This is a genomic window from Paenibacillus sp. GCM10027626 (assembly GCF_042676285.1).
GTDB lineage: Bacteria > Bacillota > Bacilli > Paenibacillales > Paenibacillaceae > Paenibacillus_Z.
The window spans coordinates 57,672-158,116 of the sequence record NZ_JBHTHC010000020.1 but is presented as its reverse complement, the minus strand read 5'-3'; the positions used below and the strand labels follow the sequence as shown (position 1 = coordinate 158,116).

The following is a 100,445-nucleotide window of genomic DNA, read 5'->3' as shown; positions in this document are numbered from 1 at the left end:
TTGACGCTGGCAGGCACATATTTATCGATGGTTAAATGCCCTTCGATGGTGGGGATGCCAATTTTCAGGTGTCCTTGATCGAAACGGAGCCGCCAGTTCTGATTGTCAAACAGGATCGAGATGTTTGCTCGAAAGGAAGGAAAACCCTTGGCATTTGCATGCTTCCGCCAATCTTGATACCTGCTGACCGCCTGTTTTCTTGCTTCTTGAAGAAGCGTTGATGGTAGTGGTATGGAACGAAGTAGGCGATCCAGCTCTGTTGCCTTGTATAGTGGGTCTTCCTGTAGGTATAGAAGGGCTTGGTTGCTAGCTTGTGAAAAGTGGGATCGCATGGTTCTATACATGTCTTGTTTCACCAATGTGGGCCGATACAAAGGAAGTTTGATCGTAATCGTATTCAGACTCATTTCCAATCCCTCCATATCTATCATTATACCGGAACACCAGTTCGATTTCAAATAGGGAAGGGATTGCTTGAAAATCATGTTGGACAATTGAGGCAGCCTTGTTTTTGATGCGAGATCATTTTTTTGATAAGATCGTAGAGGCAACCGGCGAAGTCCCAGCAGCACCGCGGGTACCGGATGGCACAATATCATAACTAGAAGTGGTATATTTACATGAGAAATGGTAAGGCACATTGGAGGAAGATAATATGAAAACCGTTAAGCTTTATAAATGGGATTATTTACAGGCGGATAGTGGTTGGCAGCAAAAACGTGGTTTCTCTATGTGGTATTGCGGTCATTATGATTTCGTAGATTGTGACGAGGGCGTTGAATATGCTTTACCTGAAGGTTATGTAGTAGCAGAAAATGCCTTAGGTGAGGAACTTATTTATGACCATACTGGTGACTATTGCGAAATTTCCATATCTCATAATAAACCTGTTTTATGTAGTAACGCTGGGCGCGTGGAGTTGGTTAGGGCATGAGTTAAGTTTAAGCATTTTACAGTAAAAAAATGATTACATAGGTCGCTCAAATGAGCGGCTTTTTCTTTTGTCCTGAAAGGAGGGAGGCTTTGCAGAAGGTTATTTTTACTGAGGAGCAACTGCGAGATAAATGTCCTGAGTGGCAGAAAATATTGAGGTTGCAAACCTGCCAGCAAGTCCAAGTGCGGCTGGAATTACATAGGCCAGTCGCTAAAGGATATTGTTGACGCCGTCATAAGCCGGATGCTGAATGGTTTCCTTGGTCATCAGAAGCCGGAGGACATGAACAATCAGTTTCTTCCACCGGTTAACACTGGGTCGGGGCCAAGATGGTCGGGGAGTTGGCTTATTTCCGTGGAGTGAACAATGCGGCCGCCAAGGACCTGAAACGCTGGACCCGAGCTATTAGAAACTGATTGTGTTTGATTCCGCTCAGTACTTCACATTCCGTAATCGTCGAAAAGAATATTCGCCGCTTTTCTTCTTGGGCTTGTCGCACCAAATTAACGGCGGATTGATCATTGTCCAGAATGGCGATGACAATGTTTGAATCGAATAAATACCCAGAGTGGTTGTGGGTCACTTTCCCCAGCCCTCCCGTGATTCCTGAATGTGGTCTAATAATTCCTGCGCTTCCCCAGGCTTCAGAATTCCAGCTACACTTAGAATGTCATCGACTGAGTAATCATCAAAGTCCTCAATTGTTTCTGTTTCAAGATCAATGACAAGCTTCTTGGTAGAAATATTGTTTTCTGATAAAAAATCCCTTAAATCTTTTGCTATATGGGGGTGGAGTTTACGTATCATTGACATGGAGAACCTCTCCTTTATCAAAATATGATGCTGAATCGTTTGATTCCAGTGAACCTCTTCGAGCTTTACTTTTACATCAATTATACCCGATAATGGAACTAATGGATACGGCCGCGGCGTACAGAAAAACGCGCATATCACCTTGTGCCAATCATTAGCGGATGCCGATAACATTCAATAATCCTAAAACTTTATCAACGGTTCTTCCTCAGAGCACGCCGATTGACCACATCGAAATAAAATAGGCTTCTCACGGGTTCGGATTCGAACTTGGTGAGAAGCTTTTTGCTTTCGCTGGCGAAGCTTTGCATCTATAACAGGAATCGAAAGCATTCAATTTGAAGCCTGTCTGGGAATAGCTGATATTGAAAGTGTAATTTTTCATTTATATCGTTAATCCCAAGTTATAAAAATGATAAAATGAGTGTAAGAGCGAAGTGTCACTCCATACAAAGCTTTTATTGGCAGCGAGGTGAACGGGATATGGCGATCAGTACGAAAAAAAAGCTGGAGCGCGAGGCGGTTGATCTGTTCATTAACTTGTACAACCAAACTGCAGACAATCGCCTAAGATTGCTTTATCAGCAGGATAAGCCAGACGCTGTGCTGATGGATACCCGCGGGAACAAGCTGGGGCTGGAAATTACACATTTGTTCTACAGCGAACAGGAAGCACGTCAACTGTTTCAGCGAGAGCATCGTTCCATTATTTGTATTGAATCGATTGATACACTGATTGAATCGTTAAATCAATTAGTTTTGCGAAAAGAAGCTAAGAGCGCCGGTTACAGCTCAGACTATCCACTGGCCCTGCTTATTCGGAATCTGTCCCCCAGCTTCGGCTGGAGTGATTTTAATCAAGCTTGGGACAAAATTGCAGCGCCTTCGGCGGCATTTACGGAGATTTGGCTTCTCACAAGGGATCGGCCTGCAAAAGAGCAATGGTATCTCAAATCGCTGCGATCTCGAGAGGGATGACAAAGGCACTTATTCTGTTATAGATTGTCTATTTACAATTGTGATAGGGTACTGGGGGCTATGGATGTTCTAGTGTCTTTTGTTTTAGGATCATTATCAGATATGATACCCGCGATGCATATTTTGCCAGAAGCATTCCCCTCCGTTTCGTTCTTTTGTACAATGGAGGCGAGGAGTGATGTGTATGTTTTGGCGAAAACGGAACAAAAAGGAACAAGAAGCTGAGTTGGTGCCTGATCTCGCTTCAAACATCTATACGGTATCTGAAGAAGATTTATCACCGGGATTCGAAGAGGTGTATGTCCCTTTTCTTACCATTTTGCGTGACGGAGAAGAGGTGCTTGTCTTTGCCCGGTTTATTGACGGAACAACGATGCTCTCACTTGAGGAGGCAAGCGATGAAGTCATCGAGTATGTGGAGCGGAGGTATGCTCAGGGGAGATTGGCTTACCGCCGTCTAGAATGCGACAGTCTATCATCAGAAGAAGAGCAAGTGCTGGATCGCATCGAGCAGCAACTGCAGCGGTGGATTCTGAAGAAGGCTTGACTGGCAGGAGGAGCGGGATGAAGAAGAAAAGGAGAAACGGGCAGCCGGAGGCATGGGTGGCAGATCAAGTATTGCAGTCCAAGCCATACTCGAAACGTTTGCTGGAGGTTATCAAGATGGGACTGCTGTTTGCAGCTCTGGTTTACGCTCTGCTGCTCGCATTCCAACTGCTGACCTCCATCGGATCATGGAACCTCCGTTCCCTTTTGGATATGCAGCGTCTCAATCTATGGATTAGCGGCGGCTGTTTTGTCTTGACCGTTATTAGCGCTTTTCCACGCCGTATGAAAAGTGCATTGCAGCCGGAGCAGCTGCGTTTTGAAGATGGCATGTTGCGCTTTCGTCTTGCAGGCAAAGATGTTGAGCTGACGAGCAGCAAAATTTTGGGAGTGAGCCAGCACTTTTTCCGCGACTCCCACGGCATCACATCTTGGTTTTCTGTATACGAGGTCCGCACTGCTCAGGAGATATACCGAATCGATTTGGATAACTATGAGGAAAACAATGCCGTAGTGAATTGGCTGCTGCGCTGCAATCGGCAGCGCAATGCGGAGAAAGTGCACCGATGGCGGGCAGCAAAGCAAGCATTTCGCACCTCGGATCGGGTGACCTTCGGCAAGAGGCGGCGGCGCATCGTTTTCGAACAACAGCCTCCCTCCATCACGCTGGGCACAAAGCAGCTCGATTTATCGGCAATCAGCCGTATTGTCATTGATCCGACAGTTGGCGGGCGCGGGGGATCAAGTATTCATATTGCATTTCTGCAGCATAACGGCAAAGAAAAGACAATCTCATCGCGATCCCTTCGCACAATTGAAGGCGAATGGGATTCGTTTCTGCAGCATTTGTTTGCAACAGCAAAACGCGTCAATGTTCCGGTGGAGTTGAAAACGGACGATCGGCGGGATGTGTCTCAAGGTGATTAAAAGATCCAGCGTACTGTGCAGAAGCAAAGCCTTATAAAAGACGGGACCAATTCGGGGGTCCCGTCTTTTATTATTAAAGTATGACTTCAACAGCGGCAGGCCCAAATCCCTACGAACCTCTTGTCAAAGGGTCGTGCGGTTGGGCTTGCGAGGCAGCGAAGGAGCGCGGCAGCCAGCCAGCATCGAACTTGAAGCATAAAGACAAAGCATTTATTAATCCAGCATTTTGCATGATTTGATTGAACGCTATCCAGTGAGATATATACGAATGATAGCAGCATTTCGATCTCTATACTGCTTTTAGGAAGCCACTTTTGTTGGATTTATGCAAATGCTCCATCAAAAATTAAAAAGTGAAGGTGAAGATGAAGATGTCAAAATTAAATATCGGTATTATTTTGGGAAGTACTCGTCAAGGGCGCGTCAGCCCGCAAGTAGGAGAATGGGTAAAGAAAATTGCTGATCAACGTGGCGACGCCAACTATGAAGTCGTTGATATCGCAGATTACAAGCTTCCGCTGCTTGGTGAGGCAGATGCTTCCGAGCAGGCTGCAGCATGGAATGCGAAGCTGGCAAACCTGGACGGATTTGTCTTTATCGTTCAAGAATATAATCACAGCATTACCGGTGCATTGAAAAATGCTTTGGACTATGCGCGCGAAGCTTGGAATAATAAGGCTGCCGGCATTGTGAGCTATGGTTCTGTAGGCGGTGCCCGTGCTGCTGAGCATCTTCGCACTATCTTGGGTGAATTGTCTGTAGCGGATGTCCGGATTCACACGGCTTTATCGCTGTTCACCGATTTCGAGAACGCTATGGATTACGAGAAAGAGACAGTATTCAAGCCAGCTGATCTACATCTTGTGAACCTTAATGGTATGCTTGATCAAGTGCTTGCATGGAGCGGCGCACTTAAAACATTGCGTTCTTAATTCTTATCTCGATATATACAAGCTCTGGAGCTTTATGCTTTGGAGCTTGTTTTTTATGTGCAAAAAACTAAAAATGCAGCCCCTCTCCTTCGGGAGGCGGGCTGCATTTTTGCAATCACTTTTCATTAGATATGGGGTAAGCATAAATAATATAGCGGTCGGGGGCGCTGCCGATAAAGGTGAATGGATAGCAAGTAGACAGCGTAAGCACTTCTTCGCCCATCGGCCGAATGGTGGTTGTATCGTCGGCGGGGACGATTTCATTTTCCCTCATCTCATATTCAAAAGTGCCATAAAGCATTTCTACAATAAATTTATCCCCTTTTTCCAAATCGCCCATTTTGCGGAAAATTGTATCACGATGGCCGGAAAGCAGTATTTGCTCCTTATCGCCCGGAAACACAGTTGGGGAGTAGTGACCTACGCCTCTTTCCAGCATATCCTCATCCGTTCCTTCGATAATTGGCAGTTTGGCATCGATTTTCGGTATATGAAGCACGCCGATCACGTCGCCAGCCTTAGGAGAAAATTGTTTTCTCAGCTCTTCCAAGCGCTGCTGCCGATCCCGCTCTTTATTGGTGTTGTTGTCGCCAGGATTAAACACGACTTGATTCGTTTCCGCATGTTCAGCCAGGAGGGATTCAGCTTCTTGCAGTGACTGCTCGGTAGCAAACTTGTGGTGATAGATCAGATATAATGAGGTGGCAACCAGCAGTCCTCCGGCTATGATGAAAATAAAACCCAACATTTTTCTCATTCACTTTGCTCCTCGAAGCGAAATTGAAATGGACTCTCCCTAAAATTATACAGTGAAAATCGCTAGCAAACAACGTTGGGTGCAGTAACAGCAACAACGGGCAAAAGCAAACTGTAGTCACCGCCAGTCTGGCGAGTTAAGACAAAAGACCGTCACCGTTTTTATCGGGTGCGGTCTTTTGGACTTGGCAGCTGCGTCAGGATCGGAATTTAAACCCTTAAGTGCGATGCATTGGTGCTCTTTGCCCAGAACTGCAGTAATAAGGCAAACGCGACAAAGGAGCTTCGATTTCTTTTACACAAGGCCCGGTAACTACCGAACCATCGTCGCCATGCCATGTACCAGCGGGAAAATGAATTTTTCTGCTTCTTGCACCCTTTTCTAATACAGGAGCCACCAGCACATCGTCTCCCAGCATAAATTGATCCTTGATTAATTCAAGGCCGTGCTCCGGAAATACGTAAGCCATATGGCGGATGATGGGTTCATTTGTTTCCGCTGCTTGCTTGGCTAGTAAGACGATCTTATCTCCGAAAGCTTCATGCAGAAAAGCGGCCTCTATGCAGTACTGCAGATGCTCTGCATCCAGTACGCGCCATGGTGCAGTGGAGAACTGCATCATAGGAAACAGCGCCGAGCATTGGGCATAGCGTACGAATAATTCTTGATCGATCTGAAAATCGGGATTGTTTTCGATATCGCCGATTTGGCCGCCTCCAATCATATCCGGACAGGTAAAGGCATATCCTGCCAAGCCTTGCGCCAAGCCGTTGGGAATAAGCGAAGCAAGGCCATCTTCATGCCAGCTGTGATTTTTGTCCGCAAGGCGCTGCACAAGCGGCAGACCGGCACTTTTCCAGCAGGCCCGATATTCGTTCAGGGAATAACGAAGACCGATTTGCGCCCATGCTTCACAGTGGCCGTTGGGATGGCAGGGGATTTTGCTTTGATCAGACTGCCTGTAAAAGTGCGGATCGCCCGCGTCAAATTTAAAGCCGTCAATGCCGTAGTCCTTCATCAGCTTTTGCAGCTCGGCTTCATACCATTGAACAGCTTCTTCATTGGTGCAATCAAGCACTGCGCTAAAGCCGTTCCACCAGCGGCGGATCGCCGTCTCCCCATGTTCATCGCGAAGAAGGTAGCCGCTGCGTTCTAAAAAGCGAAAATTCGCCGCATTATCCGGGCTTATAAAAGGGCAAGTCCATAACATCACTTTAAAGCCAAGCTTATGCAAGTGTTCTGTCATAGCTTTGGGATCTGGAAAACGGTCACAGCGAAATTTCCATACGCCGTAATCCTCCATCCAATTGTCATCAATCATGATGACGCCCGGGGGCATGCCGCATGCAAGTACCTGCTCGGCATAGGCAAGCACTTTCTCTTGAGCAGGCTCATATTGCAGCTCAATCCATAGATTATACTGCGGTTCAGTAAAAAAGAGCTCTTCCGGTATTGCGCCTGATGCCGGAAAATACGTTTTGGCTGCCATGCGAAACGCCTCCCGCAAATTGCCGTGCCCTTCGCTGATCGCTACTTCTCCCTCATCTGAAGCGACTGTTATTCTATTGTGTTCAAAATGAATAGCGATCGGTTCTTCTGACCAAATAAATCTGCCCTTGCTGGACACCAATAATGGTACCGCCTGATTTTGTCTGCTGTCAGCAGCCAGATTCCGGCTATAAGCTCCAGAAAACGGCATTATAATTCCGTCCTCAATATTGCCGCCCCACCAGGCTTCTCCATCCAGAAGCTCCACTTCAATCAGTCGTTTTTTCACTTAATCCCGCCTCCTGTTTGTAATATAATAGAATAGAAATTTAGGCGAAGATAGCGTAATTCTTGCTTGATTTTGATTAGATCTTGCGGTTCGGAGGGATGCTGCTTGTCTGAAAAAGGATCCAATCAATATATGATGATGCTAAGCGAGATTTTTCCCTTCAATTTATTCCAGCCTGAATATTCGGGCACAACGATCTTTCCGCCGCATTGGCATGACAAATGTTTGGAGATCATTTATTTTTGCGGGGGAAGGGCCGAGCTGCATATTGGAGGAGTAGCTTATAATGCGGCGCCAGGGGATTTATTTCTTATTGGAGAAGGGGTTATTCACAGCTGTTATTTAATCGATGAAACGCCCAATTACTATACGATCTTGCTGGACCGGTACAAAATTATCGCTTCTGATTTAAACAGTGTAGAATATGGCCCTCAGCTTACCGGCAACTTTTCATTGCCTGTCATGCTTCAGGCAGAGCATGCCCATTATGAGGAATTCGTGCAGCTTATTGCTGAAATTATCGAGGAGTTTGTAGCGAAGCAAGTGGGCTTTGAGGCGGTAGTCAAATCCTGCTTGCAGATTTTGTTAACGAAGTTTATTCGCTACTACGGGGATTCTGGGAATGAAGCGACACGTCAGTCCGGAATTTACCGCAATAAAATGGAACGGTTGAAGGATGTAATCTCCTTTATCGAAAGCAACTATCAGGAGAAAATTAGCATCCGCCATGCTGCAAGCATTGCAAAAATGAGTCACTATCATTTTTGCAGAGTGTTCAAAGATGCTGTCGGACGTACCTTCCATGAATATTTACAGCTATACCGGATCGGCAAAGTGGAGGAGCTGCTGCTACAAACAGACTTGCCTGTTACAAGAATTGCAGAGCAAACGGGCTTTGTTACGGCGCAAAATCTCGGGGTATTATTCAAACGCCATCGCGGCTGCACACCGATGCAATACCGCAAAAGCTGCGTCTCTTCACAATAGGTGAGCGTGAGCCTTTACCTTCGCGAAAGAAGGGGAGTCGGGGCAAGTATCGGGGAGCCTGCAGTTTGCCGATTCGTTTACACCGGGTGTAGCAGTAGGCATTGGCGGGGCAATTATCGCACTCACTCAGGCAGGAGGAATGTCGATGGAGGGCGGCATTACTGTCGCAATGGCATTTAACCTTGCCTTGGTGCTGCTGAGCATTGCGGCAAGCGCCCGAATTAATAAAGCCCGGCCTGCGCAGCTCAGCACTAAGCCGGCTCAATCATCCTCGCGATCCACAACCTAATTAGCGCTTCGCAAGCAGCAAGCCCCTGCTCTGTTAAGGAGAGGGGCTGCAGCTGCATACGGCTGTTTTGGTGCAGCTATCTTTGGAATGCAACCTTCCTTGCAGGCTGCCCGTCAGGAAAGCGAGGAGGGATACCGATGAAATATTTGATGGCGTTCATAATTGCTTGTATGCTTGCAGGCTGCAGCGTTAAAAGCGGCGGCGATGAAAGGCCTGTTCACGAACAAGAGAAGATTTTAGCAGATCAGCTAACTATAGAAGCTGTTATTTTAGGGAAGCACGTCAATAAAAAGTATCTTTTGATTACAGAAGTACCTGAAGGGGAGAGCCCCGATTTTCAGGCTAACCTTAAAAATGCTTCCACGCAGTCAACTGACGAAATTATTCGAGACGGGGAATTCGAGCTCCGCTGGCTGGATGTAAGCAAGCTGCTCTCGCCAGATCTTTCCTTTGAAACGTTCAAGGTTGGTAACAAGATCCAGGCTGTAATAGATAACATGCAAGTAGATACTCAACCGCCGATTTCATTTGCCAAAGAGGCAGCTTTTCTTGATTAAAGGAGGACTGGCGCTGGATTACCTCCGAACCGGACATGAGAGCCCTTATCTGTGAACAAAAGGGGCTGTTTCCAGGTTTCGCGGACACGAGAGCCCTTATTCCTCGATTAGGGAGCAGAAAATGGCCGGAAAACTGGAAATAACGGATCCTATGTCCGCCAAAAGTGAAAAAGAGCCGATTTTGCGCCAATAAGGGATCTGATGTCCGCGTGGCTCGGGCTAGCTGGCATGGACATCGGCGAACGAAGCGTGAGACACGGAACAGGCTGCGAAGAGGCGAGCATGATCCGAACCGCGGCGCCAACACCGCCTGTCCCCACAAGCCAGCAGAGCCGTTTAGCTTAATCAGCCGACAACAGAATCCGGCTCTGCTTCACCTGCTCTATCATATGGCCGATATTGCCTTCACCGGCGTAGCGCGTCATATCGAAAAAGTTTTGATCCAGGTCGGACCAATACAATTCGTTTTCGTCTCCTGCAATCTCGACATTATAGTTTAATTTTCCGACGTAGACTTCAACATAGCAATGCTGGTAATAGTACTTGAAATCCATCAGATGATGTAGCGTAATAGCATCTCTTGGAATATTAGTTTCCTCCAGCAGCTCTCGATAGGCTGCAATAAGGCCATCCTCTCCCGGCTCAATTTTACCCCCGACAAGGTTGTTCAAGCCCTTGTAAGGCTCCTTCAACCGCTTGCACATGAGCAGCTTTGAGGCATCCTGATTGTATACCATCAGAACATTATAGCCTTGCATCATAAAAATTCATCTCCCAGTATTCATTATGAAATTAAATTGGACCCTATTTGATCGGTAGCTTTCGTGATTCTTTTATAGAAATGATTCGATCGACATCTTGTATCTCCCTGCTCCTTTCTTCAAAATAATAGATAAACCATTAGGCAAAGGAGCCGTCACTATGACAGAAATTATCGCGCAGCTCTCGCAATTTTTGGAAGAACAGGACATCGAGATTGTACCGGTAGAGAACGTAGAATCAGCATTTAGAGCAGGAGAGCATAATGTGCTCATTCTGCACGGCTACAATATATTAGAAATGATGGAGGAAATGGAGGAGGAGCATGATTCTTTGTCCTCTTTTGTGGAAAATACGCTGCAGGAAGCAGAGGAGCTACCGGTAGATGAAGCCTGGAAGCGGATTGTTCAATCCGCTCTGACTTACGCCAGCTTGACGCCGGAGCAGAAGGATGTGGAAGGGAAAGATTTCGACGATCTGTTTGGGGCGTACGCTCTGCTATGGGAAAATGAGAAGCTGCTCGATCTCACTATAATAGATTCCGCTATCGAACCAGTTACGCTTGAACCCTCCTGGATTCAACAGCGGCTGGAGGAAGAGGAGGAACAGCTGCTCGTTCTTCATTTGCCGCAGCAATCAGGTTACGAAGCGGCGCTCTGGATTCCGATGGGAGGGTTCAATGAATGTCCGCTGCCGCTGTGTCAGGCTGTTATCTTTAAGCATTGGCAGGAGAAGTATAATACGACACCACTGGCCGTTTCCCAGGACTCTTGGGTGATTCGCACCGGGCAGCGCCCTCAGACAGAGGAGGAGGCCATTCAGCTGGCCAAGGAACACTTCATGCTCTGTTCTTACGTGTTGGAAAGCTTCGATACGCTGGGACAATATGCCGATTATTTGATGAAGCATGATGTGTGGCATTTTTGGTGGGATTGACGGAATAAGGTGAAGAGGACTTCTCGATTGGCGAGAGGTCTTTTTTTTGTGCAGAATACGGTTTTGTGTCGATTTCGGCAGAAATATGCAGATATTAGTGCTATTATAGGGTTAATTGGAAAGCTGCGATTCGTGTTGAAAAGTGACCATAAATAGATAGGAGGTAGACGGAGTGGAAACCAAAATTAGCTGTGAGTGGTCATTTAGTGAGACGATTAATTATGCAATGCAGCAAAATCATGTGCCGGTTGTGAAGGAAATCGTTTTGACCAATACGACGGAGGAGGCAATATATGGCATCACGGTCAAGTTGACCGCTGAGCCGCAATTTGCTTATGAGTGGAGTAAAGCTTGCGATTTGCCTGCAGGTCAATCGGTTGCTCTTGGCGCGATCAAATTACAAATGTCAGCTTCCTTCCTGGGGGAATTGTCTGAACGCATAGCCGGTACATTGACATTAGCGGTTCAGCACGGTGATTCGATATTATTGGAGGAACGCGGGTCGATCTCTGTTCTTGCCTTTGACGAGTGGAGCGGTCTTGCTATATTGCCAGAAATGGTCGCGGCATTCGTCACCCCGAACAGTTCGCATGTCACGCAAGTGGTTCGGGAAGCTGCGGATATTTTGGGCAAGTGGAGCGCAAGCCCGGCATTTACCGCGTATCAGAGCAAGGATCCGAACCGGGTCCGTCTTCAAGCGGCGGCTATATATGCAGCATTACAAAACAAGGGCATTGCCTACTCTGTAGCCCCTCCGAGCTTTGAGGCTATCGGACAGCGCGTTCGTTTGCCCGAGACCGTTTTCGCGCATCGCATAGGAAATTGTCTCGATTTGTCGTTGTTATACGCCGCCTGTCTGGAGGCGATCGGCTTGCATCCACTGCTTGTTTTCACCGAGGGTCATGCTTTTGCCGGTGTATGGCTTGAAGAGGAGACCTTTTCCGAAAGTGTACAGGATGACCTCTCTCTGTTGACAAAGCGGGTTGCCGCGGGAATCAATCAAATTTGCGTTGTGGAGTCTACAGCCTTTGTAGAAGGAGAAGCTATAAGCTTTGACGGCGCTGTTGCACTTGCAGAAGCGCATTTGCAGGATCACGAAAAATTCGCTTGCTTGGTCGATATAAGGCGTGCCCGTGCCGCTGCTATACGGCCATTGCCGCTGCGAACGGGAACGAATGACGGATGGAGAATCGAGCAGACCGAGCGGCGCGAGACTGCGAACACGGCTGCTCCTCAACTGCTGGATGTACTGGAGAAGCCGCGCGAAGTTGATTCACTGTCCCCGTTGAGCAGACAGAAGCACTGGGAACGCAGATTGCTTGATTTGACGCTGCGCAATTCATTGCTTAATTTTCGATTGACCAAATCCAGCATTCCGGTAATTACGGCACAATTAGGAGATTTGGAGGATGCGCTGGCAGATGGGGAGGAATTTCAACTGCTGGGCAGACCTGGCGATTGGCAAGACAATGGACGCGATGCTCAGTTGTTTCAAAGCATCAACGCCGACCATCCTTTCGCGCATCTGCTGCGGGAGGAATTTATTCGGAAGAGGCTTCGTGTTGACCTGAACGAAGTCGATCTGGAGCGAAGACTGGTTCACATTTACCGTTCAGCAAAAAGTGCACTTGAAGAGAATGGAGCCAACACCTTATATCTTGCGCTCGGTTTATTGAAATGGTATGAGTCGCCTGCCAGCGAGCTGCCGCGCTACGCGCCAATCGTGCTGATCCCTGTCGAAATTATCCGAAAATCTTCGCGTCAGGGCTATGTGGTTCGGGCGAGAGATGAAGAGCCGCAGATGAATATTACATTGCTTGAGATGCTGAAGCAGGATTTTGGCATCGGAATCGAAGGGCTGGATCCGCTTCCGCAAGACGAAAAGGGCATTGCGCTCAAACAAGTTTTTCATGTGATCCGACACGCGCTTATTCAAGTTTCCCGCTGGGATGTGGAGGAAGCGGCCTATTTGGGCCTGTTTTCTTTCGGTCAATTCGTTATGTGGAATGACATTCGCACACGCGCAGATAAGCTGGCTGAAAATAAAATTGTGGCCAGTCTCATGGAAGGCAGGCTTAGCTGGCAAGAGCCGCTGGGGGAAGCGGAGCAAACCCTCGATCGGGAGCATCCTTCCAGCCTGGTTATACCTATAAGCGCCGATTCCTCGCAATTGTCAGCGATCCGGGCTGCATCAGACGGCCGGAGCTTCGTTCTTCACGGGCCTCCGGGAACCGGGAAATCGCAGACGATTACGAACATGATTGCCAATGCGTTAGCAAAGGGCAAGCGAGTATTGTTTGTAGCCGAGAAAATGGCGGCTCTTTCTGTCGTGCAGCGAAGGCTGGAACAGATCGGCCTCGGTTCATTTTGTCTGGAGCTGCATTCCAATAAAAGTACTAAAAAATCTGTTCTCGACCAATTGGCGTCGACAATCGAAACAAAGCGTGTACCGGCTTCGGAAGCATGGGACAAACAGGCGGAGCGTCTTCTGCATTTGCGAAGTGAATTGAATGGCTATGTAGACGCTTTGCATGTTCGGCAGCCTTTTGGATTGACTTTGTTTGAGGCTATATCCGGATATGAGAAAGCAGGAGCGGGGCCGGATGCCGTGCAATTTCAGGATGCCGCAATAGATGAATTGACGCCTGAGCACCTAGTCGTATGGAGAGATATGGCGGCACAGCTTCAGGTTGCCGGTGCCCAGTGCGGCGATCCTTATCTTCATCCGTGGAGCGATGCTTACATAACGTCATACACGCAAACGGTGAGGTCTGAGGCTGAGAGTCTGCTGCAGCGGTATATTTCGGGGCTGTCAAGCTTTCAAGTGGCTCTGAAGAAGGCAGCCGACTGTTTTAAGCTGGAGAGCGCAAGCTTGACCCATAGCAAAATTTCGATCCTTGTCCAGCTTTGCGAGCTTGCTGCACATGTTCCTGATATTAAGCCGGCGTTGCTGCAAACACCTGATTTAGAGACGGCGATAGATAAGCTGAAAGCGGCTGCCGAACAGGGAAGACGAAGAGATCGGATCAGGGAAACGGTACATCGCCGCTTTGCCGCTTCCGAAGTTAAAGGGTTCGATGCGGGGATGATGCTATCCGAATGGAGCAAGCTGGAGCTTAAATGGTTTTTGCCAAAATGGAGCGGTCAGAACCGGATCTACAAAATGCTGAAAAAGATGGCTATAGGCAGCGAGTCTTTGTCAAAAGAGCAAGTAAAGGGCGCGTTGCAGGAAATATTGACCTATCAGGAAGAGGAACAGAAGCTTGCAGAACTTAGAGAACAGACAGCTTCCTGGCTTGGCCGCGGCCTGTTGTGGAATGAAGACGGCAAGTGGGAGGAGCTCTCCGCGGCGGCTGAATGGGTCGTCCAAGTGCAAGCGTTGCTGGCCAACTGGTACCAAAATACATCGGCTGCGAACGAGGCTAGAAGCCGGATGGCGGAGCCGCTCTTAATTGCCAGGGACGATCACGCTCAGCACAGTTTCTTCCAGGAAGCAGCTAACCTTTATCATCAGCTTACGGAAGTCGAGAATGGCTTGGGGCGGCTGCTGCTCATTCCATACGAGCAATTATGGAGCCTCCCGGAGGCAGCGGATTGGCACGAATTCATGTTAGCAAAAGCAAACAGCTGGGCAGCTAATCTTGAGCGTCTGCGGGATTGGAGCACCTGGCGCAGAATTCGTGCGCAAGCTGAAGAGGCAGGGCTGCTTCCGCTTATTGCTCCTTATGAAGAAGGACGGATCTCGAACGATCAGCTGCAGGCTGTATTTGAACGGGGGCTGTATCGATCGATCGCCAATTATATCATTGATCGAGATGATCGCTTGCGCGCTTTCTCCGGTCGAATTTTTGAGGAGACGATTAGCCGTTTTAAAGAAGCGGACAGCTTGTTCACGACATTAACACAGAAGGAGATTGCAGCACGTCTGTCGGCTAAGGTGCCTCAAATGTCTCAGGAAGCAGCACAAAGCTCCGAAGCAGGCATTTTACAGCGGGCGATTCGCAGTGGCGGGAGAAATATGTCGATTCGCAAGCTGTTTGAGCAAATTCCCAACCTGCTTCCGCGACTCGTGCCTTGCATGCTGATGAGTCCCATCTCAGTCGCCCAATATTTGGACCCTAATGGCCCCAAGTTCGATTTGGTTATCTTCGACGAGGCTTCTCAGGTTCCTACAGCGCAAGCAGTAGGCGCGCTGGCGAGAGGAAATCAGGCCGTTATCGTCGGCGATCCCAAGCAATTGCCGCCAACCGCCTTTTTCTCGAAGAGCCATAGCGAGGTCGAGGACGAAGACCAGGCGCTGCAGGATATGGAAAGCATTCTGGATGATTGTCTGGCACTCGGCATGCCAGAGCGGCATTTATCCTGGCATTATCGCAGCAGACATGAGAGTCTGATTGCTTTTAGCAATGCCCATTATTATGAGAACAAGCTGCTGACCTTCCCATCACCGGATGAGCCTGTCTCAAGCGTTACGTGGTATCCGGTTGAAGGATTTTATGACCGCGGCCGCACGAAGCAAAATCGGGCGGAGGGCGAGGCCGTCGTCGCGGAAATTATTCGCCGGTTGAAAGACCCTGTCTTGCGGCAGCAGAGTATTGGGGTTGTCACCTTCAGCTCGATACAGCAAACGCTTATTGAGGATATGCTGGAAGATGCGCTTAAGCGGGAGCAGGAGCTGGAGCAATTGATGATTCAACTGCCCGAGCCTTTATTTATTAAAAATCTGGAAAACGTTCAAGGCGATGAGCGCGACGTGATCCTGTTTTCGGTAGGCTATGGGCCTGATGCCAGCGGCAAGGTAAGCCTTAATTTTGGTCCGCTCAATCGTCAAGGAGGCTGGCGCCGTTTAAATGTGGCCGTGTCCAGAGCGAGGTTCGAGATGCATGTATTTTCAACGCTGCGCTCCCATCATTTGCATGCCGGCCGAATCAGCGCGCAAGGGGTACTCGGATTAAAAGCATTCCTTGAGTATGCGGAAAAAGGAAAGCAAGCATTGCCTGTCGGCGAGGCTGCGGGGCATGCGCCGCGGATCTCCAGTCTCCATACGAGCCTGGCGGCGGAACTGGAAACGCTCGGATATGAAGCGGATATTTATGTAGGGGCGTCGGGCTACCGCGTCGATATCGGCGTCTTGGATTCCGATCATCGCGATCAATATTTGCTGGGGATTTTGCTTGATGGCCCGATATACCGCAATGCCGAGTCGGCGCGTGATCGCGATATTTTGCGCGAACAGGTGCTGCGGCAATTAGGCTGGACCTTAGTTCGAGTGTGGAGTCCGGACTGGTGGGAAAATAAGCAAAGCGTTATTCGGGGAATTGTCGAAGCAATTCATCAGGCTAAAATCAACCGGGACAAACGGACTTATGAAGCATTTTCTGTGCAGGAGGAGATCATTCAAGCGGCGCAGGAGGTTGCTTCTTCGAAGGAAGAGGCGGCCATCGAGCCCGATCGCGCGAACAATAAAGCCGAATCGGAACAAATATATAAGCCTTGCTTGCTTAGCCCTGTGTCGTTTGGTTCAGAGCAATTCAATTCGCCGAAACATACAGCGCTCACCTTGGGGCAAATCAAGCAGGTGATTGAAGAAGAAGGGCCAATTAGCCGCAGTTTGCTCACCAAGCGCGTTTTGCAGGCTTGGGGGATTACACGCATGGGCGCTAAATTGGAGCGGCGCTTTACGGAGCTCTTGGCGAAGCTGAAGCTGCAAACAACAGAGACAGAAGAGACGGTGTTTTTTTGGCCTGAAGGCGTTGATCCTCAGCGATACGAAATATACAGGGTTTCGACCGATGATGCTAATCGTCGTATTGCAGAGGATTTGCCTTCCGAGGAAATAGCGGCTGCAGTTAAAGCGGTTCTTGCTTCGCAGATTAGTCTTCCTCAGGAGGAGCTAGTCAAACAAGTGGTCAAGGCGCTAGGATATGCGAGAGCTGGAACTGTATTGGAAAAAGTGATTAAGCAAGGAATAGAGAAAGCGATTGAGCTGGAGTATGCGCTAGTAGATGAGCAACTGCGGATAGTAGCCAAGTAAGCCGGAACAGAGAAAGAGACTTCTCACAGGTCGTTGAACCTGGTGAGAGGTCTCTTTCTGCTGCCGTCAGATTTTTTCGGATCGTACAGATTTACTGTTTCGGCCAGCGATTTTGGCGAATGAGCTCAATGAAGTTTGCCGCGGCGGCGGACAAGGGCTCGTTTTTACGGGTGAAAATAGAGATGATATTCTGCATATGAACGCCTTCCACATACACGCGGCAAAGCTCTCCCCGTTCGATATGTTCGCGGACGACCGAGGCAGAGACGAAGCTGGCCCCGTAACCAGCAATGACAGCTTTCATCGTCTCATGCAACCCGTTGAATTGCAATGTAATTTTGGGAGAGGGAACATTATGCGTACGACAGAGCGCCATCAGTCTTTGGCGGGTCGAGTAACAAACCATAATTCGTCTCGGAACAGCTCGTCCGACTGAATGATGTCCGGATATTTCTCCGGCAAGCCGCCATAAAGATGGTTATCATGATCTAATTGTCATGTAATGATAATCAGATCATGAAATGCATATTTACAATAATAAAGACAGCCCTCAATCTTAATTCGTAAACGCTTACAAATAAGACGGAGGTGCGTAAAGTGACCAAAACCAGTTTTAAATGCTTAACTGTTATTTTGACAGCTCTTTTATTGTTCGGGGGTATGAATGTAAAGGATAATCCCGTTATCGCTGCAGATGAGTTTGATATGCTTAGAGCTAGAATAATGGGAGATGTTAATTACGATGTGAATGATCCTGATATTGCAGTGAAAATGAGCAGTATTGAATCTACGGGCGCTCATTACTGGAATACGATGATTAAAAGTCCGACTCGAACGTATTTATGGAATGATTTGAGCGATGCCTCCAAGTCAGTCAACTTTGCTACAAGCTACTCCAGGCTGAATGCAATGGCTACGGCTTATGCTACAGTCGGCTCTGTGTGGGAAGGCAATACGACACTTAGAGATGATATAGTATCGGCTATGGATTGGCTTTACGATAATTGGTACAACGAGAATAAGACGGAGGGGTATGAGACAGCGAATAACAGCTGGTTCCATTGGGAGGTTACTGCTCCTAGCAATTTATCCTTAGTCGTTTTAAAAATGTATGATGACTTTTCTGCTGCTCAAATTACGAACTATATGAAGGCTGTGCAAAAGTTTGTCCCCGACCCGACAATTAGAACGATGAATGGAACAGAAATTGAAGTAGGCGCCAATCGCGTATGGAAGGCGCAAATAGCGGCCTATCACGGCATTATAGCCAAATCCGCTGATAGGCTAGAGATGGCGAGGGATGCCCTTAGCTATGTGCTGGCCTATGTAGATGGGGGCGATGGTTTTTATACGGACGGTTCCTTTATTCAGCATAACAAGCATCCGTATAATGGCGGCTACGGGAAGGCGCTATTGATAGAAATATCCAGATTGCTACAGCTGCTTCATGACACTACTTGGGAAGTGACAGACCCTAACTTAAGTAATGTATATGATTGGGTGTATGAAGCCTTTGAGCCTTTTATCTATAAAGGGGCAATGATGGAGATGGTGCGCGGTAGAGAAATTACACGCTATGCTTCGTATGACCATGCAATAGGACATTCTACAATGGCAGCCATTTTGCAAATTTCAAAATTTGCGCCGCCAGCAGATGCGTTAAGAATGAAAAGCATGCTCAAATATTGGATCGAAAGCGATACCTCTCGAAGCTTTTATACAAGTGGAACAACCTTCGAAAATACTGTACTGGCAAAGCAATTGATGAATGACCCGTCCATTCCGTCCAGAGGAGAGCTAATCAAAAATAAGCAATTTTATAATATGGATCGAGTTGTCCATCTTAGACCCGGCTTCGGCATTGGCCTAAGCATGTCCTCCAACCGTATTTTCAATTATGAATCGATTAGCAATGTGAATATGAAAGGCTGGTACACAGCAGAAGGCATGACTTATTTATACAATAATGATCTGCTGCAGTTTAGTGATAATTACTGGCCGACGGTAGACCCATATCGCTTACCTGGTACTACGGTCGACACACTTACAAGAAGTGTTATAGGCTTGGGCTACAATAAAGAATATTTAAGCCCCAATGCTTGGGTAGGAGGCGTATCTTTCGAGGATGTTTATGGTGTTGCAGGCATGGACATGAAGGCGTCAGGAGACTTGAGCTCCTCGGGTAATACGGTCACTCCTAGCTCGCTTACGGCCAAAAAATCATGGTTTATGTTTGATGACGAGATTGTGGCGCTCGGGGCAGGAATTACAAGCGGGGATAACCGTGTTATTGAGACTATAGTAGAGAATCGAAAAATAAATGCAAACGGAGATAACGTACTTACAGTTGATGGTATTCAGAAATCTGATCAGCTAGGATGGTCTGAGACAATGAATGGTATTGGCTGGGCTCATTTGGCTGGAAGTGTGCCGGGTTCGGATATCGGCTATGTATTTCCGCAAGGAGCTGTGGTAAAAGGATTAAGAGAAGCTAGAACAGGCAAGTGGGGCGATCTAACCGTATCCAGCCTTCCTAACCCAGATCCTAATGTTACGCGCAATTATCTAACTTTATGGATGGACCACGGCAGTAATCCGATTGATAACGAGTATGCCTACATTTTGCTTCCAAACCGCAGCAGCGCAGAGACGCAAAGCTACAGCAGCAGCTCTGATATTGAAATATTGCATAATACAAAAGAAATACAGGCAGTCAAGGAAAAGAACTTGAAGCTGACAGGTATAAACTTCTGGCAAGGCGGACAGTTCAATGATTTCATATGGTCGTATCAGCCATCTTCTGTCATGGTAAAGGATGAAGCGGGGGAATTAAGCTTCTCTGTATCTGATCCTACGCATTTGAGTAAGAAGCTTATTTTTGAAATCAATAAAAAAGGAGTATCTTTATTAAGCAAGGACGATACCGTCACTGTTGTACGAACAGAGCCAAATATTAAAATCGAAGTAGATACTAGTGCCGCGCAGGGCCGTACACATTCTTTTAAACTAGCTTATGACAGTAACGCTCCTGTTCCGCCCTTTGAGGGGCCTCAGTTGGACGATGTAAGCGTGTCGATTGACAAGCCGGTAATGTTTGTCGGTGAGCAAGCAGCGCTGCAGGTGCAAGCGAAGCGGGAAGATGGCTCACTTATTGATTTGAATTCGGCCACGATTGACTATAGCAGCAGCAATCCGAATGCAGTCTCCATAAACGCTTTGGGACAAGTTAGTGCCGAGAGCGGCGGAATTGTTCAAATTAATGTGGCCGTTACTATTGGCGGCAGCACGATTACGAAATCAGTTGAAGTAGCGATTGCGTATGGTGAGCCTGCAGAAACCAAATTGGATATTACTGAAGATGCTTATGTAAGAAGCGGCGCATACAGTATGAATAATTATGGCAGCGATACAAGGCTGGAAGCGGTGAAAAGCGGTGGGGATTTCGATCGGCGGGCTTATCTAAAGTTAGATGTGAGTACTGTAGATCTGAATATGTTTTCTGCCAAGATTTATTTGTACGGAGCGCTGACGGCAGCCTCTGGCAGCACAACTGATCTCAAGCTATTCAGCGTAGCCGATGACAACTGGACAGAGGGAGCGTTGAATTGGAACAATAAGCCATCCTATGGAAACCTAGTAGCTAGCGCAAGCTTTAATCCGAACTATATGTATCGTGAGTTTGATATTACGCAATATGTGAAAAGTGAACGGCAGGGCGATGGTGTGGCAAGTTTGTATATCGATGGGCCAAGCTTGTTTGTTACGCTTACCTCTCGCGAGCATGCACAGTTTAAGCCTTATGTTCTAGTCCATTCCTATCGCTTCGAGCCATAATCAATGCCGCGCAGCAATCGACAGCACATTTTGAACAAGAGTAGTCAGGCTCATAAATCATCAAATGGCTATCCCTGCAAGAGATGAATATTTACAATCAGTCATAACCATCCCTATAATTCGGAGAAACGATAGTAACAGCAGCATAGGAGGTTAGGGCAAGCTATGAGTGTGACACAGTTAGATACTTTAGTCGTAGGTGCTACGTTCACAGGTATTGGTTTAATTGGCGAGCTGCAGAAGCTGAAACCGAATATCCAGTCTGTGTTAATAGAAAGAGAGATTACACTTGGACATGAGTTCACGTATGCGTATAAGCATGGAACCAATTGGCAGCATCAGAAAGAGCTTAATCAAGCAGCGAGAATATTGCGCGCCGAACTGACAAGAAGGAATGTTTTATCAGCTGAAGGCAGAGCGCATTTGCCCGGCATTACGCCAATACTATATCAACATGTACGGGATCAGGAGCTGCCTATTCGATTAAAGACGGAAGTAGTCAGCGTCCAGGCTGCTGGCAGAGGATATAAAGTTACCTTATACGATAGTTCAGGCATTAGTGAGCTTATTGTCAGGCGAATTATTGATACTTCATCCGTGAAGCTTTCTTGTCCGCAGCGGCAGCAAACAAGCGGCAAGCGAATTTCTGCGTTACTGCATGCCAAGAAGAACGAGCATGGCTTAGTTGCAGAACAAGCGCTTCACGCTTTTGGCGGTGCAGCGGAGTTCAACGCGGCCAGCTTTTCCTTCAAGCGAGGCCGATTCGAATCCGAAAGCTATATTAGTATTCCGCTTGCTGCTGAAGATGGCTGGATAGAGGCTCGAAGAAAAATACATCAATTTTGGGCTAATCGGCCTGTGGAACTGGAAGGCTGGTCACTAGCAACAGTTGCCGATCAATTTGATTATGAGCCGAATGCTGGACCGCATGAAATTGAACAGGATTGGTATTGGATGCCTTCTACGGCTTATGCCAATCCATTGCAGGCCATGGATCAAGGAATAGAGTGGGGGAGGAATGCGATATGATCATTTCGGAGCGGGTCGGCGGCCAGCTTGTTCAGCATAATGCGGAGCTCCATTCGATAGAAGCGGATTATGATGTTATAGTGGCAGGCCTTGGCACAGCGGGAGCAATTGCTGCAATAGCTGCTGCGGAACAAGGATTAAAAGTTCTGGGCATAGAGCGAATGTCCGCGATGGGAGGAACAGGAACAATCGGAGCTGTTATTGGCTATTACTTTGGCAATAAGGGCGGTCTGTTCGAGGAGATCGATGAAGAGGTTCAGCGACTTGCCAAGCTGGCTGATTATACGAAAGCAGCGGGGGTAAGTGCAGATTTAAAGAAAATAGCGCTTGAGCAGCGAATGGAGGCTGCCGGTGTTACTATACATTACAACGCGACAGTTATTGGCGTTTATATGCAGGATCGTACGGTGAAGGGCGTACGCTGGATTGGCGAGGATGGTATTAGCTCGGCCAAGAGCCGTATCGTCATTGACTGCACAGGCGAGGCGGAGCTTAGCATGATGGCTGGGGCCGATTATCGTAAGGGAAGAGAGTCAGATGGCAAAATGCAGCCTTTTTCCAACGCTATAGTATGGATCGAGAATGATGCTGTGAAGACGTTTTATACAGATTCAGGATATGTTGACTGTGAAGATGGCGATAGCCTATCCAAGGAAGTTATTCAATCCGCCTGCTGTTGGACGCATCAGCCCGACATTTTCACGGAGGCGCCTAAATTTGCCAAGCTGGCACCATTATTAGGTGTGCGAGAGGGAAGATTCATTGTTGGCGAGCAAAATGTTTCCTTCAGAGATTTCATAAACGGTACCTTTACGGAAGAACCACTATTTTATGCTTATTCCAATTTAGACAATCATGGCAAGGACGTCGCTTTTGAAAGCGAATTGCAGCAGGATTGGATTGTAGGCGCAAGCTTATGGGGACTTAATTTTTCTGTACCCATTCCACTGGGTGCATTAATTCCAAAAGGACTGGACGGTTTGTTGGTAGCTGGCCGATCGCTGGCTATCGATCATGATCTAGCGGCTTGTGTTCGAATGAAGCGGGATATGCAGAAGTGCGGCGAGGCAGCGGCGATAGTGGCATTATTAGCTATTAGACATGAGGTGCCACTTCACAAGGTTCCTTATGATGAGCTTAAAGGGCTGCTTATGGCTACAGGCTGCTTGCAGGAGGCTAACCATGTAGGAATGCGCTATGGCGTTCCTACTAAGGATGATCATGAGGCGGTTCGCGGCTGGCTGACAGATGAACAAAATATTCGCAGCGGACTGGCGAGTGACAAACCGGGCATTGCAATTTGGTCTGCGAGAAATAAAGGGGAGCAAATTCGTCCATTGCTTCAGAAGTGGATTACTTTGGGAGAGGAGCCTAATCTGCAGCGGCATAGCGCATTTGCTTTGGCACTGCTCGGCGATAGAAGCGCAATTCCAATTCTCAGAATGATCGTTCAGGAAAGGGATTCATTTTTCCCAAAGACCAGCCGCAAATATAATCAGGCAAGAGGGTACGCAGCTATCTATTTGCTTGGCAAGCTGCAGGATGAAGGTATTGTATTAGAACTGTTAAATATTCTGCACTCGCGGGAGCAATTTGCGAATGTGTCGACGGATGCTGAGTTCATTAATCATGATGATGAATATTTTTTTCAATATTTCACCTTTTCTATTGCCGCATTATTTCGTATCGCTGATCGTCATTCCATTCATCGGGCGTTGGTGGAGCGGGAGATTAGAAAAATAGTCGACGATCCTGACTTCAGTCTATATATTACTTTTAAACCTAGCAAAGATGTTCTATATAATATGGCGGAAACGATTAGAAATATGGCTCGCGAACAGTTCAAAAGGTGGGAGCATACGAGATGATTGCCCCTTATCAGTCATGATTTGAGTATTGCTGCAACAAATGATAATGCCGAATTGTCATGTTATGACTACTCGCTGCAGCTTTGCTTATCTACAAATGCACAGGTAATCCGTATATTGAGAACGAGCCTGACGAAGTGCTCATATATGATTAGGGAGGTCAGTTCATAATGGAGGAAAAAGGAATGAAAGTAAAATCTATTCGTTACATGCCGGCAAGTTTGCTAATAATTGCTTTAGTTGGCCTTACGGCTTGCGGATCAGGGGGGAACACACCTGCTAATCATGAACCAGGCAGCAAGCACACTTCCTCGAACACTGAGAAGCCTGCAAATACTGACGATAAGAAAAATACTTCGTTATCGTATTGGTCAGAGCTTGGTGCAAGTCCGTCAAGAACGCTGCAAACGTATAATGATGCTTTATTATATCAAGAGCTTGAAAAAAGAACGGGTGTACATATCAATTTTGAACATCCTGCCGTAGGCAGCGAGAAGGAACAATTCAACCTATTAATCGCATCTGGCAAATATCCGGATATGATTGAGTACAATTTCATTTCCTATCCTGGCGGCCCTGAGAAAGCACTTGCTGATGGGGTCATTATTGAACTAAATGATGTAATCGATCAACACGCTCCGAACTTAAAAAAGTATTTGGATGAGCATCCTGAAATGAAAAAGCAAATTAGTACCGACTCAGGAAAAATGTACGTTTTCCCAAGTATCGGAATTGGCAATCATGGAGTGTCGGGCGGGCTTGTAGTACGTGAGGACTGGATGAAGGAACTAGGCATTAGCGAGCCTAAAACAATTGATGATTGGACGAATATGCTGCGTGCTTTTAAAGAGAAGAAATCAGCAACAGCTCCTCTCACACTTACTCTTGGCAATTTGAATTTGCAGCAATTTAATGGAGCTTTCGGCGTTGGGACCGATTTTTATATGGATAACGGTATAGTCAAATATGGACCTGTCGAGCCAGGCTATAAGCAGTATTTGCAGCTGCTTAATGAGTGGTATGCCGAGGGACTGCTTGATCCCGACTTTTCAACGCAGGATGGCGCGGCGCTTGATGCCAAGGTTGTTAATGGAAAAGCGGGAGCGTTCTTCGCTTATATTGGAAGCGGAATAGGTAAATACCTGCCTGCCCTGCAGGAAAAGAACCCGGGCTATAACCTGGCTGGCGTACAGTTTCCCGTACTGAATGCTGCGGATGAGCCGCATTTCATTACAACCTCTTATGAATTCCGGGGAGAAGGAAGCGTCGGGATTACAACAGCCAACAAGCATGTTGAGGAAACGGCTAAGTGGCTCGACTACTTTTTTACAGAAGAGGGACATATTCTGAAGTCATTTGGCGTGGAAGGTGTAACGTTCAATGATGTAAGCGGCTATCCTACTTATTCTGATCTTATATTAAAAAATCCCGATGGGCTATCTGTAAGCGATGCCATGAACAAGTATTTGCGTGTGGCCACTCCATCTGTAGGTTTTGTCGGTGATGATCGCTATTCCGAGCAATACTACGTCTATGAACAGCAGAAGAGTGCTTCTGTTACTTTCAGCAAATATCAGCAAAATGCTTATCAGACTAGATTGCCGCTAATTAGCCATACGCCAGAGGAAGCTAATGAGCTGGCTACAATAATGGCCGAAGTAAATACGTATCGTGAGGAAATGTTCTTGAAATTTGTTATGGGCGCTGAGCCGATTGAAAAATTTGATGCTTATGTAGAGCAGTTGAAAAAAATGAAAATTGATCGTGTCATAGAGATGAAGCAAGCAGCAGTAGAAAGATACGCAAAACGATAATAAGGCAATTTCGGGGAGGGACGAAGCTGTCACTTCCCGAAGACTTTCTTACAGATTGAGTGGTGAGGAAACACTATGTTGAATCGATGGACAAATGCAATGCGCAAAGACTATAGATCACACAAGTACTTATATATTATGATTTTTCCGGTACTTCTGTATTATATTATTTTTCAGTATGCGCCTATGTATGGTGCGATTATTGCTTTCAAAGATTTTCATGTGGCAAAAGGCATAGTAGACAGCTCCTGGGTAGGCTTAAAGCATTTTGAAGACTTCTTTAACAGCCATTATGTATGGAGACTAATTGAAAATACATTATTGTTAAACGTATATCAGCTATTATTCGTTTTTCCAGCCCCAATTTTATTTGCGCTGCTCCTTAATGAATTAATAGGCCCATGGTTCAAGCGAATTGTACAGACGGTTACTTACTTGCCGCACTTTATATCGCTTATCGTAATAGGGGGCATGATTACCCAATTCGTTTCACGCGATGGTTTTATTACTGATTTATTGGTGTGGCTGGGCATGGAAAGGACGGCATTGCTAGGACATCCTGAATATTTCCGCCCGATTTATATTATTTCGGAAATTTGGCAATCGGTCGGTTGGAGCTCAATTATTTATTTGGCTGCTATTAGCGGCGTAAATCCGGAGCTTTATGAAGCGTCCAGAATGGATGGAGCAGGACGTATTAAACAGATGTGGCATGTTACTTTGCCAGGTATTTCTTCAATTATTGTTATTTTATTAATATTAAAAATAGGAAGCATGATGGATATAGGTTTTGAGAAAATTATTTTACTATACAATCCCAACACCTATATTACTGCTGATGTAATCAATACATTTGTTTATCGCAGAGGATTGACGTCGTCAATGGAATTCAGCTATGCAACGGCTGTAGGGCTGTTCCAGTCCTCTATTAATTTTATTTTGCTTGTATTCGCAAATTGGTTTAGCCGCAAGGTAAGCGAGACGAGCTTATGGTAGAAAGGGGAGAGATGTAATGAAGGTTAAAAAAAGTGCTGGAGAAATTGCTTTCAATATAGTCAATGTTGCCTTAATGTTGTTTATGATAGTAATTACACTCTACCCGTTTGTTTTTGTTTTGATGTCGTCATTAAGTAATTCGACGCAGCTTATGTCTCATACAGGATTTCTGGTCAGGCCAATTGGATTTACTACCGAAGCCTATAATATGGTGTTTCGGAACCCCAATATCGTTTCTGGCTTTGGCAACACTTTCATTATTGTAGTAGTCGGTACTGTTGTTAATTTAACTGTGACATCCCTTGGTGCCTATGTACTATCACGAAAGGGCGTGCCTTGGACAAAGCCGATTATGCTTGCTGTTGTGTTCACAATGTTTTTTTCAGGCGGACTAATTCCATCCTATCTCCTTGTTAACAACTGGCTAGGCATGGGCGATAGTTTGGCTGCTGTAATTATCCCTGGTGCAATATCAACCTGGAATTTAATTATATTACGCACTTCATTCGGTGCTCTTCCCGAAAGCTTGATTGAATCGGCAAGAATAGATGGTGCTCAGGATTTTACGATATTATTTCGAATTGTCATTCCTCTATCCATGCCTGTAATTGCAGTTATGATTCTGTTCTATAGTGTAGGCCATTGGAATAGCTGGTTTAGCGCCATGATTTATTTGCGGGATCGGTCGTTATTTCCATTGCAGCTTATTTTACGAGAAATTCTTATTCAGAATAGTACGCAATTTATGGCTGCTGACGCATCGGCAGGTGATGTAGAGGCCATAGGAGAAAGTATCAAATATGCCACAATTATGATTGCTACACTGCCGATATTAGTGGTATACCCATTTTTGCAAAAATACTTTGTTAAAGGTGTTATGATAGGTTCAATTAAAGGATAAATGGCCAGAGAGAATGTGAAAGCGTCAGATTCGTGGGGGGCATCAGATGGTCAAATGGAGAAAAAACAGCATTTTGTACGTATGGCTGCGATCCTATGCTTTAGTCTTGCTTATTCCTGTCGTTATGACGGGAATTGTCTATGTACAGACGAATAAAGTTATCGAGGATGAAATTAATAGTGCAAACTCCTCATTGTTAAGGCAGCTTCAAGAGGAGATTGATTCTCAGATTGAACATGTTCAACGAATGCGTGAGGCTATCGCTTTTAATGCACGAGTTCGTAAATTGCTGTTTGTTCCGCAGGAGCCTGGCGCAGATCATCGTTTGGCTATGGTGCAGGCCTTTGCAGATTTTCGCACCTATAGCAGTACCAATCGTTATATCGATAACTTCTTTATTTATTTCCGCAATGGCAACTTTATTTTGGATGATCGATCTTATTATAAGCCTGAATTATATTACGAGTTGTATATAGAGAAGACTGGTGCTAGTTATGAAGAATGGCTAGCATTTCTTGAGGATCAGCACCGTGGAGCATTTGTAAATGGACAGGACATTGGCATGAAGCAGGAGAAGGGCGATATATTGCTCTCTCAATCGCTTCCGATTGAAAATACAGGCAGCAGATTGGCTACATTGGTCATTTATATGAACAAGGAGCGCTTGCAGACATCACTCCGCAATATTCAGTCCTATAACAAAGGCGACGTCTACATTATAGATGGCGATAATCGAATTTTGGCTTCTTCTGGCGATGCTATGCCGATGCTGCCGCTAAATTTTCAATTGACCGAGCATTATGGCGTCACAGAGGATAAGTCTGGCAATCAGGACGTCGTTGTATCTTATATTAAGTCGGCGCTTACAGATTGGGCGTATGTCTATTCTCTTCCATCAGGCGTATACAGAGAGAAAGTGGAGTATGTAAGAGATCTTAGTATTCTTATGGTCATTATTGCCCTTGTGCTTGGAGCTGCAACAGCTATCTATACGGCCCGCCGGAACTATAATCCCATTAAACAAATAGTAAATACACTAGCTGTAAAGTCGAAGTTGGAGCCAGTGCGAGCGGGCAATGAAATTCACTACATCGGGGAATCTCTGGAACAGGCGCTAGATCAGAATATAGAGATGAACAGAGTGATTGAACAGCAAAATGTCTTTTTACGCTCCAATCTAATAGTTAGATTGCTTAAAGGCAGATTGGAGAGTAACTATCCGCTTGAGGAAGCACTTGCTGAATATCGGCTTAATATGGGTTTAGGACCTTATGCAGTCATGCTGTTCTACATAGAAGATTTTAATGGTTTATTACGAGACGAGGAGCTTGATCCTGAGAAAAACCTACGTTTTGTTCATTTGATTATTTCTAATATTGTTGAGGAAATGATCGGCAAGCATCATCGCGGTTGGGTATCAGAGGTTGATGAAATGCTGGCCTGTGTTGTGAACTTTATGCCAAATACAGAGCCGCTCAAAGCCAAAGAGTATTTACTTCAACTGGCGGAGGAAGCAAGAGCATTTATTGGACAGCGGTTTCAAATTGAATTTACTTGCGCGCTAAGCGCTGTGCATCCTTCTATCCAGTCGATCCCGGCAGCTTATCGTGAAACGCTTGAGGCCATGGAGTATCGTATGCTCATGGGGAGCAGCACGACCATTGACTATGAAAGCATTCAGGTGCAGGGCAACGGCTATGTCTATCCGCTGGAGATGGAGCAGCAGTTAATTAATCATATTAAGTCGGGGAATTATGAGAAGGCCAAGTCTATAATGGATGAGGTTATTGAAACTAATTTGCAGGAGGGCTTATTATCGGCAGATTTGGCTCACTGCTTTATGTTCGATATGATCAGTACGATGATGAAGGCTTCTATGGAAGCTGTTTCAGCGCAGTCTGAGCTTTATGAGGAGAATCGAAAAGCAGTACAAGCCATACTTCAGGAACAGACTATAGGAGATATGAGGCATCGCATGACACTGTTCTTGCAGCAGGTATGCAGCCATGTAAATGCGCGCAAGAAAAGCCATAACGTCAAGCTGATTGACGATTTGCTTGCATACATTGGTGAGCATTATAGCGATCCTAATGTTTCGGTAGCAGGCTTGTCTGAGCACTTCAATTTACATCCGTCCTATTTATCGCGATTTTTCAAGGAGCAAATAGGAGACAACCTATCGGATTATTTGAACCGGTACCGGATGCAGCAGGCTAAGCGCCTATTAATGGAAGAAGAAGTTGTTATTAAGGCGGTTAGTGAGGCAGTCGGTATATTTAGTATTAGTACCTTTATTCGTTTATTTAAGAAGTATGAAGGCGTTACGCCAGGTGTCTATCGCGAAATGAATAAAAAGGCAGCATCATCGGAGTAGTAGAGAGGCTTCTTGCAGGTTTTCGAACCTGGCGGGAAGCCTTTTTACTGTTTTGGCCAGCGATTTTGGCGAATGAGCTGAATGAAGTTAGCCGCGGCGGCTGACAAGGGCTCTTCTTTGCGGGTGAAGATAGAGATGATATTCTGCATATCAACACCTTCCACATACACGCGGCAAAGCTCTCCCCGTTCGATATGGTCGCGCACGACCAAGGCAGAGACGAAGCTGGCCCCGTAACCGGCAATTACAGCTTTCATCGTCTCATGCAGCCCGTTGAATTGCAGCGTAATTTTGGGAGAGTGAACATTATGCGTGCGGCAGAGCGCCATCAGTCTTTGACGGGTCGAGCTGCCTTCCTCACGCATGACGAACGGATTTTCCATCATTTCCGGCAAGGAGACCCGCTGATTCGCCATGCGGTGATTGGGTGCCACAACAAACCATAATTCGTCCCGGAACAGCTCCTCCGACTGAATGATATCCGGATATTTCTCCGGCAAGCCGCCATAAATGGCCAGATCGACTTCCATATTCAAGAGCTGGTGCAGGGCGTCATGGGAATTCGTCGTATAGATCATCATTTCCACTTGTTCATATTGCTGTTTAAACTTTGCGATCCAGGCCGGGATGAGATAATGAGCGGGCAAATAGGTGGCAGACAGTCGAATATGACCGGCTGTTCCATTGCGATGCTCTTGGAGAAACTGTTCCATTTGCTGCTCGATCATAAAAAGCCGCTTGGCGTAGCTGGCCAATTTTTCGCCGCCGTCAGTTAAGGCGATTCCTCTTCCTTGCGGTCTGAACAAAGGGAGGGACAGCTCTTTTTCAAATTTTTTAATTTGCGCTGTGATGGCCGGTTGGCTGATGTTTAAGATTTCCGCAGCCCGGGTCACACTTCCGCTCGTCGCGATCACATGAAATAGACGTAATGCATGCAAATTCATTTCCGCTGCCTCCCTGAACGATTCTTGACTTTAATAGACTAGCCTTTGACAGTTCATCCTTGGTCTTGGCCAGCTAAATGTAATTCCTACAGCTAGTTTTTGGCATTATCCGCTAGACAAGTGGTCTAAATGGAAAACCTGCTGTTAGAAGTGGGGATAGAGTTAGATGGGCACGATTTGGACCGAACTAGCTGTATGATTTCCAGTAAGATTACCCAAAATCGTCTGATCTGGCTTATTTACCTGCATAAAATCCAGTTAACTAAAACGCTGTTTGGACCGCATAGCCCTTATCTGCGAACATATCAGCCAAAACGGCAAGCCGCGGGCCATGGTTCTACTAATGGCTTTTAATCCATATAAAAAATATATTAAAAAGCTACAAGGATATATTTTATTTATAATTATACTTCAAATACAATGAGGGCAGGCGAAAAAATAAGATCTGGAGGACGTTATGGAGCAAATTCGAAATCAACTTAGAGCGATCAAGTCGCTTGCCGGTCCGTTTCCATCATTTCATGTTGAGGAAGCTAGTGAGCGGCCTTATGAACTTTTTCTGGAATGGCTCGGGGGAGCCATCGAACATGGTGTGCATGAGCCTCATGCGATGACGCTGTCTACGATCGATCATGACGGTACTCCGGATGCACGGGTGCTTATTTTAAAGGATGTCGACGAGCGGGGCTGGTATTTTGCGTCGAGTCTGGAGAGCCGTAAGGGCCAACAGATTGCGTGCAATCCCGGGGTCGCTTTAACTTTTTATTGGCCGGGATTGGGGAGGCAAATCAGAATACGCGGCAAGGCGGTCTCGATGGCGGAGGAGCTTAGCGCCCAAGATTTTTTAAATCGGGGAGCGGTTGCTCGGGCGATCGCCTTGATCGGCAAGCAAAGCGCTATTTTAGACAAGAGAGAGGACTTTGAGGAAGCTTTTGAGCAGCAAATGAATCGCATCAGTCAAACGCCGGATGTAGTTGCTCCTTCATGGACTTTATATCGAGTCGAAGCGCAGGAAGTGGAGTTTTGGCAGGGGAATGAAGAGCGCAAGCATAAGAGATTGAGATATCGTCTGGATGGGGAGAAATGGATCAAAAATTTATTATGGGCGTAATATGGTTTACCCCACCCCCACCCCCAACCTCGTCCCTCAGCCACATGCACAGCAAATTCAATTTGATATAATACCAATATTTGGGATATTCAGAAGCGGGCAACTGTGATGATCCGTTATTGGCTCAAGACACAACGATTCTATATGAAAAATCATACAGAATGGACCTTAGGGCAGGCGAAATCGATGAATGTGTATGAAAAATCATACAGAATTGATCATTTTGTGCTAATTCTGACGATTCTATATGAAAAATCATACAGAATTGACCTTAGAGCAGGCGAAATCGCTGATTCTGTATGAAGAATCATGTAGAATTGTGGGTTTTCGCCGCGATTTGCGGCCGATAACGGATCTACGGTCCGCGAGCCAGCCGTTTTCACGCGTTTGTTCTCACATAACAGATCCCTGGTCCGCTCCGCTCATGCTCATCGCGGATCAAGGGCGAGGGGATAATGATGAAATGGGCCCGACTCGGATCGAGCAACGAAAAAAGTGTCATGGATCGTTTAAAACAGATCCATGACGCTTTTCAGCTTTCTATACGCTCCCTGATTTCTGACGGGTAACAGCCGAAATGCTCCGTAAACAACTTGGTAAAATGCCGTGTGCTGTAATAGCCGACTGCTTCTGCAACCTCCGCCACCTTTAGATGGGGATTGTTTAGCAGCAGTTCTTTTGCCTTCAGCATTCTCGTTTCCGTCAAATATTTGATAAAGGTGCTGCCGTGCTTTTTATGAAACAGCGAGCTCAAATAATTGGGTGTTACTTGGAAGCTTTCGGCGATTTGCTTCATGCCAATATCATGCATATAGTTTTGGTCGACGTAGGCAATCACCTGCTGAATCAAATCCTTCGGCATGCTGTCGTCCTTTGTGCGCGGAGCGGCGGCAAGCATTTGGTCGCCGTGCGCCTGGAGCGCTTTGAACCATTTCTCGTCCGGCTCCTGCATGGGCAGCGAGATGCCAAGCGTGCAGGACAAAAAGGTACCGATATGCTGCCGGATTGCCGGATCGGCCAAGAGCGGCCCGTTCCGTTCTTTTTCAAGCAGAGCGACGGCTTTCGTATAACCGGCATAATCTCTGGCGCGATACAGCTGGCACAGACCGTCCAGGCATGCGCAGATCCGCGCCAAATGAATGTCATTGGCTTTATTCAGCAGCTCATGCAAAGCATACATGCCTTTCAGCGGCTGAACGGCGCGAAGGGCTGCCGCCTGGTGCAGCCGCTCCAGCTGCTTCATAAAGTCTTCAAATCCTGAGGATGCCTCTAGTTGGACGGCGGTAATGGCATAAGGAGCTTTCGCGCCGGCTTCGAGCCATTGCTGAAGATGCTTGGCGATCTGCTGCCGCAGCTCGGCTGCTTGAGGCTGGTACCTGGGCTGCCATGCCCATACGATGGCCAGGCGGCCCTCTTCAACAGCAATTGCGAAGATATGCGCATCTGCAGATAACAGATGGCTGCGAACCAGGCTGTGCAGCTGTTCAAGCAGCTGCCGGTGCAGCTCGTTTGCCTCTTGGGGCGAAAGCGCATGGTCTGCGAAGCATACAATGCCTGCAAAATGCAGCCCGCCCAGAAGATGCGACGGTTCATAGCCGCCTGCGCGCCTGCCTTGTAACGATGAAATAAAGGCATTCTCAAGGCGGCTGCTGCGTTCGAGGATCTGCTGGCGATGCTGCTCGCATATCTGGCTAAGGCTGTCCCGCAGCTCTTCCAGACTAACCGGTTTCAGCAAATAGTTGCTTGCGCCAAGGAGCAGGGCTTCCTTGGCATATTGAAATTCCGAATAGCCGCTCAGAATGACCCACTTTGTATCGGGGGAAGCAGCTTTCGCCCGAGCGATCGCCTCAAGCCCGTTCAGCCTTGGCATGCGTATATCGATAAAGACGAGATCGGGACGGTGCTCCTCAACAAAGCGGACCGTCTCTTCGCCGTTTCTAGTTTCGCCGATTACTTGCACAGCCATATCAAGCTCTTCGATCATGCTTTTCAGGCCAGCTCTTACCAGGCTCTCGTCATCCGCTAATAAAATGTTCATAGCTGCTTTGCTCCCTTTGGAATCATGATGATTACGCGTGTACCCGAGCCGGGTATGCTTTGTACGTTCAATACGGCATCCGGATAGACCAACTGCAGCCTTGCCCTGACATTGGAAATGCCAATATGGGATTGAGGCGGCTGGGCCAAAGTGTCGAAGCCTACGCCATCATCGCGGATTTCAATGCAAACGAATGCTTCTCCGTGACGTACAGCTTCGAATGCCAGCACCTGAATTTCATTGTCCTTGTCGTCAGGCTCGATTCCGTGAATGATGGCATTTTCCAGGATCGGTTGAAAGAGCAGCTTGGGGATGCCGAAATCTGCTACATGATCGTCATGATTAATGACGATTGTCAGTTTATCCTGAAAGCGGAGCTGCTGCAATACTGCATACTTGGTTAAAAACAAAAATTCATGTTTTATATCGGTCCATTGATTTTCCTCAAGAATATAGCGAAGCATGCCGCTAAGGGACAAAATGGCCTCCTCCAGCTGCTTCTTCTCCCCGATGCGATTCAAGCCGATAAAGCCGTTTAATGTATTGTACAGAAAATGGGGCTGGATTTGCGACTGCAGCGCCCGATACTCCGCATTCCGCTGCGCCAGCGTCGCCTTATATTCCCGGTTGATTAATTCATCCAGCTGCACAATCATTTTATTGAGCGACTGGCCGAGATAAGACAGCTCATCGGACCCGGACAGCTCATATCTGGCTTGCAAATTGCCTTTCTTCACCTTGTTCATCACGTCGTTCATTTGCTTCACGGGCTTGACGACCCATTGTGAAAAGTAGAGAAAGACGAAGAAGGTAACGATAAGCCCGCCGACGGAAATCAAAACAGCGGTTATGTACACCCATCTTACTTTGTTTTGGATTTCCTTATTGGATAAAAAGACGGTCATCGTCCAATTGGCCGGCTGGATGGTCTGGGAGACGGTGACATAGCCGCTGTCTTCAGCCTTCAAAGGTGCATCGCTTTTCAACTGCCTGAGCATACTCGCCGATAACGGCTTATTGGCATAGATCAGGTTTTGATATTCATCCACAATCGCGACAACCGAGCTCACATTAAACTCGATATCCTTCGTCATTTTTTCCAGCAAATTGGTGTCGGCATCGGCCAAAATAACGGCGAGCGGCTGCCCGGATTCCGGATTTTTAATGAGCCGGGACACAGAGAATACTTGCGGCGTCGTCTGGTTGGTCAAGTAGTTTTGCGGGTGCGGGCTAATAAAAGCTACTTTGCCGTCCTGCTCGACCGCTTTTTTGTACCACTGCTCATTGTGGAATTTGAAGTCAGGCATAAGTCCGATTGTGTTATTTTTAGTTGTCAAATAAGCTTTTCCGTTCATCGTAATAATTAACGTGCTCAAAATATCCTTGCGCGTGTTGATCAAGTAGTTGGGCAGTGTGCCCTTCAGCGCGCGATCGGTTTGTAATTTTGTGTATGCGCTTGCAATGTCGTACAAGTTGTCTGCTCTAATTTTTAACGCTTGAATGACATTATCGTTCAAATAAGGAGTAGCTGTAAGCCGCTCCAAATCGTCCAGATAGGTCTCAATATTGCCGGCCAAGGCATGCAAGGTGCCTTCGGTCAATTTCTCGGTGTCTTTGGTCAGGACATGCTGAGAATAGAAAGGGAGGGCAAAGGCCAGGATGACGAACGGAGTCACAATCGTCAGCGCATACACGATTGTCAGCTTGGAACGTAGCGAGTTGAACAGCTTCATACGTACAGCTGCGCCTCCTTCATTTTAACGTATATCTTAGGATAGGTACAGAAGGCAGACGAAGTCAATACGAAAATGCATAGTGTAGAAATGAGCTGAGCCACTGTAGTTTTGTGACATATGAAAGCGCAATCAGGCATGGTAACCTAGATATTGTGAAAAGTTCGCATGACGAGGGGGATATGGAGTGAGAAAAAATAATTGGTTCAAGCTGCTGAGCGTATCTGCACTGGCTTGCATGCTGGCGGCTTGCGGAACGGCAAACACTGGAGGCAATGGGGATGCCGGAAAGGCGTCCGGCGAGAACGCAGGCGGTCAAAATGGCAAGCAAGGCGGCGACGGGAAAGTAACATTGACGGTGATGACTAATGTAGTCGGTGAGCCGGCAAAAGTGCTGCAGGATATTGCCAACAAGTTTATGGATGAAAACCCGGACATTAAAGTTGATTTCAGCGCTCCAGGCTCGGAATACGAGAACATTATGAAAATGAAAATGGCCTCCAATGAGCTGCCTGACGTATTCGCAACGCATGGCTGGGCCAAGGTGCGCTACGGACAATATTTGGCTGATCTGAAGGACGAGGAGTGGGCCGCCAAGCTGGATGAAGCCATTAAGCCTGCCGTTACGGATGAGCAGGGCAAAGTGTATGTGCTGCCGATGGATCAGGATAAGAGCGGTCCGGTGTACAATGCGGCCGTGCTGGAGAAATTCGGAATTGATGTGCCAATGACGTGGGATGACATGTTGAAGGCTGCGGAAGAAATCAAGACGAAAAGCAATGGCGAGGTGACGCCATTCCATGTCGGCGGGGCGGATTCCTGGCCGATCGGGCAATTTTTCGATTTCTACGCTACATCGCTGTTCGTAAGCCCGGAGAAAAATGATGCCGAGCAGCTGCTCGACGGCAGCTTTGACTGGAACAAATTCGACGTATTGCCGCAAATGTTTCTTGATCTACAGCAAAAAGGCTACTTGAATAAGGATGTGCTGACAGCCAAATATAGCGATTCTGCAAAAGCTTTTGCGGAAGGAAAGGCTGCGTTCGGCGTGTACGGCCCATATCTGATTGAAGAAGCAATGAAGATTAACCCGGATTTGAAAGCAGGCTTGATGCCGATCCAAGCTGTGGCAGCCGGCGATACGCCTACTTTGGCGGGCGGAGAGAAGACAACATGGGGCGTGTGGAAGGATACACCTAACAGCGAAGCGGCCCGGAAGTTTGTCGCATACTTCGCCAAGCCTGAAAATGTCAGCCTCGTTGCGGCATCCAATGCGCTCCCTCCGGGTCTTGCCGGAGTCGATACAGATGCCGGCAGCTTGACGGCTGATTATGAGAAGTATAAAGATTTGCGCGTATTCCCTTATTTCGACCGCGTCTATTTGCCGAACGGCATGTGGGATGTCATGTGCAAGAATGGCCAGGATATGCTGGCTGGCGTCATTACGCCGCGCGAGTATTCGGAAAATATGAAGCAGGAATATGAGAGACTGAGAGCGGCAAGCAAGTAGGATGATGCGTGCCCTGCTGGCCGAATGCGGAGCGGCAGGGCGCTTTTTTACCTTAGAGAGAGAAGCGCATAACTGATAGGAGACGTCAGACAAAGACAAGGAGGAGAGACTGTGCCGAGAAGACCCCAAGTGAAATCAAATGCGATTGCCAGGTGGTTTAAGTCTGCCGGAGTACTTAACTTTATGTATCTTCCGGCATTGCTGCTATTTTCGGTTTTTATTTTCTATCCGCTCGTGCAGGGGGTGAAAATATCATTTACGAATTGGGACGGATACTCCCAGCAGTACACTTGGGTTGGATTTGAGAAGTATAAGCTTATGTTTTCAGACAAAAAGGTCATTCAGACGATCAAAAACACGTTTATTTACGGCCTCGGAAGTACGATTTTACAAAATCTGCTGGGCCTGGCCTATGCGCTGTTTCTGGACCAGAAGCTGCGGGGCAAAGGCTTTGTGCGCACGATCGTCTATCTTCCGGTCATCATCAGTCCGTTAATTATGGGCTATATCAGCTATTTTTTCTTTCAATATGACGGCGGCGCTTTAAATGACCTGATGCTGCTGTTCGGCAAGGATGCAGTGGATTGGCTGTCCAACGGGCCGCGTGCGGTCTGGCTCATCACCTTTGTCAACACGTACCAGTACATGGGGATTGCGATGATTATCTTTTTGGCCGGATTGCAATCGATTTCAAAATCGTATTATGAAGCGGCGAGCATTGACGGCGCGGGCTGGTGGTTCCGCTTTAAAAGCATTACGCTGCCGCTGCTCATGCCGTCGATTACGATTAATATCGTGCTCAACATTATCGGGGGCTTGAAATTGTTCGATGTGATTGTGGCGATGACCAATGGCGGTCCGGGGTATGCCTCGCAATCGCTGTCGACGATGATGTACAATCTCTATTTTGCCCGTCAGGATGCGGGGTACGCTGCTGCGCTCGGCAATCTGATGTTTGCGATCATTTGCGTCATTAGCATGACTGCGCTCGTACTGCTGCGCCGGAAGGAAGTGGATCAGTGAGAAAGCCGGTTAATTATATCATAGCGTTGCTCATTATCATCATTCACTTGATCCCGTTTTACATTTTATTCAATATGTCCTTCAAGCCGCTGGAGGATACAAGCAGCAAATGGCTTCCTTCCGCGTCGATGTACTTGGATAATTTCACGAATGCCTGGAAGGATGCGCAGCTTGGGCAAGCGGTATGGAACAATATCGTCATCACGTTTGCTGCCGTATGTCTGGTGGTGCTGATCGGTGCGTGCGCAGCCTATCCGCTGTCGCGTCATCAAACCCGCTGGAACCGGTTCGTGTATATGCTGTGCATTTCCTGTTTGATTGTACCGGCTTTAACGATTCTGGTACCGCTGTACAAATTTATTGTCGATATTGGCGGCATCAACTCGTATTGGGCGATCATTTTGACGCAAGTGACGTTCTCGCTGCCGATGACGATCTTTTTGTTCACAGGCTTCGTCAGCACAGTGCCAAGGGAGCTCGATGAAGCGGGGCTCATTGACGGCTGCAGCCGCTACGGCATTTTCCTGAAAATCATATTGCCGCTATTAAAACCGATCACGGCGACTGTCATTATATTGATCGGGGTTCAAGTGTGGAACGATTATCAATTTTCGGTCTTTTTCTTGCAAAAGAAAGCGATGATGACGATCCCGGTTACCCTTTCGGGCTTTATCTCACAATTCCACAGCAATGTTAACTGGGTGGCTGCAGGATGCTTCATCGGGATGATGCCGCTCGTAGCAGTCTACCTGTTCCTGCAGAAGTATTTTGTGAAAGGCATGGTTGACGGAGCGGTTAAAGGGTAATTGAACACTCATTTATCATCATTCATTAGGGGAGGCTCACTATGCGTATCAGAAAAACAGGCTCGGTCGTCGCGGCAATATGTCTGGCATTTTCTTTGGTGCTGCAGCTTTTTACGGCTGGCGGCGGAATTGCGCTGGCTTCGGGGGATGGGAATGGAGCAGCGGCTGCGGCAGCAGATTCCCCCAATCTTGTCTTGAATCCGGACTTTGAGGCCGGCAAGGAGCACTGGGTATTCAGCCCGGAGGATCAGGCAGGCGTCGCCACCAATAATCCGTACAAAGGAACGACCCATTCCTGGATCGATAAGGGCGGCGGCTCCATTTCGCAAACCGTTACGATTCCTGCTTCAGGGACGTATAGGCTGTCAGCTCATGTCATGAATGTATCGCAGGGCGGTTCCTTATCGATTGAGGGCTACACGACTACTTTTTCTAACTTCGGGCAATACAGCCTGGTTGAGTTGACTGATCTTCACTTCAAGGCAGGACAGGAAGTAACGATTTTGTTCCAGAGCGGTCCTAACGGCTGGCTGAACATTGATGAAGTATCCTTGATTGCAACAGAATTGAACCAGCTAGCAGAAGTTCAGTTGAATGGGAAGGCTGCTGAGGGCTACAACCCGTTTCTTCTTGAAAATATAATCGGAGTGCCTGCGGACACCGCAGAGCCGCCGGTCATTCAAGCCTTGCTGGAAGCATGGGCAGAGGATGCGGGCGCGGAGCTAAGCTACGAGCAGGCTCAGGCTGTACCGGGCGAGGCCAAAATCCATGTGACGCTAAACGGGGAAGTCACGACACATACGATCAAGTTTGCTTACAAAAACAGCGACAGCAAGCTTGAGTCCGTTGAACTGTCTGCGACCGTACGCGAGCTGCCGCTTGACGGGCCGACACAGCTAATCGCTACAGGTACACTGGAGGATGGCAGTACAATCGATCTGCTGAATGATCCGTTCACAAAAGTACAATTTAACGCACCGAAGGAAAGGTTTATTATTGGTGAGAACGGCCAGGCCAGAGCCGGCACCTACGACGTCGGCGACGTGAAGGTCGAAATGAAGGCCGAGCGCGATGGCCGCACCTTTAGTGATACCATGACGATTACGATTAAGCCTGAGGCGGCTTATCCGTATTTCAGAGATTATACGAAGACGCTGACGATGAAGCTGTATTTGGGCCAAAACGGCGCCGTTATGCTGAACCTGGAGGAAGCGCTTGAAGCGATCAAAAAAATGGATAACATGACCCGCGGCATTCCGAAGATCGTTTATTTGGTCGGCTGGCAGCATGACGGCCACGATTCCAAATATCCGGACTGGAATACAGTCAATCCGCGGCTCAAGCGCGAACAAGACGCGACAGCGCTGGACAGCCTGAAATGGCTGATGGACGAAGCTGTCAAGTACAATACGACTGTCAGCTTGCATATTAATATGACAGACGCCTACGAGGATAGCCCGCAGTGGGATGAGTTTATGGAGAAGGATCTCATTCGCCGGGAAGCGAATGGCGACCTGATGAAGGGCGGCCTGTGGGTCAGCGGCCAAAGCTATCGCATTAATTTGACGAGAAGCTGGGAAGCGGGCGTCCTCCAGCGCAATATCGATAATTTGCTGGAGATGCTGCCGCAGCTGAAGCGGGGCGGTACGATTCATATCGATGCTTTTGTAACGCACACGGTACCGGGCGAGCCAAACCCGGATGCGTACTCCGACCCGTACCATAAAACAACGTATCGTCAAGACACGGAAACACAGAAAAAAATTATGCGATACTGGCATGACAAAGGCCTGGATTTCACAAGCGAATATTTCTTGCTGTATCGCGGCGATCCACTCTACGGGCTGCAGCCGATGGCTTGGTGGGCGGACTGGCGTTCAATGGATGCGCAGATGAAGCTGCCTGCAAAAGTAGCAGTAGGCGGCAGAGGCGGCAATGAACTGCTCGGTGTTAGTATGCACGGCGAAGATATTGTGATGAAGGATAAAAAAGATTTGACCGGATTTTTGGCTGAATTCAGCACGACAACACTGGTGTGGCAATATTTGAACCAGTTTGACCGCATCGCCTATGATTCGGCGGCGAATGCTGTAACCTTCTCGGACAACGTAAGAAGCGCCAAGGTTGGCGACAAGCTTACCGTCACGCAAGGAGAGGTGATCATTGCAGACGGTACCGACGTGTTTGTACCGGAGATGTGGCGCGAGGACGGCGCCAGGGAAATTATGGCGTTTAGTAAGCAGGGCTATACGGACAGAAGCTGGAAGCTGCCTGCGGACTGGAGCGATGTAACGGCTGTCCAGCTGTACCAGGTTGGCATGGGCTTGCCAAGATTGGTGAACAAAGATTTGGCTGTCGTTGACGGTCAAGTGACCCTTTCGCTTGAAGCGGGCGGGGCCGTATATATAGTTCCGGCCGGTTCCGATCCGGTGCTGGACCCGATTCAGGAGCTTGCAGCATCGATTGATAAAGTAACCGCGCCGGAGAAGAATGCGTTCAAATTGAAGCTGCCGGAAGTTCCGGAGGGCTACAGCATTCGCATCTTGTCTTCCTCCCGTCCGGACGTGATCGATTTGAAGGGCAGAATTTTACCGCCTGCGGCAGACACGGAAGTAGCGCTCGTATTTGAGCTCAAGCGTCTTGCCGACGGCGTTACGTCCAATACGGCGGCCATTAAAGTGATGGTGCCCGAGGGGACGATCAAAAATCTGAAGCAGGTTTATAGTCCGGCCGACGCCGTATTGACAGGCCTCAGCAAACTGGTGAGCGAAGCTGCGTTTATGACGGGCAGCAAGGTCGGGTTTGTAGGCGGACTGGGAGACAATAACAATACCGCTACCTTCCAAAATGTTGAAGTGCCGGGAGACGGGCTGTACGATTTGCAGCTTGAATATGCCACGGCCCAGCCAAGGTCAGTTTTTGTTTCCATCAATGATGAGCCCGGAATTGAATTGCCGTTAACAGGAACAAGCTGGCAGCAGATTCAATTCGAGACGATTCAAGTGGAATTGAAAAAAGGGATGAACAGCATTAAGCTGTATAATCCGAGCGGCTACGCTCCCGATATGGGCGCCATTACAGTAAGCTCGATCAGCCCGCAAACTATTGCTGATGCAATTGCTGAAATTCCGGCACCGGCCAAACAGGATAAGCAATTAACGCTGCCGACCGTTCCGGCAGGATTTACGGTAGCCGTGAAATCGTCGAGTGATGAAGCGATCATTAAGCCGGACGGCAGTATCGCTGCGCCAAAAGCGGATACGACCGTACGCGTTATTCTTGAAGTAACGCGCAATTACGACGGGGCGAGAGCAGAAACAGAAGCGTTGGCTGTGCTGGTGCCGGGCGTGCCCGACGAGCCTGGTGCTGTAGAAATTACGGGCCTAGCTCCGGTTGACGTAGAGACGGTTGTCAGCAAAGCGCCTGTACTGCCGGCCAAAGTGAAAGCGACGTATGCTGACGAAACGACGGCCGATGTAGCTGTGAAGTGGGATGCCGTCGCTCCAAGCCAGTATGCTCAGGCTGGCACCTTTAAGGTGAATGGCACGGTTGACGGTACAACGATTAAAGCTGTAGCCACTGTAACGGTGAAAGCTGTGGATGAGCCAGGTGGGCCTGGTGCTGTAGAAATTACAGGCCTGGCTCCGGTTGACGTAGAGACGGTTGTCGGCAAAGCGCCTGTATTGCCGGCAAAAGTGAAGGCGACGTATGCTGACAAAACGACGGCCGATGTGGCTGTGAAGTGGGATGCCGTCGCTCCAAGCCAGTATGCTCAGGCTGGCACCTTTAAGGTGAATGGCACGGTTGACGGTACAGCGATTAAAGCGGTAGCCGCTGTGACGGTGAAAGCTGTGGATCAGCCGGGCAATGGGAACGGAGAAAATCCAGGTCCAGGCTCGGGTAATGGCAATGAAAATGGAAATGGTTCTAATCCGGGCACCACTGAGCCGCCGGTAGTGAAACCGGAGCCGGAAGTTAAGCCGGAGCAATCGATTATCGAGCTTGCGTTTAAACCGACACCGGAGCAGCTGCAAACACCTGGCGTTGTAACGGTTTTGAAGGTCAATAAAGACGGCACGAAGACACCGGTCATCTTCAGCCATTATGATCCGGCAGCGGGGATTGTAAAGGTTAAAGGATCGAAGGAAGATGTCTATGAGGTTGTGTATACGCCGAAGAAGTTTAGCGACTTGACTAAGCATGCGTGGGCAGAAGAAGCGATCGAGACATTGGCTGCGAGCGGCGTCGTTAAAGGTGTGTCGAAGGATCAATTTGCTCCGCAGCAAGTGATTAAGCGTGCCGATCTGGTCGTCCTGCTTGTGCGGATGTTCAACCTGACAGCTGAGGCCGACTCCAACTTCGCAGATGTAAGCCCGACTGCTTACTATTATAAGGAGCTTGCGGTTGCGAAAAAGCTGGGACTCGTGAAAGGCGTATCGGAGACAGAATTCAAGCCTGAGGCAGAAGTGACGCGCGAGCAAATGATGGTAATGATCGAACGCGTTCTGCGCCAGATGAAGCTGGCTGCTGCTCCAGGGAATGCAACTGGTCTAGACGGGTTTACAGATGCCGGGCAAGTAGCTGGATATGCGAAAAATAGTGCAGCGGCGCTTGTAGAAGCAGGATTAATAACAGGCAGCGGCAGCAAGCTGCTTCCGCAAAAAGCGACAACCCGCGCAGAGGCTGCAGCCATGCTGTCCCGCATCATTGCTCTGACTCTGACGCAAACAAACTAACCATTGGGACCCCGCACGTTATTCCTTTACGGGATAACGTGCGGGGTATTTTTGTATGGGGGGAGGCGAGGTATGACGCGAAATGGTTGCACAAACTGTAGGTCTGTTGATTTACCACAATATGGGTCATGTAAGATTAAAGAAACGTGCAGAATAGCTCTATTTGGCTGGGGGCTTATTATATTGGCCGACTAAATGGATTTTCTACAGTTCGTTTTTTGTTTTGTTCGCTAGATAGTTGGACTAGATGGAAAACCTACAGTTAGAATGGGAGATAGAGATGGATAGACTCGATTTGGCCCGAACTAGCTGGATGATTTCCAGTTAGACTGCAAAAATTATCTATTTTGAGTATTCTACCTGCATAAAGTCCAGTTAGTTGTGGGGAAGGGAAGTCAAGCACAGATTTTAAGGTTGAGCCCCATGTATTACTTTTTCTGGATAATCATCAGACGTGACAAACTGCAACTTTTGAGGGGGCGTTCACCGGACGGTGGCGGGTGGCAGGTGGTGCTGAGAATGTTAGGGGAAGAATGCCCGACCGGAGACCCCTTATCTCGAAATGCGCATCCCAGACACAAAGAAGCGTACGGCATGCATGTTCAGAAAGCGATATTTGCGTTATTTTAAAATATAAGAAAGTATAAGTTTTACCTTATACTTGGCTTATATTTCTAAGGGAAGAAACTTGCTGCGCCTCAAGGACGGCGTCAGCCGTTTCTTCTTGTAAGTGAAGGAGCAAGCGATTGGAGGCAAGGAGCATGGACGCAGGCGGTCAATGTCCGGTATTTGCGGTAAAGGAATGCTATGCGGGAACGATCGTTAACGCTCCCGGCGTCACCTATGGGCCCAGGCTGCAAAGCGAACTGCAGCTGGTACTGCTGCATTCGGGCGCGATGACAATTACCATTGACGATGCGGTAACGGAGCTTGCGCCTGGCCATATGTTTTTGATTTTGCCCGGACAGCAGGTGCATATTGCATTCGCTGTTCTGGAAGAAACCTGGCATCGCTGGATTACGGTATTCGAGTATGATATCGATCATGAGGTGTTGGAGCAATTGCGCGGACTGCCGAATAAGCTGCCGACCTCCGAACTGATGAATCAGCTGCTTGATGCGCTTCTCGGACTGCAAAGACGAGGGATGCCGGGAAGCGGCGATGTGCTCAATACGCTCGCACTGGCTGTGTTCCAGCAATATGCAGCGGAGTGCCGGAATGATGCGGCGGCGCTTGCGGTTCATCCTGCGGTTACGCTTGTACGGATGATTATTCAGGAACGTTTTCACGAGGAATTGGCATTGGCCGACTTGGCCGCTGGCGGGAATGTATCGGTAAGCCAGCTGGTACGTCTTTTTCGTCAGCATAAAGGGATGACGCCGATGCAATTTTTATGGCAGTACCGCATGGAGCGCGGCGTAGAGCTGCTGCGGACAACGGGGCTGACAGTCGGAGAGATTGCCGAACGCTGCGGCTTTAAGTCCTCCTATCATTTTGCCCGGATCGTTAAAGCTGGCAAGGGGCGTACGCCTACAGACATTCAGAGAGGAAGATTGCAATGACGTCAACGTATAAAGAGCAATTTGATCGCGACGGTTATGTTGTCATGAAAAATCTGTTTTCCGATCATGAGGCGGTCAGGCTCAAAGAAGAGGCCGGCAAGGTGCTGCAGGAGAAAGGAGTTGGCAAGGAAGGCGTCTATGTCGGCATGGCTGCGGCCAGCCCGGTATTTGCGGCAGCAGCGGCGAAGCGGGAGCTGGTGACCGTTCTGCGGGAACTTATCGGGGAGAAGGTTGTGTTTTTGAGCGATAAAATTGTGTTCAAAAACGCAAGCACCGATTTTGGCTCCCCGTGGCATCAGGATTATCCTTATTGGGAGGGCAGTCATAAATATTCGGTGTGGATTGCGTTGGATGATGCCAATCCCGATAATGGATGCCTGAGAGTCGTACCCGGATCGCATCTGTTAGGTGATGTGCGCCATAGCGGCGATACTTCGGACGGTTTAGGGTTCGGCAATCGATTAAGTCAGGACAATATTGATGAATCACAGGTAGTCGACTTAGCTGCTTCACAGGGAGATGCGATTATTTTCCATGATTTTCTTTTTCACGCTTCTTATCCCAATACATCGGGGAAAGATAGATGGGCCTTAATTTCCACCTATAAGGACGGCGCACAAGAAGACCCGGCGTACAGTTGGGCTATAGCGGCGTTTACCGTGACCGGCTCAGGCATTTGAAAATAGGAATCGAAAGAGACGTTTATAATACACCTTCCTAATTAGCATCGGAACCCAAAAACATGGGGCGATGATAGTAGGAAGGTGTATTTTTTCTCTGCAATTATGTTTTCGATAACCTGTTTCAAAGCTGGCCAGCTTGGTTAAATGTAAAGTAAGAAGTGGATTCATTATGAATAAAAAGGAGAGATTTCAAATGCCAAATGAAACAAAAAGCAGCGGATTATTGCTTGGGACAGTAATTGGAGGCACAGTCGGTGTGATCGCTACACTATTATTAGCCCCTAAGTCAGGCGCGCAAATGCGGGGGGAACTCTTAAATAAATATCAATCTCTTTGCAGCAAGACGAAAGACATTGCATCAAGGGTTGGAAATACGACAAAGGAAGTCGTTGAAAGCGTCAAGGAGGAGGCAAGCAGTCTTGCCGAGCATGCGAAGAAATCGAATCAAAGTATTAAAGATTCCTTCAATGCCTCCGATGATAAATAAATCACGGTTCAACTACTTCGTGTACAGCGAGGTTCCGGCGCTGAGCTGCCCGCAGAGGGGCTCGGCGCCGTTTTTGCCTTTTGCCCAACCACGCAAACACGCAGAATAGCCCCATAAGCTACTATTGCATTTCACTTATGAGGCTGCTCTCTATCTATTCATCTAAACGGTCTTCAGCTAACAGCGCTTTCAGCTTCTGAAATGCCCGTTTCTGAATACGGGAAACACTCATTTGCGAAACACCAAGCTGCCGCGCGATACTGCGCTGCGACTGGTCGTTATGATAGCTGAGCTTGAGCACATTACGCTCTGCTTCATTCAGCTTGCCCAGCGCGTCCTCCAGATCAAGCCGCAGCTCAAGCTCCCTGTAATCATCCACCCTCGACTCGATTAAATCACCGACAGTAGCATTATCGCTATCAGTGGATATAGGTGCGTCCAGTGAAACATATTGCAAGGAATCACGGGAAGAAAGAATTTCAATCGTTTCTTCTACAGTAAGCTCTAGATAAGCAGCGATTTCATCTACACCCGGAGATCGCTGGAGCGTGACCGTTAACTGGTCGATTGCTTTCTGGATCAGCAGCCCCTTCTCTTTCATTCTCCGAGGTACTTGGATATACCAGGATTTATCGCGTAAATAGTTTTTTAGATAGCCGATCAAGTTTTTCATCGCATAGCCTTCAAATGGAATTGCCCGTGTAAAGTCATATTGCTTAAATAATTTAAGCATGGACATTTGGGCGACCTGGAATAGATCTTCGAATAAATCAGGTCTGCTTCGAGACATATTAACGGCAGCCATGCGAATAAGCGGTTTATAATGATTTAGCAGCTTTGTTGCGCTCTCATTACATTCATGCTCTTTATAGCGATTCATCAAAGCGATGGTTTGTTCTTCAGTAAGACAGGAGGATTTGTTGTTCATAACCGTTCCTCTCTTCCACCCGTTCTCTTCGTTAAAATAATTTCAGTACCCGGGTCTGTACGAACTTCGACATGATCCATTAAGGCTTGGATCATTCTTCTCTATAGTTTCTCTATTATAATCTATAAACTATAATCGATTTATTTTTTTCCAAATGCGCAAAGAAGAAATGACAGCATCGATTATTGCAACTGATATGCCGTCCTTCGGTTTAACAGCTTGATCATCCTCACTATGAGCGGACTGGCGGTGCTTCTGCTCCATAGATGCGGCGAGCTGTTTAGCAGAGTGTTTGGCAGCATCTGTAAACGCATGGACGGCTTGTCCAATGTCGTTAACAACTGTAAAAACAACATTTAATGAGTTCAACTTTTTTCTGATGTCCATCGTCATGGCATTGGTATTATGAATGGCCTCTTTCATATCCTCTGAAATCGTAGAGATATCGGTTCGAACTTGTCCAATCATTAACCGCATTTCTTCAATTGCCGCTCTCAACACCTTCATCGTTTGCCAAATGGCGTACATGAGGATAAAAACCGCAATTGCGATAACGATCATACCGGCTTGGATAAATAGATCCATTATGTATCACATCCTCTTTTAAACTAATTACCCGCAATGCCCTATTTTGAAACAACAGATTTTTCATTAATGTTATAATTAGACAATGGTGCAAATAAGAAAAGGAGGCCACGATGTTAAGAGATATGAGATTTAATATTCGAATGAAAATTGCCATTGGCTATGTCCTCGTCATATGTTGCCTAAGTGTGTCGATTGTAATTGTTACCGGCCGGATTTCAGCTCTGCAGAATGAAATAGAAACGATTACTAGCAGCGATATTGAAATTCATAACTTAATTGCCTCTATTCGCAATGCTACATTAAGCATGGAAACTGGACAGCGTGGTTATCTGCTAACCGGTGACGAGGCTTATCTGGAGCCGTATACCAACGGAAAATCACAATGGGAAGCCAAATATAATAGCTTGTCTGCGTATATTTCCAACGATCTGAGCGCACAAAGTGAGCTGGAAGAAATTAAAGTCTATATTCAGACCTGGATCAACAAGGTTGCCGAGCCGGCAATTTTATTGAAAAAACAAAATAAATCGGCGGAGTTATCCCAGTTGTATAATCATGATTTAGGCAAACAAAATTTCGATGATTTACGCAATAAATTTGAATCCTTGCATACGAAAGAAATCCAATCTACTAAAGAACATATGAGTGATCTTGCTAATAAAAACCGGTTATTGACGATCGGGATTTATATCATGCTGCTTGTCGTTGCGGTCATTGGTCTATCGATCGTTGCATTTGTTTCAGGTTCTATTGTAAAAACGATAAGACAAGTTGTTAGAGCGATTACCGATATTGCCTCAGCAGGAGGTGATATCATGACTCGAATTAAAGTAAACTCCAGAGATGAGATTAGAGATTTGGGAGAGGCTACCAATGAGCTGCTGACAAGCTTAGAAGCGAAAAATTGGATCCAAGCCAAGGTAGCGGAGGTCGCTACGATGAGCCAAGGGATTAATGATCTTACAACATTGGGTGAATCCTTTTTAGCCAAAGTCGCACCTATGATTAATGCGACTTACGGTGTGTTTTATATCCGAAAAGAAACAGGCACGCAGCAAAGATTAGTCAACATTGCCTCTTATGCCGGGCTGGATGAGCAAGAAAGCGCAGGCAAAGCCGCATTTGTTATGGGGGAGGGGCTCGTTGGCCAAAGTGCGCTTGAGAACCGGATCTTTCTTTTGAATGGGCTTCAAGATCATCCGGCCATGATTACAGCGGGCATCGGGCAAATTCAGCCGCAAAGCATTCTAATCGTACCGATTGAATATGAGAACAAGGTGGAGGCTGTTGTAGAATTCGCTTCACTTGAATCATTTACCTCTCAGCATCTGAAGCTGCTTGAAGAAATCGAGGTTGATTTCGGAATTGCTGTCAATAATGTTGCCGGCCGGATGGAAGTGGAAAGGCTGCTTAGCGAATCGCAAGTGCTGACAGAGGAGCTTCAATCTCAGACAGAGGAACTGCAAGCTCAATCGGAACAGCTGCAAATGCAGCAAGAAGAAATGTGGATGACTACGAAGCATCTTGAGGAACAGAATTCAATTGCCGTCCAGAAAACAAAAGAGCTAGAGAAGGCAAAGGAGGAGCTGGAGGCATATTCGGCCAAGCTAAAGCAAAGCTCACAGTACAAAACGAATTTTTTGGCCAATATGTCGCATGAGCTGAGAACGCCTTTAAACAGTATTCTAATTCTTTCCCAGATGCTGGCTGACAATGAAAATCGCACATTGAATGAGGATGAAACCGGGTACGCTAAAGTGATTCATTCGTCTGGGAATGATTTGCTCAAGCTGATTAATGATATCCTCGATCTTTCTAAAATTGAAGCGGGAAAAATTATTTTAACGATCGATGAAGTCAATTTAACAGAGCTTCCAGCGTTTTTTCAACATACCTTTGAACCCATAGCTGAAAGTAAAGGCATTCAATTCAGGATCGAAACCAGTCCCCAGCTTCCATTAATTTGGCGTACTGACGGACAACGATTGCAGCAAATAATCAAAAATTTGTTGTCCAATGCCTTTAAATTTATAAAAGAGGGTTCAGTAGTGCTGTCGCTTGAGCCTGCAGACCAGTCTATCGTACAGCAGCTGTTGCCGATGTATCCCAATGAGCAGATGATGGCGATTTCGGTGCGTGATACTGGTATCGGCATTCCGCCGGATAAGCAGCAGTTAGTATTTGAAGCTTTCCAGCAAGCAGATGGAGAGACGAATCGCGAGTATGGCGGAACAGGACTTGGATTATCGATATGTAATGAGTTTGCAAAATTGTTAGGCGGGAAAATTATGCTGGATAGTACACCTGGTGCAGGAAGTACATTTACCCTTTACTTGCCAAATTTGACGGAATCGAGAGTAGAATTGATTACGAAAGGCATGGAGGAGGCAGCCGCGGCGGCAGATTCACAAGTCGTCATAATCGCCAATCATGAAGAGGAGAATGAAGCGGACGGTTCGCAACAGTCGGACAACGAGGATGCTTTGTTTATAGGCAAGAGAGTTCTTATCGTCGAAGATGACGCCCGCAACGTATTTGCATTAGTGAAAGCGCTGGAAAGAAAAGGGGTGCAAGCGGCGGTAGCGGGGAATGGCTGGCAGTGTATGGAGGTATTGCAAAAGGAAGACGGCTTCGATCTCATCTTGATGGATATTATGATGCCGCTTATGGATGGATTTGAGGCTATACGGGCAATACGGAAAACTCCAGCGCTCAAAAATATACCGATAATCGCTCTTACGGCCAAGGCGATGAAAAGCGACCGGGATCGCTGTCTGGAAGCCGGCGCTTCTGACTACATTAGCAAGCCGATCAATATGGAGCAATTATTTTCCTTAATGCGGGTGTGGCTGACAAAGCAGGTGAAATGAAGTGGAATACATCGAAATTACATTGTTGCTGGAAGGCATATACCGGGCTTATGGTTTTGACCAACATGACAAAGAAGAGCCTGTCAAGTGATCGCTTGAACGGGCTCCTCTGTCAAGCATCATTGCTTAATACTTTTCATTAATGTCACTTCAGTCATTAGATCCCTTGTTTCAACCGAAACTTCATCCATCAGTGCCTGCATGAGATAAAGACCCAAACCGCCGATAGGCAGATCGCTAATATTCGTCATCGATGGCAGAGGATTAGCCTTGTCTAACGCCTCATTATGCGCAAATGTCGACCCTTTATTTTTAATTTTGATCACGATCTTGGCGTCGCTATGCTTGAAGCAGATTTCAATGCTGTTGTTCTCAGAGGCTTGGGAGCCGTGCAGCACGGCGTTGTTGCAGGCTTCGGAAACAGCAACCTTCATATCCTCAATATCTTCATAGGAAAAGCCTATTTTTGTAGCAATGCCATAAAGGCATACGCGAACTACATCAATATAATCAGCTTGTGATGGAATTTGCAAACGGATTTCTTCCATAGCTAAACTTCGGTCCCTTCTGTTAAATATCCGGATATGCCTGTCAAATTAAATAGACGCTTTATAGAAGGGGGGATATCCTGAACGATAAAGGGAGCATGCAAATCGTCGCGAATTTTCAAGATGGAAACAATAATTCCAATTCCAGTACTATCAATATAAGTTAATTCTTTAAAGTTGAGAATCAGAGCTTTTTCATCTTGCTTCACAATAGGGCCAAGCACAGCCCGGAATTGATGCACAGCTGCAAGATCCAATTCTCCGCTCACATATAAGATGTACGCTTCATTCGTTTCTTCTTGTCGCACATGAAATTTTTTAGCTGACATTCGCTTCACTCCGGTCATTATAATTTAGTCATGAATTTAGATTACTTGCTCCGTACTTTGACTAGGCAAATATCGTCCTTTTGATTGGTGCTGTTACATTCGGGAAGCATTTGTTGGATGATTTCAGCAGGCTCCAGGCCCTTTTTATTGTCCAGTAAGGTGACCAAGTGCTCCGCAGCAATCTCCGAGCCATGCTCGATGGCATCTGTTAATCCGTCCGTATATAAAATAATGTTTAGCTCTTTTTTATAATGCAGTCTTTTTTTCTTTACATTCAGCGTATTGAATAATCCGATTGCTCCGCAGCTATGCTCCAGCAGCTCTATGCGGTCATCGGCATAGGCAATGCCTGCCGGATGGCCGGCGTTTACATATTCAAATGTTTTCTCCATCGTATCAATAACCATATAAATTGCCGTAAAATAATAATTGATTAACTCATCTTCCATATGCAGCTGATTCATATAACGGTTAAGCTCAAGCACAGCTTGCTCCATATCAGACATGCGAGTAATGGTATCCCTTAATATAGAGGATATATACATGCATACCAAGGATGCGGAAATACCATGACCCATCATATCTAATAAAATAACGCCGTAACGATGCCGATCGATTTGGTACCAGCCGTAGAAATCGCCGGCAAGCTCGGAGGAGGGCTGGTAGACGGCGCTAATTTCGATGTTTTCATCATCAATGGCTTTGCTTAATACACTGCGCTGCACCTGCTTGGCAAGCTCCAGCTTATTTTTCATCCGTGTATCTCGTTCTTTATGCCAGTCGATTTCCTTCTTCAGCCTCAAGGCAGAGCGAATACGGGCCAGCAGCTCCATACGATTAATCGGTTTCATTACATAATCACTGGCTCCGGCATCGAGCGCTTCGGCCATTTTGCTCGAATCGCCCACTGCGGTAACGAATATAATCGGGATATCTTTGAAGCGGTCATCCGCTTGCAATATTTTACACGCCTCCAAACCATCGACTGCAGGCATCATCAAATCCATTAGGATGAGTTCCGCATCTCTTACTTTCACAATTCTGGAGTGAACTCCTAAAATATCAAATAATTTTTGGGCGGAGGAGGCGAAGATCAAGTCCGTGTAACCAGCTTTGTTTAAAATTGCTTTAACAACGAGCTGGTTGGCCGTATTGTCATCGACGATTATGATGCTCATTGGCAAACCTCCTCTTCTTGATTGGTTCCGGGTTCCGTGTAATCTCACTATACCATACTGGCAGATGCGGTGTGTGAACATGCAGGGTTGTCCCAAAAGTCGCTGCGTATGGGCCAGCGACTTTTGGGACAACCCTTTTAAAGCGATTGGAATGAAATTCAATAATAGGTGTAATAGAATACGGCCGGGTCAAAATCTTCCCCGTAGTATTCTTTTCCGCCCCACGCAATGACCAGAACTTTATCCCGGTCCATTTCAACCTCCAGACGTTCCGCATCATATTTGGAAATGCCGAGCGATCTCATTTTGGCACGGAGCTCATCTCCAGTGGAACGGAACAGATTGGAAATGGCTGTCCCTATGCCTTCCTCCGCGATCCCGATTGTGCCCGCATCCGTCTTGTCTGCAATGCGGGAGGTTCGATCTCTGTCATGGGCGAGTATGAAAATATTGTCTTGTTCATACCCTTCATTTTGAAAGAACCGTATTTGCTCTTCAACCTCTGTGATGCTGTCCACGATACGCACCTTTGTAGCTGAAAGATCTGTTTGCTTGTTCATAGAAAACTCCTCCTTCATGTAATCTGCCAAAAATAAGCAAGGCGATAAACAAGATCATTTGTTGACTAGCTTGATAGATTAATAACCCATTTATCCGATGTTGAAACAGCTTCGCATAACAAAAGCGGCACTGCTCATGTCATAAGAATTCCCTATTAATGAAGCGGGAATTTATATCGCTACAAATTGTTTCAAGCAACTCGAAATTGGTTTACAAGAATAGAAAGCCAAAACTAAATTTAAATAAGGTAGGTGTTCAACGATGAAAGAGCACACGATTAATGTGAACGGTGTTGCGCTGGTTTATGAAGAATGTGGAGAGCTTAACGAGCGGACGGTGATCCTGCTGCACGGTTTTTGCGGATCGTCTTATTACTGGCATAAAGTTTGTCCGCTGTTAAGTGATCAATATCGGGTGATCATGCCGCAATTGCGTGGTCATGGCAGTTCATCTGCTCCGGACAGCATTTATTCAATGGAGGCAATGGCTGATGATATATATGGACTAATCGAGACATTAAGTTTAGACCAAGTAGTAATGTTCGGTCATTCTCTGGGCGGCTATGTTGCACTTGCCTTTGCGGAACAATATAAAGACAAATTGTTGGGATTAGGGCTGATTCACTCTACGGCATTGCCGGATACAGAAGAGATAAAGCAGAAGCGGCGACAAGACATGATGGATATATCGGTTAATGGCATCCAAAGCTATATCAAAAGGCTGGTTCCCAAGTTATTTACGGAGTCTAAGCAAGGGGAATGGCAAGGCGAAATGTACGACTTGATCCGCGTAGGCTGTAAGACGAACCAAGAAGGAGCCATCCGCACGCTTCAAGGCATGACGGAGCGTCCGGACCGCAGCCATGTGCTGGCTGAAGCGACTTACCCCATCCTGCTAGTAGCAGGTGCTGAGGATGAGGTCATATGTCCGCTTGAAACCTTCTCGATTAACGAAGAAGACACGCCAAATTCAACTTTTAGTTACCCGCATATATTGGAAAACACATTTGAAGATGTATCGCATATGAGTCTGGTCGAAGTGCCAAATCAGTTATCTCGTGTCATTGCGAACTATTTGAAAAGTCTTTATGAGAAAGTGGAACTGAGGGATTAACTAGTTTAATGATAAAATAACGCCCTGGTCGCAGCTGACTGGGGCGATTATTTAGGCACAAGCGACCCGGGCGGAAGCTGTCGTAATTATTATGCGGGCCATAGATAAATTGAAGCAGTAGGACGGATGAGCCGTCTCCTAGTAGTTGCTGACTACTGGGAGGCGGCTTTTTTGACCACATAAGAATTTATCTGTAATCAAAAGATCAATTGTTCAAGCATTTGACATATAAAAATATGACGTTAAAATTAATGTCATAACATTAAGAGATAAAAATGAGCCAATGGACGTGAGCCTGTTTGAAAACAAAAAAGAAACCTTTATATGAGATTGTGCTGGACCATTTGCTAGAGCAGATTCATTCCCGGCAGCTATCCCCGGGCGATCAGATTCCGACAGAGCAGGAGCTTTCCCAAACCTTTAATGTGAGTCGAATTACGGCGATGCGCGCTGTGAAAGAGCTTGAGCATAAAGGCTTTGTATACCGGAGAAAAGCGGTTGGGACATTCGTATCTCCGGAAAAGGAGTGGGCAGAGGCTGCTGCTGAGGGCGGCAGGAGAAGCGGCGCAGCTCAGTCCTTATCGCTGATTTCGGTTATTTTGCCGTTCGGCGAGGAGATCGGCTACGATATTTTGCATGGGGCTGAACAGGCGGCCAGAATGCAAGGCTATTACGTTACTTTGCACAATTCTTTGCGAGATCCGGTCAGAGAAAGAGAGATTATTGAACAATTGCGGCAGGACGGGGTGCAAGGCATTGTGTTGTATCCGTGTACAAGCTCAAGCAGTATCGATATTGTGAGCGATTTGATGGTGAGCAAGTTCCCGTTTATCGTGATTGACCGCAATATCGTTGGCATTGAGGTTCCTGCGGTCGTCTCCAATAATTTTCAAGGAAGCTACGGCATCACAAGCCATCTTATTGCGCTTGGCCATCGGAAAATCGCTTTTTTGTGCGGCGAGATGCTGGAAATGGAGTCGGCCGGGGAGCGTTACCGGGGCTATTGCAAGGCGCTGATCGATAACGGTATCCCGCTAAGGAAAGATTGGGTGATCAACACGCCGATTGATTTGAATCAAAGCATGGCACTCCCTTATGATGAACGCAAAGTAGTGATGCAAACTGTAATTGAACGATGGTTTGTAGAACTGGCGTCTAAGGATAGACCGACAGCCGTTGTTGTACTGAATGATATTACGGCAGTCTCGCTCCTAAATAAGGCAATTGAACATGGGATACGTGTGCCCGAGGAATTGTCGATTACAGGCTTTGATAATTTGTCTTTTACCAAGCATCTCGATGTACCGCTAACGACGGTGGAGCAATCCTTCTTTAAAATGGGCGAGGAAGCCGTCAATATGCTGATTGGCGATATTCGTTCCGGAACGAACGAAATTCGCAAAGTTGTGCTGGATACGGAAGTCATTATCCGGAAATCTACGGCTGCACCAATAGAAAGTGTGACATAAAGGCATGGAGAGGGCTGAGGGGCCAATCTCCGTGCTTTTTATTGTTATGACATTTAAAGGCGATAAAACACGGATCGGATCGGAAAGGTCATTATTTGGCCGAAAAACAGATAAAAATGACGTATTTTCTCATGTTGACAGGTAAGTGAATCCAATTTATAATGAATCCACACCTTAATGTTATAACAATATTTGGAGGGTTTAGTCTGTGTTGTATCCGTTTACATTCGGAGTGAAGATGGATGAAGTAAGATGTCTGAAAGCGGGGGCTTAGGATGGAGAATGATGGAACAGCAAGCGTAGTGAATCTGGCCAAGAGTCGAGTGCAAAGCAAATCTGACCGGAGAATGAAGCGAATATTAAAAAATTGGCAATTATATTTATTTATTTTGCCAGCCTTCGCAGCAGTCATTCTGTTCAATTATGTTCCAATCTACGGGGTGCAAATTGCGTTTAAAAACTTTATACCGACAAAGGGGATATGGGGAAGCGATTGGGTAGGCTTCACACACTTTATTCGCTTCTTTGATTCTTATTATTTTTGGACGTTAATCTGGAATACGCTTGGCATTAGTATTTACTCGCTGCTTGTCGGATTTCCGATTCCGATCTTGCTGGCGCTCGGGTTAAATGAACTGCGCAACGGCGCTTTCAAGAAAAGCGTGCAAACGATTACATATGCACCGCATTTTATATCGGTTGTCGTTATGGCCGGCATCATCATTGCCTTCCTCTCTCCGGAGACGGGGATCGTTAATCGCTTTATTGGATTGTTTGGCTTCGAGCCTGTATCGTTCATGTCGGAGGCGGGATGGTTCAAAACGGTCTACGTATTTTCCGATGTGTGGCAAAACATGGGGTGGGGAACGGTCATCTATATCGCGGCATTGGCAGGAATTGACCCGCAGCAGCATGAAGCGGCGATTATGGACGGGGCGTCCCGACTGCGCCGGATCTGGCATGTGAACCTGCCCGGCATTTCCTCGACGATTATTATTTTGCTCATTTTAAGTACCGGCGGTATTTTGAGCGTCGGCTTTGAAAAAATATTGCTGCTGCAAAATCAGCTCAATCAGGATTCATCGGATGTGATTTCTACCTATGTCTATCGGAGCGGCTTAAGGCAGGCGCAATACAGCTTTTCATCTGCGGTCGGATTGTTTAATTCGGTGATCAATTTCATTATTCTTGTCGTGGTGAACTGGATTGCCAGACGTAAAAGTGAAGCGAGTTTGTGGTAAATGAGAGGGGGCTGCAAGAATGAGAAGGGAGTCAATGGGCGATCGGCTGTTTATCGCGGCTAATGCAGGCATGATGCTGCTCGTCATGCTATTGGTACTATATCCGCTTATCTACATCATAAGTGCGTCAATCAGCGATCCGCTTTATGTGAAGAACGGCCAGATGTGGCTCATTCCTAAAGGGATTACTTTTGAAGGCTATGAGCGGGTATTTCGCAATATGGAAATTTGGACGGGGTACAGAAACACGATCTTTTATACCGTCGCCGGTACAGCGATTAATTTGTTGTTTACCATCCCGTGCGCTTACGCGTTATCTCGCAGAGATTTGGTTGGACGCAATACGATTACGGCCTTATTTATTTTTACGATGTTTTTTGGCGGAGGGCTGGTGCCTTTCTACTTACTCATTAAAAATTTGGGACTGCTTAATACGCCGTGGGTGATGGTGCTTCCGGGCGCGGTCTCAGTCTGGAATGTGTTCATTGCCCGCACGTTTTTTCAAAGCACGGTGCCGCGAGAGCTGGAAGAGGCTGCGGAAATTGACGGCTGCTCCAACTTTAAATTGTTTGCCAAAATTATATTGCCGCTGTCGGCTCCGATTATTGCTGTGATGGCGCTGTTTTATGGGGTGGGACATTGGAATGGTTATTTCAACGCTCTCATCTTCTTAAAGGATCGCGCCTGGTTCCCTCTGCAGCTCATCTTGCGCGAAATATTAATTATTAATCAGATGAGCGACGGAGCGATGATGGGCGGCGCTCAGGCTGAAGCGCAAGCGGAGCAGGCGCGTATTGCGGAAATCGTGAAGTATTCGGTCATTATTGTCTCGACATTGCCGGTTATCGTCGTTTATCCATTTTTGCAACGGTACTTTGTCAAGGGCGTTATGATCGGATCAGTCAAAGGCTAGTCGCCAGTCAGGTTCGGATGACTGTGAGAGGGGGGATGCTGAGCTGAATGACTGGCAGCAAATTAAGAGGCAAATATTATTTCATTTCATAGGGGGAACATGTATGGCAAAGATGTGGAATCGGCGTTTTTTGTCTATTACGGCACTGACGGTAGCGGCTTCGCTTTCAATTACTGCATGCTCTGGAGATAACGGGAACAAGACGAATACGGGAGGGGCCGACAAGGCGGGAGCCAATAAGGGTCAAGGTTCGAACGTCAATACAGAAGGGGAAATGGCTTCCAGCGAACCGATCACGATGAAAATGATGGGCTACAAGCATCCGATTCATGGCCCGTGGGAAGAAATGATATTTTTTAAGGAAATGGAGAAAAGGACAAACATTAAGTTTGTGTTTGACACGCCGCCTTCGGAGGGCTATGAGGAGAAGAAGAACCTGGCTTTTGCCAGCGGAGAGGTGCCGGATGTCTTTTTTGGCGCCAACCTGACGCCGGGTGAAGAAATTAAATACGGCTCACAGGGCGTTCTTCTGCCGCTTGAAGATTTGATTGAGGAGCATGCGCCGAATATTAAAGCGATGTTTGAAGAAATGCCGGACGTTAAGCAGTCGGTGACAACGCCGGACGGACATATTTATGCCCTGCCTCACGTCAATAAAGCTTCGATTGCCGTAGCGCCTACGACATGGGTGAATGGCGATTGGCTGAACAATCTGAACATTACCGAGCTGCCGACTACTGTCGAAGGGTTGTATGAGCTGCTCAAAAACTTCAAAGACAATGATGCCAACAAAAATGGCCAGGCGGATGAAATTCCGCTCGGCACGAACAATAAAATGAAGGATTTCCATAGCGTCATTTTGCCGGCCTTCGGCGTCTGGGGCAGAGAGGTCTATGTCGATGACGACGGCAAGGTGCACTATGGAGCAATGACGGACGGCTATAAGGCGTACTTGCAATTTATGAATCGTTTGTGGAAGGAAAAGCTCGTTGATCCGGCATCTTATACGGATACATTTACGGAGATGAGCGCGAAAGGAAAGGAAAATAAAGTCGGCATGTTCGTTCATGCTGCGCCATTTCTTGGCTTTAAGGTAGATAAACCGGAGGATAATCTGAAATATCCGGTATTACCGGCACTGTCAAGCGACATCAATCCAACGAACACTGCAGCAATTAGCGCGGGTATTGTACGCGGCGTATTCGCGATTACAAGCCAAAACCCGGACCCTGTTCGTACCATTCAGTGGGTCGATTACTTGTATTCCAAAGAAGGTAGCATCTTTGTTCACTACGGCCCAGAGGGCGATCTGTGGGAATACGCTGATAAGGAAAAAGGGCTGCGGAAATATATTGAGCCGGCAAATGGGATGAATACGGAAGAATACCGCGGCACATTGACGCCTGACGTAGGTACGCCGCTGCCCAAATGGGTTCGTCCTGAAGTGGAGCGCGGCTGGGATGATGTCGGCCATGAGCATCGTTTCAAGGAGACAGAAGAGAAAATCATGCCGCATGCCAGATTGCCATTCCCGCTTATTTACTTTACGGCCGAAGAGCAGGATCAGATTGATGTCATTTCGACCGATTTGAAAACGTATCTGGATTCGATGGAAGCGAAGTTTATTACGGGGCAGGAATCATTCGATAAATGGGATAACTTTATTAATACATTGAAGAAGATGAATATCGAGCAATATGTAGAGATTAATCAGGCTGCTTACGACCGCTGGAAGGCGGCGAACTAAAGCTTACGGCTGCACACGGCATTCAGTTGCGGACGGTGTCATCACTGGAGTAAGATGGCAGAAGTATCAAAGGAGATATTGTGGAAAAAGATTGTACATTAGATTGAATTAAGGTATAATCACTTCAAAATGATAGCAACGGTCGTAAAGCATACGCCGTCCAAATCTTTCGCGCAAGCGGGGGGTTTTGGGCGGCGTTTTGTTTTTTGGCTAGGGAGGGGGAACTGGTTTTGATTGAAGTGGAGGAGGGAGGACGTCATGTTGTCCCGCATGATGAAGCATTCAAAAAGTTATTGCAAACTTTTTTCGCAGAATTTATCGCTTTGTTTTTTCCTGAACTGGATCGACTGCTGGATCATTCGCGCACACGGCTGCTTATGCAAGAATTGCTAGTCGATGTTGTTGGTCAAGAATCGCGCAGTTTGGATTTATTAGTGGAAACAAGGTATAAATCGCTGGATGCCTTTATTTTGGTACATATCGAGCCGCAATCCTATCGGCAAAGTGATTTTCATGAACGAATGTTTATTTACTTCAGCCGCCTATTTGAGAAGTATCGCAAGACGTATCCAATCATCATTCCGATCGCTATTTTTTCGGCAGATGATGTACGAGAAGAGCAGAATACGTTAACCATGACGATCCCTGAGCAGGATATCTTGTATTTTCATTTTTTTAAGGTTGAATTAAGGCGTCAGGATTGGCGGAGATTTATTACGTCGGATAATCCGGTAGCGGCTGCATTGTTAGCGAAAATGGGCTATAATAAGAAGGAAGAACGAGAAGTGAGAGCGGCCTATTTACGCATGATATTGCGACTCCAGAATAATTTGGACGAAGCACGAATGGCGCTCATCATGTCGGTGGCAGACTTGTATTTTAAACTCGATATGAAGCGGGATGAAGAGATCTTGCGTGCAATAAGTGAAGAGAACCCACAGGAAGGGGAGCAAATCATGAAGCTAATGCCAGCTTGGTCGCGTGCGGGGTATGAGGAAGGAATTAAAGAGGGAATTGAGAAAGGGATCGAACAAGGAATAGAGCAGGGAATAGAACAAGGGTTTCAACAAGGCGCTGAAAAAGGTAAGGAGACCGGCAAGACGATGGAACGCAAGCTCATTATCCAAAAATTTTTGGGCAAAGGTTTTTCTCCAGAGCAGCTAGCGGAAACGTTGGAGATCCCTGTGGATGAAATTAGGGAGCTTGGCAAGCAATAAACTTTTATTAAAGACTGCTGGGCAGTAGAGATGATCTACTGCTTAGCAGTCTTTTCCTTTCCTTGGAGCCCGAATAGATATAACTCAAAAGCAGATATGACCTATTTTTCAAAAGCGACCTGTTTACTTCAAAAGCTCATTTTATTATAAAATGGGAAATACTCTCTATGATTAATAATGTATGAAAATCTAGAATGATACTGAAAGCACCTCTGCATAAAGCATTTCGGAGAGCGGCTCCAATCCTTTATGCAGCAGGGCGTTTTGAAAGCCGTTGATGCGAATAGATAATCGACCATTAATGCCCCGATTTCCTTCGTATTGCAATAGACGCGGTTCGTCTGAATGTCCCGCATTGTACGCTCTACCATGACAACGGGATGTTTGTCCAGAACAGCCGCACGATTTCGTCAGTGAAATGCTGCTGCCTGCGGCTGTGAGCGTGGACCGCTCAGTTGGGGACGTTGGCAGCAGCCAAAGCCCATTCCAATCCTTCGATCTAATTGAAAGGAGCTGTGGGAGACAGCTCCTTTTGCTTTGCTTAACTTTGTGGATCCCACAGCAAAATCACAGATTGCCGTAAAGATCACTGTCAGTGCGAGGATATAACTCGGTTGGGACACCCGTCGATGGCAAACCTGATTAGGGTGCTATGGATATCGTCATTTCCAGATCCTTGGTGTAATTCGGCGGGGGAAGCTCCCTTGTCACGAAAGTCAGCTTCTGCTCCGGCCGGAAAGCCGGGAATTCCCGAATGAATTTGTAGTTAACCGGATCGACAGTTTCCGTAGCTTTGTCCAGCAGCAGGTGTTTCTTGCCGGTCTCGTCTTCGATCCACAACTGTGTGGATTGCAGGAACGGCTGACTTCCTTCCGTTTGGTAATGGACGAGGGTTTTATCTTTAAAATATTCCACTTTGGTCACGCTTAGCGCCCCGCTCTCTCCTTGGGGCAGTACGAGGGGGTGTTCTTCAGTCGGCGTTCCGGTCAACGGGAGCCTAGTTTCTTTTAAAGGCCCCGAGGAGGGAGCTTCCAAAACAGGCCTTACTTTAATCGATTTGGGCAGTTGCTCGGCTGGGCCAAACTGCTGTTTGAAGTCCATGATTTCATAATCTCCCTCGGTTCGTCCCCCGCCGCTTCCGCCGCGCCTCTCCAGCACGACGCCTTTATCATCGATGATGTCATAGTTGATGAATCCTTGCGCCTGCTTGGGCCGCTTGGTTTGTACAGTAAGTTCAGTAGAGCTTGGCGTAAAGATGACTTTCTGTACAGTCACAGTAAGGTCTCCATAAGTTCGAGTCATCATCGGCATCACTGCCTTGTTGCTGGAAGCGATTTTGCGGACGGGGAAGCTGAATTCCCATTTGCCATGCGTCTTGCCCACGTTGAAAACTGTCATGGTGAGATCAAATTCATCTGAAAACTCGGTCTCCGGAGTCAGATTGATAACCCCTGCATACGTATGGTCATCCACACGGCTTCCGGATCCGCTTCCAGGGGAATTAAAAGATTTTCCATTGATTTGAAATTCGGGATGTCCAAGCTCCTCTATTCCGCTAGCGGATTTCTGCAAGTAGCCGATACTCAAACGAGCCCCGTCATACATAACCTCATTTACCGTAATGGTAATTCCCTTAACTGTCACACTCTGGTTAACCTCGGTGACTAATCCTTTCTCATCCGCCATCTTAAGCCCATAATCGCCCGCTATGCGGAAGATGGATTGGATCCCCGGAACCTGCCGTAAAGCTGCCGCCATATCCGGCGAGACGAACGCCGACCCTAAAGTGCAGCCTGCCACCAGCGCAGCAGCCGTGGTTCCCCATAGGAAAGAACGCGCCTTCCGCTTTTGCCGCTCGGGAAGATTGTCCAAAGTCGAATCTATGCGAGTGCGTACTGTATCAGGCAGCTCCGTCGTGCGGTCCCGCGGTATTCCGGCGAGCTCCTTATCTAGATTAACAAGGTTCATAACTCATCTTCCTTTCTTCAGGTCCTTGCAAACGTTCCGCAAGCAGCAACCGCGCGCGGTGCAGACGGGATTTGATCGTTCCCTCGGGGGCTTCCAGCAATTCCGCAATCTGCTTAAGCGGCATATCTTCGTAATAATGAAGTGTAATCACCAGCTTGAGCGTGTCTTCCAGGTGGTTGACTGCCTCGCGCAAATCGATGTTCTCGTATACGTCAACGGATGAAGATTGGACCGCCGGCTCTTCGGAAGGTACCGTCCGCTTGTCTCTGCGAAGAATCTGGTTGCATTCGTTGATCAGGATGCGGAACAGCCATGTTTTGAAGTAGGCTGGATCTTTGAGTGCGGGGATCGCCTTCCATGCCTTAAGAATCGTCTCCTGAAGGGCATCCGCACAATCCTCGTCCCGCTTGACGATCGACCGTGCCACATCGTAAAGATTAATCTCGACCGTTCGAATGAGCCGGACAAAAGCCTCTTTGTCTCCTTTGCGGGCAAGCTTGATATCTGGTACTAGTTGCTGCACACGGGCATTCCTCCTTGCTTCTTGTAAGTGAATCCATTAATTAGATGGAGAAGCGAGCCGATCGGTTCACTCCTTTCGGTCTCTTTTTCGTCTGATGCCTGCCGGAGGCACTGTAAATGCAGAGATGACCTGTTGATGAGGGGAACTGTTTCTCTATTTTCGCGGGGCTACTTCGGGCGCGGTTACGCTTGCGGTCCGTCGTTACGCGGATTTGCGCCGGATGATTCGCGAGCAGACGGGAACGAATTTTCTGGAATATGTGCAGCAGCTGCGGATTTTAGGCAGTCAAAAAGGAGATGAAAACACCTCCTGTATGGAGCACGTTTCTTATTCAGAAGCAGCTTCTCTATGCAGGAGGTGTTTTCTATGGAACACGATAATGGAGCTGTTATCACCTGTTATGCGGTTTTACCGGGAAAGCTCAACCAGCTTGGGCGTAATTTTATGTTTGCGCGGCGCGGTCTGATTTTCGATTGTATCTACGATCATTTCGGCGGCGATCGTCCCCATTTCATAAGGCGATTGGTCGATATAGGCAACCGGATAGACGCAATCCGGCTGGAAAGTTGGCTGGTCGCAGCTGATGATTTTCATATGATGCATGCCGAGCATCGCGCAAGCCATCCCGACATAACGGGCGAGCAGGGCGTCTACAGTGGCAATTGCCTCCAAATGGCGATGCTGCTTAATGAAAGCAACAATTTCTTCCGGAATGGTATCGGCAGGCATCACTTCAAGGATAGATGGCGAAACCGATAATATATAGGATTCGGAGAGCGGCTCCAATCCTTTATGCAGCAGAGCGTTTTGAAAGCCGTTGATGCGATCGCTGACACCAATCGTATACAAGGAAGGATAGGTGACTAACCCGATATTTTTAACCTGCTGCTTCAATAGATAATCGACCATTAATTCCCCGATTTCCTTCGTATTGCAATAGACGCCGTTCGTCTGAATGTCCCGCATCGTACGCTCTACCATGACAACAGGATGTTTGTCCAGAATCAGCCGCACGATTTCGTCATTGAAATGCTGCTCCCCCTGGCTGGCCGCAATAATAAAACCGTCAACAGGAAGATGCAAAAAGTCATGAATCGCTTGGGATTCCTCTTCGCGGTTAGCAATTCGCTTAAAGATAAAATGGTAGGAAAGGCGGGTTAAGGCTGCTTCAATTCCGGATATAAGATGGGAGGAGTAATTGAACTCCATCCACGGCAAGATGAATCCGATCATTCTTTTCGTCTGCTGAACGGGCAAGGGGGAGGTGCTTGCAGCTGCTGTCAGCTGCGGTGCCGGCTGGCCATTGTCCCTTGCAGCGACGAACGTTCCTTTTCCGCGATGACGGTACAAATATCCGCTGTTTACGAGGCCGGTCATGGCATTTTTGGCTGTAATCCGGCTGACCTGGAATTGAGTGGCAATTTCCCGTTCAGGAGGAATTTGCTGATGCGGAGCCCAATGACCGTTTTCGATTTGCTGGACGATGTAGTCTTGTATTTGAGAATATAGCGGTTTTTCTGCGCTCATGTTTATTTGGCACCTCATATACTTTTTGTAAAAATATAAGAAAGCATAAGTTTTACTTTATACTTGGCTTATCTTTCAAAGGGAAGAAACTTGCTTCGAGACAAGGACGACGTCAGCCGTTTCTTCATGTGATTGCGAACAATGATGAGTAAAGTATATATGAATAGGTCCAACATATCAACCTCAGTATCTATTTTGAAATAAGCAGGTTAATAACACCGGTTTAATAGATGGGAGTTATTTTGATAGATCCAATATCTTGATAGAAGCATATTTAATGTATTGACATATCAATATTGAGGTGTTAATCTTTTTCGTGAAAGCGGTTAACATTTGGTTTTATAGGTGGTACAACATATAGACGCATGCTTTTTATTTGTCGTGATTGGATATACCTTTTGCTGTGTCTGGCCCAAATAATAGCCATTTTTAGGAGGTTACAGAATGAAAGGAAAACTGATTGATTTATCGCTGGATATTTATCATGCTGCGCCGACTTTTGCTTTTGATCCGAAATGCGCTGTAATCGTTCACAATACGGTGGACAGTATTGGTTATAACATTACACAGCTGTCGATGAGCACACATCAGGGGACGCATTTGGATGCGCCATTTCATTTTTTGGATGACGGGAAAACGGTTGAACAGCTGGACTTGAATAAATGCATCGGCAATGCGCTGCTTGTTGATTTGCCGCATAAGAAACCGAAGGAGCCGCTGACGGTGGAGGACTTCGCCCATGCAGCAGACCGGATCGGGGGAGGCACGCGGTTGATTTACCGGACAGACTGGGATAAACAGTTTCCGCAGAAGCATTATTTTTCCGATTTTCCTTATATGACGGTGGAACTGGCGGAATGGCTCGCAGAGCGGAAGATCGGCATGATCGGCATGGATGTGCCAACGCCCAACCCGACGGACTTTGACCCGGTTCACAAAATTTTGTTGCGTGCCGAGATTGTCATTGTAGAAGGTCTAGCGAATTTGGGGGATATCGGGAAAGAGGAGTTTTTCTTTATGGCTGCGCCATTACGGATAAAAGGCCGGGATGGATCGCCGGTGCGCGCGCTCGCGATGCTGCCGGAATGATGGAGTGGGTTAAGGGACAGGAGGGATATTAGTGAGCAAGTATATCGTTGCGGTTACAGATTCGGGCTTCCCCGATCTGGCGCAGGAAAAACGGATTTTGGAGCCGCTTGGCTTCCGCTTTGTTGAAGGGCAGTGCAAGACGGCGGGTGAGGTGATTGCGCTGTGCCGCGATGCGGATGCGATTTTGACGCAGTGGTCTCCGGTAACGGCGGAAGCGATCGAAGCCTTGGATAAATGCCGGGTGATCGTAAGGTATGGCATCGGTGTAGACAATGTCGATCTGGAAGCAGCCAGGCGTAAAAATATTCCGGTCGTCAATGTGCCCGACTATGCGATTCAGGAAGTAGCGGACCATGCTTTGTCGCTGATGCTCGCCATTGTCCGCAAAATTCCGCAGGTTGTGCAGCGGGTGCGCGCAGGGATATGGGAAATCTCGCCCTGCCGGCCGATTATCGGGCTGCAAGGAAAGACGCTCGGCGTGGCCGGGTTCGGCAATATTGCACGTGCGGTCGTCCAGCGGGGGCAAGCATTTGGGTTGCAGGCGATTGGCTATGATCCCTTTGTAAGTGAGGAGACTTTTGCTGCATTAGGCGCAGAAAAAGTGGATTGGGAGAGCTTGCTCGCGCGCAGCGATATGCTCTCGGTTCATATGCCGCTGACGAAAGAGACGAAGCATATATTTAATGAAGCGGCTTTTGGCGCGATGAAACGGTCGAGCTCCCTTATTAATACTTCGCGGGGCGGTACGGTCGATACGGCGGCTCTGATCAAGGCTTTGCAGGCTGGCGAGATCGCCGGAGCAGCGCTTGATGTGCTGGAGCATGAGCCGATTGCCCGGGATAATCCGCTGCTGCAGATAGAGCAGTGCATTGTGACGAGCCACTGCGCCTGGTATTCCGAGAGCTCACTGCTGCGCTTGCAGGAGTATGCAGCGCTCGAGATTAAGCGATTGTTCGGCGGTGAGCCGCTGCTTCATGTCGTTAACGGAGTGGGCCAATAACGGCAACAAAATTTTGGGGGATGGAGCGAAGCGATGAAAGCATTAGTCTACCAAGGCGCGAAGCAGATTGTGGTGGAAGAGCGGGAAATGCCGCAGCTGAAGCCAGGTGAAGCGATCATCCGCGTGGAAGCCGTCGGCATATGCGGCAGTGAATTAGAGGGCTATCTCGGTCATAGCAGCATACGAATACCGCCGCTTGTGATGGGGCATGAATTTTGCGGGATAATTGATCAATTGTCGGCAGGAGGGGCCGGAACGTTTCAGATTGGAGACCGGGTCATCGTCAACCCGCTTATCGCCTGCGGCATTTGTGACCGCTGCCAGCTGGGCAGAGCGAATATTTGCCGCAACCGGCAAATTATCGGCATTCATCGGCCGGGGGCCTTTACCGAATATGTGGCGGTTCCGCTGGCGAATATGCACCCTGTTCCGGGTACGATGGAGCCAAAGCTGGCTTCGCTGGCCGAGCCGCTTGCGGTGTGCATTCACGCTGTCAAGCTGGGGCTGCAGCCATTCGGGGATGCGGTTATTTTCGGAGCTGGGCCGATCGGCCTGCTGACACTCCAAACGGCGCTAGCTATGGGCGCGCGCAAAGTGCTGGTGGTCGACCGGCAAGCGGAACGGTTGGCATTTGCCAAAGGATTGGGGGCGGAAACAGCGGCCCCGGAAGAGACGGAAGCGCAGTGCCGCCATTTGTTCGGCAGCTGCGGCGTAGATACGATGATTGATTGTGTCGGCGTGAAAGCCACAAGGGAACAGGCGCTGCAGCTAGTGAATCCGGGAGGGACGGTCGTTCTGGTCGGGCTGGGTCAGGATCAATCGCTGGCCTCCTTTAATCATGCGGTGCGTCAGGAAATATCGCTTATTGGTTCTTATACGTATTCGAATGAAGACTTTGCGCAAGCGGTGCATCTGTTAGTGAACAGAAAAATTACCGACCGGCATTGGTCGGCGGCATGCAGCTTGCATGAGGCGCCGGCGATATTCGCCGCGTTGACGGACGGGACGGCGAAATTCAGCAAATATGTTATAAATCCGGCAGCGGAAAGGGGGGAAACTCGGTAACAATGTCAATGGGATTGGCATGCGGACCGACGATCCGTTAATTCGGCGAAAACAGGTGAATTCGAGGTATCGCGTATAAAGAATCCGTTATTTTCGGGTTTTGCCTGATTTTCACGGCAAGTTGAGGCTAACAACGGAACCAGGGTCCGCCGAAAAGCCGTTTGGGTTGTTTTGTTAACAGATAACGGATCTACGGTCCGCCTAGCTCACGCTCTTCCGTTTGCTGTTGAAGCGGAAATGGAACATATGTTCTGTTTTTGACCGACAGAAAACGCCACTCATTGGCAACCAGCTATTCTTCTGGCTCAACAGAATGTAGTCAGGTAGGAAGTTCAGGTTTATTGGTTGATGCTAATCGAGGCCCAGCCCAGAGCCTGTTTTCTACTTGCAGACAGCCATCCGTGATTCCATCCGTTTGACGATATTGTTGGTTTCGAGAGCAACTCTGGCTATTAACGGGAGAGCAGCCACGTCTTGCTTCGTAACCATATTTTCCTTTATCGCTGCGACATCGCTTTTCATGGCAGCCATATCGGACTTCATAGAAGTCATATCCAACTTCATGGAACTAATATCTAACTTCATGGAAACGATGTCCGTTTTCATAGAAGTCATGTCAGTTTTCAGGATCATCAAATCTGACTTCAAGGTGGTCATGTCGTCTTTTATGACAGACATATCGGATTGACAGTACTGATCTCATTTCGGATCGCCTTTAGTCCATTCAGAGTCTGATCCATGGTTGACTCTCTCATAGATTCATTCCCTATCATGTTGAAGTAGGCTTGCGGCTCAATGAATTCTAGCGATTTTTCAAAATTTCAATATCGGCTTCCATCTTGAGCTGGCGAGCGTTTAAAATATTAATACTTCGCGTATGTGCACTCAATTCGGCACGGGTCTCGTTTGTCTCCAACACGGCTCTCGCGATCAGAGGCAAATCAACAATATCCTCTTTAGTGGCCATCGTTTCTTTGATCATCCTGATATCGACCTGCATAGAAGTAATGTCGGCTTGCATGAAATTCATGTTTGACTGCATAGAAGTGATGTCGGATTTCACAGTGATCATGTCGTTTTTCAAAGCAGTAACATCGGATTTCACAGTGACCATGTCGTTTTTTAAAGCAGTGACATCGGATTTCACAGTAGTCATGTCAGATCGCAACGATTTTAACTCATCCAAAATTTGCAGCATAATTGGCTCGCTCATGGATTGTTTCACGCCTTTCGTTTGGTATAGAGCTATTCTATCAACAGGGGATAGGAAAGTATACAGGCATTGGGACGTACGAATTAGGGTTGACAAGGATTGGACCAGTAAGATAGCCTATTGCAATCGAAAGTAGGATATAATGGAGAGAAAGTGCAAGGCGTGGAAGAAAGGATGAAAGAGGCATGGAGCAGCAAGCGGATCATACTAACGTTAAACAAAAGGTGCCTGTCCATCTGCTGTCCGGTTTTTTAGGAAGCGGCAAGACTACACTGCTGAATCAGGCGATTCATTACTACCAGGCGGCTTATTTGAAAGTGGCTGTCATTATGAATGAACTTGGCGAGGTCAATTTGGACGGTCAGTTTGTTGATGAGCATGTGCCGATGGCCGAAATGCTTGGCGGCTGCATTTGCTGCACGATCCGCGGCGATCTGGGGATGGAGCTTAAATCGCTGCTCGATGAGCATCAACCGGATGTCGTATTGATCGAATCTACGGGGGCGGCGAACCCGCTGGAGATGATTGACGGGGTAACAGAAACATCTATGTATACTTATGTCGAGCTGCAATCGGTCATAACCGTAGTCGACGGTCCGGAATTGCTGGCCCGCAGCCGTAAAGGCGGGCGTACCTTCAAGCTGATGCAGGACCAAATCCGTTGCGCCACCGATCTTGTCGTTAATAAGGCGGATTTGCTGGCACCTGAGCAACTGGTGGAAGTAGAACAGCTTGTGCGGGAATGGAATGCCTATGCGCCGCTGACAGTAACGGTCCGCTGCGCAGTGGAGCCGGCATTTTTTGAGGGACGCGGGCAGAGCAGGCTTTATTCGCACACTCACCGGCATGATGGGCATGTATGCAGCGAGGGGTGTTCACATCATGAGGAGCATGCCGGGCATGAGCATGTCATGGCGCTCACATACTATTTGCCAGGGCGAGTGGACAGCCATAAATTCGAAGCTTTCATGAAGCAGCTGCCCGAAGAGGTTTATCGCGCAAAAGGGATCGTTGCCTTTTCCGATTTGCAGGGGCGATTCATGTTTCAATTTGCCTATCGTGAGCTGGAGTGTTTTCGCATTCGGCCGCAGGGACAGGTGAACGATGTTGCCGTTTTTATTGGCGAGCATTTCGAGAAAGATGAGCTGCAATCTCGTCTGGCTAAACTGTTCTCGGATGCGTCTGATGGATATGAAGCTGGGCGAATGGACAAACTATCCAACTGATGACCTTACGAAAGGGTGACAGATGGATGTTGAAAGCAAAAATGAAAGCCGTTCTATTGACTGTGGCCGGAGCATTGCTGGTGGCAACGGCACCGGCTGCCGCACAAGCGCCTGAAAGCCAGCAGCTTCCTTCCGATAACTATGCAACTGAGCAGCAAAAAAAGCATGATCATGGGCATGGGCATTGGCAAAAAGAGGATCGGGAAAAGCATATGGCGCGCCGGCTTAAGCATCTTCAGGAAGCGGCACAATATTTCGGCATTTCGATCGAGGGGAAATCGGCCAAAGAGCTGCATGCGGAGCTGAAGTCGATACGAACCTCCAATCCAGCCAAATGGGAGCAATTCAAAGCCGAGCGCAAAGCAAAGCGGCTGGCTGCTTTACAGGAAGAGGCGAAGCGGCTGGGTATATCTACCGAAGGCAAAACAACGAAGCAAATTTGCGCTGAGATTGTGAAAAAACGCAAACTGAACGGCAGCAAAGTGAAGCAATAGAACCGCTGATAAAAATGAGCTTCCGGACATTGCGAAGCGACCAACTTTGAGGCTACGCGGACAGAGGAGCCGTCCGTTTGAGCAAACAACGGAACCGGTGTCCGCGGCCCCGTCATTTGGCCGTTTGTTCGCACATAAAACGGAAGCTCCTGTCCGCTTACGCTCATGCTTACAAGGAATCGCCATTAGGCGTTTTTTTTTGTTTTACAATTATATAGTTTCACCCGATAAATTGTATGAAATTTCTGGGGAAGAAACTGGCGATTATTGAATCTCTACAGATACTACTGATTCGACATCTTGAATAATGGGCAGCAATTGTTCTCTTCCATAGGAACGGGGCAGTTGGATGGCCATTTCTAATTCGATTTCGTCAGCGGGTTGGGAAGAAGTCTCGGCATGGAAGGATAAAATGGTGATCTGTTCCGCCTTGATTAGCTGTTGGATCCGCGTCATGACACCGGGCTCATCATGAAAACGAATAAGGAGCTGCTCTGTCTTCGGAGTAGCAAGCGAGTAGATGCGTCCGTGCAATACAATTTGCGCGATCACGATGATGAGCGTGACTCCACCTCCGACCCAATAGAGTCCGGAGCCAATCGCCATCCCCATCCCGGCGGTGGCCCATATGCCTGCTGCGGTCGTCAAACCTTTCACAGTATTGCGCTGCATAAAGATCATCCCTGCGCCCAGGAAGCCAACGCCACTCACTACTTGGGCAGCAACGCGAGACGGATCGAGCGAAAGATTTTCCCAATGGATCTGATCGATAAAGCCATACTTGGAGACGATCATCATCAGCGATGCGCCTACAGCAACGACAAAATGAGTGCGGATGCCGGCTTCCTTCTTGCGGTTTTTACGCTCATAACCAATAAGGGCGCCAAAAATTCCGGCAACAACGACACGTAACAAATACACTAGTTCCACTACAATCACCTTTCTTTCTTACTTGACAGAATGGACAATCTAAAGGTTTTCTAAACGATGTGGCGTGCAACGGGTAACGCTAAGTATAACAAAACTTGGAATACATGAAAAACGGTCATGTCAAATATATTCTACAAAAAGTACTGACATGCATTGCCGGTGTAAGCATGCTGAATAGGCTGAGAACAGGGCGAAAGGGAACAGCCTTGTTGTCAGCCTATTGAAAGTAACGGTGTGGCGAGCCGAAAAATGCGCTCAAATTGTGTAGTATGTGCAACAAATTCATGGTTGGACGCCAGCTTCCCGCGAATTGTTGCACGATATGCAACAATCTGCTCCTACAGCTTGCTTATGTGGCGATGTTTGTTGCAGAACGTGCAAAATTGTCGGACACTACGACAGAATGAGGGTGCAAATATTGTATTTTGTGCATAAAAAACTACATCATTCCCATATGGTATCCCTCGCCCTGATTAATGAGAAGCAACCGCCCTTACTCCAAGGGCGGCGTCAGCCTTTTCTTCTGATCAAGCTTAATGCTAATTCCTTCCGTCAAACGGTATTGCGGCTCTTTCAGCTCCAGCTCGATTGTCGGCCGATCATAATTGGCCAGACTATAGTAATAGGTTGCAGCTTCGCCGGCTTCATTGAATTCCCAGCCGAAGCCCCCGGTATTGACGCCGTCCAGGTATACCCAGTTCAGCTTCAAGTCCTCTTGCTTATTCGTATACTGCAAGGAAATTTTTAAGGCATCAAAGCTGTTGCCGCTATTTTCATCCTGATGCATCACTCTTTCGACCGAGACGATTTTGGCGGTGGCATCCCGAAAATCAACGGTTTTATTGATCGGCTGCTTTTCGTTCATTTTGGGCACAGGGAGCGTAATTTTTGCGGACTCGCTGCTGTTTAATGTGACATGCGGAACTTCCAGGGCGATCGGCTGCTCATCTTCCGCCAAGTTGAACGAGAAGCGGGTGAGCGGCGAAGTATACGGCTCGTCATTAGCGACATAAGAGCGCTCTCCTTTGGTCGTTCGGAGATGCACGTCGCCAGTCAACGCTTTGTTGTACTTATCCTTGATGAAGGAGTACGGTTTATAGTATAGATCGTGGAGTGGGTAAAGCTCGACATTCAGCTGATTGCCGACTCGTTCGGAAACCGCCGTGACCGACAGATGCTTGCGATAGACGGTAGGGCCGATCTCTTCCAATGAGATGTAGCTGTCGTAGCGAATTAATTGAAAGTCGACGGATAGCGCTAAATTTTCCACGGCCATGGTGTAAATTGTATTCTCCGGCATTTCGCTCACCGGAAGTGTGAAATCGCCAGAAACTGTATAATATTTTTTTCCTATCCCTCGTGTCCAGCCATGAACATCGTATCGCTTGCCGTTGGCAAGCAGACTTACTTTAGGGTTGGCAGCTGCGGAACGCAGTGCAGCTTCTTTATCCTCGGAAGTTATAATGGGAGCAGCACCTCGCTTCTCAATCAAAAGGTTGACTGATATGGATGAATTGGTAGCTGTAGCGTTTTGGAGTGTGAGGATATAATCGTCATTCTCTGCTTTTTTCGGGGCTGCTGACATGCGGTAAAGAAGCCCGCCTGCCGGGTCGACAATGCCATGCCCAGGCACAAAGCCAAACAGCTTGCCGATCGCATCGGCGACAGTCTGGACCCCGCCGAAAGAAACAAGGCTGCCTAGCAAAAGGAGTATAATCGCTGCTGCAGCGGTCAGCCGGTACCACAAGCGCCGCCGTCTGACCGGCTTGAAGCCTGCCTTCTCGTGTACGAGCGCTTTAATCCGCCGCGCGGCTTTGGCATCGGCTTTCATCATCATTTCGGATGATAGCAATTTTTCGGTTTCTTCGGCGTCAAGCTGCTCCATCATCTGTTTTAGCTTGTCATCCATTTCACAGCAGTCCTTTCATCATCGATCTGAGCTTGGCCAGCCCGCGGGATACCTTCTTGTCGACTGTGGCCGGCTTGAGCTGAAGCGCCTCCGCAACTTCCTTTGTGTTTTGGCCGAAATAATATTTGCGGATCATAATTTCGCTGTCCGGCTCGCCAAGCGCCTTTATACCCTCGATCATTGCTTCTCGCGTTTCTTTGTCAACATAATCGTTGCTTGCCTCCGTGCTCTCAGCATCGGCAAGGCCGAACAATTCCTCCTCGGGTAATGTGGCGATTCGCTTATAGTAGCGATTGCTCTTGTTGTAGCGGTTTATGGCTTTTCTGGTCGCCACGAGCGCAACGAAGGTTTTAAGCGAGCTTTGCTGCGGATCGATTTTCGCGCGGCTGCGAAACAGCTCGAAAAAAACTTCGCTGACGCATTCCTCGATATCCTCTTTACTGCAGCTATCCCGCAGCTTGCCGGAGACGATGGTGTATACCAAGCCCATATAAGCATCCATCAGCAGCTGAAGCCCTTTCTCCGGCGAATCGTTCAGACGCTTCAATATGATATCATCCAAGATTGCATCTTCCCCCCTGGCTGTCTCACCTGTCATTCACTATATTCCCGCTGTAACCGTGAAATCTGACAGCAGCAAAAAAAATTATTTTGCGCTTATCAGGAACCTGTCCGCCTTGCAAAACGTTTATAAAGATAAATTGATAGTGGAGGTTTATGTTTAATGTGGAATCCTGTAGATCAACAATTTTACGCCCCGAAGCTGCCTGTGGCTATAGCGGCGATCGGCGACGGTCAGGAAGCGATTTTTATTCGAACTTTGCTTGAACAGTTCAATGTTGTAACGCTGATGCATATGATCGGTACGCCTGGCGATTTTTTGCAGGTGATCGGTCAGGAGGAAAATGCTCCGCCTTATTTGATTATAAGTGCGCATGGCGAGGAAGGGGGGCTTGTATTCGGAGAATATATCGAAGAGATCGATGTTTCCAGCCTTCAGGACGAGGTTATGCCGCCGGAAGTTATCGGCAAGGCAGTCCGGCTTCTGGGAACCGTCATTATCAATACGGCTTGCTCCGGAGGCGTGCAGGCGGCAGGAGAAACGTTCCTGCGCGGCGGGGCAAAAGCCTACATCGCTGCCGATGAAGATGTTAGCGGCGAGGCGACAACGCTGTTCCTTGTTCATTTGTTCCACAAGCTGACCAAGGAGGAGGGCTGCACGCTGGAGGAAGCGTGGGAGCATGCAGCGTCCTACGACGAGGAAAGCCGGCTGTACCGGCTCTATTTGCCGGATGCCGTCTTTAAGATCGGCAGCGATGGCCAAAAGCAGAAGCTGCGCTAAAAACTCGATTAATAGAATGGCATGGCTTGCGGCAAGTCGTTTACACGCAGATCAATATAGGCTAAAGCCAATCATCGGAGATCCTCCTTTGTGTTGGTTTGTGCCAAAATACGAATGATGACTTCGTCCCAATGGCGGCGCATCATCTCGCGCATATAGAGATCGTCAAGCTTCTCCTGATGAAACGAAATCGTCGTCTTCCCGGCTGCGGCCGGCAACAAATAGATTTGCAGGGTAGAGGGGCTGTCCCAGTCATGCCGCTGCCAGGACATGCGGAGCTTCTCATGCAGCTTGACGACGCCCAGCTTGCCGCTCGTTCCTTCCCTGGATGCAAACCGGCTGCCTACTTGCAGCAGGAACGGGGCGACATCGCCGATCCACAGCTTCATACCCTCCGGAGACACGAGGAAATCCCATAGTCGTTCCCGCGGAACAGGGACGGTTCGCCGGACGCCGATATTGAAGCCGACCGCAGCCGTCTGCCCGACAGGCTTGCGTCCCAGGAGCTGTCCGTACATGGCAGCGATGATAGGGATCCATGTATCGTTTACCTTCTGTACCTCCTGCAAATAGGCTTCTATTTCATCATTGGTCGCGGCTCGCCCGCAATCTTCTTTCAGCAGCGCGATCCAATTCTCCCATGATACCCCTGTTTCCGCTTCGATATCTTTTTTGAACAAGGCTCCGGCCATATTAACGTTCCTCCTTTTAAGACCCTGGTAGATTTGATGGGCTAACGAAACGCAGACATGCCTCGCTGTCAGCCTGGCAATTGCCCCTGACTGATCCGTGGAGATGGTTTTGAGGGATCAGCAAGCGCAGCCGAGCGGCGGCTCTGAGGCATGCGGACATACGATCCGCTATTTTGCCGAAAACAGGCGATTTGAAGTTTTGGCGGACAGAGAATCCGTTATTTGCGGACTTTGCCTGATGTTCGCGTTGGTTTGAGGCTAATAACGGAACCTCGGTCCGCGGACCAGTCGTTAGGCACACTTGTGCACAGATAACGGATCTACGGTCCGCTTGAGTCCGCTCAGGTTTGCCGCTTTGCCTACGCTTAAGTATACAATTCAAACCCTGACAGCGGCAGTCAGTGTTTATTTACGCGGCTCTCGATACATATCATAAAGCGCCAGCGCGATCTCGGCCAAGAGTTCTCTCAGCTCTTCTGGCTCAGTCACTTGCAGCTTGCCCCCGTAAGAAAGCAGCATATAGGGCGCTTGCGTGTAAAGCGTAAGTTCATCCAGCGCAAATTCAGCCGCGTATTCTGTCCGTTCGACAAGCGCATGCCCAAACAGCCAGTGCCGGCACAGATTGTCAATCGCTTCAGGGCTGCCTTCAATATAGACGCTGATGCGGCTGTTTTCTCCTTCATGGGATAGCAAGCTCTCGAGCAAAAACTGCCGGGCGGAAAAATGTGCCGGCCTTTGAAAAGATGTTTCGGTTGCGGATAGCCGCTTTATGCGGTCAATGCGGAAGCTGCGCACCTCTTGGCGAAGATGGCAGTAGCCAACCATATACCACTTGCTTTTCCAGTGCACCAAGCCGTAAGGATTTACAAGCCGGGTCTGTATTGCCCCGCCATAGCCGGTCTGATAAACCAGCGATTGGGTAACGTAATTAACGACGGCTTTTTCCAACTCCTGAAGAAGGGCAGTTTCGGCGGTACAGACAGGAGGATGAATAACAGCAATGCCCGGCGCATGGCGGTTCAAAGCTTCCCGCTGCTCCTCACTCGAAAAGCGCTTTAACTTAACAATGGCGCGTTGCAAGACTTCTCCGTACGGGTAACCCGCTTCCTGGGCAAAGACCGCGGCGTGAACGAGCGCCTTTTGCTCCTCCAAATCAAAGAAAAGGGGCGCCTCAGCAAAATCCTCCGGTATCCAGTACCCTCCGGTGCGTCCCGGTTCAGCCGCGATGGGAACGCCGCTCGCGCAAAGGGCATCAATATAGCGGTAAATCGTCCGGACATTCAGCTCCAATTGCTCTGCCAATTGGGCAGCGCTCATTTTTTTTTTCCTGCTCTCAACGACCAGAGAATCGACAGCATATGATCAGCTTTGGAGATGGAAATCACCTTCTTCTACTTGTCCGTATTTTTTTCTGAGTGTAGTTCAGCCGGGCAGGGGAAGTCAAGCGGGCTGTATGGACAGGGGGCAAAGCGGGATGCAAGGCTATAAAGTATGACGCTGTTCATTTAAGCGTGCTTTTCTGTTCCCGAACGGTGGCATAAGTATGCTATTATAGACGAATAAAAATAGTTTTGGAGAGGGAGAGGGGACGACTATGCGCGCTTGGATGAAAATGGCAGGTATCGTCATTATAACAGCGATACTGACACGCTTTGTGCCGTTCTCAGCATTTTTCCGCAATGTGGATACGCTCGTTCATGAACTGTCGCACGCGCTTGTAACGCTCGTGCTTTCAGGGAAAGTCATGTATATTCATTTATTTGGCGACCAAAGCGGGGTGACCTTATCCTCCTATACAGAGCGCTGGATGGCCATTCCAATCTCGCTTGCAGGCTATATTGGAGCGGCGCTTTTCGCAATATTATTGTTTCTGCTGCATGCCCGCAAAAAAGAGCAGGCGGGTCTGGTGGTGGTCGCTGTGCTGGCCGTTGTAAGCCTGGTGCTGTTCGTGCGCAACAGCTATGGCATGATGTGGTGCGGCGGCTTTGCCGCGCTGACGATTGTCATTTGTATGTTTGCACCGCCGTGGCTGCGCAATAGCTATTATTTGCTCATTGCATTTATTTGCCTGGTCGAATCCGTACTCAGTTCATTTATTATTTTGTCTCTATCGTTTGTTGATCCCGAGAAAGCAGGCGATGCCGCAAATCTGAGCAAGGCAACCTATGTGCCTGCATTCGTCTGGGGGCTTGTGTTTACAGGCATTTCCCTTTGGTGCGCCAAAATATCGACCAGTCTGCTGTTCAGGCGCAGCCGGGTCACTGGATCGGAGAGCTAGAACGTATGCAGCAATTCCGGCCAGATGCTGATTTTATTGGTACAATGCGGACAATTAGCAGTGCCGGCAAGCCAGGGAAGATGTGCCAGCAAAATCCAGTCATCGAGCTGCTCCGCTTGCCGGGCAACAAATCGCAAGCTTGGTTCCTCCGCTTCATCCAAATGTCGGGCTTCGATGATCGAAGCCTCTTCTGTATTTTTGGCAAATACAGGATCCTCTCTATATCCACAGGCGATTTCCGCTCTCTTGATCTGGCCATATGTATATCTTCACCGCAAGCCGGACATCCCAGCACATATTCCTCCCCGCTTGAAAAAGTAAACACTAATTTTTGCTGGTCCGCTGGGGTCCGCTCGAATCCGTTATTTTCGATTTTGTAACTTTCTTTCGTTTCATACGTGGATGATGCAGGGGGGAGGAAATGAAGGCCAATCAGCTTGATTCGATTTATGAGCATTATGTTCAAGATGTCTATCGTTATTTGCGCTCCCTTTGCTATGACCACCACACGGCGGAAGATTTGATGCAGGAAACCTTCTACAGAGCCTATTTATATTTGGAAGATTGCAAGGAGGATAAGATCAAGCCCTGGCTGTTCCGCGTCGCTTACAACGCTTATGTGGACTATAAACGGAAAGCCAGCCGCAGCATGGCTCGGGGGCCGGACTATTTTCAGCGATTAGCGGATAGGCATACGCCGGAGAAAGCGGTATTGCAGCAGGAGCAGTGGGATGAAATCGGAAAAATATTGTCTCAACTCCCGGAAAATCAGCGCCAAGCCATTTTGCTTGTTGATTTTCATCAGCTGACCTATCAGGAAGCGGCCAATATTATGGGGATCCGGTTATCCCATGTGAAAATACTGTTATTTCGGGCCAGACAGCGACTACGGGAAGAGAAACGAAAGGACGGGACGGAATGAGATGAGCGAGCAATTCAAAAAACAATTGAAGGCATACGCTGAAGGCAAGCTTTCCGATGAGGAGCGCGCGGCAGTGGAGCAAGAGATCGAAAAAATGGAAGCCTATCAAAGCTATTTGGATGAAGTGATGGGCAGCGATGAACGAAGGGGGGAAGGGAGCGGATCTAGCGAATCAAGCGGACCAAGCCGACCAAGCGGCCAGCGCCGGGTTATCCGCCGGGGAAAATGGAAGGCGCGTATCGTCAATGTCCTGTCCGTATTGGCGGTATTGCTGGTGCTTGCCATTGTCAGCTCCGTCATTACCGGCATTTTCTATGGAACCGGGAAGCCTGCCAGGATTGAGACCTATCGCGACGTAGTCGCCTCGGCGGTCGCTGTTTCCCAGCCGAATGTCACCGTAAGTTCGACCGGCTCAGGCAGTGCCTTTTTTTCGATGGATTTGACGGGAAAGCTGAATAAACGGGTTGGAGACGGGCAGGTAAGGATGGGAGAATTTTCTATGAAGTTTCTGATGAATCACCCGGTGAGCGTTGCTTGGCCAGTCAGCAACGGCGGCAATGGCGGCAATGGCGGTTTTTATTATCCTGTAAAGGTGCCGCTTGACCCTGGCGAGAGGCAGAAGAGGAACAAGTGGGGAGACGACAGACTCGATCACAATGAGTGGGCAAAGCTGGATAAGCTGCCCGAAGGTACAGTAGCCGAGGCTTTCCTGTCATTCAACCAATTTTATACTACCGATGAATTGCTGCAGAAGCTTCAGCCGCTCAATATGGACCCCGTATGGTTTGCCGCCGATACCGGCTTTGATCCTGCAGAGCGCGGCGGCAATGCCGTCACTGATCCGCTCGGATTTCCGTATTACCCGTTATGGCATGCTGAAGATTTCACAATGACGCACTATGAGGAGCAGAAAACAGGCTGGTTCGGTAAGGTGGTTACGAGCGGCGGCTCCTATCCGGCACTTGACGCTTATGGTGATGGAAAGCTGCGTAATGAAAATTTTGTCAACACCTTGCAGCTGCTGCAGCAATACAAGGCGATCACGGCCAAGGCGGCCCCTTTTCTAAATGTGGATCAAGCGTTACAATATATAGAGCAGAACGGTGTCAGGCTTTATGGCGCTGTCGTCACCGGGCCTGTGAAGGAACTGCTGAAGCTTCGCGATGCGGCGTGGGTGAGCCACTTGCAGGTTGGTGAAGTGCAATTATGGAATTGGAATGAACGGGAATAAAGGATAGGAGGTAACAAAGATGACCATTATTTCATACCGTGCCGAGGATCATGAGCGGCTGGTCGATATATGGCTGCAGGCAGTACAGGCAACGCATCATTTTCTGTCGGAGGAAGATATCCAGTTTTACCATCAGATGGTGCGTGATCAAGCCCTTAAGCAAGTTGAACTTTGGACAATGCTTGGTGAAGCGGGAGAGCCGGTCGGATTTATCGGCTTGAGTGGAACAAATGTCGACATGTTATTCGTCGATCCGGACTTTCACAGTCAAGGAATCGGCCGCAGTCTGCTGTCGCATGCGATCGCATTGAAGGGAAGCGGCCTCACTATAGATGTGAACGAACAAAATGAATCGGCGGCCGCCTTTTATAAACGCTTTGGCTTTGTACAGACGGGCCGCTCCGAGCTGGACGGATCGGGACGCCCCTTTCCGCTGCTGCACCTTCGTTTGCAGGAATCGAGATGATGGCTGGGCCATCATCTCTCATGTTCGCAGAAGGGGCAAAAGCAAAATCGATTTTTGAAAACGCTTTCTCGCCTGTGTTTTATTCGGAAAAATAGACATATTCCACTTGGCAAGCAATGGAAAGTTGCAAGTGCCCGCTAGTCAGTCTGCAATAATCTTGTTATATTAGAGTGGAATATTAGTTCAATTTCATATCAATAAACTTGGGTAAGCGGGAAGCCTGCATGCTTCTCATACAGCAGCTAGCGGCGTTATGAAATTGGCTCGTATGACTACAATTTTGTTGGCTGCAGGAGGCGTTTGTCATGATGAAGTCGATCTTCATGCATTACCATTCGAGAGAGGAAATTACAGCATTAGCTAATAATGGCGCTGCAATTGTCGTGCCATTGGCTGCTACGGAACAGCACGGCCCACACTTGCCGGTTTTTACAGATAGCCTCATTTGCGAACATATCGTAACGGAGGCTGTCAAGCAAGCTTCAGCAGCAGTGCCGATTCTGATGACCCCTATTCTAACAGTCGGCTGTTCACAGCATCATTTGTCCTTTGGCGGTACGCTGTCATTTAGCTCGGCTACTTATTTATCGATGCTACGGGATTTAGGGGAGAGTCTGGTAACGGATGGATTTAAAAAAATTATTTTCGTGAATACGCATGGCGGCAATGATCCGATTATGACGCAGACCGTTAACGATTTAGCGGTTCGTCATCCGATCTGGACAGCTTCCGCATCGTACTGGAGCGTCTCGCGGGCAGCATTAAGCAGGACGGATGCGGCTGATGTGGCAATGGTACCGGGACATGCCGGATTATTTGAAACAGCTGCAGTCATGGCGATTAAGCCGGAGCTGGTGCGTAATGAACTGCTGGGGAGCACGCATGCCAAGCGGGAATGGATCAACTCAGGCCCGGCCGGCTCTTTTATTGGCAAGCATGGCGAATTGACGGGAGCTGACGGGTATACCGATGCGCCGCATGGCGCCACAGCAGAAGCGGGCAAGCGCTGGCTGGATGTCATTTCGCAATCTGTAGCGGCATGGCTCATTGCGACAGTGAACGCAATGAATCAGGGCGGGGAATGTGAATAATAAAACACTGCGCAATCGTTGGCTGCCTTTAGCAAAGCAGGAGTGGCCGCAGTATGAAAAAGGAAGGTTCAAAGATGGAAAAGCAATCTCCTAAAGTAAAATCTGCTGATCGGGTATTGGATATTTTCGAATTGTTTACGGGCGAGAAGGAATCCTACAATTTGACAGAAATTTCGAAGGAGCTCAATATGCCCTCCAGCAGCGCTTATCAAATTTTGCAAAATATGCTGAGCCGGGGTTATTTGGAAACCGACAGTTCAGGCAAGCAATTCCGGCTTGGCAATAAAATATTTGAAATCCGCGTACAGCATCGGCAGAGTACATCGATGACGGCCGAATTTTATCAAATAGCGGGAAAAATCGTAGAAGATTTGAAAGAGAATGTGATGCTTGGGGTCCGCAGTGAGGATAAGGTGGTCTATATCGCCGAGAAGCTGGTCGATCAGCCGCTGCGCATTATGACCAATCTTGGTTCAGTGCTTCCGCTGCATGCATCGGCCTCGGGGAAAATGCTGTTGTCGCGAATGCCCGAGGAGAAAATTGATCAATTGTATCGAGGCAAGAAATTGCCGATCTATACCGGGAAGACGATCGCAACGTTGGAAGAGCTAAAAAAAGAGCTTGAAGTCGTTAGAGAAAGAGGGCTGGCGTACAATATCGGAGAGTCTGTGGAGGGAATTCATTGTATGGCGGGGCCGGTTTGCGATATGGAGGGAAATGTAGTGGCTGCAGTCAGCGTATCTATCCCGGCAATTCGTATTACAGAGGAGACATGGCAAAAGACGGCAAGCTGGATTGAGCGGGCGTGCAGGGAAATAAGCAACAAGATGTATCGTCAAAACTAAATCAGACTCGTATTCAGTCACTCTTTGTTCGCAGGTGGAACAAGGAGTTTTTGTTTCCAATCGTCATTTTTATCACATTTGAGAAAAAGTTGCACACTTATGAAAAAATCATTGACTATCTTTTGAAGCGGAGATAAACTTTGCTTAGAGAGTGATTGGCGTAACCTGGAGGTGACAGATGAATAAGGCAGCTCGAAAAAGAATAGCGGCTATTGTGACCGAGTATCGCTTCAACTCGCATGCCGAGGTTATTGTGGGGCGGCTGCTGGCAGCGTTCGACTACATTCCGCAGGTTGAGGTTGCTGCCCTCTATACCGATCAGGTACCTGACAATGATATGAGCAGAGAGGCGGCAGCACGATACGGTATTCCGATTTATAAGACAATTAGAGAGGCGATTAGAGCCGAGCAATCGGGCGGGCCTGTCGACGGTGTTGTCATAATCGGCGAGCACGGGAACTATCCGACGAATAGCAAGGGGCAAATCGAATATCCGAGACGGCGCTTTATGGAAGAGACATTGGCTGCCCTGGATGAGCTGTCACTTGTTGTACCGATCTTTTCAGACAAACATCTTGCCTATCGATATACAGATGCTGTCTGGATGTATGAACAGTTGAAGCGGAGAAATATACCGTTCTTTGGCGGCTCTTCGATCCCGCATACGGATCACGAACCGCCGTTTGACCGGCGCCGGCTGCAGACACTGCAGGAAATCGTCGTCATCAGCTCAGGCGGGCTGGAATGCTACGGCTTTCATGCCATGGAAGTGCTGCAATCGCTTGTGGAGCAAAGAGACGGAGCAGAGAGCGGTTTACGCTCGATCCAGCTGATTGAAGGAGCAGGCGGGGCCGCCTGGGAGGCGATGGACCGCGGCGAGTGGTCTGAGGAGCTTATGCTGCAAGCGCTTCATTCATTCCCTGGGCTGCCGGAAGCTCATCCGCGTGAGCTGGAGCCGGAACCTGCGTTATTTTTGTTAGAGTATTTGGACGGCACGAAAGGCGCAATCATTCAATTTAAACGTTTAGTGGAGCAATGGGGCTTCGCCTTCCGCAATAAGGAGCAGCAGATTTTTGCCGCCAGATGCTTGAGCGGGGAGGAGAGACCGTTTCATCATTTTGAACGTCTGACGCGCATGATTGAGGCTTTTTTAATAACCGGCATCCAGCCCTTTCGGATGGAGCGGACGCTGCTGACAACCGGAATGATTTGCGCTGCAATGGATTCGTTGCATGAGGGGCGCCGGCTGGAGACGCCGGAGCTGCATATTTCATATCGTTGATAATCGGAGGACGCAGGATGGGACAAAATTTATTAGCAGCAATACCGCAGGAGCATACGCGCTTTACGCAGCTTCCTAACGAGCAGGGGCATAATGCAGTCTGGGATTTTGTGCGCTCGCCAGACAACCGCTTCTTTGTTACCGTGTGCGGCGAGAATGAAAAGCCTTTAACGGCTTTATTGTACGAGTACTACCCGGATACCGGTGAGCTGCGCCATATTTTTGATGTTGCTGACGTATGGATTATTGATAAGGAGCAAATGCCGCCAAGTAAAATCCATACAAGCATCGATTTTTTGCCGGACGGGCGCTTGATTATGGCGACGCATAATACGGCCCCTGCTCCTGCCCATAAGCAGTGGATGTTCGAGCAGCATTATGAAGATCAATGGGAAGGATATCCGGGCTCGATCCTGATGATCGTCGATCCGGATACAAATGATGTGCAAGTCAGAGGGATACCTGTGCCGAGAGAAAGCATTTACGGCGGCATGCTCGGCACAGATCCGCGCTATTACTATTTTCTTGGCTATATGAAGGGGCATTTGTATCGTCTCGATTTGCAGACCAATGAAGTCGTCGACTATGGCAAAACAACGGAATTTTCTTCCTGCAGACTGGTCAAGGATGACAAGGGACGATTTTATGGAAGCTCTTACACAGGCGGGTTCTGGCGATTTGATCCGGAGCGAGGCGAGATTGAGGATCTGAAAGTAAGCTTTTTGTCGCCGCATGGAACAAAGCACCGGAGACAGTTTATTTTTGCGCTGCACTCTCCGCGGGGAACAATCTTTATGGTAGACAATATGGATGGGGAAGTGATTGAGCTGCATCCGGATACGCTGGAAGCGACGAGACACGGCTACATTCATTTGCGCGATCATCCGCCGGTTAACCCTTGCGGAATCGGGGGGCTTGCGGCTGATGAAAATTTTGTTCTCTACTATGGGCTGAAGACGCATGATGAATATTGTCCGCTGCGGCTTATACGCTGGGATATATTGAATGGCGGAGAACCGGAAAATCTTGGACTGGTAACGCCTGACGGCAAAGATTCGCAGTACATATGCGAAATGATTTTTGATGACAAGGGCTGGCTGCATATGGTCGATGTTTGCGGACAATTCTCGCCCTATATTTTGGCAGTCGATACGAAAAAGCTGAACGTGCCCGGTGCAGACGCAGAGGCAGCGCAGATTCACCCTTACTATGAGCCGGATTATAATGGCGTCGGGGCGCCGGCCTTTATGCACATTCAAGCAGCGGGTGTCCGCACCTTGCCATTGCATCAGCATATGGCGTGGCGAGATACGGCAGTGAGCCATATGCGAATTATCGGGGATAAGCTCTATACCATCACGGGCAAAGATTGCATTTACTTGGTTGAATCCGGACGTATGGAGGGCACGCCAGGCCAAATACGGAAAGTATACGAGGACGGAGCGCCCGTATCGGCGGTGGATCTGGATGGCGATCAGATTGCGGTACTGGCGGTGGATGGCCATATTGTAACGGTCGATGTAAAGGCCGGGACTGCACAGGAAGCTGTAAAAAATAGCGGATTGATCAAGCTTCACGGCCGTCTGAAGCATCATGAGCTGCTGGCCAGCGATCAGGATGGAAAGGTGTATACTTGCGATCTGCAAACAGGCCAGCTGCATCTATTACGCGGCATTGAGCTCGCATCGGCAGAACAGGCGCTAATTATGCTCGGGAATGACCGCTTGCTATTGTCTGACGGCAATGACGGGCTGCTGCTCTATGACATCGCTGCCGGGCGGGCGGAGACGCTCGGGATCCGCGCGCCTTCTATTAGAGGAAGAGCGTTTAAAGCGATGGTGACTGGCGGCGTGTGTTTGGCGGATGGTACGGTAGTGGCCGGAACTTTTGACGGAATGCTGTTTACTATTGCGCCCGATTTGCAAAGAACGACTGTATATGGCCGGATGTTTTCGACTGGCATGCTTCGCCATTTTGTCCGCCGCAACGATGATGAAGTTTGGGGCGTATACGGAAGCGAGCGGGATATCAGCCATCTGTTCCATTTCTCGCGCGAACGCGGGTTTGTCGACTATGGCAGACCGCGAGTCATCAAGGATAATGCCGAGCTGCGCGATCTCGACACGGAATGGGCTTGCATTCATTATATTTCGACTCTTGCCTATGCGCCTGAACATGATTGGTTATGTATCGGATCGGGAGAACATTACGGCTGTGTCGTGCAATATGAGCAAGCGGTTGCTCCTTGCTAAAGCAGAAATGACAGGTTGAGGTGGAGAGCTCGTGTTGATGAACCAGGAACGAGGCAATCATGTGAGAAGGCAGGAGGAGCAATACGATATTGTCGTTTGCGGCGGCGGATTGGCCGGATTTTGCGCTGCGGTCGCGGCTGCCCGCGAGGGAGCGGCTGTATGTCTGGTTCAGGATCGGCCTGTCTTTGGCGGGAACAGTTCCTCGGAAATTCGCGTGCCCCCGCAGGGGGCGGCCAGCTTTCATGCTTATGCCCGAGAAACGGGCATCATTTCGGAGCTGCTGATCGAAGAGCGTGCGCGCAATCATGAGCAGCCAACTAATGATAATGGCTGGATTAATAGTGTGTGGGATATGGTGCAGTATGACATGGCGATGACGACTCCTAATTTATCCTTTCATTTGAATACAAGCATTGTTGGCGTACGCATGCAGGATGAGCAGACGATCGGGGCTTTGGTTGGCCGCGTTCAGCACGCGGAGACGGAGCTGGTGCTGAACGCCCATACCTTTATTGATTGTACCGGTGATGGCATCGTGGCGGCTCTCGCCGGCTGCGAGTGGCGCATGGGATCGGAAGGGCGCGCAGAGTTTGGCGAGCCGCATGCGCCTGAAACGCCCAGCGACGGGGTGATGGGCAGCTCGATTCATTTCAAAGCGAAGGATACGGGACAGCCGTCAGCGTTTACTGCGCCGGATTGGGCTGTACAGTATGACGACCCGGATTTCTTTTATAAGCAGGGAAGATGGCCTGGTGAAATTCGCAGCGGCTATTGGTGGATGGAGCTGTCCGTTCCCTGGCATACGATCTATGACAACGAGAAGCTTCGGCATGAATTGACCCGTCATGTGCTCGGCGTATGGGACTATATTAAAAATAAAGATCCGGAGCTTAAAATCGCGGCTGCCAATTATGCGCTGGACTGGATCGGGCAAGTGCCCGGTAAACGGGAAAGCCGGCGGATTATGGGGCAATATCTGATGACGGAGCATGATCCGCTGCACAAGACGGTTTTCGCCGATGAGGTTGCGTATGGCGGCTGGTTTATTGATCTGCACGAGCCGGGCGGCTTGCTGGCTCCCTTTAGTGAACGCACAGCGGTCGAAGCGGGTCATATGGCCAAAAGCTATGTCGGCCCTTACGGGATTCCGCTGCGCATTATGATTGCCAAGAATATGAACAATTTGATGATGGCAGGCCGCAATGTCAGTGTTACCCACGTTGCTTTAGGAACGGTGCGGGTGATGGGGACGACAGCGGTGATGGGACAGGCGGCAGGTACAGCTGCGGCGATTGCCGTGCGGCATGGCGTACAGGTGAAGGACAGCGCGCAGCTGCTGGTGGGCGTCATTCAGCAGGCGCTGCTGCGCGCCGGCTGTTTCCTGCCGAACGTACGCAATTGCGATGAGAGCGATCTGGCCAGAATGGCCAAAGCAACGGCGAGCAGCGAAGCGCTGCTGAGCGGCATAAAGTCTGCCCCTATACCGGGCGGGCAAGGCCGTCTGGAGCATCGGCGCGGGCAATGGATTGCGGTTGGCCATGACCGGATCGACCGGCTGCAGCTATGTCTGGGGAATGATTCGGCGGAGGTGCAGCCGGTAGAAGTGCGGCTTTATGCCGCTCAGCATATATGGGATTACCGGGTTGAACCAGGGGACCCGCTCGCAACGGCACAATTGCTGGTGCCGCCAGGGCAGGGGCATTGGATCGATTGGGGAGCAGAGCTCAATGTATCTTTATGGAAGGGGCGTTATGTGCGGCTGGATCTGTTAGCGAATCGTCATATTTGCTGGTATCCGGCAGCTGAGGTTGAGCCGGGACATCCGAGCGCTTATGAGCAAGGCAATGGCCTGATGCGCAAATACGGCAAAGGGGAAATGATGAGCTTCCGCATCGAACCACAGCAATCGGTCTATGAAGCCGGGAATGTACTTAGCGGTGTGACCAGACCTTATTACTCGACGAATGTATGGCGCTCCGACCCTCTGCAGCAGCTGCCGCAATGGCTTGAGCTGGCTTGGGAAGAGCCGGTGCAGATCGGGCAAGTCGAATTGACCTTCCCGGGGCAACTGCTGCGCGACTACCGTTCCTATCCGGCGCATTACAAAGATCCGCAATGTCCAAAGGATATCGCCATTGAAGCGTTTGTTGCCGGCCGGTGGAGGCAAGTTGGCGCTATAGCAGGAAATTATCAGCGGAGAAGAGAAATAAAGCTGGAACAGCCCGTTACAACCGGCAAGTTGCGCATTGTAGTGCTGGCAACGAATGGCGATCCGTCAGCTGCAATTTACGAGGTCCGCTGTTACGCGGGGCAAACTGATAAATAAGGAGAGCGCTATGCGAGCATTGGAAGAGAAAGTCATATTAATTACAGGATGCATGGGGGCCGCAGGCAGCGCTGCGGCTGCCGCTTTCATCGAGAAAGGGGCGATTGTATACGGCTGCGACTTGCATCCGGAGGAGCGGCATCCCGAATTCGCACAGCTGCGGCAGAGATATGATGAAGACAGATGGGTGTACAGACAAAGCGATGTTAGTGATGAGGCTCAGGTAAGCAGCATGCTGGCTGACATTGAACGCCGCTTCGGTAAAATTGACGGCAGCTATCACTTGGCGTTCAAAAATGTCGAGCAGCCGATTACTGAGCTTTCGCTTGCTGACTGGGATGCCTCTATACGCGGCACATTAACGAGCACCTTCCTCGTATGCAAACATGTCGTATCGCTGATGATCCGGGGCAATGGAGGTTCAATCGTCAATACCTCGTCGGTATTGGGGCAAAATCCTTCAAGCGGATGTTACGCTTACGGGGCGGCAAAGGCCGGAGTCAATCAGTTTACCCGAGTGCTGGCCAAAGACTATGCCAAGCATGGCATTCGGGCTAATGTGATTGTGCCTGGCGATTTTCGTTCCGAGCAATCGCTGCAGATGCAGACGGAGCGAGAGAAAGAAGCGATCCGTCATCATGCTTTGCTGGGACGAAGCGGCAGCGCGAATGAAATTAATGAAGTGGCTGCTTTCCTGCTCTCAGATGCAGCCTCTTATGTGACTGGTTCATTATATGCTGTTGATGGCGGTTTTCGTCTATGATCGACATTGTATGCAACTATGCCGGCGGCAATATTAAAACAGTTGCACTGGAAGCAGGGCGCGTACTGCTGGAGCAGGATTTGCGGGATACGTCCGGCTGGTGGTTTTATTGGAATTTCTCTGCGCAGGCAGCAGCTGGACAGACCGTGCTTTTTCAATTTGTAAATGGAGAAGTGGTCGGCCCTTGGGGCCCGGCGGTAAGCTATGACGGCGTGGAGTGGGCATGGCTGGGGAAGAATTCATTGCGCTCAAGGGACAGCTTTATTTATACTTTTCGGGAAGGGCAGCAGCGGGTGTTCTTCTCCTTTTGTCTACCCTATCAAATGCACCATTTCGAACGGTTTTACAGCCGCATTGCCAGGCATCGGGCTGTCTCCCGCCAAATTTTGACCGTTTCCGAGCAATTAAGGGCGATTCCGTATTTGCAGATCGGCTGCAGTGAGGCGGAGCGGCATATCATTTTTACGGCGCGCCATCATGCTTGTGAATCGACGCCTTCCTACGTTCTGGAAGGAGTGATCGACTATTTGCTGCAAGCAGAGCGCTCGCCTCTGCTTGATCGCTGCCTCGTTCATTACATTCCGTTTATGGATATCGATGGCGTAGAGGGAGGCGACCAAGGGAAAGGGCGTGCTCCCCACGACCATAACCGCGACTATACGGACACCCCCATGTACAGCTCGACAGCGGAATTAATGGCCATAGCTGCAGACCGGCAATTCGATATCGCGCTTGATTTTCACGACCCTTTCAAATGGGAAGGGCGCAACGACGTTCCGTTCTTTGTTAAGCAGCCTTCGCCGATCAAGGAAGAGATTGAGCGTTTAGGCGGATTTTTGCAGCAAATCTGCAGTGAGCATCAGGATGCTGCGGCGATCCGTTATTGCAGCGCGAACGACCTAGAATCAGGGGAGGACTGGAATATACCGCATGGCAGGGCTTGCAGTAATTTTTTTTGGCGCCACGGCGCAAGGCTGGCCTGCAGTCTGGAGTTTCCGTACTTTGGAACGGAGGAGGCGGCGGTGACAGCGGACAATAGCCGGCGTTTTGGTCATAGCCTTGGCAGAGCGCTTGAACGGTATATCAATGAAACGTAAAACAGATAAGCCCTCGTATTCCGCGATTAGTCAGGGAAAACGAGGGCTTATCAATGGCATCGTCATGGCGAGAGAGTGCTGCGCAGCCTGGCAATGACGTCGATTTCTACGAGGAGGTCAAAATTAAGATCGCAATACACGACGGTCCGCGCCGGATAGGGGCGGGGGCAGAGCTCGGAGTAGACTCGGTTGAATTGCTGGTAATGATGGCGATGCTTCAAATAAATCGTTACCTTTAATATATCGTTTAAGGTTAGTTGGGATTCGGCTAATATATTTTCAATATGCTTCATCGTATTAATGGTCTGCTGTTCCAGATTATCAGCCGGAATAGCGCCAGTCAGGGGATCGAATCCCCCTTGTCCGGACACGAACAAAAGTGATTCTGATTGTGTAGCAGCGGACAAAGGAATTTCTTCTATACCGTAATTTCGCTCCATTACCTGTTCCTTTCCCGCATTTATCGCGTTAAAATGGTTTTAAGTTCCGTTAGAAGAAGAGACTGTCTGGATAAGCCCGGACAGTCTCGACATTACCGGCGTTTAGCTTACCAGCCCAGATTTGCCCGGGTTTCCAGCGCCTTTTTATTATAGGCTTCAACATACGGAATAATCGCGTTCAAACTGCTGCCTGTATCCATCGCCTTTGTCAAAGCAGCTATGGATTTATTCATGTACTCCGGCAGCTCAACCATAGTAGCGTCGCTGGAATAGCAGCACATACTGCTGGACAGCTGGATGGCTTCGACGTTTTTGCCTTGCCATACGGGTACCTCAGTGAAGTACTTATCAAGCTCAGGCGATTTGACGAATGCGCCGGAGCCGTTCCCGATCATGACTTTTTGTGCAACTTCATCGAACAGGAAACTCATGTACAGGAACGCTTCTTCTTTATGCTTGGATGCTTTCGGCATGGACATCAAACCGACTTGGTGAACGGTTGTCTGTTTTACTTTTCCTTTTGGCAGCGGGAGAACGTCCCATTCAAAGTTTGCATCTTTTTGCAGCCCTTCGAGATACCAGTCGGCGCCAAGCATGAACAGGAAATTGCCTTTTAAAAATTCATTGCCGGGATCGCCGTTGAAGCCCAGCTTCTCGGCTTCTGCTTTGCTTGGTTGAACATGCCATTTATGTACGAGCTCCTGCTGCCATTTCAAATCTTCCATAACGCCTGGAGTATGCGCGACGCTTTGTGTATTATCCTCATTCATATAACGGGACTTGGCGGCGTGTCCGTTAGCCATCGCCATAATGTCGGAGATGCCCATGCCGATCATGCCCCAATCATTCGCTTGGGCGTCAGTCGCTTGCTTGGCCATTTCGAGCATATCGTCATAAGTCCAGTCATTGGAAGGCATAGTCATGCCATATTTGTTCATTAAATCTTTGTTGATGACGACCCACATCGGAATGTCGGCATATGGCAGCGTATATTGCTTGCCGCCGGTCTGGAAAGATTCCATCAATCCTTCGACCTTATTGGCCTTTTGAATGCGCTCATCCTTGGCGATATAAGGAGTCAAGTCTTCCAGCAGGTCGCCTGACATCCATTGGGACAGACCGTTATCCAGAAAGATCAGATCCGCTTCTTCACCGGCGATGACATTATTAATGATGCTTTTATCAATGTTGGTGTTGGCTTCGATCGTAATCCATGGATACATCTCATGAAATTTGTCGAATAATACTTGGTTAGGACCGACAAACCAGGTGAGCAATTTTAAGGTGACGGGCTCTTTATTGGCTGGATCATCCTGGGGCGGCTGCTCCTCTGTCGTGCCTTCCTTGTTTGTATCTACTGTATTGGATGGAGCAGGCTTGTTGCCGCTATTGCTTGTTCCTTTATTCGTAGAGTTGCCAGAGGAACAGGCTGACAATACTAGGGCGAAGCAAAGCATAATTGCAAAAAAGGATGAAATGTGCAGACTTTTTTTACGATTACGTAAACGCATTCATAAATCCCCCTCAAAAATTGATGATTGCTCTTAGGCTGTCCAGGTCCTTGCAAAAACGAAATCTATGATTCACTTACGAATAGAGCCAGGTATCCTCCTTCCTTCAGCTTACATATGGTGGAAATCAAACCTGTCTTGATTTTATCACGATGTTCATTTATGTCAATAAAATTTTTCACATACAAAACAAAATTTTATGAGTGTGATACTTAAGGGTGATATAAGTCTGGACAATATCATATACATAAAATAATTTCATGTTTACGAAAATATATTTGTTTGTTATTATTTGTGTATCGCGAGTAGAAAAAATTGACTCTATCATGACATCTGTTTGGGGGGACGCAGGTTATGGGCAGTATTACATTTGACCACGTATATAAATATTACAAAGGAGAGGCCAGGCCTTCGGTCAATGATTTTCATTTGGAGGTTGCAGACGGGGAGTTTCTGGTCTTGGTCGGTCCTTCAGGCTGCGGCAAATCGACCACATTAAGGATGCTTGCAGGTCTGGAGGAAGTATCCCAAGGAGAAATACATATCGATGGCAAGTTTATGAACTATGTGTCTCCCAAAAACCGCGATATCGCCATGGTGTTTCAAAATTACGCGCTTTATCCGAATCTGTCTGTATATGAAAATATGTCGCTGGGGCTTCAGCTCCATAAGGTGGCCAAGCACGAAATTGAATTGCGGGTGAATCGGGCGGCTAAGATGCTGGAGATCTCGCATGTCTTGTCCAAAAAGCCGGGGCAGCTGTCAGGCGGACAAAAGCAGCGGGTTGCACTCGGAAGAGCGCTTGTCCGGGAGCCGCAAGTATTTCTCATGGATGAGCCGTTATCCAATCTCGATGCGAAGCTGCGGACACAGACACGGATGGAAATTAGCAAGCTGCATAGTCAATTGAAAACGACGATGGTCTATGTTACGCACGATCAGACAGAGGCGATGACGATGGGGACCCGCATCGTCGTTATGAAGCAAGGCGACATTCAGCAGGTCGCTCCGCCGCAGCAGCTGTATGACGAGCCTGCAAATCTGTTCGTTGCCGGATTTATCGGTTCTCCGCAAATGAATTTTATCGAGGGGGCGATCGTCTCTATAGATGGGGAGTATTACTTCGAGAATAAACGGATGAGACTGATTATACCGGAGCGCTACCGCCCTTATATTGCAGGAGCGACGAGCAATTTGCGCCAAGTCATTATGGGGGTTCGTCCTGAAGCGGTTCATTGCGAAGCGTGGGCGCTTGAGCGGTATCCGGACTGGCAAGTGAATGCAGCGATTGAGATGCGCGAGCAGATGGGATCGGATACATACTTATATGCAGCATGCGGAGAAGGACTCATTACCTGTCGTACGGAAGCGCTTACGGGAATTCGTCCCGGTGATTCAGTGCCGATCGTTATTCGGATGGACAAGGTGCATTTTTTTGATGGTGAATCAGGTATATCGCTGACCAAGCAAGGGGAGCATGCTTCATGAAACAACGAAATTTATGGAGAGGGACGATAGCCGGCGGGATTGTACTGCTCGTTATCGTAATTGTGCTGTGGCGATGGTCGCCGGGGGAGCCGGAATCGTATCCGGTTATTGCGGACGATTTTCTCTATTCTTCATTAGATGTAAGCGGCAAGCCTTCATACATACAATTGGCCAAGGGCGGCCTTAAGTCCGGCGCTGCTCAGCAAGGCGTTCAGGTGCTGGCTGCGGATTATACCGCTGCTTCCGAGGAGGCAGATTTGCAGCAGCGTCAAGATGCCGCCAAGCAAGGGGAGGTGCTTGACTGGACGAATAGCCGCGGCTGGGTAGAATGGGAGATCGATATTCCGCAGGATGGCGTATACAACTTGACGATCGACTATGCGGCGCTGGCCGGCAGCTTCTCGCCCGTTGTCCGTGGAGTGCAGATTGACGAGCAATATGCTTTTGCCGAGGCGGAACGAATCAGTCTGGAGCGGACCTGGCAAGACGACCAATATCCTTATGCGCGCAATGCCATAGGCAATGAGGTGCGTCCCGTGCAGAAGGAAGTGTTGAAGGAGTGGAATGAACGCACCATAACCGATTATTCACTGTCGTCAGAGCCGTTGCAGTGGGAACTGAAAAAGGGAATTCACAAGCTGCGCTTAATTGGCGTTAAAGAGCCGGTATCGCTCTATTCCCTATCCTTTGTGCCGCCGCGCACCATACCGGATTATAAGCAGTACTTGGCGAATAGTGCCGGAACAGGCAGCGGCAAAGCGTGGTTCGAGCTGTATGAGGCCGAGCATTTCAGCCGCAAAAATGCGGTGCGTATTCGTACTGAAAGCGTGTCAGAGCCCTATGTTTCGCCTGATCCGGAAGGGAAGATCGTCTATAATGTGATCGGCGGAGAATATTGGAAAAATCCGGGCGAGGCCTTGGAGTGGGAGTTTACAGTGCCAGAGACGGGACGCTATGCGATCGATCTGAAGTATTTCCAAGGCTATAATGGGAAAGCGCCTTCATACCGGACAATTATGCTGGATGATGAAGTGCCTTTTCAGGAGCTGCTTCATTATAAATTTACCGCGAACAGTGGATTTGAAATTAAATCATTGTCCGATGTAAATGGCGAACCTTATTTGTTTCATTTGACGGCAGGGAAGCACCGTTTAAAGCTGATTGCCGACAATTCTGTGCTCCGTCCAGTCGTGCTGTCGCTTGCGGAGTTCAATGCCAAGCTGGCCGCTTTGGAGCGCAAAGTTCGGGCTATAACGGGCAATTACAGCTTTGATTCGGAGCAAAACTTGGATGAAGGGCGTGTATGGGAGCTTGCCAAGTACGATCCGGACTTTGAGCAAGAGCTGCAAACGCTGATCGGAGATGCAAGAAATATTCGTGATTTTTTGCAGGGGGCAAATCAGGCGGTAACGGATCCTTCGACAGCTTTAAGTTCCGCGATCAGCCAGCTGGAAGAGCTGGCTGGCGATATTAATGAAATTCCGAGCCGCGTGAAGGTGTTCTCCGATATTAGAGCAAGTATCAATACATGGTCGAAGCCGCTGGAGGCACAGCCGCTGCAGCTTGATTATATCGTCATTCGCACGCCGCAGACGGATCCGCAGCTGAAGCTGCCGAATCGCTGGAATCAGCTGCAATATGCAACAACGAATTTTATGCGCACCTTTTTTCAGCAATATGATTCCAGCGATGTGAATGAGGATGCTCTCACCGTATGGGTACAACGCGGAAAGGACTATGTTGATTTGCTGCAGGTCATGATTGAGCAGCAATTTACAGCCGAGACAGGGATAAAGGTAAATGTCAATTTGATTCCAAATCAGAATGTATTGGTAATGGGGAATGCAGCCGGCGATCAGCCTGATGTGGCACTGGGGCTCACAATGGAAACGCCTGTTGATTATGCGATGCGGGGAGCAGCCGCAGAGTTGTCGGCATTCCCGGGATTTGGGGAGCTGGCGGCCCGCTTTAATCCAGGGGCGATGCGTTCATATGTGCTGGATGGCAAATATTATGGGGTACCGGAGACAGAAGCCTACAACATGATGTTCTACCGCACGGATCTATTGGATGAGCTTGGCGTGGATCCGCCTGAAACCTGGGACGATCTGTTGAAATTGCTGCCCACCTTGCAGGAGAACGGCATGACGTTTATGTATCCCAAGCTCAACTTCATGCTGCCTTTCTATCAGCAAGGAGCAGAGTTCTATATGGCCGATGGGATGAAGCCGCGAATTACAAGCCCGGAAGGGCTGGCTGCGTTCAAGCAGTGGACGAATTGGTTTGTCAAATATGATCTGCCGAAGGATGTGCCGGCGTTCTTTAACCATTTTCGGTTTGGAGATATGCCGATCGGCATTAGCGACATTACGATGTATGCCCAACTGACAATTGCTGCTCCAGAATTGGCTGGGCACTGGAAGATGGTGCCGCTGCCAGGCATACGGCAAGTGGATGGCACCATTGCCCGCTGGGCGCCGCAAGAAACAACTTCTGCCATGATTATGAAAAAAAGCGAACGCAAGGATGACGCCTGGAAGTTTCTTAATTGGTGGACGTCAGAACAAGTACAAAGCCAATTCGCCAATGATATTGAATCATTCGCAGGCATTGAATATCGGTGGTATACAGCCAATGTGAATGCACTGCAGACCATTCCTTGGTCGGATGAGGATTTGCTTGCGTTGAACGAGCAAGGGCGCTGGACGAAGAATATGCCTTATGTGCCAGGCTATTACTTTTTGCCGCGTGAGATGGATTTTGCTTGGAACAATACAGTGGTTAGCGGAAAGCCGCCAAAAGAAACGTTAGAAAAGGCGGAGATGTCGATATTGCGGGAAATGAGACGCAAGCAGCTTGAGCTCGGTATGACACCGGACCAAACATTGCCCATAGCCCCATATGACAAGCCGTACGGAAGGGAGTAGGTCATGAAGTCTGCACCAACAAGTACTGAAATTACAGCGCCCCCGGTCGGGACAAAGCCGGAACCTCCGTTATTTGTGCGCAGAATCAAGCGGCTGGTGAAGGAGATCTGGCAAGCGCGATTATCCTATTTGTTTCTCGCTCCCTTCCTGCTCTGCTTTACCTGCTTTATTATTGTGCCGGTACTCATAGCGGCGCTGCTGAGCGTAACGACATTCAACGGCTTTGGATTTCCGCGTTTTATCGGGTTCAAGCATTTTGTCGATGTACTGACACAGGATGTCGTATTTATGAAATATACGCTTCCCAATACATTAAAGTTCGCCATCATAGTCGGCCCAGGCGGGTATATGCTTTCGTTTGCATTCGCCTGGCTGATCCATCAGCTGCCCAAGCAGATCCGCGATTATTTTACGCTGGCTCTGTATGCGCCGTCTATGGTCGGGGGAGTAGCGTTGTCTGTCGTCTGGGCGGCTACCTTCAGCGGCGACAGAGTCGGCTATTTGAATAATGTGCTGCTGCGCCTTGGTTTAATCGATTCTCCGCATTTATGGCTGCAGGACCCGAAATATTTGATGACCATTATGATCATTGTCACGTTGTGGACGAGTATGGGAGTCGGCTTTCTCGCCATGTTGGGCGGCCTGCAGACGGTCAATACCGAGCTGTATGAGGCCGGTCGCATTGACGGCATCAAAAACAGCCTGCAGGAGGTTTTCTATATTACGATTCCGTCGATGAAGCCGCAAATGCTGTTCAGCGGCGTAATGGCGATCGTAGGCACGCTGAAGGCGGGGGCTATTTCAACCCAGCTGACAGGATTGACGATTACACCTAATTATGCCGGACATTTAATGACCAACCATATCGAGGACTATGCTTTCCTGAGATATGAATGGGGCTATGCGTCGGCTTTATCTGTCATACTGCTCATATTAAGCTATGGCTTAATGCGGGGCGTCTACAAGCTATTTGGCACCAAGGGGGAAGAGTAAATGATTATGAAGCTGCGCAGACAGATTGCTTTTTCCCGCGTATTTCTGCTTTTGTTCCTGACGGTTACAGGCTTGTTTATGCTGCTGCCGATCATCTTTTTATTCAACCATGCGTTCAAGCCGCTGAATGAGCTGTTTCTGTTTCCGCCGACGATTTTTGTCAAAGAGCCGACCTGGCGTAACTTCGAGCAGCTGCTGCTGCATTCTTCCGCAGGCGTTGTGCCGTTTACGCGCTATTTGTTCAATAGTGTAGTAGTCGCGCTCGTTTCGGTTACGGCTGTTGTTTTGGGAAGCACGATGGCCGGCTATGTGCTGTCCAAGCATCGTTTTCCTTTTAAAGCGACGATCATGTCGCTCATTATGGTCTCGCTTATGTTTGCGCCGGAGACGGTACAGATTCCGCGTTATCTCATTATAAGCGGCCTGGGCCTGACGAATACGTATTTTGCTCACGTTCTGCCGTTTATCGCTTCTCCGGTAGCGGTCTTTTTGATGAAGCAATTTATTGATCAAATTCCGAATGCTTTGACAGAAGCGGCAAAGCTGGATGGTGCGAGCGAGTTGTATATTTTTATGCGGATTATTACACCGCTTACCGCGCCGGCAGTCGCGACGGTATCGATTATTACCTTTCAAGTGGTCTATCTCGATGTAGAATCATCGACGCTGTATATGACCAAAGAGACGATGAAAACATTAGCCTACTATGCGACCTCGCTTACGCAAAATGTACCCGGTGTTGCTGCTACGAGTATTGCGGCTGCAGTTGGGCTGCTCATGTTTTTGCCGAATTTGATTATGTTTTTGCTGTTCCAGCGGAAAATGATACAGACGATGCTGCATTCCGGTGTGAAATAGCGGAAGGAGGGGGTCAAAATGATAAAGCACGCAAATAAAATAATGATCATGCTCGGCCTGCTAATGCTCCTCTTTCCGTCTTTCGCATCGGCGCAAATCCCTTATACGACATGGTTTAAAGATCCGAAAACATGGAAAAATTACCGCATTCAGCCGCTGTTTGTGCCGGACCGCGTGGTCGACGGCAATCGGATGGATATGCCGCTTAACTCTCCCAGCGATCTCTATATCGCGAAAAATAATCATGTGTATATTGCCGATACGGGCAATAACCGGATTGTTGAGCTGGATGCAGACGGGCAGTTTTTACGGAGCATTGGCGGGGAAATGGAAGACAGCAAGCTGAGCGAGCCTGAGGGCGTGTTCGTGACTGAGGATGGCACGATCTATGTGGCTAATGCCGGCGGTCAAAATATTGTTGTCCTTACAGCAGATGGGCAGCTAAAGCAGGTTTTTGGCAAACCGGACAGCAAGCTGCTGGGCGACGACTATCATTTCATTCCGACCAAGCTCGTGGTTGATAATCGCGGCGTCATGTACATCGTCGTCAAAGATACGCACCAAGGGCTGCTGCGCATGAATCCGCAGGGGGAATTTACCGGCTTTTTTGGGGCGAACAAAACGAGTCTCGGATGGATGGATCGCCTGAAGCGCATGGTGCTCAATAAAGAGCAAATGTCCAAGGAAGTGGCCAAGCGGCCTAATGCGATTGAGAATATCTCGCTAACGGGCGATGGCTTCATTATTACGGCAAGCTCCGGCGATAATGGGGATGGTCAAATAAGGAAATTGAATGCCGGCGGGGTTGACGGCCTTAAGGGGAAGGAATTTCAAGAGCTGCAGCTGATCGATGTGGTCACCGATAGCAGCGGTTTTATGTACGGGCTGAATCGCGAGTGGGGTGATATTACGATTTATGACCCGACTGGCGAAGCGATGTTTTACTTCGGCGCCGGAGAAAAAACAGCCCGCCAGCAAGGGATAACCAGCTACCCGACCAGCATTGGCATCAATGACCGGGCTGAACTCTGGGTCGCGGACAGCGGCTTGAATTTGATTCATGTGTTCAAGCAAACCCCGTTTGGCAGTACATTCCTAAAAGCGGCGCATCTTTATTTTGAAGGTGAATATGAGGAAAGCCAAACTTATTGGGAAGCACTGCTGCGCGAGAACGGGATGCTGGATATCGCTTTTAACGGGCTCGGGAAAAACCTGATGCACGAACAGTCCTATCAGGATGCGCTTGAATACTTTAAGCAATCGCATGATCCCAAAGGCTATTCTGACGCTTTCTGGAATATTCGGTATGACTGGATGCAA

General features: G+C 48.3%; 82 protein-coding genes and 1 pseudogene (1 of these 83 only partly in view). 54 read left to right on the top strand and 29 right to left on the bottom strand.

Annotated features, from left to right (window positions below):
• The coding region (locus ACFQ0N_RS29560) for a hypothetical protein (RefSeq protein ID WP_379333235.1) at positions 1-407 on the bottom strand (407 nt) is incomplete at its 3' end.
• Positions 408-655: 248 nt separating this feature from the next.
• Between ACFQ0N_RS29560 and ACFQ0N_RS29555 the strand changes: the two genes are divergently transcribed.
• On the top strand, positions 656-934 hold the full coding sequence (locus ACFQ0N_RS29555) for a hypothetical protein (RefSeq protein ID WP_379333233.1): 279 nt from the start codon (positions 656-658) through the stop codon (positions 932-934).
• Positions 935-1,280: 346 nt separating this feature from the next.
• Here the strand turns inward: ACFQ0N_RS29555 and ACFQ0N_RS29550 are convergent, their stop codons facing one another.
• Positions 1,281-1,517 carry a PIN domain-containing protein gene (locus ACFQ0N_RS29550; protein ID WP_379333231.1) on the bottom strand — a complete coding sequence of 79 codons (237 nt, stop codon included), beginning with the start codon at positions 1,515-1,517 and terminating at the stop codon, positions 1,281-1,283.
• Complete coding sequence (locus ACFQ0N_RS29545; RefSeq protein ID WP_379333230.1) at positions 1,514-1,747, bottom strand: hypothetical protein; 234 nt, start codon at positions 1,745-1,747, stop codon at positions 1,514-1,516. The genes ACFQ0N_RS29550 and ACFQ0N_RS29545 overlap by 4 nt, the downstream gene beginning before the upstream one ends.
• Positions 1,748-2,230: 483 nt before the next feature.
• Here ACFQ0N_RS29545 and ACFQ0N_RS29540 point away from each other — a divergent pair, with 483 nt between their 5' ends.
• From ACFQ0N_RS29540 to ACFQ0N_RS29525, 4 genes are all read left to right on the top strand, one after another.
• Positions 2,231-2,725 (top strand): hypothetical protein, encoded by a 495-nt coding sequence (locus ACFQ0N_RS29540; protein WP_379333229.1) that lies wholly within the window; start codon positions 2,231-2,233, stop codon positions 2,723-2,725.
• Between the two features lie 184 nt (positions 2,726-2,909).
• A complete protein-coding gene (locus tag ACFQ0N_RS29535) occupies positions 2,910-3,272 on the top strand; it encodes a hypothetical protein (protein WP_379333227.1) in 363 nt (120 codons plus the stop codon).
• Between the two features lie 17 nt (positions 3,273-3,289).
• Positions 3,290-4,198: a hypothetical protein gene (locus ACFQ0N_RS29530; protein WP_379333226.1), complete on the top strand. Its 909-nt coding sequence runs from the start codon at positions 3,290-3,292 to the stop codon at positions 4,196-4,198.
• 371 nt (positions 4,199-4,569) lie between these two features.
• A complete protein-coding gene (locus tag ACFQ0N_RS29525; protein WP_379333225.1) occupies positions 4,570-5,130 on the top strand; it encodes an NADPH-dependent FMN reductase in 561 nt (186 codons plus the stop codon).
• Between the two features lie 115 nt (positions 5,131-5,245).
• Here the strand turns inward: ACFQ0N_RS29525 and ACFQ0N_RS29520 are convergent, their stop codons facing one another.
• Positions 5,246-5,887 carry a class D sortase gene (locus ACFQ0N_RS29520; protein WP_379333223.1) on the bottom strand — a complete coding sequence of 214 codons (642 nt, stop codon included), beginning with the start codon at positions 5,885-5,887 and terminating at the stop codon, positions 5,246-5,248.
• 217 nt (positions 5,888-6,104) lie between these two features.
• The gene (locus ACFQ0N_RS29515) at positions 6,105-7,664 is read right to left on the bottom strand and encodes a glycoside hydrolase family 31 protein (RefSeq protein ID WP_379333221.1); all 1,560 of its coding nucleotides are present in this window, start codon (positions 7,662-7,664) and stop codon (positions 6,105-6,107) included.
• A gap of 105 nt (positions 7,665-7,769) precedes the next feature.
• Here ACFQ0N_RS29515 and ACFQ0N_RS29510 point away from each other — a divergent pair, with 105 nt between their 5' ends.
• The 3 genes from ACFQ0N_RS29510 (at position 7,770) to ACFQ0N_RS29500 (ending at position 9,497) form a co-directional block, all read left to right on the top strand.
• A complete protein-coding gene (locus ACFQ0N_RS29510) occupies positions 7,770-8,651 on the top strand; it encodes a helix-turn-helix domain-containing protein (protein ID WP_379333218.1) in 882 nt (293 codons plus the stop codon).
• 145 nt (positions 8,652-8,796) lie between these two features.
• Entirely contained in the window at positions 8,797-8,940 is a 144-nt protein-coding gene (locus tag ACFQ0N_RS29505) for a hypothetical protein (RefSeq protein ID WP_379333216.1), read from the top strand.
• Positions 8,941-9,077: 137 nt separating this feature from the next.
• Entirely contained in the window at positions 9,078-9,497 is a 420-nt protein-coding gene (locus ACFQ0N_RS29500; protein WP_379333214.1) for a hypothetical protein, read from the top strand.
• Between the two features lie 341 nt (positions 9,498-9,838).
• On the opposite strand, the gene ACFQ0N_RS29495 is transcribed toward ACFQ0N_RS29500, so the two are convergent.
• The gene (locus ACFQ0N_RS29495; RefSeq protein WP_379333245.1) at positions 9,839-10,255 is read right to left on the bottom strand and encodes an NUDIX hydrolase; all 417 of its coding nucleotides are present in this window, start codon (positions 10,253-10,255) and stop codon (positions 9,839-9,841) included.
• A gap of 163 nt (positions 10,256-10,418) precedes the next feature.
• Between ACFQ0N_RS29495 and ACFQ0N_RS29490 the strand changes: the two genes are divergently transcribed.
• Positions 10,419-11,192 (top strand): DUF4253 domain-containing protein, encoded by a 774-nt coding sequence (locus ACFQ0N_RS29490; RefSeq protein WP_379333212.1) that lies wholly within the window; start codon positions 10,419-10,421, stop codon positions 11,190-11,192.
• Between the two features lie 172 nt (positions 11,193-11,364).
• A complete protein-coding gene (locus ACFQ0N_RS29485) occupies positions 11,365-17,226 on the top strand; it encodes a DUF3320 domain-containing protein (protein WP_379333210.1) in 5,862 nt (1,953 codons plus the stop codon).
• Between the two features lie 91 nt (positions 17,227-17,317).
• Here ACFQ0N_RS29485 and ACFQ0N_RS29480 read toward each other — a convergent pair.
• Positions 17,318-17,718 (bottom strand): annotated as a pseudogene (locus ACFQ0N_RS29480) (LysR substrate-binding domain-containing protein); the annotation flags it as partial.
• A 105-nt stretch (positions 17,719-17,823) separates the two neighbouring features.
• Here ACFQ0N_RS29480 and ACFQ0N_RS29475 point away from each other — a divergent pair.
• The 7 genes from ACFQ0N_RS29475 to ACFQ0N_RS29445 all read left to right on the top strand — a co-directional run bounded on the left by ACFQ0N_RS29475 (position 17,824) and on the right by ACFQ0N_RS29445 (position 30,042).
• Positions 17,824-21,060 carry a polysaccharide lyase family 8 super-sandwich domain-containing protein gene (locus ACFQ0N_RS29475; protein ID WP_379333208.1) on the top strand — a complete coding sequence of 1,079 codons (3,237 nt, stop codon included), beginning with the start codon at positions 17,824-17,826 and terminating at the stop codon, positions 21,058-21,060.
• A 165-nt stretch (positions 21,061-21,225) separates the two neighbouring features.
• Positions 21,226-22,089, top strand: a complete 864-nt coding sequence (locus tag ACFQ0N_RS29470) for a hypothetical protein (RefSeq protein WP_379333206.1) — start codon at positions 21,226-21,228, stop codon at positions 22,087-22,089.
• On the top strand, positions 22,086-23,957 hold the full coding sequence (locus ACFQ0N_RS29465) for an FAD-dependent oxidoreductase (RefSeq protein WP_379333204.1): 1,872 nt from the start codon (positions 22,086-22,088) through the stop codon (positions 23,955-23,957). The genes ACFQ0N_RS29470 and ACFQ0N_RS29465 overlap by 4 nt, the downstream gene beginning before the upstream one ends.
• 185 nt (positions 23,958-24,142) lie before the next feature.
• A complete protein-coding gene (locus tag ACFQ0N_RS29460) occupies positions 24,143-25,771 on the top strand; it encodes an extracellular solute-binding protein (RefSeq protein WP_379333202.1) in 1,629 nt (542 codons plus the stop codon).
• A gap of 75 nt (positions 25,772-25,846) precedes the next feature.
• On the top strand, positions 25,847-26,767 hold the full coding sequence (locus ACFQ0N_RS29455; RefSeq protein WP_379333200.1) for an ABC transporter permease: 921 nt from the start codon (positions 25,847-25,849) through the stop codon (positions 26,765-26,767).
• A gap of 16 nt (positions 26,768-26,783) precedes the next feature.
• Complete coding sequence (locus ACFQ0N_RS29450; RefSeq protein ID WP_379333198.1) at positions 26,784-27,668, top strand: carbohydrate ABC transporter permease; 885 nt, start codon at positions 26,784-26,786, stop codon at positions 27,666-27,668.
• A gap of 46 nt (positions 27,669-27,714) precedes the next feature.
• A complete protein-coding gene (locus ACFQ0N_RS29445; protein ID WP_379333196.1) occupies positions 27,715-30,042 on the top strand; it encodes an AraC family transcriptional regulator in 2,328 nt (775 codons plus the stop codon).
• 44 nt (positions 30,043-30,086) lie between these two features.
• Here the strand turns inward: ACFQ0N_RS29445 and ACFQ0N_RS29440 are convergent, their stop codons facing one another.
• The gene (locus ACFQ0N_RS29440; protein WP_379333194.1) at positions 30,087-30,986 is read right to left on the bottom strand and encodes a LysR substrate-binding domain-containing protein; all 900 of its coding nucleotides are present in this window, start codon (positions 30,984-30,986) and stop codon (positions 30,087-30,089) included.
• A 457-nt stretch (positions 30,987-31,443) separates the two neighbouring features.
• On the opposite strand from ACFQ0N_RS29440, the gene ACFQ0N_RS29435 reads away from it, so the two are divergent.
• Entirely contained in the window at positions 31,444-32,097 is a 654-nt protein-coding gene (locus ACFQ0N_RS29435; protein ID WP_379333192.1) for a pyridoxine/pyridoxamine 5'-phosphate oxidase, read from the top strand.
• A 532-nt stretch (positions 32,098-32,629) separates the two neighbouring features.
• Here the strand turns inward: ACFQ0N_RS29435 and ACFQ0N_RS29430 are convergent.
• Both ACFQ0N_RS29430 and ACFQ0N_RS29425 read right to left on the bottom strand, forming a co-directional pair.
• A complete protein-coding gene (locus ACFQ0N_RS29430) occupies positions 32,630-34,135 on the bottom strand; it encodes a response regulator transcription factor (protein WP_379333190.1) in 1,506 nt (501 codons plus the stop codon).
• Positions 34,132-35,868, bottom strand: a complete 1,737-nt coding sequence (locus ACFQ0N_RS29425; RefSeq protein ID WP_379333188.1) for a cache domain-containing sensor histidine kinase — start codon at positions 35,866-35,868, stop codon at positions 34,132-34,134. The genes ACFQ0N_RS29430 and ACFQ0N_RS29425 overlap by 4 nt, the downstream gene beginning before the upstream one ends.
• A gap of 187 nt (positions 35,869-36,055) precedes the next feature.
• Here ACFQ0N_RS29425 and ACFQ0N_RS29420 point away from each other — a divergent pair, with 187 nt between their 5' ends.
• The 7 genes from ACFQ0N_RS29420 (at position 36,056) to ACFQ0N_RS29390 (ending at position 46,675) form a co-directional block, all read left to right on the top strand.
• Positions 36,056-37,378, top strand: coding sequence for an ABC transporter substrate-binding protein (locus ACFQ0N_RS29420; protein ID WP_379333186.1), 1,323 nt, complete (start codon positions 36,056-36,058; stop codon positions 37,376-37,378).
• Positions 37,379-37,561: 183 nt separating this feature from the next.
• Positions 37,562-38,401: a carbohydrate ABC transporter permease gene (locus ACFQ0N_RS29415; RefSeq protein WP_379333243.1), complete on the top strand. Its 840-nt coding sequence runs from the start codon at positions 37,562-37,564 to the stop codon at positions 38,399-38,401.
• Positions 38,398-39,207, top strand: a complete 810-nt coding sequence (locus ACFQ0N_RS29410; RefSeq protein ID WP_379333183.1) for a carbohydrate ABC transporter permease — start codon at positions 38,398-38,400, stop codon at positions 39,205-39,207. The genes ACFQ0N_RS29415 and ACFQ0N_RS29410 overlap by 4 nt, the downstream gene beginning before the upstream one ends.
• 41 nt (positions 39,208-39,248) lie before the next feature.
• Entirely contained in the window at positions 39,249-43,943 is a 4,695-nt protein-coding gene (locus ACFQ0N_RS29405) for an S-layer homology domain-containing protein (RefSeq protein WP_379333181.1), read from the top strand.
• 761 nt (positions 43,944-44,704) lie between these two features.
• On the top strand, positions 44,705-45,505 hold the full coding sequence (locus ACFQ0N_RS29400; protein ID WP_379333179.1) for a helix-turn-helix transcriptional regulator: 801 nt from the start codon (positions 44,705-44,707) through the stop codon (positions 45,503-45,505).
• Positions 45,502-46,185, top strand: a complete 684-nt coding sequence (locus tag ACFQ0N_RS29395; RefSeq protein WP_379333177.1) for a phytanoyl-CoA dioxygenase family protein — start codon at positions 45,502-45,504, stop codon at positions 46,183-46,185. Before ACFQ0N_RS29400 ends, ACFQ0N_RS29395 begins: the two co-directional genes overlap by 4 nt.
• A 172-nt stretch (positions 46,186-46,357) precedes the next feature.
• Positions 46,358-46,675 (top strand): YtxH domain-containing protein, encoded by a 318-nt coding sequence (locus ACFQ0N_RS29390; RefSeq protein WP_379333175.1) that lies wholly within the window; start codon positions 46,358-46,360, stop codon positions 46,673-46,675.
• Between the two features lie 154 nt (positions 46,676-46,829).
• Here the strand turns inward: ACFQ0N_RS29390 and ACFQ0N_RS29385 are convergent, their stop codons facing one another.
• The gene (locus tag ACFQ0N_RS29385) at positions 46,830-47,603 is read right to left on the bottom strand and encodes a sigma-70 family RNA polymerase sigma factor (protein ID WP_379333172.1); all 774 of its coding nucleotides are present in this window, start codon (positions 47,601-47,603) and stop codon (positions 46,830-46,832) included.
• 129 nt (positions 47,604-47,732) lie between these two features.
• A complete protein-coding gene (locus ACFQ0N_RS29380) occupies positions 47,733-48,188 on the bottom strand; it encodes a DUF948 domain-containing protein (protein ID WP_379333170.1) in 456 nt (151 codons plus the stop codon).
• 113 nt (positions 48,189-48,301) lie between these two features.
• On the opposite strand from ACFQ0N_RS29380, the gene ACFQ0N_RS29375 reads away from it, so the two are divergent.
• The gene (locus ACFQ0N_RS29375) at positions 48,302-51,061 is read left to right on the top strand and encodes a response regulator (RefSeq protein ID WP_379333168.1); all 2,760 of its coding nucleotides are present in this window, start codon (positions 48,302-48,304) and stop codon (positions 51,059-51,061) included.
• A gap of 119 nt (positions 51,062-51,180) precedes the next feature.
• On the opposite strand, the gene rsbW is transcribed toward ACFQ0N_RS29375, so the two are convergent.
• The 4 genes from rsbW to ACFQ0N_RS29355 form a co-directional block, all read right to left on the bottom strand.
• On the bottom strand, positions 51,181-51,609 hold the full coding sequence (gene rsbW, locus ACFQ0N_RS29370; protein ID WP_379333166.1) for an anti-sigma B factor RsbW: 429 nt from the start codon (positions 51,607-51,609) through the stop codon (positions 51,181-51,183).
• Positions 51,610-51,611: 2 nt separating this feature from the next.
• Entirely contained in the window at positions 51,612-51,938 is a 327-nt protein-coding gene (locus ACFQ0N_RS29365; protein ID WP_379333164.1) for an STAS domain-containing protein, read from the bottom strand.
• Between the two features lie 41 nt (positions 51,939-51,979).
• Positions 51,980-53,116 carry a PP2C family protein-serine/threonine phosphatase gene (locus tag ACFQ0N_RS29360; RefSeq protein ID WP_379333162.1) on the bottom strand — a complete coding sequence of 379 codons (1,137 nt, stop codon included), beginning with the start codon at positions 53,114-53,116 and terminating at the stop codon, positions 51,980-51,982.
• A gap of 158 nt (positions 53,117-53,274) precedes the next feature.
• Positions 53,275-53,676 carry a YflT domain-containing protein gene (locus ACFQ0N_RS29355; protein WP_379333160.1) on the bottom strand — a complete coding sequence of 134 codons (402 nt, stop codon included), beginning with the start codon at positions 53,674-53,676 and terminating at the stop codon, positions 53,275-53,277.
• 262 nt (positions 53,677-53,938) lie between these two features.
• Here ACFQ0N_RS29355 and ACFQ0N_RS29350 point away from each other — a divergent pair, with 262 nt between their 5' ends.
• The 6 genes from ACFQ0N_RS29350 to ACFQ0N_RS29325 all read left to right on the top strand — a co-directional run bounded on the left by ACFQ0N_RS29350 (position 53,939) and on the right by ACFQ0N_RS29325 (position 61,377).
• Positions 53,939-54,790 carry an alpha/beta fold hydrolase gene (locus ACFQ0N_RS29350; RefSeq protein WP_379333158.1) on the top strand — a complete coding sequence of 284 codons (852 nt, stop codon included), beginning with the start codon at positions 53,939-53,941 and terminating at the stop codon, positions 54,788-54,790.
• A 299-nt stretch (positions 54,791-55,089) separates the two neighbouring features.
• A complete protein-coding gene (locus ACFQ0N_RS29345; protein WP_379333156.1) occupies positions 55,090-56,259 on the top strand; it encodes a GntR family transcriptional regulator in 1,170 nt (389 codons plus the stop codon).
• A 275-nt stretch (positions 56,260-56,534) separates the two neighbouring features.
• Positions 56,535-57,500: an ABC transporter permease gene (locus tag ACFQ0N_RS29340; RefSeq protein ID WP_379333154.1), complete on the top strand. Its 966-nt coding sequence runs from the start codon at positions 56,535-56,537 to the stop codon at positions 57,498-57,500.
• 19 nt (positions 57,501-57,519) lie between these two features.
• A complete protein-coding gene (locus ACFQ0N_RS29335; protein WP_379333152.1) occupies positions 57,520-58,413 on the top strand; it encodes a carbohydrate ABC transporter permease in 894 nt (297 codons plus the stop codon).
• 103 nt (positions 58,414-58,516) lie between these two features.
• The gene (locus ACFQ0N_RS29330) at positions 58,517-60,160 is read left to right on the top strand and encodes an extracellular solute-binding protein (protein ID WP_379333150.1); all 1,644 of its coding nucleotides are present in this window, start codon (positions 58,517-58,519) and stop codon (positions 60,158-60,160) included.
• A 239-nt stretch (positions 60,161-60,399) separates the two neighbouring features.
• Positions 60,400-61,377, top strand: coding sequence for an Rpn family recombination-promoting nuclease/putative transposase (locus ACFQ0N_RS29325; protein ID WP_379333241.1), 978 nt, complete (start codon positions 60,400-60,402; stop codon positions 61,375-61,377).
• 642 nt (positions 61,378-62,019) lie between these two features.
• Here ACFQ0N_RS29325 and ACFQ0N_RS29320 read toward each other — a convergent pair.
• The 3 genes from ACFQ0N_RS29320 to ACFQ0N_RS29310 all read right to left on the bottom strand — a co-directional run bounded on the left by ACFQ0N_RS29320 (position 62,020) and on the right by ACFQ0N_RS29310 (position 65,395).
• Positions 62,020-63,345 (bottom strand): DUF4179 domain-containing protein, encoded by a 1,326-nt coding sequence (locus tag ACFQ0N_RS29320; protein ID WP_379333148.1) that lies wholly within the window; start codon positions 63,343-63,345, stop codon positions 62,020-62,022.
• The gene (locus ACFQ0N_RS29315) at positions 63,332-63,868 is read right to left on the bottom strand and encodes a sigma-70 family RNA polymerase sigma factor (protein WP_379333146.1); all 537 of its coding nucleotides are present in this window, start codon (positions 63,866-63,868) and stop codon (positions 63,332-63,334) included. The genes ACFQ0N_RS29320 and ACFQ0N_RS29315 overlap by 14 nt, the downstream gene beginning before the upstream one ends.
• Positions 63,869-64,276: 408 nt before the next feature.
• Positions 64,277-65,395 carry a GntR family transcriptional regulator gene (locus ACFQ0N_RS29310; RefSeq protein WP_379333144.1) on the bottom strand — a complete coding sequence of 373 codons (1,119 nt, stop codon included), beginning with the start codon at positions 65,393-65,395 and terminating at the stop codon, positions 64,277-64,279.
• 444 nt (positions 65,396-65,839) lie between these two features.
• On the opposite strand from ACFQ0N_RS29310, the gene ACFQ0N_RS29305 reads away from it, so the two are divergent.
• From ACFQ0N_RS29305 to ACFQ0N_RS29295, 3 genes are read left to right on the top strand one after another with little or no spacing between them, the layout of a single operon-like run.
• The gene (locus ACFQ0N_RS29305) at positions 65,840-66,484 is read left to right on the top strand and encodes a cyclase family protein (RefSeq protein WP_379333142.1); all 645 of its coding nucleotides are present in this window, start codon (positions 65,840-65,842) and stop codon (positions 66,482-66,484) included.
• 31 nt (positions 66,485-66,515) lie between these two features.
• Positions 66,516-67,484 (top strand): C-terminal binding protein, encoded by a 969-nt coding sequence (locus ACFQ0N_RS29300; protein ID WP_379333140.1) that lies wholly within the window; start codon positions 66,516-66,518, stop codon positions 67,482-67,484.
• A gap of 33 nt (positions 67,485-67,517) precedes the next feature.
• Positions 67,518-68,549, top strand: coding sequence for a zinc-dependent alcohol dehydrogenase (locus tag ACFQ0N_RS29295; protein WP_379333138.1), 1,032 nt, complete (start codon positions 67,518-67,520; stop codon positions 68,547-68,549).
• A gap of 381 nt (positions 68,550-68,930) precedes the next feature.
• Here the strand turns inward: ACFQ0N_RS29295 and ACFQ0N_RS29290 are convergent, their stop codons facing one another.
• Together ACFQ0N_RS29290 and ACFQ0N_RS29285 are read right to left on the bottom strand one after the other, a co-directional pair.
• Complete coding sequence (locus tag ACFQ0N_RS29290) at positions 68,931-69,182, bottom strand: hypothetical protein (RefSeq protein ID WP_379333136.1); 252 nt, start codon at positions 69,180-69,182, stop codon at positions 68,931-68,933.
• A 169-nt stretch (positions 69,183-69,351) separates the two neighbouring features.
• Positions 69,352-69,762, bottom strand: a complete 411-nt coding sequence (locus ACFQ0N_RS29285) for a hypothetical protein (RefSeq protein ID WP_379333134.1) — start codon at positions 69,760-69,762, stop codon at positions 69,352-69,354.
• Between the two features lie 185 nt (positions 69,763-69,947).
• On the opposite strand from ACFQ0N_RS29285, the gene ACFQ0N_RS29280 reads away from it, so the two are divergent.
• Both ACFQ0N_RS29280 and ACFQ0N_RS29275 read left to right on the top strand, forming a co-directional pair.
• Positions 69,948-70,988, top strand: coding sequence for a CobW family GTP-binding protein (locus ACFQ0N_RS29280; protein ID WP_379333132.1), 1,041 nt, complete (start codon positions 69,948-69,950; stop codon positions 70,986-70,988).
• 26 nt (positions 70,989-71,014) lie between these two features.
• Positions 71,015-71,482 (top strand): hypothetical protein, encoded by a 468-nt coding sequence (locus ACFQ0N_RS29275; protein WP_379333130.1) that lies wholly within the window; start codon positions 71,015-71,017, stop codon positions 71,480-71,482.
• Positions 71,483-71,746: 264 nt separating this feature from the next.
• Here the strand turns inward: ACFQ0N_RS29275 and ACFQ0N_RS29270 are convergent, their stop codons facing one another.
• The 3 genes from ACFQ0N_RS29270 to ACFQ0N_RS29260 form a co-directional block, all read right to left on the bottom strand.
• The gene (locus ACFQ0N_RS29270; RefSeq protein WP_379333128.1) at positions 71,747-72,412 is read right to left on the bottom strand and encodes an MgtC/SapB family protein; all 666 of its coding nucleotides are present in this window, start codon (positions 72,410-72,412) and stop codon (positions 71,747-71,749) included.
• A 493-nt stretch (positions 72,413-72,905) separates the two neighbouring features.
• Complete coding sequence (locus tag ACFQ0N_RS29265; RefSeq protein ID WP_379333126.1) at positions 72,906-74,321, bottom strand: hypothetical protein; 1,416 nt, start codon at positions 74,319-74,321, stop codon at positions 72,906-72,908.
• Position 74,322: 1 nt separating this feature from the next.
• The gene (locus ACFQ0N_RS29260; RefSeq protein ID WP_379333124.1) at positions 74,323-74,883 is read right to left on the bottom strand and encodes a sigma-70 family RNA polymerase sigma factor; all 561 of its coding nucleotides are present in this window, start codon (positions 74,881-74,883) and stop codon (positions 74,323-74,325) included.
• A 162-nt stretch (positions 74,884-75,045) separates the two neighbouring features.
• Between ACFQ0N_RS29260 and ACFQ0N_RS29255 the strand changes: the two genes are divergently transcribed.
• The gene (locus ACFQ0N_RS29255) at positions 75,046-75,663 is read left to right on the top strand and encodes a hypothetical protein (RefSeq protein WP_379333122.1); all 618 of its coding nucleotides are present in this window, start codon (positions 75,046-75,048) and stop codon (positions 75,661-75,663) included.
• A gap of 71 nt (positions 75,664-75,734) precedes the next feature.
• Here the strand turns inward: ACFQ0N_RS29255 and ACFQ0N_RS29250 are convergent, their stop codons facing one another.
• On the bottom strand, positions 75,735-76,355 hold the full coding sequence (locus tag ACFQ0N_RS29250; protein WP_379333120.1) for an SRPBCC family protein: 621 nt from the start codon (positions 76,353-76,355) through the stop codon (positions 75,735-75,737).
• 405 nt (positions 76,356-76,760) lie between these two features.
• Positions 76,761-77,672 (bottom strand): helix-turn-helix transcriptional regulator, encoded by a 912-nt coding sequence (locus ACFQ0N_RS29245; protein WP_379333118.1) that lies wholly within the window; start codon positions 77,670-77,672, stop codon positions 76,761-76,763.
• 277 nt (positions 77,673-77,949) lie between these two features.
• Between ACFQ0N_RS29245 and ACFQ0N_RS29240 the strand changes: the two genes are divergently transcribed.
• Positions 77,950-78,633 (top strand): M50 family metallopeptidase, encoded by a 684-nt coding sequence (locus ACFQ0N_RS29240; RefSeq protein ID WP_379333116.1) that lies wholly within the window; start codon positions 77,950-77,952, stop codon positions 78,631-78,633.
• On the opposite strand, the gene ACFQ0N_RS29235 is transcribed toward ACFQ0N_RS29240, so the two are convergent.
• The gene (locus ACFQ0N_RS29235) at positions 78,630-78,770 is read right to left on the bottom strand and encodes a hypothetical protein (RefSeq protein ID WP_379333114.1); all 141 of its coding nucleotides are present in this window, start codon (positions 78,768-78,770) and stop codon (positions 78,630-78,632) included. The genes ACFQ0N_RS29240 and ACFQ0N_RS29235 overlap by 4 nt on opposite strands.
• Before the next feature lie 284 nt (positions 78,771-79,054).
• Between ACFQ0N_RS29235 and ACFQ0N_RS29230 the strand changes: the two genes are divergently transcribed.
• The 10 genes from ACFQ0N_RS29230 (at position 79,055) to ACFQ0N_RS29185 (ending at position 90,908) form a co-directional block, all read left to right on the top strand.
• Positions 79,055-79,555 (top strand): sigma-70 family RNA polymerase sigma factor, encoded by a 501-nt coding sequence (locus tag ACFQ0N_RS29230; protein ID WP_379333112.1) that lies wholly within the window; start codon positions 79,055-79,057, stop codon positions 79,553-79,555.
• A gap of 1 nt (position 79,556) precedes the next feature.
• Positions 79,557-80,786: an anti-sigma factor gene (locus tag ACFQ0N_RS29225; RefSeq protein ID WP_379333110.1), complete on the top strand. Its 1,230-nt coding sequence runs from the start codon at positions 79,557-79,559 to the stop codon at positions 80,784-80,786.
• Between the two features lie 19 nt (positions 80,787-80,805).
• Entirely contained in the window at positions 80,806-81,252 is a 447-nt protein-coding gene (locus ACFQ0N_RS29220) for an acetyltransferase (RefSeq protein ID WP_379333108.1), read from the top strand.
• A 305-nt stretch (positions 81,253-81,557) separates the two neighbouring features.
• Positions 81,558-82,343, top strand: coding sequence for a creatininase family protein (locus ACFQ0N_RS29215; RefSeq protein WP_379333106.1), 786 nt, complete (start codon positions 81,558-81,560; stop codon positions 82,341-82,343).
• Between the two features lie 53 nt (positions 82,344-82,396).
• The gene (locus tag ACFQ0N_RS29210; RefSeq protein ID WP_379333103.1) at positions 82,397-83,188 is read left to right on the top strand and encodes an IclR family transcriptional regulator; all 792 of its coding nucleotides are present in this window, start codon (positions 82,397-82,399) and stop codon (positions 83,186-83,188) included.
• Positions 83,189-83,366: 178 nt separating this feature from the next.
• Positions 83,367-84,470, top strand: coding sequence for a hypothetical protein (locus tag ACFQ0N_RS29205; protein WP_379333101.1), 1,104 nt, complete (start codon positions 83,367-83,369; stop codon positions 84,468-84,470).
• Positions 84,471-84,487: 17 nt separating this feature from the next.
• Entirely contained in the window at positions 84,488-86,722 is a 2,235-nt protein-coding gene (locus ACFQ0N_RS29200) for a hypothetical protein (RefSeq protein WP_379333099.1), read from the top strand.
• A gap of 37 nt (positions 86,723-86,759) precedes the next feature.
• Positions 86,760-89,048 (top strand): FAD-dependent oxidoreductase, encoded by a 2,289-nt coding sequence (locus tag ACFQ0N_RS29195; RefSeq protein WP_379333097.1) that lies wholly within the window; start codon positions 86,760-86,762, stop codon positions 89,046-89,048.
• A gap of 10 nt (positions 89,049-89,058) precedes the next feature.
• Entirely contained in the window at positions 89,059-89,811 is a 753-nt protein-coding gene (locus tag ACFQ0N_RS29190) for an SDR family NAD(P)-dependent oxidoreductase (protein WP_379333095.1), read from the top strand.
• Positions 89,808-90,908, top strand: coding sequence for a M14 family zinc carboxypeptidase (locus ACFQ0N_RS29185; RefSeq protein ID WP_379333092.1), 1,101 nt, complete (start codon positions 89,808-89,810; stop codon positions 90,906-90,908). The genes ACFQ0N_RS29190 and ACFQ0N_RS29185 overlap by 4 nt, the downstream gene beginning before the upstream one ends.
• A gap of 62 nt (positions 90,909-90,970) precedes the next feature.
• Here the strand turns inward: ACFQ0N_RS29185 and ACFQ0N_RS29180 are convergent, their stop codons facing one another.
• Positions 90,971-91,348 (bottom strand): RidA family protein, encoded by a 378-nt coding sequence (locus ACFQ0N_RS29180; protein WP_379333090.1) that lies wholly within the window; start codon positions 91,346-91,348, stop codon positions 90,971-90,973.
• A 107-nt stretch (positions 91,349-91,455) separates the two neighbouring features.
• Complete coding sequence (locus tag ACFQ0N_RS29175; RefSeq protein ID WP_379333088.1) at positions 91,456-92,859, bottom strand: ABC transporter substrate-binding protein; 1,404 nt, start codon at positions 92,857-92,859, stop codon at positions 91,456-91,458.
• A gap of 354 nt (positions 92,860-93,213) precedes the next feature.
• Between ACFQ0N_RS29175 and ACFQ0N_RS29170 the strand changes: the two genes are divergently transcribed.
• The 5 genes in view from ACFQ0N_RS29170 to ACFQ0N_RS29150 are tightly spaced (at most 18 nt apart) and all read left to right on the top strand, a layout consistent with a single transcriptional unit that may run on beyond the window.
• Positions 93,214-94,347, top strand: a complete 1,134-nt coding sequence (locus tag ACFQ0N_RS29170) for an ABC transporter ATP-binding protein (RefSeq protein WP_379333086.1) — start codon at positions 93,214-93,216, stop codon at positions 94,345-94,347.
• Positions 94,344-97,274, top strand: a complete 2,931-nt coding sequence (locus tag ACFQ0N_RS29165; RefSeq protein ID WP_379333084.1) for an extracellular solute-binding protein — start codon at positions 94,344-94,346, stop codon at positions 97,272-97,274. Before ACFQ0N_RS29170 ends, ACFQ0N_RS29165 begins: the two co-directional genes overlap by 4 nt.
• Positions 97,275-97,277: 3 nt before the next feature.
• The gene (locus ACFQ0N_RS29160; protein ID WP_379333082.1) at positions 97,278-98,267 is read left to right on the top strand and encodes a carbohydrate ABC transporter permease; all 990 of its coding nucleotides are present in this window, start codon (positions 97,278-97,280) and stop codon (positions 98,265-98,267) included.
• Positions 98,268-99,125 (top strand): carbohydrate ABC transporter permease, encoded by an 858-nt coding sequence (locus tag ACFQ0N_RS29155; protein ID WP_379333080.1) that lies wholly within the window; start codon positions 98,268-98,270, stop codon positions 99,123-99,125. It begins immediately after the preceding gene.
• Positions 99,126-99,143: 18 nt separating this feature from the next.
• Positions 99,144-100,445, top strand: the 5' portion of a protein-coding gene (locus tag ACFQ0N_RS29150; protein ID WP_379333078.1) for a YIP1 family protein. It continues 732 nt past the right edge of the window; only the first 1,302 of its 2,034 coding nucleotides appear in the window; it begins with the start codon at positions 99,144-99,146; its stop codon lies beyond the right edge, outside the window.

What these genes read in the sequence shown, in the direction of transcription:
- ACFQ0N_RS29555 (WP_379333233.1), top strand. Translation starts at nt 656, where the DNA reads ATGAAAACCGTTAAGCTTTATAAATGGGATTATTTACAGGCGGATAGT.
- ACFQ0N_RS29545 (WP_379333230.1), bottom strand. Translation starts at nt 1,747, where the DNA reads ATGTCAATGATACGTAAACTCCACCCCCATATAGCAAAAGATTTAAGG.
- ACFQ0N_RS29540 (WP_379333229.1), top strand. Translation starts at nt 2,231, where the DNA reads ATGGCGATCAGTACGAAAAAAAAGCTGGAGCGCGAGGCGGTTGATCTG.
- ACFQ0N_RS29535 (WP_379333227.1), top strand. Translation starts at nt 2,910, where the DNA reads ATGTTTTGGCGAAAACGGAACAAAAAGGAACAAGAAGCTGAGTTGGTG.
- ACFQ0N_RS29530 (WP_379333226.1), top strand. Translation starts at nt 3,290, where the DNA reads ATGAAGAAGAAAAGGAGAAACGGGCAGCCGGAGGCATGGGTGGCAGAT.
- ACFQ0N_RS29525 (WP_379333225.1), top strand. Translation starts at nt 4,570, where the DNA reads ATGTCAAAATTAAATATCGGTATTATTTTGGGAAGTACTCGTCAAGGG.
- ACFQ0N_RS29520 (WP_379333223.1), bottom strand. Translation starts at nt 5,887, where the DNA reads ATGAGAAAAATGTTGGGTTTTATTTTCATCATAGCCGGAGGACTGCTG.
- ACFQ0N_RS29505 (WP_379333216.1), top strand. Translation starts at nt 8,797, where the DNA reads ATGGAGGGCGGCATTACTGTCGCAATGGCATTTAACCTTGCCTTGGTG.
- ACFQ0N_RS29500 (WP_379333214.1), top strand. Translation starts at nt 9,078, where the DNA reads ATGAAATATTTGATGGCGTTCATAATTGCTTGTATGCTTGCAGGCTGC.
- ACFQ0N_RS29495 (WP_379333245.1), bottom strand. Translation starts at nt 10,255, where the DNA reads ATGCAAGGCTATAATGTTCTGATGGTATACAATCAGGATGCCTCAAAG.
- ACFQ0N_RS29490 (WP_379333212.1), top strand. Translation starts at nt 10,419, where the DNA reads ATGACAGAAATTATCGCGCAGCTCTCGCAATTTTTGGAAGAACAGGAC.
- ACFQ0N_RS29470 (WP_379333206.1), top strand. Translation starts at nt 21,226, where the DNA reads ATGAGTGTGACACAGTTAGATACTTTAGTCGTAGGTGCTACGTTCACA.
- ACFQ0N_RS29465 (WP_379333204.1), top strand. Translation starts at nt 22,086, where the DNA reads ATGATCATTTCGGAGCGGGTCGGCGGCCAGCTTGTTCAGCATAATGCG.
- ACFQ0N_RS29460 (WP_379333202.1), top strand. Translation starts at nt 24,143, where the DNA reads ATGAAAGTAAAATCTATTCGTTACATGCCGGCAAGTTTGCTAATAATT.
- ACFQ0N_RS29455 (WP_379333200.1), top strand. Translation starts at nt 25,847, where the DNA reads ATGTTGAATCGATGGACAAATGCAATGCGCAAAGACTATAGATCACAC.
- ACFQ0N_RS29450 (WP_379333198.1), top strand. Translation starts at nt 26,784, where the DNA reads ATGAAGGTTAAAAAAAGTGCTGGAGAAATTGCTTTCAATATAGTCAAT.
- ACFQ0N_RS29445 (WP_379333196.1), top strand. Translation starts at nt 27,715, where the DNA reads ATGGTCAAATGGAGAAAAAACAGCATTTTGTACGTATGGCTGCGATCC.
- ACFQ0N_RS29440 (WP_379333194.1), bottom strand. Translation starts at nt 30,986, where the DNA reads ATGAATTTGCATGCATTACGTCTATTTCATGTGATCGCGACGAGCGGA.
- ACFQ0N_RS29435 (WP_379333192.1), top strand. Translation starts at nt 31,444, where the DNA reads ATGGAGCAAATTCGAAATCAACTTAGAGCGATCAAGTCGCTTGCCGGT.
- ACFQ0N_RS29430 (WP_379333190.1), bottom strand. Translation starts at nt 34,135, where the DNA reads ATGAACATTTTATTAGCGGATGACGAGAGCCTGGTAAGAGCTGGCCTG.
- ACFQ0N_RS29425 (WP_379333188.1), bottom strand. Translation starts at nt 35,868, where the DNA reads ATGAAGCTGTTCAACTCGCTACGTTCCAAGCTGACAATCGTGTATGCG.
- ACFQ0N_RS29415 (WP_379333243.1), top strand. Translation starts at nt 37,562, where the DNA reads ATGTATCTTCCGGCATTGCTGCTATTTTCGGTTTTTATTTTCTATCCG.
- ACFQ0N_RS29405 (WP_379333181.1), top strand. Translation starts at nt 39,249, where the DNA reads ATGCGTATCAGAAAAACAGGCTCGGTCGTCGCGGCAATATGTCTGGCA.
- ACFQ0N_RS29400 (WP_379333179.1), top strand. Translation starts at nt 44,705, where the DNA reads ATGGACGCAGGCGGTCAATGTCCGGTATTTGCGGTAAAGGAATGCTAT.
- ACFQ0N_RS29395 (WP_379333177.1), top strand. Translation starts at nt 45,502, where the DNA reads ATGACGTCAACGTATAAAGAGCAATTTGATCGCGACGGTTATGTTGTC.
- ACFQ0N_RS29390 (WP_379333175.1), top strand. Translation starts at nt 46,358, where the DNA reads ATGAATAAAAAGGAGAGATTTCAAATGCCAAATGAAACAAAAAGCAGC.
- ACFQ0N_RS29385 (WP_379333172.1), bottom strand. Translation starts at nt 47,603, where the DNA reads ATGAACAACAAATCCTCCTGTCTTACTGAAGAACAAACCATCGCTTTG.
- ACFQ0N_RS29380 (WP_379333170.1), bottom strand. Translation starts at nt 48,188, where the DNA reads ATGGATCTATTTATCCAAGCCGGTATGATCGTTATCGCAATTGCGGTT.
- ACFQ0N_RS29375 (WP_379333168.1), top strand. Translation starts at nt 48,302, where the DNA reads ATGTTAAGAGATATGAGATTTAATATTCGAATGAAAATTGCCATTGGC.
- rsbW (WP_379333166.1), bottom strand. Translation starts at nt 51,609, where the DNA reads ATGGAAGAAATCCGTTTGCAAATTCCATCACAAGCTGATTATATTGAT.
- ACFQ0N_RS29365 (WP_379333164.1), bottom strand. Translation starts at nt 51,938, where the DNA reads ATGTCAGCTAAAAAATTTCATGTGCGACAAGAAGAAACGAATGAAGCG.
- ACFQ0N_RS29360 (WP_379333162.1), bottom strand. Translation starts at nt 53,116, where the DNA reads ATGAGCATCATAATCGTCGATGACAATACGGCCAACCAGCTCGTTGTT.
- ACFQ0N_RS29355 (WP_379333160.1), bottom strand. Translation starts at nt 53,676, where the DNA reads ATGAACAAGCAAACAGATCTTTCAGCTACAAAGGTGCGTATCGTGGAC.
- ACFQ0N_RS29350 (WP_379333158.1), top strand. Translation starts at nt 53,939, where the DNA reads ATGAAAGAGCACACGATTAATGTGAACGGTGTTGCGCTGGTTTATGAA.
- ACFQ0N_RS29340 (WP_379333154.1), top strand. Translation starts at nt 56,535, where the DNA reads ATGGAGAATGATGGAACAGCAAGCGTAGTGAATCTGGCCAAGAGTCGA.
- ACFQ0N_RS29335 (WP_379333152.1), top strand. Translation starts at nt 57,520, where the DNA reads ATGAGAAGGGAGTCAATGGGCGATCGGCTGTTTATCGCGGCTAATGCA.
- ACFQ0N_RS29330 (WP_379333150.1), top strand. Translation starts at nt 58,517, where the DNA reads ATGGCAAAGATGTGGAATCGGCGTTTTTTGTCTATTACGGCACTGACG.
- ACFQ0N_RS29320 (WP_379333148.1), bottom strand. Translation starts at nt 63,345, where the DNA reads ATGAACCTTGTTAATCTAGATAAGGAGCTCGCCGGAATACCGCGGGAC.
- ACFQ0N_RS29310 (WP_379333144.1), bottom strand. Translation starts at nt 65,395, where the DNA reads ATGAGCGCAGAAAAACCGCTATATTCTCAAATACAAGACTACATCGTC.
- ACFQ0N_RS29305 (WP_379333142.1), top strand. Translation starts at nt 65,840, where the DNA reads ATGAAAGGAAAACTGATTGATTTATCGCTGGATATTTATCATGCTGCG.
- ACFQ0N_RS29295 (WP_379333138.1), top strand. Translation starts at nt 67,518, where the DNA reads ATGAAAGCATTAGTCTACCAAGGCGCGAAGCAGATTGTGGTGGAAGAG.
- ACFQ0N_RS29290 (WP_379333136.1), bottom strand. Translation starts at nt 69,182, where the DNA reads ATGATCCTGAAAACTGACATGACTTCTATGAAAACGGACATCGTTTCC.
- ACFQ0N_RS29285 (WP_379333134.1), bottom strand. Translation starts at nt 69,762, where the DNA reads ATGAGCGAGCCAATTATGCTGCAAATTTTGGATGAGTTAAAATCGTTG.
- ACFQ0N_RS29280 (WP_379333132.1), top strand. Translation starts at nt 69,948, where the DNA reads ATGGAGCAGCAAGCGGATCATACTAACGTTAAACAAAAGGTGCCTGTC.
- ACFQ0N_RS29275 (WP_379333130.1), top strand. Translation starts at nt 71,015, where the DNA reads ATGTTGAAAGCAAAAATGAAAGCCGTTCTATTGACTGTGGCCGGAGCA.
- ACFQ0N_RS29265 (WP_379333126.1), bottom strand. Translation starts at nt 74,321, where the DNA reads ATGGATGACAAGCTAAAACAGATGATGGAGCAGCTTGACGCCGAAGAA.
- ACFQ0N_RS29255 (WP_379333122.1), top strand. Translation starts at nt 75,046, where the DNA reads ATGTGGAATCCTGTAGATCAACAATTTTACGCCCCGAAGCTGCCTGTG.
- ACFQ0N_RS29250 (WP_379333120.1), bottom strand. Translation starts at nt 76,355, where the DNA reads ATGGCCGGAGCCTTGTTCAAAAAAGATATCGAAGCGGAAACAGGGGTA.
- ACFQ0N_RS29245 (WP_379333118.1), bottom strand. Translation starts at nt 77,672, where the DNA reads ATGAGCGCTGCCCAATTGGCAGAGCAATTGGAGCTGAATGTCCGGACG.
- ACFQ0N_RS29240 (WP_379333116.1), top strand. Translation starts at nt 77,950, where the DNA reads ATGCGCGCTTGGATGAAAATGGCAGGTATCGTCATTATAACAGCGATA.
- ACFQ0N_RS29230 (WP_379333112.1), top strand. Translation starts at nt 79,055, where the DNA reads ATGAAGGCCAATCAGCTTGATTCGATTTATGAGCATTATGTTCAAGAT.
- ACFQ0N_RS29225 (WP_379333110.1), top strand. Translation starts at nt 79,557, where the DNA reads ATGAGCGAGCAATTCAAAAAACAATTGAAGGCATACGCTGAAGGCAAG.
- ACFQ0N_RS29220 (WP_379333108.1), top strand. Translation starts at nt 80,806, where the DNA reads ATGACCATTATTTCATACCGTGCCGAGGATCATGAGCGGCTGGTCGAT.
- ACFQ0N_RS29215 (WP_379333106.1), top strand. Translation starts at nt 81,558, where the DNA reads ATGATGAAGTCGATCTTCATGCATTACCATTCGAGAGAGGAAATTACA.
- ACFQ0N_RS29210 (WP_379333103.1), top strand. Translation starts at nt 82,397, where the DNA reads ATGAAAAAGGAAGGTTCAAAGATGGAAAAGCAATCTCCTAAAGTAAAA.
- ACFQ0N_RS29205 (WP_379333101.1), top strand. Translation starts at nt 83,367, where the DNA reads ATGAATAAGGCAGCTCGAAAAAGAATAGCGGCTATTGTGACCGAGTAT.
- ACFQ0N_RS29200 (WP_379333099.1), top strand. Translation starts at nt 84,488, where the DNA reads ATGGGACAAAATTTATTAGCAGCAATACCGCAGGAGCATACGCGCTTT.
- ACFQ0N_RS29195 (WP_379333097.1), top strand. Translation starts at nt 86,760, where the DNA reads ATGAACCAGGAACGAGGCAATCATGTGAGAAGGCAGGAGGAGCAATAC.
- ACFQ0N_RS29190 (WP_379333095.1), top strand. Translation starts at nt 89,059, where the DNA reads ATGCGAGCATTGGAAGAGAAAGTCATATTAATTACAGGATGCATGGGG.
- ACFQ0N_RS29185 (WP_379333092.1), top strand. Translation starts at nt 89,808, where the DNA reads ATGATCGACATTGTATGCAACTATGCCGGCGGCAATATTAAAACAGTT.
- ACFQ0N_RS29180 (WP_379333090.1), bottom strand. Translation starts at nt 91,348, where the DNA reads ATGGAGCGAAATTACGGTATAGAAGAAATTCCTTTGTCCGCTGCTACA.
- ACFQ0N_RS29175 (WP_379333088.1), bottom strand. Translation starts at nt 92,859, where the DNA reads ATGCGTTTACGTAATCGTAAAAAAAGTCTGCACATTTCATCCTTTTTT.
- ACFQ0N_RS29170 (WP_379333086.1), top strand. Translation starts at nt 93,214, where the DNA reads ATGGGCAGTATTACATTTGACCACGTATATAAATATTACAAAGGAGAG.
- ACFQ0N_RS29165 (WP_379333084.1), top strand. Translation starts at nt 94,344, where the DNA reads ATGAAACAACGAAATTTATGGAGAGGGACGATAGCCGGCGGGATTGTA.
- ACFQ0N_RS29160 (WP_379333082.1), top strand. Translation starts at nt 97,278, where the DNA reads ATGAAGTCTGCACCAACAAGTACTGAAATTACAGCGCCCCCGGTCGGG.
- ACFQ0N_RS29155 (WP_379333080.1), top strand. Translation starts at nt 98,268, where the DNA reads ATGATTATGAAGCTGCGCAGACAGATTGCTTTTTCCCGCGTATTTCTG.